The sequence below is a fragment of the Micromonospora sp. DSM 43699 genome (assembly GCF_055517075.1).
Window position 1 is genome coordinate 1 of record NZ_JBTMMT010000020.1, and the last position, 95838, is coordinate 95838.

A 95838-nucleotide genomic window follows, 5' to 3' on the forward strand; every position below is an offset into this window, starting at 1 on the left:
GTGGTCAGGGGAGGGAGAGGGTGCCGGTGGCGAGCAGGACGGCGGGGCCGGAGAGCCAGCAGGAGTCGGGCGTGACGGTGACCGTGAGGCGGCCACCGGGGACGTCGACGGTGACCGTGCCGGTGTCCCGGGCGGCGTCGCGCAGGGCCACGGCGGCGACCGCGCAGGCTCCGGTGCCGCAGGAGAGGGTCTCGGCCGAGCCGCGCTCGTAGACCCGCATCAGCACGTGGCCGTCGGCGCCGTCCACCGGGTCGCCCGGGGCGGTGAACTCGACGTTCACCCCGTGCGGGAAGACCCGGGGGTCGAACTCGGGCGCGCGGGTGAGGTCCAGGTCGGCCAGGTCGATACCGGTCGGCAGGGCGCAGACCAGGTGCGGGTTGCCGACGTCCACCGCCGCGCCGGGCAGGGTGAGCCCGCCCAGGACGGCGCGCGACGCGTCGTACAGCCGGGGGCGGCGCATCTCGACGGCGATGGTGTCGCCGTCGACCCGGGCCCGCACCAGGCCGGCGCGGGTGGCCACCGGCAGGATCCCGTCAGCCGGCGTGGCCAGCCCGGTGGCCAGCAGGTAGCGGACGAAGACCCGGGCCCCGTTGCCGCACATCTCGGCGGACGAGCCGTCGGAGTTCCAGTAGTCCATGAACCACTCGGCCGTGTCGGCGAGGGCGACCCCGTCCGGGTGCTTGGCCGCGCGTACCACCCGGAGCACGCCGTCGCCGCCGAGGCCGCGCCGCCTGTCACAGATCCCGGCGACCAGGCCGGGGGTCAGGTCGAGGGCGCCGTCCGGGTCGGGCAGGATGACGAAGTCGTTGCCGGTGCCATGGCCCTTGGTGAACTCCACGCCCCCATCATCGCCGATGCTCGCCGACCACCCGCAGCGCAGTGTCGACAAACGTCGGCGACGTCGGATCCAGCCAGTGGATCCGCTTGTCACGGCGGAACCAGGAGCGTTGCCGCCGGACGAACCGCCGGGTGGCCCGGATCGTCTCGTCATGCGCCTGCGCCTCGTCGGTCTCCCCGGCCAGGAAGCGCAGCACCTGCTGGTAGCCGAGCGCCCGGCTGGCCGTCCGCCCGTCGGCCAGGCCGTGCCCGCACAGCGCGCGGACCTCGGGGACCAGCCCGTCGGCCCACATCCGGTCGACCCGCCGGGCGACCCGCTCGTCCAGCAGCGCGGTGTCCAGGTCGACGCCGAGCTGCACCGCCGGGTAGTAGGGGGTCGGGTCGGGTAGGGAGGCGGTGAACGGCGCCCCGGTCAGCTCGATCACCTCCAGGGCCCGGACGATCCGTCGCCCGTTGCCGGGCAGGATGCCGGCCGCCGCCACCGGGTCGGCCCCGGCCAGCCGGGCGTACAGCGGGGCCGGACCGAGGTGCGCCAGCTCCGCCTCCAACCGTCCGCGTACCGCCGGGTCGGTGCCGGGGAACTCGAACTGCTCGAGCACCGCCCGCACGTACAGGCCGGAACCTCCGACCAGGAGCGGCACCCGCCCCCGGGCCAGGATGTCGTCGACCGCCGCGCGGGCCAGCCGCTGGTATTCGGCGACGCTGGCCGGCTCGGTGACCGGCCAGATGTCCAGCAGGTGGTGGGGCACGCCATCCCGCTCGGCCGGGGTGAGCTTGGCCGTGCCGATGTCCATGCCCCGGTAGAGCTGCATCGAGTCGGCGTTGACCACCTCACCGCCGAGGGCGTGCGCCAGGGCGATGCTCAGCGCCGACTTGCCCGCCGCGGTCGGCCCGACCACGGCGACGACCGGGCCGCTCACCGCGCCGCCCCGCCCGTCCGCACCCAGGAGGCCACCAGGTAGCCCACGCCGTAGGGTGCCGAGTGGTGACGCAGGTCGCCGCGCCAGTCGCCGCCGGCCGCGTGGACCGCGCCGGCCAGCACCTGCCAGGCCGGTCGGCCGGCGACGCGCAGCTGCGCCGACACCGCCGGGTCCAGGGCGAGCAGCGCGTCGGCGTCCGCGTCGGCCAGGGCCCGAGCCACCCCCTCGTCGTACGCCCCGGCGCGCGGATCGTCGTAGCCGGGCGACTTCGGGCCGTGGCAGGCCGACCCGTCCCCGAGCACCAGCAGGGCCCACGGCCCGTCCACCCCGAGCCCGGCGCCGACGGCGGCACACCGGTCGGCCGGCTCGTCCGGTGCGACGCTCACCATCCGCCAGGCGGTACGTGTCGGCGGCGCGACCCGGTCGACCAGCCAGGCCCCGACCAGGAGACTCAACGGCAGCCGGCGGTCACCGTCGACACCGCCCGACGACCCGACCGGCCCGTCTCCGTCCGGCGCCTCGAACCGCTCCTGCGCGGCCGGTGACTCGACCCGCTCTTCCCCGCTCGAAGATTCGGCCCGCGCTTCCCCGGCTGGTGCCTCGACCCGCTCCTGTGCGGCCGGTGACCAGGTGTCGAGGCGCACCGACAGGCGCAGGCCCCAGGGGGTGAAGCTGCCCTGGCAGGGCAGTCCCGGCTCGGTGGTGCGCCCGCCGGAGCCGACCAGCACGACGGTGCGCGCGCCGGTGGCGTAGAGGTCGGTGACGGCGGCGGCACAGGCGGCGCGCAGCTCCGCCAGCTCAGGCGCGGCGGCACCGGCCAGCTCGGGCACGATCAACGGCGGATGCGGGCAGACGGCCGCGGCGAGCAGGGGCACCAGGCAACGGTAGCGGCCCGGCACCGCCCGGCCCGCCTGCCCCGGCCGGTTCGTCGGCACCGCCCGGCCCGCCCGCACCGGCCGGTTCGTCGGCACCGTCGGTGGTCAGCCGGGTTGGCCGCCCCAACCTCCCTGGACCATGGTCTGGAACCGCCACTGCCCGCCGGTGCGGACCAGCAGGTCGGCGTAGCGCACCCGCTGCCGTTCGCCGTCGAGGGTGAACTCGGCCTCGGTGAGCACCACGGCCAGGCTGCGGGTGAGGAAGTACGGCGTGCGACGGCTCTCCATCCGCAGATCGCCACCGCCGCCGAGCACGCCGCCCATCATCTCCAGGTAGGCCGCCCGGTCGAGCTGACGGGCGGAACCCTCGCCGGCCGCGTCGTCGGTGACCGTGTTGAGCGGGAACATCGCCAGCTCGGCGGTGCCGGCCACGTCGCCCGCCTCGGCCAGCGCGTCGTAGTGGCGGAACCACTGGTCCAGCTCGGCGAGATCGGCGGTGTCGGGCACGAACCCGGGGTCGGCCGGGGGCGTCATCCGGGTGTGGGACTGGGTCATCCTGCTCCTCCTCGCCCGCCCGTCGTCCGGGCGGAAGCATCCTGTACGCCGTACGGTACAGCGTACGGCTGATTGCGACACTCCCCCCAGGGAGCCTGTGTGTGGGTGCTAGGACACCGTATGGTCACGGTCAGAGACAGGCGCTCGACGCGGACGGGGGCGGACCTGTGACAATGCCGGGAGCAAGTTGGCTGCGCCGTGGCGGCGATCGCGGGGGGTTTCCCGTCGACGCCGGGAGAACGAGGATGTGCACATGAGCGACTGGACTGCCTTCGGACGGGTGGACGCGGACGGCACCGTGTACGTGAAGACCAGCGAGGGTGAGCGGGTGGTCGGCTCCTGGCAGGCAGGCGCCCCCGAGGAGGGGTTGGCCCACTTCGCCCGCCGGTTCGCCGACCTGGTCACCGAGGTGGACCTGACCGAGGCGCGACTCAACTCGGGCGCCGCCGACGCGGGTGGCTCGCTGAGCACGGTCCGACGGATCCGTGCCTCGCTGGCCGAGGCGCACGTCGTCGGGGACATCGACGCCCTCGCCGCCCGGCTGGACAAACTCGCCGTCGTCGCCGAGGAGAAGGCCGGTGAGGCCCGCGCCGCCCGGGAGGCGGCCCGGGGTGAAGCGCTCGCCCGTAAGACCGCCCTGGTCGAGGAGGCCGAGACGCTGGCCGCCGAGTCGACCGGCTGGAAGACCGCCGGCGACCGGCTCAAGGAGATCCTCGACGAGTGGAAGACCATCCGTGGGGTCGACAAGAAGGCCGACGGTGAGCTGTGGAAGCGGTTCGCCGCCGCCCGGGACGGCTTCACCCGGCGTCGGGGCGCGCACTTCGCCTCCCTCGACCAGCAGCGCAAGCAGGCGCACACGGTCAAGGAGGAGCTGGTCGCCGAGGCCGAGAAGCTCTCCGACTCCACCGACTGGGTGGCGACCGCCAACCAGCTCAAGGAGCTGATGAACCAGTGGAAGGCCGCCCCACGCGCCGCCAAGGAGTCGGAGCAGAAGCTCTGGGAGCGGTTCCGTGCCGCCCAGGACGCCTTCTTCACCCGGCGCAGTGAGGTCTTCTCGGCCCGGGACAACGAGCAGCGGGCCAACCTGGAGCGCAAGCAGGCGCTGCTGGTCGAGGCCGAGGCGTTGGACGTCGACGGCGACCCGAAGGGCGCCCAGGCCAGGCTGCGCGACATCCAGGCCCAGTGGCACGAGGCCGGCCGGGTGCCCCGCGAGGCCGCCGCCAGCCTGGAGCGGCGACTGCGGGCGATCGACGACAAGGTACGCGAGGTGATGGACTCGGCCTGGCGGCGTACCACCAAGGAGGACAACCCGCTGCTCGCGCAGATGCGGACGCAGGTCGCCGAGGCCGAGGAGCGACTCTCCCGGGCCCAGGCCGCCGGGGACGCCCGTCGGGTCAAGGAGGCCGAGCAGGCGCTCGCCTCCAAGCGGCAGTTCCTCCAGCTCGCCGAACAGGCCGGCTGACCTCCACGCACCTCGGAAGCCCTCGCTCCCCACCTCGGGAGCGGGGGCTTCCCCACATCCCACCCCGACAAGATCGTGCTCGATCCTGGTTGTAGTGGCATTCCGATGCTGTGATGCCACTACAACCAGGAAACTGCGCGCGGACTGACGGCACGGCGCGGCGGTGGCACGACGTGACGCATCAGGCGGGCGGGGTGGGGCGGGGCGGGGAGCAGGTGGGGAGGGGAGCGGTTGACGCATCGAGGTCGGCTGATCAGAATGGGCGGCAGAGCCAGGTCGATCCCACCGGCGCCAGGGCACCGACGACGGACATCGTCGTCGGGAGTCGCCGGGGCACACGCAGCGAGTGGCCGCGTCCACGTGACCCGGCATGCCGCGCACTGTCCGCGTACCCCCAGCAAGGCGGGACGGGCGGCGGCGGCCGGCGTTCCCCTGGTTTTCCGCCCTGCGTCGCCGTGGCGACGTCGGGCATCCGAAGTGGAGCCCGTATGTACCGACCCCGCATTCTCGGCGCCGCGCTCACCGCGCTCGCCACCGCAGCGACCGGCGTGCTCGTCGCCGCCACCGTCGGCACCGCCCCGGCGTCCGCCGCCGGCACCGGCACCGGATACCTGCACACCAACGGCAACAAGATCGTCGACAGCACCGGCACGACGGTACGGCTGACCGGCATCAACTGGTTCGGCATGGAGACCGACAACCGGACGTTCCACGGTCTGTGGTCGAACAACCCATGGCGCGGGCAGCTCGACAAGATGGCCAGCCTGGGCTACAACACGCTGCGCGTCCCGTACTCGAACGACTCGGTGAAGCCGGGCGCGACGGCCAGCGGGATCAACGATTTCGTCAACCCGGACCTGGTCGGGCTCTCCCCGTTGCAGATTCTCGACAAGGTGATCAACTATGCCGGCAGCAAGGGCATGCGGGTCATCCTGGACCGACACCGGCCGACATCGGCCGGGCAGTCGCCGCTCTGGTACACCCCGACGGTCTCCGAGGCGACCTGGCTCAACGACTGGAAGATGCTGGCCCAGCGGTACGCCGGCAACACCACGGTGATCGGCGCGGACCTGCACAACGAGCCGCACGCCGAGGGCACCAACCCGGCCGCCACCGGTGCGTGCTGGGGCTGCGGCGACACCGCCCGGGACTGGCGGCTGGCCGCCGAGCGGGCCGGCAACGCCATCCTCGGGGTGCAGCCGAACTGGCTGATCTTCGTGGAGGGGGTGAGCTGCCCCAGCGGCGGCCTGTCGAACGTCTGGGACAACGACACCAGCAACGACGAGGACTGCGGCTGGTGGGGCGGCAACCTGTCCAAGGCCGGGCAGTTCCCGGTCCGGCTGAACGTGGCGAACCGGCTGGTCTACTCGCCGCACGAGTACGCCACGAGCGTCTACGAGCAGGAGTGGTTCAAGGCCGCCGACTTCCCGGCGAACCTGCCGGCGGTCTGGGACCGCTACTGGGGTTACCTCTACAAGCAGAACATCGCCCCGATCATGATGGGCGAGTTCGGCAGCACCCTGGCCGACCCCCGGGACAAGGTGTGGCTGGAGAAGTTGATGGCCTACACCGGCACCGGGGTCAACGGGATGTCCTTCACCTACTGGTCGTGGAACCCGAACTCGGGGGACACCGGGGGCATCGCGCTTGACGACTGGACCAACATCAACACCGCCAAGCAGGCGATCCTCCAGCCGTACCTGATCGCGCCGGTGGGTGGCGGGACCGACCCGACCGGCACCCCGACGCCGACGCCGACCACCACCGGTCCGACGCCGCCGCCGACCACCACCCCGCCGCCGCCGACCACGACGCCCCCGCCGACCACGACGCCGCCGCCGGCCGGTGGGTGCACCGCGACCTACAAGCAGGTCAGTGCGTGGCAGGGCGGCTTCCAGGGCGAGCTGACCGTCAAGAACACCAGCTCGTCGGCGGTCAACCCGTGGTCGGTGACCTGGGCCTGGCCGGCCGGGGTCACCCTGGTCAGCGGCTGGAACGCCACAGTCACCCAGTCCGGCACGACGGTGACCGCCGCCGGGCCGAGCTACGCACCGTCCCTGGCGGCGGGCGCGTCGGTCACCGTGGGCTTCACCGCCAACGGTACGGCCGCCGCCCCGGCCTCGGTGAAGCTCAAGGGCACCGCCTGCTGAGCCGAAACCGCTGGTAGTTCCGCAACCGGGTCGCCGGTCGACGTTCCGTCGGCCGGCGACCCGCTCGCCGGATCACCCATGCCGACCCGCTCGCCGGATCAGCCGTGCCGATGCGGGTGACCTACCACCACAACTGGTACGACGGCAGCAAGCAGCGCAACCCCCGGGTCCGTTTCGGCAACCCGGTGCACGTCTACAACAACTACTACTACAACAACGCCGGCTACGGGGTGGCCTCCACCATGAGCGCCGGCGTGCTCGTCGCGGGCAACTACTTCGAGAACGTCAGGGACACTTACCACCTCGGTGAGGCTGACTCCGGGCCGGGCAGCCTGGTGGCCCGCAACAACCACTTCGTCAACTCGCCGGCCGGGCAGACCGGCGGCAGCGTCGCCGGCATCCCGTACCCGTACACCCTGGACACCGCGAGCAGCGTGAAGTCCATCGTGACGGCGGGCGCCGGCGCGGGCCGCATCTCGGTCTGACCGCGCACCGGTCGGGGTCCGCCGTCGCGGCGGGCCCCGACCCGAGCCGGCCTTTCACCGGGCCGGCCGCCGCCGGCCCGAGGGGTCAGTGCGCGGCGCAGCCGGTCGTCGGCGCGGGCTGCGCGGCCGGCACACCCACAGTGGGCAACCCGAGCGACACCCCGGGGGTACGCGGGGCGCGGCCCGCCTCGGCGGCGTCACCGGCCCGGGTCCGGCGGTGGGCCAGCGGGGCGCCGTCGGCGTTGAGGTGGTGCGGGGCGGCGTACGTGATGGTGGTGTGCACGATGTCCCCCGGCCTGATCGCGCCGGGCTGGCCGGGCTGGCTGTTCGCGCCGGTGGCGAAGTGCACCAGGCGGCCGTCGCGGGCCCGGCCGGAGAGCCTGCCGGTGCGCTCGTCCTTGCGGCCCTCGCCGACGGCGACCAGCACCTCGACGGTCTCGCCGACCAGGCGCTTGTTCTCCGCCCAGGTGATCTCCTCGACCGTGGCGATCAGCCGCTCGTAGCGCTCCTGCACCACCTGCTTGGGCAGTTGGTCGGGCATCGTGGCGGCCGGGGTGCCGGGGCGCTTGGAGTACTGGAAGGTGAACGCCGAGGAGAACCGGGCCGCGCGCACCACGTCCAGCGTCTGCTGGAAGTCGGCCTCGGTCTCGCCGGGGAAACCGACGATGATGTCGGTGGTGATCGCCGCGTCCGGCATCGCCGCCCGGACCTTGTCGATGATGCCCAGGTAGCGCTCGGACCGGTACGACCGGCGCATCGCCTTCAGCACGTCGTCGGAGCCGGACTGCAACGGCATGTGCAGCGAGTGGCAGACGTTCGGGGTCTCGGCCATCGCGGCGATCACGTCGTCGGTGAAGTCCTTCGGGTGCGGGCTGGTGAACCGGACCCGCTCCAGCCCGTCGATGTCGCCGCAGGCGCGCAGCAGCTTGCCGAAGGCGTACCGGTCGCCGAACTCGACGCCGTAGGAGTTGACGTTCTGCCCGAGCAGGGTCACCTCCAGCACGCCCTCGGCGACCAGCGCCCGCACCTCGGCGAGGACGTCGCCGGGGCGGCGGTCCTTCTCCTTTCCGCGCAGCGAGGGCACGATGCAGAACGTGCAGGTGTTGTTGCAGCCCACCGAGATCGACACCCAACCGGCGTACGTCGACTCGCGCCGGGTGGGCAGGGTGGACGGGAAGACGTCGAGGGATTCGAGGATCTCCACCTCGGCGGCGGTGTTGTGCCGGGCCCGTTCCAACAGCACCGGCAGCGAGCCGATGTTGTGGGTGCCGAACACCACGTCCACCCAGGGTGCCTTGCGGACGATGTCGCCGCGGTCCTTCTGGGCCAGGCAGCCGCCGACGGCGATCTGCATCCCCGGGTGTCTGTCCTTCACGGGACGCAGGTGACCGAGGTTGCCGTAGAGCCGGTTGTCGGCGTTCTCCCGGACGGCGCAGGTGTTGAACACCACCACGTCCGGGTTGGCGTCGGCCTCGGCGAGCCGCACGTAACCTGCCTGTTCCAGCAGGCCGGAGATGCGCTCGGAGTCGTGCACGTTCATCTGGCAGCCGTAGGTGCGCACCTGGTAGGTGCGCGGGCTGCCCGCCGCTGCGGTAGTCATGACGTGCACAGCGTATCCGGGCCGACCGACCCGGGCCGACCGGGAAGACCCAGACGATCAACAACCTTATGGAGGAACCATGTGCCGGAGCATCAAGACCCTGCGTGAGCCGTACGTCCCGACGGTCACGCCGGCCGACATCGAGGCGGCGGCGTTGCAGTACGTCCGGAAGGTGTCCGGTTTCCGGGCCCCGGCCGCACACAACGCCGCGGCGTTCGAGGCGGCGGTGCAGGCGGTGACCGCCGCCACCGCGACCCTGCTGGACCAGTTGCAGGTCCGGGGCGCCCGCCCCACCCCCACCCCCTGAACCACCGCGCGGCGGAACCGGACGGCGAACCCGGCCGGGGCCGTCCGGCCCGGTGACGGAGCCGGGTGGGCGGCGCGGATGGCCGGGCCGGGTGGGCGGCGCGGGTCAGGCGGCTGCCAGGGCGGGGTTGACCGAGTCGGGCGCCCAGCGCGAACGGCAGCAGCGCGACCAGCCCCGGCAGGCCGGGTGGGCCAGCGTGCAGAGCCGGCGGGCGGACAGCACCTCGCCGTCGTCGGTCTCGGTGACCTCGAAGTGCACCGGGCGGATCGTGCCGCCCGGCGCGACCAGCAGGTGCCGGCCGGCGTCGAGGGTGTCGTCGGTCAGCAGGCAGTCCCGGTCGAGCAGCCGGGCCAGCGCGGCGATCGTGCGCAACTCGGGCAGCGACTCGGGTACGCCGTAACAGTCGACGATGGTGCCGAACTCCCCCGGGGTCTCCCAGACGTCGCAGATCACCGCGTATCGGGGCAGCCGGGCCGGATCGGCCACTGCCAGGGGCATCACCACCCGACCGAGCGCCTCGGCCAGGGCCGGGTACACCTCCACGGGTGCGGCCCGGTCGATTCTCCAGTTCCACAGCTCGGTCATGCCGCCTCCTCGCTGCGTTAGTCCCACCGGCCTCCGGATCGGGCCTTACTGACGATGGTGGGGGGCATATGACCGCAACCGGGGGCAAGTTACCGGTCTGTGACCATTCCGGGCAAAATTTCCTAGCTTGCCATTGCTGGGAGTGGCAGGAAGATGACAGTTTATCGGGTACGGTGCCCCGGGCGAGACAGCCGGCACGACGGCCCAGCCCACCCGGCGCGGCGACCGCAGCACGGCGCTCGGCACACCACGACGGCGCACGGCGATCGACGCACGACCGCCGCCGCGACCCCCGGCTGTCAGCGGACGACGACCATCGACTCACCCCGGGGCAGCAACTCGCCGATCACCGTGCCGCCGGGCACCTCGCCGGCGACCAGCAGCCCGCCGGAGGTCTGCGCGTCGGCGAGCAGCAGCCGGTCGGCCTCACCTGTCGACCCGAACCCGGTCCACGGGCGCACCCAGTCCAGGTTGCGGCGGGTGCCGCCGCTGACGTGCCCGTCCCGTACCGCCTCCCGGGCACCGGGCAGGTAGGGCACCCGGGCGGCGTCGATCGCCACCGTCAGCCCGCTCGCCCGGGCCAGCTTCGAGGCGTGCCCGAGCAGCCCGAAACCTGTCACGTCGGTGCCGCAGCGGATGCCGGCCGCGACGGCGGCGCGGGCGGCGTCCCGGTTGAGCGTGGTCATCGACACCACCGCCTCGGCGGAGACCACACCGGTGGCCTTGTGCCGGGTGTTCAGCACCCCGACGCCGAGCGGCTTGGTCAGCGACAGCGGCAGCCCGGCCCGGCCTGCGTCCAGGGTGATCAGCTCCTCGGGGCGGACCAGCCCGGTCACGGCGAGGCCGTACTTCGGGCCGTCGTCGTCGACGCTGTGCCCGCCGGCCAGGTGGCAGCCGGCCTCGCGGGCCACGTCCTGACCGCCGCGCAGCACCTCCCGGGCCAGCTCCAGCGGCAGCGTGTCCCGGGGCCAGCAGAGCAGGTTCAGCGCGACAAGCGGGGTGCCGCCCATGGCGTACACGTCCGACAGGGCGTTGGCGGCGGCGATCCGCCCCCAGTCGTAGGCGTCGTCGACGACCGGGGTGAAGAAGTCGGCGGTGGTGACCAGGCCGGTCCGTTCGTCCAGCCGGACCACAGCGGCGTCGTCGCCGTGGTCCAGGCCGACCAGCAGCTCGGCGGTGCCGGTGGCCGGGCCGAGACCGGCGACCATGGTCTCCAACTCCCCCGGTGGGATCTTGCAGGCGCAGCCGCCACCACGCGCGTACTCGGTCAGGCGGACCCGGTCGGTCATCCCCCCATGATCTCCGCCACCCCACCGGCCCGCCACCCGACGGACCCGACAGGCGACGGAATTCGGACGTCGGCGCACACCCGACACCGGTGTTACCTCTCCGTGACCCGTTGAGTTGCGATCCGCCACGTCGCCCCGCCTACAGTGGCCCAACACGGGGGTCGACCGACCCCGCTTTCCGGTACGACGACAGGGACGGTGGACGACGTGACGACCGGCGAACCGCTGATCGTGCTGGACGGGGTCAACAAGTGGTTCGGCCCACTGCACGTGCTGCACGACGTGTCACTCTCCGTCGGCAAGGGTGAGGTCGTCGTGGTGATCGGGCCGTCCGGCTCCGGCAAGTCGACGCTCTGCCGGGCGATCAACCGGCTGGAGCCGATCAACGACGGGACGATCACCTTCGACGGGCAGCCGCTGCCGGCCGAGGGTCGGGCGCTGGCGAAGCTGCGCAGCGAGGTCGGCATGGTCTTCCAGTCGTTCAACCTCTTCGCCCACAAGACCATCCTGGAGAACGTCACCCTCGGGCCGATCAAGGTCCGCAAGGAGAAGCCGGCCGCCGCCCGCGAGCGCGGCCTGGCCCTGCTCGACCGGGTCGGCATCGCCAACCAGGCCGACAAGTTCCCGGCCCAGCTCTCCGGCGGCCAGCAGCAGCGGGCCGCGATCGCCCGCGCGCTGGCCATGCAGCCCAAGGCGATGCTCTTCGACGAGCCGACCAGCGCGCTCGACCCGGAGATGGTCGGCGAGGTGCTGGACGTGATGACCTCGCTGGCCGGCGAGGGCATGACGATGGTGGTGGTGACCCACGAGATGGGCTTCGCCCGGCACGCCGCCAACCGGGTCATCTTCATGGCCGACGGGCAGCTCGTCGAGGACGCCCCGCCGACGGAGTTCTTCGCCAACCCGCGCAGCGAGCGGGCCCGGGACTTCCTCTCCAAGATCCTCACGCACTAGGCGTCCGTAGTGGAGCGCGCCGGCCCCCGGTGGGTTCCGACGAAGAAGGAGATCAGTATGCGTATGAAGCGCGTGGCGGCAGTCGCCGCGGCGGCTACTCTGGCGCTCGGTCTGGCCGCCTGCGGTGGCGACGACGCCGACGAGGGCACCGGTTCCGGCAGCAAGTCCTTCGCCGCCGGCAGCACCATGGAGAAGCTCAACAAGGCGCAGAAGATCAAGATCGGCACCAAGTTCGACCAGCCCGGCTTCGGCCAGAAGGGCCTGTCGGGCAAGCCGGAGGGCTTCGATGTCGAGGTCGCCAAGCTCATCGTCAAGGAGCTGGGCATCCCCGAGGACAAGATCGAGTACGTCGAGACGCCGTCGAAGGTCCGTGAGGACGTCATCGTCAACGGCACCGTCGACCTGGTCGCGGCGACCTACACGATCAACGACAAGCGCAAGGAGCGGATCGCCTTCGCGGGCCCGTACTACGAGGCCGGCCAGAACATCCTGGTCAAGAAGGACGACAGCACCATCACCGGCCCGGACTCCTTCAAGGACGGCACCAAGAAGGTCTGCTCGGTGACCGGCTCCACGCCGGCCGAGGAGATCAAGAAGCACGTCAAGGACGTCGGCACCCAGCTGGTGCTCTTCGACACCTACGACAAGTGCCGCGACGCCCTCAAGGGCGGCCAGGTCGACGCCGTCACCACGGACAACGTGATCCTGCTCGGTTACATCGCCAAGGACGAGGCGTCGTTCAAGCTGGCCGGCGAGAACTTCACCAAGGAGCCGTACGGCATCGGGGTGAAGAAGGAGGACAACGACTTCCGCACGTTCATCAACGACACGCTGGAGAAGGCGTTCAACGACGGCAGCTGGAAGAAGGCGTGGGACGACACCGCCGGCAAGTTCGGCGCGGAGCTGGGCAGCGCGCCCACCGTCAACCGTTACTGATCTGACCTCGATCTGGAGGGTGGGGAGGAACACCGGCCCGTGAGTGTGCTCATCGACAAGTTCGACGTCTTCGCGGGTGGTTTCTGGCTCACCCTCCAGATCTGCGTACTCGCCGCGATCGGCGCCCTGATCCTGGGCGCCGTCATGGCGGTGCTACGCATCTCGCCGGTGCCACCGCTGCGCGCCGTCGGCACCGCCTACGTGAACATCTTCCGGAACATGCCGCTGACCGTGGTGATGTTCTTCGCCGCCTTCGGTCTGCCGGCGCTCGGCTCCAACGCCGACTTCCTGCGGATCCCCGTGCTGGACTCGCTCTTCACCCGGCTCGGCACCGACCTGCCGTACTTCCGCTTCGCACTGATCGCCCTGGTGCTCTACACCGCCGCCTTCGTCTGCGAGGCACTGCGTTCCGGGGTGAACGCGGTGCCCGCCGGTCAGGCCGAGGCGGCCCGCTCGCTCGGCCTGACCTTCGGTCAGAACCTGCGGCACGTGGTGCTGCCGCAGTCCTGGAAGGCCTCGGTGGTGCCGCTCGGGTCGGTGATCATCGCGATGATCAAGAACTCGGCGCTGATCGGCTTCTTCGGCGTGGTCGGCGACCTCTCCCAGAGTGCCGACCAGCTCACCTCCGCCGAGGGCTACGCCTTCATCCCGGTCGCCATCGGCATCTCGATCGGCTACCTGATCATGACCGTGCCGCTCGGCGCCCTGCTCGACCGGCTGGAGAAGCGACAGGCGGTGGCTCGATGAGTCAGCAGACCAGCGTCCTGTACGACGTACCCGGCCCCCGCCAACGGCGGATCACCCTGATCAGCAGCATCGTCGCCACCGTGCTGCTGGCCGTCGGGGCGTACTTCCTGATCTACCGCCCGCTGGACGACAAGGGCCAGTTCTCGATGGAGCTGTGGGGTCCGCTTGTCGACCCCTCCAACGAGAACTTCTCCCAGGTGTGGGACCGGATCGGCCTCGGCCTCAAGAACACCCTGACCGCCGCCGCGCTGGCCATCGTCGCCTCGCTGGTGGTCGGCACCCTGCTCGGAGTGCTGCGGATCCAGCTCAAGAGCCTGACCCGGCGGCGCTTCACCGGGCTGGCCACCCCGCTGGCCTACCTGCTGCGCGGGCTCAGCGCCGTGCTCTCGGCGGTCACCCGGGTCTGCGTCGAGGTGTTCCGGGGCCTGCCGGTGGTGCTCACCATCTTCTTCGTGGCCCGGGGCTTCCCCGAGTTCGGCATCTCCTTCGACACGCTGTGGTATTTGGTCATCGGCCTGACCGTCTACAACTCCGTGGTCATCGCCGAGATCCTCCGCTCCGGCATGGAGGGGCTACCCGGCGGGCAGGCCGAGGCCGCCGCCGCGATCGGCCTCTCCCCCGCGCAGACCACCCGGATGATCCTGCTCCCCCAGGCGTTCCGGATCATGCTGCCGGCGCTGATCAGCCAGCTCGTCGTGGTGCTCAAGGACACCTCGCTGGGCTTCATCATCAGCTACGAGGAAACCCTCAACATCGGCAAGCAGATCATCGGCGTACTGGACAACCCGATCCAGGTCTACGTGGTGATCGCCGCCATCTTCATCCTGGTCAACTACTCGCTGTCGAAGCTGGCCCAGTACGTCCAGCGCCGACTCTCCCGGGGCCGCAAGTCGGCCGGCACCCCGGCCCCGCAAGCTCCGGCCACCGCGCTCGTCTCCCAGGCCGGAGGCGGCGGAGGCGGCGCAGCCGGTAACTGATCAGCACCCTGCGCGGCACGAGGGCCGGTCCGGAACTCCGGACCGGCCCTCGTCACGTCGTACGGTGGTCAGCGCTCGTCGCGTCTCCCGCGCCCCGGACCGGTCAACGGGCGATCTCGGTGACCCGGGACTCGCGGACCACTGTCACCCGGATCTGCCCCGGGTAGGTCAACTCCTCCTCGATCTGCTTGGCCACGTCCCGCGCGAGGACCGCCGCGCCGATGTCGTCGACGTCGTCCGGCTTGACCATCACCCGGATCTCCCGGCCCGCCTGCATGGCGAAGACCTTCTCCACGCCGATCTTGCCGGCCGCGATCTCCTCGATCCGCTCCAGCCGCTTGACGTACGCCTCCAGGCTCTCCCGCCGGGCCCCGGGCCGACCGCCCGAGCAGGCGTCGGACGCCTGGGTGAGGACCGCCTCGATGGTCTGCGGCGGCACTTCGTTGTGGTGCGCCTCGATGGCGTGCACCACGTCCTCGCTCTCGCCGTACTTGCGGGCCAGGTCGGCGCCGATGATGGCGTGGCTGCCCTCCACCTCGTGGGTGAGCGCCTTGCCGATGTCGTGCAGGAACGCCGACCGCTTTATCGTCGGCACGTCCAGCCGCAGCTCGGCGGCCATGATCCCGGCGATGTGCGCGGTCTCCACCAGGTGCTTGAGCACGTTCTGCCCGTACGACGTGCGGTAGCGCAGCCGACCGAGCAGGGTGACCAGCTCGGGGTGGATCTCGGTGATGCCCACCTCCACCAGCGCGTCCTCGGCGGCCCGGTGGCACAGCTCCTCCACCTCCTGCCGGGCCAGGTCGTGCACCTCCTCGATCCGGTGCGGATGGATCCGGCCGTCGAGGACCAACTTCTCCAGGGTGAGCCGGCCGACCTCGCGGCGCACCGGGTCGAAGCAGGAGAGCAGCACCGCCTCCGGGGTGTCGTCGATGATCAGGTTGACCCCGGTCACCGACTCGAAGGCGCGGATGTTGCGCCCCTCCCGGCCGATGATCCGCCCCTTCATCTCGTCCCCCGGCAGGTGCAGCACGCTTACCACGCTCTCCGCGGTCTGCTCGCTGGCCACCCGCTGGATGGCGTCCACCACGATGTGCCGGGCGCGCTGCTCGGCGGTGTTGCGGGCGTCGGACTCGATGTCCCGCACCAGCAGCGCCGCCTCCCGCTTCGCCTGGGTCTCGATCACCTCGATCAGCTCCGTGCGGGCCGAATCGGCGGTCAGCCCGGCGACGCGTTCCAACTCCCGACGCCGCTGCTCCTCGGCCACCGTCAGCGCCGCCTCCCGGGCGCTGATCGCCGCCTCCCGCTCGGCCAACGCGGCGCTGGCGGCGGTGAGCTGCCGCTCGCGTTCGGCCAGCCGCTCCACCTCCTCGGTGTGCAGCCGCTCCCGCTCGTCCATCCGGGCGGCCCGGCGTTCCACCTCGGCCGCCTGCTCCCGCGTCGTGGCGGCGAGCACCGCCACCTCACGCTCACCGCTGCGCCGGGCGCTGGCGCGCAACTGCTCGGCGTCCGCCTCGGCCTGCTTGTGGGCGCGCTCCAGGACGGTGTCCGCCTCGGCCCGGGCGTCGTCGAGGACCCGCCGGGCCTCCGCCCGGGCCGACTTCGCCTCCGCCTTGGCCCCGGCCGCCTCGGCACGGGCCGCCGAGGCGGCGGACTTCGCCACGTCGATGGTGCTGTTCACCTCGTCGGCGGCGGTCCGCAACGCGGCAAGCGACTGTTCCTGACGGTCCTTCTCGGCGATAAAGGCGGGGTCCTCCGGGGCCGGGGCGGCACCGATGCGGCGCAACGCCCGGACGCCGATCAGGACGGCACCGACCACCACCAGGGCGAGGACCCCGACGACGACCAGGAGCACCACGTCGAAGGTGTTCATGCCGATGTCCCGTCACCAGGGCCGGTGGGCCGCCACACCGCGTCGGCGCACCCGCGCTCGCCACCGCCTCCTGGGGACCCCCGGTCCCTGTGCCGACCCACCATGGTCGTGCCTCCCCAAACGTCTACGCCGCAGGGGAACCGTGCCGATGGGCACGCACCTCTGCGGCTCTGGACGCCCGACCGAGCGGCTGGCCGTGGGGATAGCTCTCCGTCGGCGGTGCCCATGCGGCATCGCCGACAGCCGGGTGCAGTTGTCGGGTCGGCTCCGGACCGGCTGTCCGGAACGACCGTCAAGGCCGGTGGAGCTGGCCAAAGTGATGCGGTTCTGTTACGAGATCTATGTTGTGCGCTTAGCCTGCGCTGGTCGGGCAAAGTGAGCCTGTATGGCGAGGCTAGGTCTCGGAAGGCCGATCGGTCAAGAACTCATGATCAAACCCCCCGAACGGAGAGAGTTGGCAACGTCACCCATTGGTGATGCAAGTCCGGACACGAGACCACAAACCTCCCAGCGGTACGCCCCACCGATCACCCTCCGGACCAGACCGCTCCCCGCAACCCCGACCGTCCCCCCGCCCCGCCCCCACTCGCCTGCGCCTGCGCCTACGCCTACGCCTACGCCTACGCCTACGCCTACAAGATCGCATTATTCCCTGGTTGTAGTGGCCTCGAACGTTCCTGGTTGTAGTGGCCTCGAACGCGACGGATACCACTACAACCAGGTCAACACCGTTGCGTTAGGTGGAACGGCTGTTCGTCAACCAGCGCTGCCTCGCCGATCATGGAGTTGTGGTGGGTAACAGAACGCCCGCAAAGCCCCCAAAGTCGGCACCACCACTCCATGATCGCCAAGCGGGCCGCCCACCCCGCTCCCCGATCGGGCACTTCCTGTCCCGGGTTTACCAGCCGCCCACGGCGTTGACGCAACGGTGTTGACAACCAGGATCGAGCACAATCTTGCGGGTGCCACCCGATCCGGAGCGGATGAGATCGGACGACGACCGCGGAGAGCCGGACAGGGGGACAGAGGGGACAGAGGGGACAGAGGGGACAGAGGGGGACAGGGGGAACCGCAGCATGAGCCGGTGGGGCCGGTCCCTTCACTCCCGTTACCCGGCTTGTTCCTCCTGTTGCCCGGCCTATTACTCCCGTTGCCCAGCCTCCGCCCCTGCTGCTCCACCCAGCCAGGCACGTTGCCCAGCCCCGCCCCCGCTGCTCCACCGAGCCAGGAGTGAAGGGCCAGGCAACAGGGGCGAGGAGCCGGGCGGAATCGGCGGGCCAAGCGGGATCAGGCAGGGTCAGCGGGATCAGGCAGGGATCAGGTGGTGCCCAGGGCGTGGGCGTGTGCCACCAGGGCGGCGTTGTCGGGGGCCGGTGCACCGTCCGGGAGGTGGAGGGTGTCCTCCAGGCCGATCCGGGTGTCCAGACCCCGGCGTACCGCGTCGAGGAGCACCGGCCAGGTGGCGGGTCCTTCGCCGTGCAGCAGCACCGGAGGACCGCCGGGGGCGAGAGCGGCGAGGGTGGCGAGCATGTCGGCGGCGTCGGCCAGCGCCTGGTCCGGATCGTCGGCCAGGCACTCGACCAGGAGCCGACCGGCCGGCACCCGCCAGCGTCGCCAGGCCCGGCCCGCGTCCACCGTCCAGAGGCCGGCCTCGACCAGCACGCCGCGCTCGTGCAGGGCCGCCGCGACCGCCTCGGCACCGTCCTCGTGCGCGTTGACCGAGGCGAAGTCGGGCAGCACCGACCAGGCGCGTACGGCGGCGACCCGGGCGGTCGGGTCGGGCGCGATCCACGCCCCGGTGCTCACCCCCACCGGCAGGCCGGGCCGGGCGGCGCGGATGGCGGTCACCGCGTCGGCGATCACCAGCGGCGACAGCGACTCGACCCCCTCGGCGTCCCGGGGGTGTACGTGCACCGCCGCCACCCCCAGCGCCGCACAGCGGACCGCGTCGGCGGCCAGCTCGGCGGCGGTCAACGGCACGGCGGGGTGCTCGGCACGCGAACGGGTGCCGTTGAGGGACGCCTTCCACACGCCCGGTCAGCCCCGCTCGCCCTCGGCCTCGGCCAGCGCGTCGGCGTCGATCTGCTCGGCGAACTCGGCGGCCTCGGCGCTCTGGGCGGCCAGCGCGTCCTTCACCGCCCGGATCGCCACCCCGGGTGGGTAGCCCTTGCGGGCGAGCATGCCGACCAGCCGCCGGAACACCGCGTCGGGTTCGCCCCGGGCGGTCCGTAGTTTCCGGTCGACCAGGGCACGGGCGGTGGCCGCCTCGGTCTCCTCGTCCAACTCGCCGAGGGCCTCGCTTGCCACTTCGCCGTCCACACCACGCTGACGCAGCTCGTTGGCGAGCGCCCGGCGGGCCAGACCGCGACCGTTGTGCCGGCTGGAGACCCAGGCGCGGGCGAAGGCGGCGTCGTCGATGATGCCGACCTCGTCGTAGCGGTCGAGCACCTGAGCGGACACCTCGTCGGAGATGCCCTTCTTGGCCAACGCCCCGGCCAGCTCGGCCCGGGTACGCGGACGCACCGCGAGCTGCCGCAGGCAGATCTCCCGGGCCAGCTCGCCCTCGTCGCGGGGCGTCGACTCGACCGGGGTCGACTCGGCCCCGTCGGGCCGCCCCCGGCGACCCCGCCGGGAGCTGGTGCCTTCGGCCCAGGGCGGGCCGTCGGCGGTGCCGGCCGGGTCGTGGGCATCGGCCCGGGATGAGTGGTCGGTACCCGCGCGGGGAGGGGCGGCATCCCAGCCCCGCCCCGTGCGGGCGCGTCGTCCTGCCATCCGACCGCTACCGGTCAGAAGTCGACAGGCGGCAGCTCGGGGCCACCGGCGGCATCACTCGCGCCGACCCCGACGCCGAGCTTCTCCAGGATCTTCTTCTCGATCTCGGCGGCCACGTCCGGGTTCTCCTTGAGGAACTCCCGGGCCTTCTCCTTGCCCTGGCCGAGCTGGTCACCGTCGTAGGTGTACCAGGCACCGGACTTGCGGATGATCGCCTGCTCCACGCCGACGTCGATCAGCGAGCCCTCGCGGGAGATGCCCTTGCCGTACATGATGTCGAACTCGGCCTGCTTGAACGGCGCGGCGACCTTGTTCTTGACGACCTTGACCCGGGTGCGGTTACCGACCACGTCGGTGCCGTCCTTGAGGCTCTCGATGCGGCGCACGTCGAGCCGGACCGAGGCGTAGAACTTCAGCGCCCGACCACCGGTGGTCGTCTCGGGGCTGTTGTGCACCATGACCCCGTCGACGAAGTAGTTGTGGTTGCCCTCGACCTCGATGTCGAACCGGTTCATCGAGCGGGTCCGAGGCTTGACGTGCACGTCGATGATCCGCGCCGGCACCGGGGTGAGCTCCACTGAGGCGAACTGCGGCTCGACCGCGCACTGCCCCCGGAACCGCGGCAGCAGCTTCGACTCCATCGCCGCCGGCACGTACGGCGCAACCAACTCCTGGAACCGGGCGGACGACGCCGTGGTGAAGATGATCGACGCGGTCCCCCGGGCACCCCGGGCAACCAGCTTCACCTCCATGCCGTACGCGTCGCGCAGGTGCTCGACCAGCCGATCACGGCTGCCCTCCGCCATCGCCTCCACGCAGATCTCGATCCGCCCGGAGCCACCGGCGGTACGCTCCTGCACACCCTTGGAGCGGACGGTGAAGCACCCGTCGTCCATGTACCACACCGCGAGGGCCAGCGGGGTCAGGGCCTTGAGGTAGTCCCAGCTGAGGTGCTTCCTGCCGTCGCCCAGGTAGACCGCGCGACGCAGCTCGTCCAACTCGGGCAGCGGCGTGAAGTCGACGAACGCAGCGCCACGATCATCGGTGCGGCGGGAGTGGGTGATGTTGCCGAGCAGGGACGCCTTCCAGTCGAGATAGTCGACCTGCGCCGCGCCGTGCCCGAGGCGGAACCGGACACCAGAGCGGTCTGCCCGGTTGGGCGAGAGGGCACCGTCACCCATCAGGGAACCGAGCACGACCTGCCACTGCTGCTCACTCAGCCGCCGCGGCTCAGCCAGCATGACCCGGTCACCGGCGATCAACTCGCCAGCCTCCCGCCAACCGCCGGGCGTACGAATCATGTGATTGGCGGTGGCGGCGAACTGTGCGCGGCCATTGCCGCCCGACTTCGCCACGGTGAACTGGAGGAACTGCTCGGCAGGGCCGTTGTTGAACCAGTTGGTGATCCGCTTCGGCTCCACCCGGTCGGTTTCCGGGTTGTAGGAGAGAACCTCGACGTCCATCCGCTGATTGACGATCTTGCCGATCTTCTCCTGGGTGCCGTCGGCCAGGGTCACCCTGGTCGAGTACGACATACATCCGAACATGACGCCGATCTTCTCGCGGAGCTGGTTGATGAAGATCGCCGTGGTGCCGGTGTTGTTGAGCACGCCGGTGATCTTCCGCAGCGCCTGGCTCATCAGCCGGGCCTGGAGACCGACGTGGCTGTCGCCCATCTCGCCCTCGATCTCGGCGCGCGGCACCAGGGCCGCCACCGAGTCGATCACGATGATGTCGATCGCGCCGGAGCGGACCAGCATGTCGACGATCTCCAGCGCCTGCTCACCGGTGTCCGGCTGGGAGACCAGCAGGGCGTCGGTGTCGACGCCGAGCGCCTTCGCGTAGTCGGGGTCGAGCGCGTGCTCGGCGTCGACGAAGGCGGCGATGCCGCCGGCCCGCTGGGCGTTGGCCACCGCGTGCAGGGCGACCGTGGTCTTACCGCTGGACTCGGGGCCGTAGATCTCGACGACCCGGCCCCGGGGCAGGCCACCCACCCCGAGCGCCACGTCGAGCGCGATGGAGCCGGTCGTGATCACCGACGTCTGGACGACCGGGCGCTCGCCCAGCCGCATCACCGACCCCTTGCCGAACTGCTTGTCGATCTGAGCGAGAGCAAGGTCGAGTGCCTTCTCCCGGTCGGGCCCTGCGGCCATGTTTGCCACTCCTGCCTTCGCCGGCGTCTTTCCTGAGCTTCGCGTCACGCGGACACGCTAGGCGCTGGGTCCGACAGAAAACCAGCCGACGGGCCGTGAGCTGTGGACGAGCACCCCGCTGTGGACAATAGCCGAACAGGTGTACGAGTCGGCAAGCGACACGCGGAAGTGCCGGAACGGCAGCTCAACGTAGCCGGGCGGGCACCCGGTCGGGGTACGCGGCGACCACCGCCCGCCACACGACGTGGGTCTGCTCACCGGCGGCGAGCGCCTGCGTGATGGTCCGCCCGTCGAGTTGGGAGAGCACCTGGTCGCTGGCGATGCTGGCCGCGTAGCCCGGCCCGAACGCCTCGTCCAGCCGGGTCCAGAAGTCGGTCAGCCGCACGTGATCACTCCTCCTCGTCGGGTGCCGTCGGCGGCACCCGACGCAACGCTAGCGCCACCAGCGGCACCACCGCGATCGCCGCCAGCAGGGTGAGCGTCGGATAGCCCGCCACCCGCATGACGAACCCGCTGGCCGCCGCAGCGCCCGCCCCGGCCAGCCCCATCGTCAGGTCGGACAGCCCCTGCACGCTGGGGCGTACCCCGGCCGGCACCGCCTCGGACAGCAACGTCGAGCCGGCCACCATGGTCGCCGACCAGCCCAGCCCGAGCAGGGCCAGGCCGACCGAGAGGCGCGGCGTGTGGTGCCCGGCGGTGCCGGCCACCGCGCAGGCGGCCAGCAACATGCCGACCCCACCGAGGATCACCGCGCGTCGGCCCAGCCGGTCGGTGAGCCAGCCCACCACCGGGGAGAACGCGTACATGCCGGCGATGTGCAGGCTCAGCACGATGCCGACGACCCGCAGCACGTCCGCGTCGGAGTGCGACTCGCCGAGGCGTACCGGGGTCATCGCCATCACCGCGACCATCACCAGGTGGCCGACCGCGACGGCGGCGATGCCCAGCCGGGCGGCCGGTCGCCGGCGTACCACCCGCCAGGCCGCCCGCATGCCGACCCGCCGCGCGCCCGGCGCGGTGTCCGTCACCGGCGACGCGGCGGTCCCGGCCACCGGCGGTGTCCCGGCGTCGGCCGCCGCGAGCCGCCGCGCGGTGAGCAGCGGATCCGGCCGCAACAACAGCAGCAGTACGACCGCAGCCAGGCCGAACGCGACGGCGCTGAACGCGAACGGGCCGGACAGCGACGGCAGGCCCCAGCCCCGGGTGACCCCGTCGGCGAGCGCGGCGAAGTTGGGTGCCGCCACCGAGCCGATGGTGGTGGCCCAGACGACCAGGGAGAGTTGCCGGCCCCGGCGGGCCGGCTCGGCGAGGTCCACCGCCGTGTAGCGGGCCTGGAGGTTGGCCGCCGTGCCGCCGCCGAACAGCAGCATCCCCAGGAAGAGCAGCGGCACCCCACCGGTGACCGTGGCGAGCACCACCAGCAGTGCCCCGACCGCCCCGACCAGGTACGCCACCACCAGCCCCGGGCGACGCCCGTGCCCGTTCATGATCCGGGTGACCGGTACGGCGAGCAGCGCCGCGCCGACCACCCCGCAACTCTGCGCCAGCCCGGCCACGGCGGTGCCGGCGACCCGGGCCGCCAGCAGCGCCCCGACCGAGATCCCGATGGCCACCCCGACCCCACCGATGATCTGCGTGACGAAGAGCAGGCGCAGCGTGCGCCGCTGGATCGGGGCGACGTCGGGCCGGGCTGGCGCGCGCAGGTCGACGGTCATCGCAGGCTCCTGGTTCGGGGGGCCCATCGTCGCGCACCCGGCAGCCTGCCCGCACCGGGGTTACCGGTCGGCGCGCGGCAGGGTGTGGTCGGGAACGCCCCGTCCCGTTCCCCGTGCCGCCGTGCCGGGACCCGCACCCGGTCAGCCGGCCAGGGCGCGGGCGGCCACGGTGAGGTCGTCGACCAGCCCTCGGTAGGCGACGTCCTGGTTGTCGGCGCGCAGCACCGCCGACGGGTGGATGGTGGCCAGCATCCGGGCGACCGGCGCGTCGGCGACCGCACCGGCGTTGTCCACGGGTACCCGGGTGAAGTCCTCCGGGTGCTCGGCGGCGGCCGGCCAGGGCAGCAGCTCACCGCGCTGCCGGGTGACCCGGAACGCCGGGCCGAGCAGGGCCTTCGCCGCCGTCGCCCCGAGCACCACCACCAGTTCGGGGCGGAGCCGGGCGAACTCGGCGACCAGCCACGGCCGGCAGGCGACGATGTGCTCCCGGTCCGGGGTCTGGTGGATGCGCCGCCGGCCGCGCAGCTCGTGTCGGAAGTGCTTCACCGCGTTGGTGATGTAGAGCTGGGCGGGGTCGAGACCGGCGTCGTCGACCGCCCGGCGCAGCAGCCGGCCGGCGGGGCCGACGAACGGCAGCCCCTTCTGGTCCTCCAGGTCGCCGGGCTGCTCACCGACGAAGACCACCCGGGCGCGTTCGTCGCCCCGGCCGAAGACTGTCTGGGTGGCGTCCCGGTACAGCTCGCAGCCCCGGCAGCCGGTGGCGGCGGTACGCAGCTCGGCAAGTGTGCCGGCCTGTGGCGGGATGAACTGCTGGGCACCGGGTGCGTCGGTCTGCTCGGCCATGGCGACTGTTCTACCCGGTCCCACGAGACACCCCACAAGGGACCCGCCGGTCCTCTTCCCACCCAGGAGCATCAGGCGTGGCCGGCGACCCCGCCTCCGGAGACGCGCTGGCCGGTTGCCGGATTGTCCGGTTACAGCTTCTCGTTCACCTCAAGCAGGTGAGGTCGCTTCTCGACGATCCACGCCTCTACATCGGACTTCAACCAGATCTGACCCATCTTGAGAACAGCCGCCGGAGGCGGGAAGTCCCTGCGGCTGATCAGGATGTAGGTGCGCTGCCTTGAGACTCCCAGGCGTTCCTGGATCTCGGCAGCTCCCCAGACCTCAAGCTGCGTGCCTCTGAGCAGTGCCATAGCGGAAAGCGTAGGTCCGATTTAGGTTGTTATGAGTAATACTATATTGCTTATATAGCTCCAATTGAGTTGGGTTATAGTTGGACGGTTGTCAACCATGCGAGTGTCTGGGAGAGCGTATGTCTCGCTGGAAGTGGTTCCATCGGCCCACTGAACCCGTTGACGTCGTACAGCAGGCCGTGCCCCTGCCTGCGACTGCGACATCCGGGCGGAACGGCCCCTTCGCCACCCGCCCGGCGGTGCCACATCAGATGACTTCGGAGACCAGGTGGGGCGCACGGAATGCCCGAAAGCTCAACCGGGGGTCCTGGCCGGATGCCTGAGCAGCGATCCGCCGAGCCGCCGTTCGCCGTGCTCATGGCCGGCTACGTCGTCGACTTCCACCATCGCAACGCCTGCTCCCGCTGCCAGCCGGACGGCTCGTGCGCCCGCCTGGCCGACGCGGGCGAGACGCTGCGTGCCTGGCGGGACCGGGAGCGCCGGTGAAGGCCGGCGATCTGGTGTACGTGACCAGGGCCGCCAGCGTGCAGTTTCTCCGGCCCATCCGGTTCCGGGTCATCCGGGTGCTCGACTGGCCCACGTACGACGGATGGGTCTGGTTGGAGGGATACCAGCTGAACGCGGCCGGGGATGCGGTCTCCCGCCGGAGGATCTTCGTGCAGCGGGCGGGATTGACCACGCCACCCGCTCCCGTCCCCGCGCAGCCCGGCAGGAGAAGGCCGACGGGACCGGGTCAGGCGGTGAAGCCGAACGGGTCGGTGGGGCGGACGGCCGCCGCCAGCGCGTCGGCCAGCGGCGTGAGGTCGGCGTCGTCGAGCGAGCTGACCGTGATCCGGACGGCGGGCGGGGCGCCGATCCGGTAGAGGCCGCCGGGAGCGACCGACCAGCCGGTGTCGCGCAGGGCGGTGACCGTGGTGGTCTCGTCGGGCACCGGCAGCCAGACGTTGATGCCGCTGCGGCCGTGCCCCACCAGGCCCCGGTCTGCGAGCGCGGCGAGCAGGCCGGAGCGGCGGCTGTCGTACGCCTCGGCGGCCCGGTGGACCAGGCTCGTGGTGGCCGGGTCGCGCCAGAGCGACAGGACGAGTCGTTGCAGGACTGTGGAGACCCAGCCGGCGCCCACCCGGGCCCGACCGGCCACCCGGGAGACCGTCACCTCGTCACCGGCCAGCACCGCCAGCCGCAGGTCAGGCCCGAAGGGCTTGCTCACCGAGCGGACGAACGCCCAGCTCGGAGTGGCCCCGGCCAGCGGGTGCAGGGGCAGGCGGGACAGCTCGGCGGCGTGGTCGTCCTCGATCAACAGCAGGTCGGACCGGCCGGCGAGCAGCGCCCGCAGGGCTTCGGCCCGGTCGGCGGAGACGGCGGCACCTGTCGGGTTCTGCGCCCGGCTGGTGACCACCAACGCCCGTACCCCCAGGATCAGCGCATCCCGGACCCCGGCGACGGTCGGCCCGTCGTCGTCGACCGGGACGCCGACCGGCCGCAGGCCGAGCGCGGCGACCAGGTCGAACAGGTTGGCCCAGCCCGGATCCTCCACCCCGACCGCGTCGCCGGGGCGCAGCTGGCTGGCGAGCAGCCGCTCGATGCCGTCGAGCGCTCCCCCGGTGACGGTCAGCTCGTCGGCGGGCACCCCGTCGGCGGCGAGCCGGGAACGGGCTGCCTCGGCCAGTGCGGGGTGCACGCCGGTCGAGGCGTAGCCGGCGGGCGGGCCGATGTCGGCGGCGAGCGCGGCCAGGTGCGGGCCGAGCGGCGGCAGCAGCCGGAGGTCGGGCTGACCCTGGGACAGGTCGCGGGTGCCGGGGGCGGGCGCGGGGTGCCGGGCGGCGCGGCGGGTGGCGACCGGCGGCCGGGGCCGCACCCGGGTGCCGTGCCGGCCGGCGGTGGCGACCAGGCCCCGCTGGCGCAGCTCCTGGTAGGCACGGGCGACGGTGGCCGGGCTGACCGCCAGGTCGGCGGCCAGCGTGCGGACCGGCGGCAACGCGTCGCCGGCGGCGAGAACGCCGGTGCGGATGCCGGTTTCCACGCTCGCCGAAATCGCGGCGGACGTGGACCCGAGGATCTGATAATGTGCTGCCACAGTTTCAGGATCGTACTAGCACAAAGGCGGGATGTCACATGTACGCGTCGACCGCACGCACCACCGCCAGCCGCACCCGGGACCGGATGAGCTACGACCGGGCCGTCGCCCACGCCGTGCTCGACGAGGCGTACCACTGCGTGCTGGGGTTCGTGGTCGACGGCGAGCCACGACTGCTGCCGACCCTGCACGTCCGCATCGGCGACACCCTCTACCTGCACGGGTCCACCGGCAGCCGGCCGCTGCTCGCCGCCCGGGGTGACGCCGGGCTGCCGGTCTGCGTGACGGTGACCCTGCTCGACGGGCTGGTCTACGCGCGCTCGCAGTTCCACCACAGCGCCAACTACCGCTCCGTCGTCGCGCACGGCAGCGCCCGCCTGGTCACCGGCGAGGACGACAAGCGCGCGGCGCTGACCGCCCTGGTGGAGAAGGTCGGGGCCGGGCGGGCCGCCGACAGCCGGCCGCCGTCCCGGCGGGAGCTGGCCGAGACGGCAGTCCTGGCCCTGCCCCTGCACGAGGTGTCGGTGCGGTCCCGCACCGGCGGGGTCGGCGACGAGCCGGCCGACCTCGGCCTACCGCACTGGGCCGGGGTGGTGCCGCTCCGGCTGACCGCCGGCCCACCCGAGCCGGACGCCGGAGTGGTCGCCCCCGTCCCGACCTACCTGCCCGCCACCGGCCCGCCGGGACGATCTGCACGGTCCGGTCCCGCCGGGTTGCCGGAACCGGGCTCCGCCGGGTTGCCGGGGTCGGACTCCGGCGGGGCCCGGTGGCGGGAGCCGGTGCCGATGCGCGGCGCGCACGTGCTGCTGGAGCCACTGGCCCTGGCGCACGCCGACGAGCTCTTCGCCGCCACCGCCGAGCCGGAGGTCTGGGCCCACCTGGGCCACCCGCTGCCCGCCGACCCGGCCGCGATGCGGGCGATCGTCGCCACCGCGTTGGCCGCCCGGCAGCGCGGCGAACGGGTGCCCTGGGTGCAGCGTTGCCCCCGGACGGGAGCGGTGGTCGGCACCACCTCGTTCTACGAGGTCGACCCGGAGCGCCGCAGCGTCGCGATCGGCTACACCTGGCTCGGCCGCCCGTGGTGGCGCAGCGGCGTGAACACCGAGACCAAGCTGCTGCTGCTCGGCCGGGCGTTCGACGAGCTGGGGGCGGTGCGCGTGGTCTGGCACACCGACCTCCGCAACACCCGCTCCCAGGCGGCGATCGAACGGCTCGGCGCGACCCGGGAGGGCGTGCTGCGGATGCACCGCCAACGGCCCGACGGCTCCTGGCGGGACACCGTGCAATACGCGATGACGATCAACGAGTGGCCGAACGCACAGGCCAACCTGCGGAAAAGACTTCGTCCTACGGCACCGGTGGGGTGAGGATGGCGGGCGTGCTGGGCATCACCGACATCTGGACGTACGTGTTGGGCACGGTGGCGATCATCCTGCTGCCGGGGCCGAACTCCCTCTTCGTGCTCTCCACCGCCGCCAAGCGGGGTGTGGCGGTCGGCTACCGGGCGGCGGGCGGGGTGTTCCTCGGCGATGCGGTGCTGATGCTCCTCTCCGCCGCCGGGGTGGCCTCACTACTCAAGGCGTACCCGCCGCTCTTTCTCGTGATCAAGTACGCCGGCGCGGCCTACCTCGGGTACGTCGGGTTGACCATGCTGCGCGGGGCCTCGCGGCGTTGGCGCGACCGCCACGACCCGGCGGCACCCCGGTTGATCGACGCCGCCGAGCCGGCAGCGCTGCGCAGCCCGTTCCGCAAGGCGCTGATGATCAGCCTGCTCAACCCGAAGGCGATCCTCTTCTTCATCTCGTTCTTCATCCAGTTCGTCGACCCGGGTTACGCCTGGCCGGCGCTGTCGTTCCTGCTACTCGGGCTGATCGCCCAGGTGACCAGCGTGCTCTACCTCACCGCGTTGATCTTCGCGGGCACCTTCCTGGCCGCCCAGTTCCGGCAGCGTCGGCGGCTCGCCGCGGGGGCGACCACCGGCGTCGCCGTGCTCTTCCTGGGCTTCGGCATCAAGCTCGCCACCGCCTCGGTCTGACGCCGAGCCCACCGACCGGGGTGCCGGAGACCGCCCGACCGGACGCGCGGCACCCTCCTGCAAGCCAGGCACGCGGATCGGCCGCAGCGCAGGGCGGGACCGGACAGCGCACGGTCACCGGTCCACGGCCGGTCGGCACGCGCGGGACCGGCCGGGTCAGGTGCCGTCGCCGCCACCGCCGATACCCCCGCCGCCGCCGGTGCCGCCCAACCCGTAACCGGGCGCGACCGGCGCGTCCGGTCGGCGACTGACGTGGGCCGACTCGGTGATCCGGGCCGACCAGTGTGCGTGCGAGGCCGCCGCCGCGTGCCGGTTGATCGCCGCCCGCAACCAGCCGTCCACGACGGAGACCCAGTCCCGTTGCTCGGCACCGGTGTGCCAGATCCGGAACCGGCTGATGCTCTGGTGACTGATCCCGGTCAGCGAGAGTCGCCGGTCCATCCAGAGCAGCACCTCCAGGCCGGCGGAGTTGGCCACGAAGATCAGTTCCAGCTCGGTGATCGGGCCGGCGTAGAGCGGGGCGACCCAGTAGCCGAGACGTTGGTGCACCGGTAGGCCCTGTTCCACCCCCGGCAACCGGCTGGCCACCAGGCCCGCCTGCCGCAGCACGAAGCCGAGGGTGTCCAGCGCCGCGAGCACATGCTGCTGGGTGGGGAGCGGATGGACGAAGATCGGCACCAGCGCACCCTGGTCCAGCTGCGGATCCACCGACACCTCGGTACGCAGCCCGGTACGCAGGCTCATCAACGGCACCCCGCCGAAGATCGTCACCGGGGTCTCCCAGGGCAGAGGCACCGCGAAGTCGATGGCCCGCCGCCGCCCGGCCGGTACGACGAACCGGCCCCCCACCGGCACCTGGTGATACTGCACGAGACTGCGGGGTGCGCGGGGGTCGTCCGGTTCGGCGGTGGCCACCAGTCCGAGGCGTACGTGTCGGATCGGCACGTCCCGCGACCCGGCGGTGAGCATCACCCGCCCCGGCAACCGCAGCCCCGGGCGGGTGCTCGGATTGGTCAGGGTGGTGCTCACCGCCAACCCGGTCCCCCCGGACTCCGGGGACACTCCGGTCAACCGCATCCCCGCCGCTCCCCCCGTCGCCGCCTGTCCACCCCGTCCCGGCCGCCTGCCCCCGCAGACCGCTGCCGGACCGGTCGCCGTCGCGCCCGGACCGGTCGCCGGCAGCTCATCCGGGCCAGCCGAGCGACCCGTCACCGGCACGGCGCGAGGTGCTGGATTCCCCCTGTCCGGCCCGGCATTCCTCGACGCCATGGAGAGCGAACCCAGCCCCGGCAGTTGATACCGTGCTCGTCGTGACAGAGCTGGAAGAGCTGGTCCTGACCCCCGACGAGCGGGCCCGGCGGGTCCGGGTCGAGGATGTGATGTTCGGGATGGACTGGACCGGTGAGGAGCACCCGGGTCAGCTGGCGGCGTTCGTGGCCGGTCGGGTACTGGCCTTCGGGGCAGCACCGACAGACGTCGACACCACAGTCGTCTACCGCGCCGCCGAGGCCGATCCGACCCTACGTCGCGGTGACTTCCCGGTACGCCAGCTCGATCATCTGGCCGGTGTGCTGGCAGATCTCGGCTGCACGCTGATGGTGTGGGACAACGGCACCGACACCTACGAGGTGCTCGTCGCGCCGACCGGTGGGCGTGAGCTGACCGGGTTGACGCACCAGGGCCTCCCGGTGCGGGCCTGGAACTCGCCACCCGAGGAGACAGTGGTCAGCCTGGACTGCCCGAACTGTGCGGAGATGCTGATCTGGCAACTGTCGGCGACCCAGACCCTGGCCAACGAGCGCTGCGACTGTGGGGCCGCGTTGTTCGACGCCACCGGCCGACCGCTGCCCGACGTCACTCTCCACGACTGAGCCGCTCGGGTGCCCCTGGCGGCCGGCAGGGTGGCGCCGGAGCGTGGTGGGATCCCACCCCCACCACGCTCCAGGTCAGCGCAGGCGGCGACCCCGGGGGATCGGGTCGGTCTCGTCGTCGAACTCGCCGATGACCTCTTCGAGCAGGTCCTCCAGCGCCACGAAGCCGATCGGCCGGGTCGGGCCGCCACCGTTGCGGACCAGCGCCAACTGGGCCTGGTCGGCGCGCATCGCGGCGACCGCTTCGGTGACCGAGGAGGTGGCCGGCAGGGTGAACGACCGGCTCATCAGCTCGGCTGCGGTGGCCGCCCGGCCGGTGGTGACCGCCCGGACCGCCTCCCGGACGTGCACCAGCCCGCACACCTCGCCGCCGCCGTCGAGGACGGCGAGCCGGGACCGGCCGCTGTCCCGGCTGACCTGTTCGATCCGCTCGGCGGTGTCGTCACGGTGCACCGTGACGATCTGGTCGAAGGGTTCCATCACCTGGGCGACGGTGGTGCCCTGCAACTCCAGCATGCTGGTCAGCATCTGGTGCTGCTCGGCGCCGAGCAACCCGTGCTCGCGGGACTGCTCCAGCAGGATGCGCAGCTCGTCCGGGCCGTGGACCTGGGCGAGCTGGTCCTGCTGCTGCACCCCGACCAGCCGTAGCATCACGTTGGCCAGGGCGTTGAGCAGGGACAGCACCGGCCGGGCGACCCGGGCGAAGGCCCGGAACGGCAGCGCCAGCAGCGTCGCCGAGCGCTCGGCGTCGGTGATCGCCCAGGACTTCGGGGCCATCTCGCCGACCACCAGGTGCAGGAACGTCACCAGCCCCAGCGCGAAGACCAGCGCGACGACGTGGCTGGCCGCCGCCGGCAGCCCGACCGCGTGCAGCAGCGGGCTGAGCAGGTGCTCGATCGCCGGTTCGGCCAACGCGCCCAGGCCCAGCGTGCACAGGGTGATGCCGAGCTGCGCGCCGGCCAGCATCAGGGACAGTTCGCGTACCCCGTCCAGGGCGGCGCGGGCGGCCCGACCGCCACCGGCGGCGGTCTGTTCCAGCCGGTAGCGCTTCGCCGCCACCAGGGCGAACTCGGCGGCCACGAAGAAGCCGTTGAGCGCGAGCAGCAGCACCGAGACCAGCAGTGCGACAACGGGGCTCATGACCGTTCCTCCCCACTGCGGGCGGCGTGGCTGTCCGCCACGCCCGGGTCGTCGGCCATGGTGAGCCGGACGGAGTCGGCCACGTGCCGGTCCACCGTGAGCACCTCGACCAGGGCCTTCGGCCGCTCCGCCGGCTCCTCGCCGTCGGCCGGTAGCGTGATCTCCAGCCGGTCACCCACCTCGGGCACCCGGCCCAGCTCCCGCATGACCAGCCCGGAGAGGGTGTCGTACTCGGGGGCCTCGGGCAGGGAGATGCCTGTGCTGTCGGCGACCTCGTCGATCCGCCAGCGGGCCGGCACCACCCAGGAGCCGTCCTCCTGGCGGGCCGGGGCCCGGTCGGGCGGGTCGTCCTCGTCACGGATCGGCCCGACCAGCTCCTCGGCGATGTCCTCCAGCGTGATCACGCCGGCGAAGCCGCCGTACTCGTCGACCACGCAGGCGAGCTGCCGGTGCCCGGACCGCAGCCGGTCCAGCACCGTGGGCAGTGGCAACGTCTCCGGCACCAGCAGCGGCGGTACGGCCACCGCGCTGACCGGGGTGGTGGCCCGCTCTGCCGGGGGCACCCCGAGCACGTCGGAGATGCCGATCACGCCGACCAGGTCGTCGACGCCGTCGGCACCGCGTACCGGGAAGCGGGAGTGGCCGGTGTCGAGCAGCTCGACGACCCGGCTGACCGGCTCGTGTGCCCGGATGGTGTGCACGTCGACCCGGGGGACCATGGCCTCCCCGGCGGTCAGCTCCCGGAAGTCGAGACCCCTGTCGAGCAGGTCGGACATCTCGGCGTCGAGGTGCCCCTCCTCCCGGGACTCGGCGATGATCTGTTCCAGGTCGGCGGGGGTGGCACCGCTGGGCAGCTCCTCGATCGGCTCGATGCCGAGGCGGCGCAGCAGCCGGACGGCGGCCCGGTCGAAGAGGGTGATCAGCGGCCCGGCCACCTTCAGGTAGATCAGGGTGGACCGGCTCAGCGCACGGGCCAGCGGCTCGGGTCGGGCGATGGCCAGGTTCTTGGGGGCCAGCTCGCCGAGGACCATCTGCACGACGGTGGCGATGACCAGGGCCAACGCCACCGACAGCGGCAGGCTGACGCTGCTTGCGACGCCGACGCCGCCGAGCAGCTCGGCCAGCCCGGCGCCGAGGTAGGGCTCGGCGGCGTAACCGACGAGCAGGGCGGTCACCGTGATGCCGAGCTGCGCGCCGGAGAGCATGAACGACAACCGCCCGGTGACCTCCAGGGCGCGGGCCGCCTTGGCGTCGCCGTCGTCGGCGAGCTGCTTGAGTTTGCCCCGGTCGACGGCGACATAGCCGAACTCCTGGGCGACGAAGTAGCCGGTGGCGGCGGTGAGAACGATGATGAGTGCGAGGCCGACGACGATCAACACGGGTCGCTCAGGGCTCCCGTGGACGCCGGGGCAAGGGATTGCCGGGCACGACCCGGCTGGCTACTGCTGCCCTCCTGGGCAGAAGAGTCGATCATCCGGCAATTCTATCCGCGCTCGCTGCGAGCCCGCTGGGGGTGGGCACAAAGTTCCTGCTCGTCCCGCTATCCACCAGCCCGCGGCCGGCGCTCGGGTTCGGGCTCGGCCAACTCGTCGACGTCGAGCAGGCTGCGGTCGACCCGGCCCGACCGGTAGGCGGCCCGGCCGATCATCTGGGCGGCCACCGGCGCGGTGGCCAACTGGAACACCCCGACCAGCACGATCATGCCCAGATCGGCGGTGGTACGCAGCCGCAGCGCCAAGCCGACGAGCAGCAGCAGCACCCCGAGCACCTGGGGTTTGGTGGCGGCGTGCATCCGGTCCAGCACGTCCGGGAAGCGCAGCACGCCGATCCCGGCGACGAGGCTGAGCAGCGCCCCGGCGACCAGGGCGACGGCGGCCAGCCAGTCGAGCACCGTACCCACGCTCACGGCTGCTCCCCGGTGGCCGGCGCAGGCCTCGTCCGACCGCGACCCGGTGTCGCGCCGGGCCGGCTCACGATTCCTCCCGGGCGGCGAACCGGACCAGGGCGACCGAGCCGACGAAACCGAGCAGGGAGAGCACCACGAGCACCGGCAGCGTGGTGGCGTGCCGGTTCACCGCCGCCTCCGCGCCGACCGCGCCGAGCATGGTGGCGAGCAGCAGATCGGCGGCGATGACCCGGTCCAGCAGCGACGGGCCCTGGTAGATCCGGGCCAGCGCCAGCAGCGCGGTGGTCGACAACAGCACGGTCAGGACGACGGCGAGGACGACGATCACGGTGCCTCCGTGGGTTCGGTGGTGAGCTGCCGCAACTCGGCGTTCGAGCCGACGGCCCGGACGATGCGTTCCTCGACGGCGAGGATCCGGTCCCGGCTGCCGGTCAGGTCGGCCGGCGAACGCACGTCGAGCACGTGCACGTAGAGCACGCCGGCGTCCCGGTCCACCTCGACGATCAGGGTGCCCGGCACCAGGGAGAGCAGCTCGGCGGTGAGCGCCAGGTTCAGGTCGGTGCGGATCCGCAGCGGCACCCCGATGATCGCGCCGCGCGGGCGGAAACCGGGGCGCACGGCGATGGCGGCGACGTGGATGCTGGCGCTGACCAGTTCGACCACGAAGGTGCCGGCGAGCACCAGCAGCGCCCGGGGCCGCAACCGGCCGCCGAAGGAGACCGGCGGGAGCGGGAAGAACAGCAGCACCGCGCCGCCGACAAGCACGCCGGTGAGGAGGTTGGCCGGGGAGAAGTGCCCCCACAGCAGGTTCCAGATGACGACCAACCAGCCGAGGGCGATGAGCTGGTCCCGGCGGCGTCCGGTACGCCGCGGTGCCGACGCGCCGGTCACGGCGACCCGCCGGGCAGGACGGCCCGCACGTACGGGGTGCGTAGCCGCAGGTCGGTGGCGGCGTCGGCGGTGACCCGGAACAGCGGGCCGGCGGCGACGGTGAGGGCCAGCCCCAGCACCACCAGGGCGGTGGTGGCCCCGACCATCAGCCGGGGCAACCGGGACACCGGGTCGGCGGTGGCCAGCTGTGGGGCCCGCCAGAACGCGATGTTCCACACCCGGGACGTGGCGTAGAGGGTGAGCAGGCTGGTCACCGTTCCGGCGACGACAAGCACCCAGGGCAGCGGGCCGCCGTGTGCCACCCCGGCCTGGAGCAGGCCGACCTTGCCGAGGAAACCGGAGAACGGCGGGATGCCGGCCAGGTTCATCGCGGGGACGAAGAAGAGCACCGCCAGCAGCGGGGCGACCCGGGCCAACCCGCCGAGCCGACGCAGGTCGGTGCTGCCGGCCCGCTCCTCGACCAGGCCGGCGACCAGGAACAGCGTGGTCTGGATGGTGATGTGGTGCACCACGTAGAAGATCGCGCCGGAGAGCGCGGCGGTGGTGCTCAGCGCCACCCCGAAGATCATGTAGCCGATGTGGCTGACCAGGGTGAACGAGAAGAGCCGCTTCAGATCCGACTGGGCCACCGCGCCGAGCACGCCGACCACCATGGTCAACCCGGCCCCCACCATCAGCAGGTTGGCCACCTCGGTGCCGGGGAAGAGCAGGGTCTGGGTCCGGATGACCGCATAGACGCCGACCTTGGTGAGCAGGCCGGCGAAGACGGCGGTGACCGGGGCCGGCGCGGTCGGGTAGCTGTCCGGCAGCCAGGCGGAGAGCGGGAAGAGCGCCGCCTTGATGCCGAAGGCGAGCAGCAGCATCAACTGCAACGCCAGCCGTACGCCGTCGGGCAGCGCGTCGAGCCGGCCGGCGAGCTGCGCCAGGTTGAGGGTGCCGGTGGCCGCGTACACCAGTCCCACCGCGGCCAGGAAGATCATCGAGGAGAGGATGCTGACCACCACGTACGTCGAGCCGGTGCGGAGCCGGGCCTCGGTGCCGCCCAGGGTGATCAGCACGAAGCTCGCCGCGAGCAGGATCTCGAAGCCGACGAAGAGGTTGAACAGGTCACCGGCGAGGAACGCGTTGCAGATCCCGGCCGTCAGCACCAGGTACGTCGGGTGGAAGATGCTCACCGGCGCGGACTCGCTGGTCTCCGCGCGCCCCTGGCCGACCGAGTAGAGCAGCACGCAGAGCGTGACCGCCGAGGAGACCACCAGCATCAGCGCGGCGAGCTGGTCGGCGACCAGCACGATGCCGACAGGTGCGTGCCAGCCGCCCACCTCGACCACCACCGGCCCATGCCGGTACGCCCGCACCAGCAGCAGCACCGCGACGACCAGGTTGGTGCCGAGCGCGACCACACTGATGGCCCGCTGCACCCGGGGGCGGTTCACCAGGATCAGGGTGAGCGCCGCGCCGAGCAGCGGCACCACCACCGGCAGCGGGAGGAGGCGGGTCATCGCGTACCGCCCGACCGGCGTGGTCGTCGGGTCGGCTGCGGGTCGACCTGCTCCGGGTCGTCACCCGGCCCCTCACCACCGAGGTCGGCGTTGGCCACCTCGTTGCGGGCGGCGAGCGCGACGATCTGCTGGTCCTCCACGTCGTCCTGCACCTCGTCGTTGCCGCTGAGATACCAGCTGCGGTACGCCACGGCGGCGAGGAAGGCGGTCAGCCCGAAGGTGATCACGATGGCGGTGAGCACCATCGCCTGCGGCAGCGGGTCGCTCATCTCGTCCTCCGGGCCGGCGCCGACCACAGGTGCCCCACCGGAGCGGCCACCGACCAGGATGAGCAGGTTCACCCCGTTGCCGAACACGATCACGCCGAGCAGGATCCGGGTGAGGCTGCGTTCCAGCAGCAGGATCACCCCGGTGGCGGTGAGCACGCCCACGGCGATCACCAGCACCAGCGTGGGTCCCGCCCCACCGTCCCTCACCGCCGGTCCCCCTCGTGGTCGACGACGAGCCCCCGGTCGGACTTGCCGGCCGCCTCGACGTGCCTGTCGATCTCGGCACCGAGACTGCGCAGGATGTCCAGCATCAGCCCCACCACGATCAGGTAGACGCCGATGTCGAAGAAGAGCGAGGTGACCAGGTACGGCCCGCCGAGGCCGGGCAGCGGCAGGTCGACCTTGACGCTCTCCAGCACGGTCCCGGTGGTCAGCAGGGAGAGCAGGCCGCCACCGACGCAGATCGCCAGACCGGCGCCGAGCACCGTGCCCGCTCCGACCGGGGCCGCCTCGGCCAACTCGTAGCGACCGCCGGCCAGGTAGCGCACGGCCAGCGCCAGGCTCGCCACCAGGCCACCGGCGAAGCCGCCGCCCGGCGCGTTGTGGCCGGAGAAGAGCAGGAACAGGGAAAAGAGCACGATGGTGTGGAACAGCAGCCGGGTCACCACCTCGAAGACGATGGATCGCCGTCGCTCGTGCAGGGTCGCCCCGCCGCGCAGCCAGACCGGCCGGTCGTCGCGGTGGCGCGAGGCGGGTTCGACCCGACGCGGACGCGGCCCGGTGCGCGACCGCTCGAAGATCAGACTGGCCACCCCGGTGGCCGCCACCACCAGCACCGAGATCTCCCCCATGGTGTCCCAGGCGCGGATGTCCACCAGGGTCACGTTGACCACGTTGCGTCCGTAGCCCTCGGCGACGGCGAGCGCCGGGAAGGCGGTGGAGATGGGCACCGCGGTACGGGCCCCGGAGGCGATCAGCGCCAGACCGGCAAGCACCACCCCGACGGCGAGGCCGAGCAGCCGACGGGCCCACCGGCTACGGCGCAGCGGTCGGGCGGAGAAGCGCTCCGGCAGTCGCCGCAACACCAGGACGAAGACGGCGATGGTGGCGGTCTCCACCAGGAACTGGGTAAGCGCCAGGTCGGGCGCTCCGTAGAGCACGAACAGCATCGCCGTCCCGTAGCCGGTCACCCCGACCAGCAGCATCGCGGTCAGCCGCCGTCGGGCGTTGACCGCGAAGACCGCCGCGACCCCGATGACCACGCCGACCACCAGTTGCAGCGGGCTGTCCCAGACCGCGATCCGGGTGCGCCACGGGCTCGTGCTGACCAGGGCGGTGCCCGGCACCAGCACCAGGGCCAGCAGCACGGTGCCGAGATACAGCGGCAGTGAGCCGCGCTGGGTCGCTCCGGTGACCTCGATGGCCAGCCGGTCGAACCGGTGGGTGATCCACTCGTACCCCTGGTTGCCGTTGAACGGCAGCCGCCACCGGGCCAGCGTCGGGGCGAGCGGGCCGCGCACCGCGTGCAGCAGGAACCCGCCGGCCAGCGCCAGGGCGGACAGGCCGAGGGCGGGGGTGAGGCCGTGCCAGAGGGCGAGCGTCTCGTCCGGCGGGCCGAAGAGTTCCGCGTACGGGCCGAGCAGGCCGTCCAGCACGGCGGCGGCGGGGCCGGCGACCAGCCCGGCCAGCGCGAGCAGGGTCGGCGGGGCGAGCATCGGCAGCGGGATCGGCTCCGGCTCGGTGGCCGCGACGCCGGGGCGGGTGGCGAAGGCACCCCAGAGGAAGCGGATGCTGTAGGCGACGGTGAGCACGGTGCCCAGGACCAGCCCGGCCAGCACCACGGGCCGGTCGACCGTGGCCGCGAAGATCGCCTCCTTGGCGACGAAGCCGAGCAGCGGCGGCACGCCCGCCATCGAGGCGGCGGCGAGCGTGGCGACCGCTGCCAGCACCGGCGCCCGACGGCCGAGGCCGGAGAGTTCCCGCAGGTCGCGGGTGCCGACGTCGTGGTCGATGATGCCGATCACCAGGAACAGCGCCGCCTTGAACAGAGCGTGGGCGAGCAGCATCGCCACCCCGGCGAGCGCGGCGTCCGCGCTGCCCGTGCCGATCGTCACGGTCAGCAGGCCGAGCTGGCTGACCGTGCCGTAGGCCAGCAGGAGTTTCAGGTCGCACTGACGCAGCGCCGCCCAGCCGCCGACGAGCATGGTGACCAGGCCGAGGGTGAGCAGCACGGGACGCCACGGGCCGGCGTCGGCGAGCACCGGGGCGAGCAGGCCGATCAGGTAGACACCCGCCTTGACCATCGCCGCCGCGTGCAGATAGGCGCTGACCGGGGTGGGCGCGGCCATCGCCACCGGCAACCACCCGTTGAACGGCACGATCGCCGACTTGGCAAGCGCGCCGGTCAGGATCAGCAGCACCGCGGCGACAAGCGTCCCGCCGGCGGGCAGCGGGGCGTCGGCGATCTCCGACCAGCGGTAGGTGCCGGCGTGTCCGCCGAGGATCAGGAAGCCGAGCAGCATGGCCAGCCCGCCCAGGGTGGTGACGGTAAGTGCCTGGGCCGCCGCCCAGCGGCTGGAGCGCCGTTCGGTGCTGTGCCCGATGAGCAGGTAGGAGAAGACGGTGGTGAGTTCCCAGAAGACGTAGAGCAGCAGCAGGTCGTCGGCGAGGACCAGGCCGAGCATCGCCCCGGCGAACGCGACAAGCACGGCGACGAACCGGGGCAGGCCCACCGAGCCGGCCGCGAAGTACCTGCCGCAGTAGACCAGGACCAGCGCGCCGACCCCGCCGACCAGCAGGGTCATCAGCCAGGACAGCGTCGTCATCCGCAACGCCACGTCGAGGTCCAGCTGACCGACCCAGGGGTACGTCTCGACGACCGCGCCGCCGTCGCGGACCGTCGGGGTGCGGGCCAGCGCCCAGCCGAACGCGGCGGCGGGCACCAGCGCGAGCGGGTAGCAGGCGCGTGGCCCCCACCGTCGGACCAGTAGCGGTGCGAGCAGCGCCGCCACCAGGTGGAGGAGCAGCAGTACGAGCACGCGTCCTCCCGTCGAACTGGCGGCGCGCGCCGGGCGAGTTGTCCCGGCCAGCACCGATCACACGCCAGTTCAGCCCGTTATGGGCGGTTTTCGGGAAATCGTGCCCGCTGTCGACGCAGATCAACGCGGGCGTCGACCACACATGACGTGCTCAGCCGGGCGAGGCGTCGCCACCGGAGAGCACGGGAGCCAGGTCCCGGCGGGGCTCGGCCAGCAGGTCGGGGCGGCCGAGCTGGCGGGCCACCTTGTCGACCACCCGCTGGGCGACGGCGAGTGAGCGCACCGGGAGCAACTTGCCGCGGCTCTCCCGGCGGAGCACGAAGTAGTGCACGGCGACCCGCACCTGCCCCCGGTCGGCGGCGCTGGACTGGGCGGTGGAGACGACCAGCTCCCGCAGGCTGTCGGCGAGGCGCTCGGCAAGCGCCAACTCCGGGCCGCGCAGACTGGTCCGCAGGGCGGCGAGGTGCCCGTCCACCTTGCGGATGAGCACGTCCGTGCCGGGCGTCGGGCCACGCTCCTCGACGAACATCCGATTCCTTTCCCCGTTGCCACGTTTCCGGTGAAGTTACTTTATGTCGTTACTCACAAGCAAGCAGTTAAGTAAGACTTAACGCACTAAACGCATATTCCGCCTTTAGCTTCCAGCTGTCCGACAGAACGCCATCCGTTCCCACGGAATGTCGCCCCGTCGGGGCAGGATGGGTGCGTGACGGGGAAGCGGGGCACGGCAGACCAGACGCCAGCGGGGGCGGCAGTGCCCGCCGGCTTCGGGCCGGCCACCCGGGAATGGTTCACCGCCGCCTTCGCCACGCCCACCCCCGCCCAGCTCGGCGCCTGGCATTCGGTGGCTGCCGGCCGCAATGCCCTGGTCGTGGCCCCGACCGGCTCGGGCAAGACCCTCGCCGCGTTCCTCTGGTCGCTCGACCGGCTGGCCGACGCCCCACCTCCGGTCGACGCCCGGCAGCGCTGCCGGGTGCTCTACGTCAGCCCGCTCAAGGCGCTCGCGGTCGACGTCGAGCGCAATCTCCGCGCCCCGCTCGCCGGCATCCGGCAGGCGGCCACCCGGCTCGGCGTGACCCCACCGGACATCACCGTCGGGATGCGCACCGGCGACACCCCCGCCGACGAACGCCGGGCCTTCGCCCGTACCCCGCCGGACATCCTCATCACCACCCCCGAGTCGTTGTTCCTGCTGCTCACCTCGGCGGCCCGGGATTCGCTGCGCGGGGTCGAGACGGTCATCGTCGACGAGGTGCACGCGGTCGCCGGCACCAAGCGTGGCGCCCACCTGATGCTCTCCCTGGAACGCCTCGACGCGCTGCTGGCCCGGCCCGCCCAACGGATCGGCCTGTCCGCCACGGTCCGGCCGATCGACGCCTGCGCCCGGTTCCTCGGCGGTGCCCGCCCGGTCGACGTGGTGCAGCCGGCCACGCCCAAGACGATCGAGGTGAGCGTCCAGGTCCCGGTGGAGGACATGACCCGGCTCGACGAGACCGAGCAACCCCCGCCGGACGACCTGGGCGGTCCCGGTCCGCGCCGGGCCTCGATCTGGCCCGCGGTGGAGGAACGGGTCTTCGGGCTGATCCGGGCGCACCGCTCGACGATCGTCTTCACCAACTCCCGACGCAGCGCCGAGCGGCTCTGCGCCCGGCTCAACGAGCTGGCCACCGAGGAGGTGCCCGCCGCCGACGCCGGGCCGCCGGCCGAGGTGATGGCCCAGTCGGGTGCGGCGGCCGGCGCGGATGCGGTGATCGCCCGCGCCCACCACGGCAGCGTCTCGCGGGAGGAACGCAAACAGATCGAGGAGGCACTCAAGTCCGGCCGGCTGCCCGCCGTGGTGGCCACCTCCAGCCTGGAGCTCGGCATCGACATGGGGGCGGTCGACCTGGTGGTGCAGATCGAGGCCCCCCCGAGCGTCGCGGCGGGGCTGCAACGGGTCGGCCGGGCCGGGCACCAGGTGGGCGCGGTGTCCCGGGGGGTAGTCTTTCCCAAGCACCGGGGCGACCTGCTCTCCTGCACCGTGGTCGCGGAGCGGATGACGGCCGGTGCCATCGAGGAGCTGCACTATCCGCGCAACCCGCTCGACGTGCTCGCCCAGCAGGTCGTCGCCATGGTCGCCCTCGAACCGTGGTCGCTCGGCGACCTGGCGGTGCTGGTCCGCCGGGCCGCACCCTTCGCCGAGCTGCCCGACTCGGCGTTGCACGCCGTGCTCGACATGCTCTCCGGCCGCTACCCGTCGACCGCCTTCGCCGAGCTGCGTCCCCGGCTGGTCTGGGACCGGGCCACCGACGTGCTGACCGGCCGGCCGGGTGCCCAGCGCCTCGCCGTCACCAGCGGTGGCACCATCCCCGACCGGGGATTGTTCGGGGTCTTCCTGGCCGGGGCCGAGCGCGCCGCCCGGGTCGGCGAGCTCGACGAGGAGATGGTCTACGAGTCCCGGGTCGGCGACGTCTTCCTGCTCGGCTCGTCGTCCTGGCGGATCGAGGAGATCACCCCCGACCGGGTGCTGGTCTCCCCCGCTCCCGGCCAGGCGGCCCGGATGCCGTTCTGGAAGGGCGACCAGCTGGGCCGTCCGGTCGAGCTGGGGCGGGCCATCGGTGCCCGGGTCCGGGCGTTGCTGCGCCTCGACGACGACGCCGCCCTGACCGCGCTGCGCGCCGGCGGTCTGGACGACTGGGCGGCCGGCAACCTGATGGCGTACCTGCGGGAGCAGCAGGCCGCCACCCGCTCGCTGCCCGACGACCGGACGGTGCTGGTCGAGCGGTTCCGCGACGAGCTGGGTGACTGGCGGCTCGCCGTGCACAGTGTGCTCGGGGCCCGGGTCAACGGGCCGTGGGCGTTGGCCATCGGCCGCCGGCTGGCCGAACGCTACGGGGTGGACGCCCAGGTCATGCCCTCCGACGACGGCATCGTGGTGCGGCTGCCGGACACCGCCGAGGAACCGCCCGGCGCCGAGCTGGTGGTCTTCGAGCCCGACGAGATCGCCCAGCTGGTCGAGGAGTCGGTGGGCACCTCGGCGCTCTTCGCCGCCCGGTTCCGCGAGTGCGCCGCCCGGTCGCTGCTGCTGCCCCGGCGTGACCCGCGCCGCCGGCAGCCACTGTGGCAGCAGCGCCAACGCGCCGCCCAACTGCTCGACGTGGCCCGCGAGTACGCCGACTTCCCGGTCACCCTGGAGGCCGCCCGGGAGTGCCTGCAGGACGTCTTCGACCAGCCCGCCCTGGCCGGGTTGATGCGCGATCTGGCCAGCCGGAAGGTCCGCCTGGTCGAGGTGGCGAGCGAACGCCCCTCGCCGTTCGCCAGGTCGCTGCTCTTCGGCTATGTCGGGGCGTTCCTCTACGAGGGGGACGCCCCGTTGGCCGAGCGCCGGGCCGCCGCGCTGGCGCTGGACCCGACCCTGCTCGGGGAGTTGCTCGGCCGGGTGGACCTCCGCGAGCTGCTCGACCCGGCGGTGCTCGCCGAGACCGAACGGCAGCTGCGCTGGCGCACCGACCAGCGTCGTCCCCGCGACGCCGAGGACGTGGTCGAGCTGCTCCGGGTCGTCGGCGACCTGACCGAGGCGGAGCTGGCCGAGCGGGGCGTACCGGTGCAGTGGCCGGCGGAGCTGGCGGCGGCCCGGCGGGCGCTGCGGGTCCGGATCGCCGGCGAGGAACGCTGGGTGGGCATCGAGGACGCCGCCCGGCTGCGCGACGCGCTCGGGGTGGCCCTGCCGGTGGGGGTGGCCGAGGCGTACCTGTCGCCGGTGGCCGACCCGCTCGGCGACCTGGTCGCCCGGTACGCCCGTACCCACGGGCCGTTCGCCGCCGCGACCTGCGCGGCCCGGTTCGGGCTCGGGGTGTTCGTGGTGGAGCAGGCGTTGCGTCGGCTCGCCGCGACCGGGCGGGTGGTGGCCGGCGAGTTCGCCCCGGACACCGTGGGCACCCAGTGGTGCGACGCCGAGGTGCTGCGGCTGCTGCGCCGGCGGTCGCTCGCCGCGCTGCGCCGGGAGATCGAGCCGGTGCCGCCCCGGGTGCTGGCCACCTTCCTGCCCCGCTGGCAGCAGGTCGGTTCGTCGGCGCGTGGGGTGGAGGCGGTGGCCGCCGCGGTCGAGCAGTTGCAGGGCTCGGCGGTGCCGGCGTCGGCGTGGGAGCGGTTGGTGCTGCCCGCCCGGGTCGCCGACTACTCCCCCGCCCAGCTCGACGAGCTGTGCGCCGGTGGTGAGGTGGTGTGGGCCGGGTCGGGGGCGATCTCCGGCGGTGACGGCTGGCTCACCCTGGCGTACGCGGACGTCGCGCCGCTGCTGCTCCCCCCGCCGGACGACGCGTTCGCCGGCACCCCGCTGCACGCCGCCGTGCTGGACGCGCTCGCCGACGGGCAGGCGCTGTTCTTCCGTTCGCTGTCCGACCGGGTGGGTTCGACAGACGACACCGCGCTGACCGCGGCGATCTGGGACCTGGTCTGGGCGGGGCAGCTCACCAACGACACCCTCGCCCCGCTGCGGGCGGCGCTCGGCGCGGGCGGGGCGCACCGGTCCCGTCCGGCCGCCCCGCGGACCCGCTACCGCCGCCCGGGTCGGGTGGCGCTGCCCAGCCGGGGAGGTCCGCCCACGGTGGCCGGGCGCTGGTCCCGGCTGCCGGAGCGGGACACCGACCCGACCCGACGGGCCGCCGCCCTGGCCGATCTGCTGCTCGACCGGCACGGGGTGGTGACCCGGGGCGCGGTGGTGGCCGAGCAGGTGACAGGCGGTTTCGCCGCCGTCTACCCGGTGCTCGCCGCGCTGGAGGAGCGCGGCGCGGCCCGCCGGGGCTACTTCGTGGAGGGGCTCGGCGCGGCACAGTTCGCGGTGCCCGGCGCGGTGGACCGGCTGCGGGCGCTCGCCGATCCGGCCGACCGTGCCCGGGACCGGGGCGACGGGCCGACCACTGTGCTCGCCGCCACCGACCCGGCCAACCCGTACGGCGCGGCGCTGCCCTGGCCGGAGCGGGCCGTCGACTCCGGTGACGGCGCCGCACCGGGCACCGGACACCGGGCCGGTCGCAAGGCCGGGGCGGTGGTGGTCCTTGTCGGTGGTGAGCTGGCCCTCTACGTCGAGCGGGGCGGGCGGACGATCCTCTCCTTCACCGACGACGCCGACGCGCTGGCCGCCGCCGGCAAGGCGCTCGCCGGCGCGGTGCACTCCGGGGCGTTGGGGGCGATGTCGGTGGAACGGGCCGACGGCGAGGCGGTGCACTCCTCACCGCTGCGCGACGCGCTCACCGCCGCCGGTTTCCGGGCCACCCCCCGCGGCCTGCGCCTGCGCGGCTGACACGGGGCGGCTCAGCTCAGCTTGGCCAGCACGTCGTTGTAGCGCTTCTGCTCGGCGGCGCTGGTCTTGGTGCCCAGGTAGTTGAGCACCACGGCACCGGCCCGGTACGCCTTGGCCCCCCACAGGTCCGTCTGGTTGGTGGCGGCGGCCTCGTCGGGGAAGACGTAGACGGCGACGGTGTCGGTGACCAGCAACTGGGCGCAGCCGATCCCCGTACCGTCGGGTCCGCAGTCCTTGGAGCGGTCCTGCGGGTCGGGCACCTTCAGCCCGGCGGCCTGGAACGCTTCGACCACCTTGCGGGCCGCGGGGGCGCCCTTGTCCTTGGTCGGCCTCACGAACGGCGGGGTGGAGGGGCTCTCCGACGGCGTGACGCCCGGCTTCGCGGCCTTCGGTGCGCCTTCCGTCGGGGCGGCCTCACTGGTGGCAGGCGCTTTCGACCGGCCGTCGGCCCAGGCCCCGCCGTCCCGCTCGTCGGCGGGGTCGTCGCCGCACCCGGCCAGGGCCAGGGCGATCAGGACGGTGGCGGTCGCGGAGAGGATACGAAGGCGTTTCGTCACCCCGGCAGTCTGCCGAACCCGGTCCGTGGGCGGCGCCGGCCGGTCGGCCGATCGGGGTGTCCGGTCAGTGGTAGGGCGGTCGCCGCACTAGCCTGCCGGGATGACCCCGACCGCCTGGATCTCGTTGACCACCGACTACGGACTCGCCGACGGGTTCGTGGCCGTCTGCCACGGGGTGATCGGCCGGATCGCCCCGGCGGCACGGGTGATCGACGTGACCCACCTGGTGCCGGCGGGGGACGTCCGCCGGGGCGCGGCGGTGCTCGCCCAGGCCGCACCGCACCTGCCGTACGCGGTGCACGTGGCGGTGGTGGATCCGGGGGTCGGCACGCCCCGGCGGGCGGTGGCGCTGGTCACCCCCGGCGGGCTGCTGGTGGGGCCGGACAACGGGGTGCTGCTCGCGGCGGCGCGGGCGTTGGGCGGGGTGACCTCGGCGGTCGAGTTGACCGCGCCGGGGTGGCTGGCCGCGGAGGTGTCCCGCACGTTCCACGGCCGGGACGTCTTCGCCCCGGTGGCGGCCCGGCTGGCCCTCGGCGACCGGCTGACCGGGGCCGGCCCGCAGGTCGACCCGGCCACCCTGGTGACGCTGCCCCCGCCGGTGCTGCGCCGGGAGGCGGACGGCTTCACCGCCGAGGTGCTCACCGTGGACCACTTCGGCAACGTGCAGCTCGCCGCCGGGGCCGACCTGCTGGCGACGGTGCCCGAGGCGGTGGAGGTCGCCGGCCGCCCGGCGGTGCGGGGGCGGACCTTCGGCGACGTGCCGGCCGGGGCGCTTGTCGTGCTCGTCGACTCCGCCGGTCTGGTCGCGGTGGCCTGCAACGGCGGCCGGGCGGTGGACCTGCTCGGGGTCGCCCCGGGCACGACTGTCACGCTACGAGGTCGTATCAGGGGGTGAGCTGCGCTCCCTGCCCGACGTCCGGTGTGGAATGCTGCTGCGGTGGGTGAAGTGTGGGTTCCGGTGGGCTGTCCCTGTTGTGCGTCGCGGACGGGTGGGGGCACCTGTCCGGTCTGCTTCTGGACCGATGACGGCCAGGGTGACGCCGATGCCGACGTGGTGCGGGGCGGGGCGAACGGTGAGCTGAGTCTCACCCACGCCCGGCTGAACTTCGCCGTGTACGGCGCCAGTCATCCCCGCTACCAGGACATGGTCCGTCCGCCCCGCCCGGACGAGCGGCCCTGAACGGTCCCGACGGCGTCGGGTCGCCGGCGGCGCACCGGTCAGCAGGGTGACACGGTGCCGCCGTACACGGTGGACACGTAGGCGTGGCTGACGTACTGGCCGCCGGCCAGCCGGTTCCACCGGTTGGTGGTCCGGTACGTCCCGACCACCGTCTGCCCGCTGACGTAGCACTGGATCGGCACGTGGGCGTACGTGGCGGCGAGCCCCCGGCTGGGGTACGCGGTGCCGGGGCCGGTGCGGATGTTGAGCGGCCCGGAGCCGATCACGCCGCGCGGGCCGGTGCCGGTCCACAGGTACGTCACGTCGACCCAGGCGTTGTCGGTCAACAGCAGGCCGTCCCAGAAGGTGCCGTCGGCGAGGTCGATGCCGGCCGGGTTGAGCACGGTACGCCCGAACTGGTCCCGGCCGCCGTGGTAGCCGTACTGGTAGGCGGCCTGCGCCTCGGGTAGCCCCTGCGGCAGGCCCTTCCAGTTCTCCCGGACGGCGGCGGGGTTCCAGTAGTCGTCACGGGTGTTCCACGGGCCGACGTCCCAGACCGGCGCGTACTCGCAGCGGCTGCCGCTGGTGGTGCAGACCCGCACGGTGTAGTCGCCGCTGTTGAGCGGGGAGAGCCCGCGCCGGGACGGCAGCGCGACGAAGTGGTCCCGGGGTTGGATGGTGCGGCCGTTGGCGGTCACCCCGCCGACCTCGCCCTCCCGGGTGGCGAAGACCCGGTAGCTGCGTACGGCGGTGGGGGCGGGCGTCGGGGCGGCGGTGGTGTCGGCGGTGAGCTGGACCGCGCGTACCGAGGCAGTGGCCTTCGGGTCCCGGGTGGTGAGCAGCACCCGGGCCTGGACCCGGGTGACCGGTCGGTCGAAGACGGCCGGCGCGGTGCCGGTCTCCTGCCACTCGGTCCAGCCGGCGGCCTGCCAGCCCCGCACCTGGACGCCGACGGCGGCACCGGTGGACGCCTCGGCGGTGAGCTCGGCGCGGAGCCGGTTGGCCGGGCCGGCGAGGGTCCGCGCGGGGGCGAGCAGCGCCCCCTCGGCCACCGGCGCGCCCAGCGCGGCGGGCCGGTTGCGCCGGGTCGGGTGGGCGTCGGCCAGGCGCAGCCGGCCGGCACCGAACCGGACGTTGACGTCGTCACCGCCACCGACGGCCAGGTCGAGCGACCAGCGCTCGCCGACGGCGGGCAGGGCGGGGGCGCGGGGTGCGGCGGTCGCGGTGGCCGGGGTGAGACCACCGGCCAGGGTCACGGTCAGCAGGCAGACAAGCAGGGACGACGGGGTACGACAGGAGCCGATGGCCATAAGGTTCTCCTCAGAACCCCCTAATAGTCCATTTTTCATAGATCGGCGGGAAGCACCCTAACAAATAGCGACACATGCGAATTCTGTTCGGCCGAGGGAGGATGTCGGGGTGCCCGAAGGAGACACCGTCTGGAACACCGCCCGCGTCCTGCACCGGGCGCTCGCCGGCACCCGGCTCACCGGCAGCGACTTCCGGGTGCCCGCGCTCGCCACCACCGACCTGTCCGGCTGGACGGTGCGCGAGTCGGTCAGCCGGGGCAAACACCTGCTGCTCCGGCTGACCGCACCACCCCAGGCGACCCCGACCGCCGACTGGACGCTCCACTCCCACCTGCGGATGGACGGCGCCTGGCGGGCGTATGTCCCGGGGGAACGCTGGACGGCCCGGCCGGCACACCTGATCCGGGTGGTGCTGCGCAGCCCGGAGGCGGTGGCGGTCGGTTACCACCTGCACGAGCTGGCCCTACTGCCCACCGTCGAGGAGGAGGGCCTGCTCGGGCACCTCGGCCCCGACCTGCTCGGCCCGGACTGGGATCCGGCCGAGGCGGTCCGCCGGCTCGCCGCCGCGCCCGGGACGACCATCGGCGAGGCGCTGCTGGACCAGCGCAACCTGGCCGGGGTGGGCAACCTCTACAAGTGCGAGCTGCTGTTCCTGCGCGGGCTCTCCCCGTGGACGCCGGTCGGCGCGGTGCCCGACCTGCCCGGCACGGTGGCCCTGGCCCAGCGGCTGCTCGCCGCCAACCGGGGCCGGTGGACCCAGAGCACCACCGGCTCGCTACGCAGGGGGCAGACCAGCTACGTCTACGGCCGGCGGGCCCAGCCGTGCCGCCGCTGCGGCACCGCCATCGGCAAGGAGGAGCTGGGCGAACGGGTCACCTACTGGTGCCCGACCTGCCAGCCGCCGCCCGCCGGGCCCCGCTGACCCCGGGGCCGGCGGGTCACCAGGCCCGCGACCGGACGGCCGGCACGGGCCCGGTCGCCCCGCCGCACCCTCCCGCGTAGCGGGACGACACGGCAGACACGGACGAATGGGTAATTCCTATCCGGCCGTCCAGGTTGCATGCTGCGGTGGAGTGCTCACCGTTCGTCACCACCGGACGCGACCGCCCACCACGCCGGGGTGGGGGTCGGCGCGTCCCCGTGCCCGGGGAGAGCCATGGCCCTGTTCCGTAGACTGCGCCCCCACTGGACGACCCGGGTCGTCCGCACCGACCGCCCCGCCGTGCCGACGGCCCGCAGCGGCGAACCCGATGGTCCCGCCCCGGCGAGCCTCGACCCGGCCGCCGTGCCGCGCTGTTTCGGCCCGGTGCCCAACTTCGCCGGCAGTCCGCTGCCGGTGCGCGATTCGCAGGGCCGGGTGGTCACCGGCACCGGCCTGCGCAAGTTCGTCGACGCGCTCCCCCTGCCCGGTCCGTCGGGCCGCACCGAGTTGGGCGGGTACCTGCCGATCGCCACCCCGGACACGGTCAGCTGGCCGGGCTGCGACTACTACGAGATCGGGCTGTCCGAGTACACCCAGCGACTGCACCGGGACCTGCCCACCACCCGGCTGCGCGGCTACCGCCAGCTCAACCTGGGTACCGACCCGGACGGACACAACACCGTCGCGCCACCGGAGCGGGCCTACCACCTCGGGCCCCTGATCATGGCGCGGCGGGGACGGCCGGTGCGGGTCAAGTTCATCAACCAGCTCCCCACCGGTCCGGCCGGGGACCTGTTCCTCCCGGTGGACACCGGCCTGCAGGGGGCCGGAGCGGGGCCCCTGGAGGGACCGGCGCCCTATCCGCAGAACCGGGCCGTGCCCCAGTTGTCCGGCGCGCACACCGGCTGGATCAGCGCCGGCAACCCGTGGCAGTGGGTGGCCCCGGCCGGGGAGATCACCCCGTACCCGACCGGGCCGGGCCTGGTCCACGTGCCGGACATGCCGCCACCGGGGGCGGGCGCCACCACGCTGTACTACCCGAACGCGCAGAGCGGCCGGCTGATGTGCCTGCAGGACAACACCCTCGGGCTGTCCCGGTTGACCGTGCTGTCCGGTCAGCTCGCCCTCTACCTGCTCACCGACCCGGCCGAGGAGGAGCTGACCGCCGACGGGGTGCTCCCCGCCGACCAGCTCCCCCTGGTGATCCAGGACCGGACCTTCGTCCCCGACGACGCCCAGCTCGCCGCCGAGGATCCCACCTGGGACCGGGAGCGCTGGGGTGCCCGGGGCAACCTGTGGCACCCGCACGTCTACCAGCCCCGGCAGGACCCGTACCGGGACAGCGGGCGCAACCCCACCGGGCGCTGGGACTACGGCCCGTGGCTGCCCGGCGGGGAGGGGCGGGACGAGCCCCGGGTCGGCCCGGTGGACAACCCGCACCACGATCCGGTGGCCGCGCCGCAGGAACCCCCGCAGGCCCCCGGGGTACCGCACCCCAGCGCCGTGCCCGAGGCGTACGGGGACACCATGCTGGTCAACGGGGTCGCCTACCCGTACCTGCGGGTGCGGCCGACGGCGTACCGGTTCCGGATCGTCAACGGATGCGCCGACCGGGCCCTCAACCTCCAGCTCTACCGGGCCCGCTCGGACGGGCCGATGTGGCGGGCCGACGGGAGTCTCGCCGACGCCGACGCCGGCGAGGTGCCGATGGTGGACGCCGTGCGCGCCCCCGGCCGGCCGGCGGACTGGCCCACCGACGGCCGCGACGGTGGGGTGCCCGATCCGGCCGCCGCCGGCCCGCCCATGATCCAGATCGGCAACGAGTGCGGGTTGCTCCCCGCCCCGGTGGTGGTGCCGAACCGCCCGGTCGGCTACCGGTACGACCGCCGCGACCCGACAGTGCTCAACGTGGACTCCGCCGCACTGCTGCTCGCCCCGGGCGAACGCGCCGACGTGGTCGTGGACTTCGCCACCCTGCCGCCCGGCGCGACGGTGCTGCTCTACAACGACTGCCCGGCCCCGCTGCCCGGCTCCGACCCCCGCTACGACAGGCACACCGACGCCCCGGACCAGCGCGCCGAGGGCGGTGGCCCGGCCACCCTGCCCGGGTACGGACCGAACACCCGTACCCTGCTCCAGTTCCGGGTGACAGGCACCCCCGGCCCCCGGTACGACCTGGACCGGCTGGCCGACCGGCTGCCCGTCGCGTACGCGGCCAGCCAGCGCCCGCCGATCGTGCCGCAACCGGAGTACGACCGGGCGTTCGGCACCACCACCGCCCGGGGTGTGGTCGCCCCCGCGTACGCCACCTCGGTCACCTTCACCCCGCCCGGCGGCACCGGACCGGTCACCCTGCCGGTCCAGGTGAAGACAGTCGGCACGGTCTTCGAGCCGGAGTACGGGCGGCGGGCCGGCCGGCTCGGCGTGCCCCACCCGAACGCCGGGCCGCTCGGCCCGGCCACCCTGCCGCTCGGCCCGGTCGACCCGGCGACCGAGATCCTCGTCGCGGCCGACCCGACGGCCGGGGCGGGCGGGCCCGCCGACGGCATCCAGCTGTGGCGGATCCGCGGCACCGGCCGGCAGACCCACCCGGTCCGCTTCGACGGCTGCGACGTGCAGGTGGTCAACCGGATCGGCGGGGACGGCACGGTCCGCGCCCCGGACGGCGGCGAGTCGGGCTGGAAGCAGACCGTCCGGGTCAACCCGGCCGAGGACGTCGTGGTGGCCCTGCGACCCGAGGTGCCGCCGCTGCCGTTCAAGGTCGCCGACAGCCTCCGGCTGCTCGACCCGACCCGACCCGCCGGGGTACGGCTCGACACCACCCCGGTCAGCCCGTGCGACGGCCGGCCTGCGGCGGTGGTCAACCAACAGGTCAACCTGGGCTGGGAGTTCCGCTGGTCCAGTGCTGCGGCGGGGCTGCGGGACCTGGGCATGAGTCGACCGCTGGTGCTACGGGTCTCGCCCCGCGCGTCGACCGGGCTGACCGCGACCCCGGTGCCCGGCTCGGCGACCGCGCTGCCGGCGATCGCGCTCGCCTGGACAGGCAACGGCAGCCGGCCTGCGGCCACCAGCCACCTGCTCCAGCGGGCCACCGACGCCGGCTTCGGCACCGGACTGACCGCCATCACCGTGGCGGCGACGGCGACCCGCTACACCGACGCCACGATCACCCCGGGCGTCACCTACCACTACCGGATCCGGGCCGAGAACGCCGCCGGCTGCTCGACCTGGTCGAACAGCAGCCCGGCGTCGGTACGCCTGCCCGCGCCGAGCGGGCTGGCCGCGACGGTGCCGCCCGCGGCACCCCTGCGGGTGGCGTTGCGCTGGACGAACCGCTCCTTCGCCACCGGTCTCGACGTGCAGCGGGCCACCAACCCGACCTTCACCAGCGGTCCGGGCACCACCGCCGTCCCGGTGGCCGACCGCCATCTCGATACGGCGATCGCCCCGGACACCACGTACTACTACCGGGTCCGGACCACGTACCTCGGTGCGGCGTCACCGTGGTCGACGGTGGCGACGGTGACCACCCCGCCCGTGCCGGAGGTGCCGACCGGCCTCGCCGCGACTGTCGGCGTCCCCGCGCCGGACACCGCGACGGTGTCGTTGACCTGGGCGGCGAGGCTGCCGCCCGGCCCGGGGGCCGGGTTCGTGGTGCAGCGTGCGGTGGACCCGCAGTTCGGCCGGGAGCTGGCCGGCTTCACCGTCACCGGCCGGAGCTTCACCAACACCGGGCTGGCCCGGGGCGTCACCTACCACTACCGGGTCCGCTCGGTCAACGTGGTGGGCAGCTCCCCGTGGACCGCACCGCTGCCGATCAGCACGCCGTGCTGAGGGTCAGCGGGGCGGGGTGCCGGCCGGCCCGGCGGAACTCACCGGGCGGGGGCGCGCAGGGGATCGCCGACGGTGCGCAGCTCGGCCAGGGCGGAGGCGACGCCGTGCAGCAGGTCGGTCGCCTCCATCAGCCGGGCGGCGGCCGGGTCGGCGACGACCTCCGGGTGGGCGTCCTCGGCCACGTAGCCGGCGGCGGCGACGACCAGCCCCTCGTAGGCGGTCACCCCGGTGACCAGCTGGTCGAGCAGGGCCCGGTGGGCCTCGGCGAGCCGGGGCCGGGCCTCCGGCGGGGCGAGCCGCAGGGCCCGTTCCACGCCGGCCGTCCGGTCGGCCAGGTCCCGCAGCGAGCGGTCGGCGGCGGCGGCCTCCAGCACCGCCGGCTCGGCCAGACCGGTCAGCCGGGGCGCGATCCCGGCCAGGGTGAGCGCGGCCCGGTCCAGCCGGGCCCACGACTCGGCGGCGGAGGTACCGCGCAACGCCAACCTGGAGCGGAACCGGCGGGCCTCGGCCAGCACCCCGGGGCCGACCGGTAGTCGTTCGACGGCGGCGACCAGCCGGGCCCGGGACCGGGCGGCGGCCTCGGCCGGATCGAGGGCGGGCGGGGCCGGGCGGGCGGCGAGCGCCCGCAGGTCGACCCAGCGCCAGGCGGCCAGCGCGACGGCGCTGCCCGCCGCGCCGGCCCAGGCCGCATCGGCCAACCCCAGCCCGGCGTACGGGGTCAGCACGGCCGTCGCACCGGTGAGCCCACCCGCCAGTACGCTCCACCGGCGCGCGGAACGCCGCAGCCGGTCCAGTCGACGGAAGTGTCGCGTTCGCTCGTCGGCCACCCGTACCTCCTCGTGCCGGCCGTTCAGCTGGCGGTGGTGTCCCCCACGCCGCGGTCGCGGCTCATGCTGGCCCGGATCTCGTCCAGTCGGGCGGCGGCGGCCGGGTCGGACGCCGGAGCTGCCGGCTGGCCCTGCTGCTGCGCCGCCGGCTGCTCCTGCCGACCGCCGAGCTGGTCACCGGCCATGCTGGCCCGGATCTGCTCCAGCCGGGACGAGCCGGCGCTGTCCAGGGTCGACTTCTGGATCTCCAGCATCCGCCCCTCGACGGAGTTGCCGGCCAGTTCGGCCCGACCCATCGCGTTGGCGTAACGGCGTTCGACGCGGTCGCGCACCTCGTCCAGGGAGGGGGTGTTGGTGGGCGCGGTCAGCGAGGACATCGACTCCAGCGAACGGGCCACGCTCTCCTGCATCTTGGCCTGCTCGAGCTGGCTGAGCAGCTTGGTGCGCTCGGCGAGCTTCTGCTGGAGGATCATGGAGTTGTTCTCGACCGCGCGGCGGGCCTGGGCGGCGGCACCGAGCGCCTGGTCGTGCAGGGTCTTGAGGTCTTCGGTGGCCTGCTCGGCAGAGACCAGCTGGGTGGCGAGCACCTGGGCCGACTGCTCGTAGCGACCGGCCTCGGCCTCGTCGCCCTTGGCCCGGGACTGGTCGGCGAGGACCAGCGCCTGCCGGGCGTTGCCCTGGAGCCGCTCGACCTCGGTCATCTGCCGGGAGAGCTTCATCTCCAGCTGACGCTGGTTGCCGATCACCGCCGCCGCCTGCTGGACCAGCGCCTGGTGCTGGCGCTGCGCCTCCTCGATGGCCTGCTGGATCTGCACCTTCGGATCGGCGTGCTCGTCGATCTTGGCACCGAAGAGCGCCATCAGGTAGTGCCAGCCCTTGACGAACGGGTTCGCCATCTCCGCGGTATCCCCTCAGTAGCGTCGCTGCGCCTCGGCCACACCGGGGGGCCGGACGGGCCGCACGGCGCGCCCCCATCGTCGCAGCCGGACGCCAGCAGGGCCGTTCGTACCGCGGGAGGTGCCCCGGCGGCCTGCGATCAACACTACGCGGCGTCGGCCAGCCCGGCCACGGGGACGGACGGCGGTCAGGCGGCGCAGACCACGTCGCGGTCGCTGGGACGGACCCGGGCGCTGCGCAGGGTGGCCTTCAGCGGGGAGTCCTGGCGGACCGAGACGGCAACCGCGCCGTCGGTGGTCACCTGGCGCACACCCCGGCCGGTGGCCTTGCGCACGGCGCCGGCGGGCCCGGCGGCGGCCGGCTCGTCCTGCACCGGCAGGAGCACACCCGGCAACTGCTCGGCGAGTGCGACGGTGTCGCTCACCTCCCGCAGCAGCTCCGACAGGCGGGCACCGAGCGCGTCACAGATGGCGGCGAGCAGCTCGCTGGAGGGTTCCTTCTGGCCGCGCTCGATCTCGGACAGGTAGCCGAGGCTGACGTTGGCGGCGGTGGAGACCTCGCGCAGGGTGCGGTGCTGACCCTGGCGTCGCGCGCGAAGTGCGTCACCGATCACCCGGCGTAGCAGGACCATCGCACCTCCCCCTGAACGGGATTCACTCTCCGCGCGGACGATCGCCCGCGTCGGACGCGGTGGACCGCGCCGCCGCCGACGCCGTACGCCGGAGCCTTCCCGCAACCGTACCCGTTGGCCGGCCCGGCGACATCCCACCCCGCCTGTCGGATCTGGACAAGGCCGGTCAGCGCCGGCCCGCGCCGGCCGGCGGGACGGTGGTCGGCGACCCCGGTACCGAGGCTGGCCCGGCCTCCGGGAAGGCCCTGTGGATCCGCGCCGCGAGCAGGCGTAACGCCTCGATCACCGTGGCCGCCCGGATGTGGTCCCGGCCCCCGTCGAGGTCGAGCCGACGGACCACCGGGCCGCCCGGCCCGGCCACCGCGACATAGACCAGACCGACCGGTCTGCCGTCCTGCGGCTCGGGACCGGCCACCCCGGTGGTGGCCAACCCCCAGTCGGCGTCGCACCGCCGCCGGCCGCCCTCCGCGAGGGCGATGGCCACGTCCGGATCGACGGGTCCGCGTTCGGCAAGCAACTCCTCGGGTACGTCGGCCAGCCGCGCCTTCAGCTCGGTGGCGTAGGTCACCAGGCCACCCCGGTAGACGGAGCTGACCCCGGCGATCCCCACGATCGCGGCGGCCAGCAGCCCTCCGGTCAGGGACTCGACGGTGGCCAGGGTCTGCTGTCGCTCGTGCAGGCTGTGCACCACGCCCGCAGCCGGGCTGCCCACGGGTCGCTCGTGCTTCGCATCGGTCCCCATGCCGTCCTCCTTCCCCCGGGTGACCCCGCTACGCATTTTCCCGAAGCGGGTCGGGCCGGTCGGTCGGGCCGGGTCGGGCCGGTCGCCGCGGTGGGCCCGTCAGTCGCTGCGGCCGGCGTCCCCGGGGCGGGGGCGGCGCAGGCGGAGGGCCTGGGCCACGTAGTCGAAGCCGGTGACCACGGTGACCAGCACGGCGGCGGCCATGATCCAGGGGCCGACGGTGGCGAGGGCGGCCGGCATCGGCCACAGGTACCAGGCGATGGCCAGGATCTGGAGCGCCGTCTTGAGCTTGCCGCCCCGGCTGGCGGCGATCACCCCGTGCCGGATCACCCAGAACCGCAGCCCGGTGATGCCCAGTTCCCGGACGAGGATCAGCACCGTCACCCACCAGGGCAGCCGGTCGTAGACGGAGAGCAGCACCAGGGCCGCACCGGTGAGCGCCTTGTCGGCGATCGGGTCGGCCACCTTGCCGACCGAGGTGACCAGGCCGAACCGGCGGGCGATCCACCCGTCCACCAGGTCGGTCATCGAGGCGAACGCGAAGATCAGGCAGGCGGCTATCCGCCACCCGGTGTGGGTCATCCCGGAGGTGACCACCGAGGCCGCGAAGACGGGCACCAGCACCAGCCGCAGCAGGGTCAGGCCGTTGGCCGCATTGAGCACCGGCACCCGGGCCACCGGCGGCGCGGACTCCGCCGCCCCGGTCACCGCCGCGCCCCGCTCCGGTCGCCGTGGCCCGCCTGGCACCGCCCCACCTGGCTCCCCCGCTCCGTCCGGGCCCACCGTCACCGTTCCGCGCCGGGCGCCGCCGAGATCATCTCATCCGGCACGGCCACCAGGTCGACGCCCTCGGTCGCGGTGACCGTGGCCCGGACCAGGTCGCCTGGGCGCAGCGCGGTCAGGTCGACCCCGCCACCGGCCGGGGCGACCAGGGTGGTCGAGCCGTCCACCTCGGGGGCCTGGTGTGCCGCCCGGCCCTCCACCACGCCGTCGTCGACCGTGTCGACAAGCACCTCGACGGTGCTGCCGAGCCGCTCCTCGGCCCGCTGCGAGCACAGCTCGTCGGCGAGCGCGGCGAGCCGGTCGTAACGGCGCTTGACGGTGGCGGCGGAGAGCTTGCCGGGCAGGCCGGCGGCCTCGGTGCCGTCCTCGTCGCTGTAGTCGAACACGCCTATCGCGTCGAGCCGCGCCTCGGTGAGAAAGCGGACCAGCTCGGCCACGTCCTGCTTGGTCTCGCCCGGGAAACCGACGATGAAGTTGCTCCGCGCGCCCGCCGTCGGGGCCAGGGCGCGGGCGCTGGCCAGCAGCTCCAGGAACCGGTCGGTGGAGCCGAACCGGCGCATCCGACGCAGCACCGGCTCACTGGAGTGCTGGAACGACAGGTCGAAATAGGGGGCCACACCGGGGGTGGTGGCGATCGCCTCGACCAGGCCGGGACGGGTCTCGGCGGGCTGGAGGTAGCTGGCCCGCACCCGGACGATGCCGTCGATCGCGGCGAGCTGGGGCAGCAGCTTCTCCAGCGCCCTCGGGTCGCCCAGGTCCTTGCCGTACGACGTCGAGTTCTCGCTGACCAGCACCAGCTCGCGGACGCCGGTCTTGGCCAGCCACTCCGCCTCGGCGAGCAGCTCGTCGGGGGTACGCGAGACGAACGCCCCCCGGAACGCGGGGATCGCACAGAACGCGCACCGCCGGTCGCAGCCGCTTGCCAGCTTCAGCGAGGCCACCGGGCCGGTGTCGAGCCGGCGACGCAGCACCTGCCGCAGGTGCGCCGGGGTGTGCGCGTCGGTCTCCATCGTCGCCCGGGTGGGGGTGCCGTGGCCGGGCAGCGACACCGCCGACTCGCGCCGGTTGACCGGGGTGAGCGGCAGCAGCTCGCGACGGTCCCGGGGGGTGTGCGCGTCGACCGTCTCGCCGGCCAGCACCGCGCCCAGCCGGGCGGCGATGTCGGGATAGTCGTCGAAGCTGAGCACCGCCTGCGCCTCGGGAAGGCTCGCGGCCAACTCCCGGCCGTACCGCTCGGCCATGCAGCCGGCGGCCACCACCTTGGCCCCGGTGTCGGCGGCGGCGAGCAGGGTCTGGATCGAGTCCTGCTTGGCCTTCTCCACGAAACCGCAGGTGTTGACGACCACCACGTCGGCGCCCTCACCGTCGGTGGTGACCTGCCAGCCGTCGGCGTGCAGCCGGGCGGCCAACTCCTCAGAGTCGACCTCGTTGCGGGCGCAGCCCAGGGTCAGCAGGGCGACCCGGCGGCCGTCGGTGGGCGGCGGTGCCGGGTCACGGCGGGACGGGCCGGCGTTGTCGGGCGTGGGGGTGGCAGACACCATCCGAGGGTACCGGGCGCGGGGGCGGGCCCGACCAACGGCGGCGTGCGGTGTCGGCCGGTTCACCCTCCCCCGCCGTCGCGGATCGGGCGCGGGCGACGGTCAGAGCGCCGCCGCACCCACCCGGACCAGCCGGTCCAGCAGGGCGACCTCGGTGCCGGCGAGTCCGGTGGAGCAGAACACCGACACCTGGTCCGCGCCGGTCCGCCCCGGGACTGCGCCGGCCAGCACCGCCCCCAGGTCGCGCAACCTCCCCGGGTACGGCCCGACGGCGGTCAACAGCGGCGGGTCGTACGCCGCCGCCTGGGCCGGTGAATCGGTGACCAGCAGGTCGGCGGCGTCGAGCAGGTCGGTGCCGAACTCGTGCCGGTGGACCTGCTTGAAGCCGACGGCGTTGACGTGGGTGCCCGGGGCGAGGTCGGCGGCGGCCAGCACCGGGGTGACGCTCGTGGTGGCGAGCACCACCACGTCCCGGTCGCGGACCGCCTCGGCGGCCGAGCCGACGGCGCGGGCCGGTACGCCCAGTTCGGCGCGGACCCGGGCGGCGAAGGACTCCCGGCGGGCCGCCGAGCGGCTGTGCACGGTCACCTCCCGCAGCGGCCGGACGGCGGCGGTCGCCCAGACCTGGGTCCACGCCTGCCCGCCCGAGCCGATCACCCCCAGGGTGGTCGCGTCCGGGCGGGCCAGGGCGTCGACCGCCACCGCGCCCAGCCCGCCGGTACGCCGGGAGCCCAGCTCCGCACCGACGGCGATCGCCCGGACCGCCCCGGTGCGGGCGTCGTGCAGCACCACCAGCTGCTCGCCGGCCGAGTGGCCGAGGGTGTCGTAGGAGCGGAAGCCGTACCACTCGGCGGTGAGCTGCCCGGCGGTGAGCACCATCCGCCCGCCGGCCAGCGGTGCGGAGGCCCGGGGCGGGGCGACGAGCCGGCCGGCGTGGGCGGCCAGCAGGGCGTCCCGCATCGCCGCGACGGTGGTCGGCGCGTCCAGGGCGGCGGCGACCTGCCGGTCGTCGAAGAGCAGCGTCATGTCCTCATGCTGCAACCTCACCTTGACTTCAGCTCAAGGTCTGGTGGGGAGGATCACCGCTACCGGTCTCCGTGCGGTGCTAGCGTCGGTCGTGGTGGCCGTGCGGGCAGGGCGGTGCCGCGGCTCCTGCCGACCCCGCAGGGTTGCGGTTCCTGCCGAGCCCGCAGCCACCCCGGACGAGTCGTGGGCGTACCCGGTCAGGCCAAGACGCCCCGTGCCTACCCGACTCGTCCCCGGCCGGCCCGGCCCGGGACCCGCACCCCCGAGGTGATGCCCGATGGCCTGGATCGTGCTGGTGCTCTCCGGACTCCTGGAGACCGCGTGGGCGGTCTCCCTCGAACGCAGCGCCGGATTCACCCGGCCGCTGCCCTCGGCCGTATTCGCGGTCACCCTGATCGCCAGCATGGCCGGCCTGGCGTACGCGCTGCGCGACATCCCCGTCGGCACCGGCTACGCGGTCTGGGTCGGCATCGGGGCGGTCGGCACCGCAGTGGTGGGCATGGTCGCGCTGGGCGAGTCGGCGAGCCTGCCCCGGCTGCTCAGCCTGGTGCTGGTGGTGGCCGGCGTGGTCGGCCTCAAACTCTTCCACTGAGCCGGTGCCGTGCCCGGCCTCCCGGTGAGCTGCCGGGCCGGCTGCTAGGGACCGGTCGACGGGTCAGGGCCGAGCGTCTGCGCGTGCCGCAGCACGGCCCACGCCGACCGGTCCTCCCGGGCCGCGCCCGATCCGGTCGGTGCGCCGCCGGCCCGGTGCTCATGTGGTGGCCCCGGCACCCGCCCCGGCTCAGTCGACGTCGCCGCGCAGGCCGTCCAGCACCTCTTCCAGTTCGTCCGGCTTGACCAGCACGTCACGGGCCTTGGAACCCTCGGACGGGCCGACCACCCCCCTGGTCTCCATCAGGTCCATCAGCCGGCCCGCCTTGGCGAAGCCGACCCGCAGCTTGCGCTGGAGCATCGAGGTCGAGCCGAACTGCGAGGTGACCACCAACTCGACCGCCTGCACCAGCAGGTTCAGGTCGTCGCCGATGTCCTCGTCGATCTTCTTCTTGCTGTCCTGCGCCGGGGCCAGCACGTCGGTGCGGAACTCCGGCTCCCGCTGGTCCTTGCAGAACTTCACCACGTCGGCGATCTCGCGCTCGGTCACCCAGGCGCCCTGGATGCGGACCGGCTTCGACGCGCCCATCGGCAGGAACAGCCCGTCGCCCCGGCCGAGCAACTTCTCCGCGCCCGGCTGGTCGAGGATGACCCGGGAGTCGGCAAGCGACGAGGTGGCGAACGCCAGCCGGGACGGCACGTTCGCCTTGATCAGGCCGGTCACCACGTCGACGCTCGGCCGCTGGGTGGCCAGCACCAGGTGGATGCCGGCGGCGCGGGCCAGCTGGGTGATCCGGACGACCGAGTCCTCCACGTCGCGCGGGGCGACCATCATCAGGTCCGCCAGCTCGTCCACGATCACCAGCAGGTACGGGTACGGCCGCATCTCCCGCTCGCTGCCCGGCGGGGCCTTGATCTCGCCGTTGCGCACCTTGCGGTTGAAGTCGTCGACGTGCCGGACCCCGTTGGCGGCGAGGTCGTCGTAGCGCATGTCCATCTCGCGAACGACCCACTCCAGCGAGTCGGCCGCCTTCTTGGGGTTGGTCACGATCGGGGTGACCAGGTGCGGGATGCCCTCATACCCGGTCATCTCGACCCGCTTGGGGTCGATCAGCAGCAGCCGCACCTCGTCCGGCGTGGCCCGGGTCAGGATCGACACCAGCAGCGTATTGAGGCAGCTCGATTTCCCGGCGCCGGTGGCCCCCGCGATGAGAATGTGAGGCATCTTCGCGAGATTGGCCACCACGAAGCCGCCCTCGATGTCCTTGCCGAGGGCCACCACCATCGGGTGGTGGTCGCTGGTGGCGGCCCGGGAGCGCAGCACGTCACCGAGGGCGACGTTCTCCGGGTCGGTGTTGGGGATCTCCACCCCGACCGCGCTCTTGCCCGGGATGGGGCTGAGGATCCGCACGTCCGGCGACTTCACCGCGTACGCGATGTTGCGGGAGAGCTGGGTGATCCGCTCGACCTTGACCCCGTGCCCCAGCTCGACCTCGTAGCGGGTGACGGTCGGGCCCCGGGTGAAGCCGGTGACCTCCGCGTCCACCCCGAACTGGTCGAAGACGCCGGTCAGCGCGGCGATCACCTCGTCGTTGGCCTTGCTGCGGGTCTTCGGGGCCGCGCCGCCGGTGAGCATGTTCGCCGGCGGCAGGACGTAGTCGCCGGCCAGCCCGGTCAGCGCGAGCTGCTCGGCCCGGGTGGGCGGCGCGGAGTGCTCCGGCGGCTCCGCCGGCTTGCGGCTGGCCGGCACCCGGCTCGCCGGCCGGCGGGGCAGCACGATGGTCTCCTGGAGGTCGACCTCCGGGCCGACGTCGTCGAAGTCGTCCGGGTCGGGCGGCGGGGGCGCGGCCTTGCGGGCGGGCCGGCGGCGGGCCGGCTTCGGAGCGACCTCAGTCGACTCCGCGTCCGGCTCCTCCCGGGCGTCGGGCGGGGCGACGAGCGTGCCGGCGAGCAGGCCGAGCCGCTCCGGGATCTTGTTGATCGGGGTGGCGGTCACCACCAGCAGCCCGAAGACGAGCAGCAGGATCAGCAGCGGCATGGCCACCCAGGCGGTCACCGCCCGCTCCAGCAGGTCGCCGATCCCCGCGCCGACCAGGCCACCGGCGTAGTCGCGCTGCACCGGGTCGACCGGGTTCTGCCCGATGTGCAGCATCGCCGCCGTGGCGACCAGCATGGAACCCCAGCCGACCAGGCCCCTTCCCCGGTGCTCCGGGTCGCCCGGGGTACGCATCAACCGCCAGGCGCCGATCATCAGCAGCACCGGCACCACGACCGCGATCGCGCCCAGGAAGAGCCGTACGGTGTCGGCGAGGCGCGCGCCGAGCGGGCCGGCGCCGGAGAACCAGATGCCCACCGCGCTGAGGATGGCCAGGCCGAACAGCAGCAGCCCGGCACCGTCGCGGCGGTGCTCCGGGTCCAGGTCCCGGGCGGAGGCGGCCTGCCGACCGGCGGCCCGGAACCCCCAGCCGACCCCGTGCGCCAGCCCCATCCACAGTGCGCCGACCGCGCGACCGACGTACGCCGCAGGAGCGGGCCGGGTCGCCGGCCGTCGCCGGGGCGCCGCCCGGGTGGTCTTCTTCGCCGGCTGACGGGCACGACTGTTCGTGGTACCGCGCGGCGACGCGCCGCGTCGCCGGCTCGCCTGAGAGGTACGGCCCGCCATAGAGTCACCGTAACGGCGTGACCCGGCAGATCGCCGCTTTTCCGGGTCGTGTCCGCGCGTCGCAGCACGGACCACGCCCGCAGACGTGTTATTCGCCTCAGAAGGGATGCCCGATGGCGTCGCCTGCTTTCGCGGACCGTCCGGACCCCCTGGCGGGTCACCCGCAGGCTCTGCGCCCGCTGACCACCGAGCTGGTCGCCGCCGTGCTGGGCAATCGGGGGTACGCGGTGGTCACCGACGACGACGGTGACCTCGTCGGCCGCTGGGACGACAGCCTGATCTGGTTCCTGCGCCAGGGCACCCTCGGCGAGCTGCTCCAGGTCCGCACCCTCGCGGCACCGACCTTCGGCATCGAACACGTGCCGGCGCTCTACGCCTTCTGCAACTCGTGGAACCGCGACCGGTTCTGGCCCAAGGCGTTCGTACACGTCGACGACGACGGACGGGCCCGGGTCTGCGGTGAGGTGATCGCCGACCTGGAGCGCGGGGTCACCCCGCACCAGCTCGACCAGTTGCTCGACTGTGGCATCACCAACGGCTGCCAGCTCGCCGCCGCCGTCGGCATGCTGCCCGGCGGGACGCCCGGATGACCGCCGGGTTCCGCCCGGGTGGGCCGGCCGCCCATCGTGATCCCGGCCTGGCGGCTGCGCTCGCCGACGCCGCGGACCTGCCCGACGGGGAGGCCCGGCTGGCCGAACTCGACCGGATCGCCGCCCGCGCCGACGCGCTCGGCGACCCGCACTCCGCCCTGGACGCCAGGTTCGCGCTGGTGGCGGCGTACCTGCGGCACGGTGGGCGGTGGCGGATCGTCGAGCCGGTACGCCGTCTGCTGGCCGCTGTCGACAGGTCCCCCGGCCTGCTCGACGCCCGTCCCGGCGACGCGGAGCTGCTGCGGCGGCACCTGCGGCACTCGGTGGACGCCGCGATCGGCACCCCCCGGATCGGGCTCGACCAGACCCACGCGCTGCTCGACGCGCTGGCCCGCCGGGTCGGCGAGGACGCCGCAGTGGTCGCCCAGCTCCGCTGCCGGCTCGCCGACCACCTGGGTGACGAGCCCACCGCCCGGCAGTGGTACGCCCGCTGGACGGTCGCCGACGAGGATCCGGAGGCCGGCTGCCCCGGCTGTCTGGCGGTACGCCGGGCCGAACTGCTTGCCGGTTGGGGGGACGACCGGGCCGCGCTGGACGCCCTGCGACCCGCGCTCGACGCCCTGATCGACTGCACCGACCAGCCGGAACGGGCCCTCGCGGTGGGGCTGCTGCCGTGGCTGCGTACCGGGGCGGCCGAGCAGGCCGGGGTGGCGCACCTGCGGGCGTACCGGCGGCACCGGCGGGAGCGGCGGGCGTTGCCGTACCTGGCCGCGCAGTTGCGGTTCTGCGCGTTGGCCGGGCACCCGGACCGGGCGCTGGACATCCTCGCCGAGCAGCTGCCCCGGCTGGACCACCCGTACGACGACCTGTCGGCGATGGAGTTCGCCGCCGCCGGGGCGCTGGTCTGCGCGTTGGCCGTCGAGTCCGGGCGGGACGGTCGCCGGGTGCGCCGCCCCGGCCACGCCGACCGGCCCGCCGCCGAGCTGGACGTGGCGGCCCTCGGCACCGACCTGATGACGCAGGCCACCCGGCTGGCGGGCAGCTTCGACGCGCGCAACGGCACCGGGCACCACGCCGGCCGGATCGCCGCCTGGCTGGCCGAGCGGCCGACCGGCGACCCGGTGCCGCTGCCGGCGCAGGAGAGCGTCGACGAACCGGACGACGAACCCTTCCTGCCCTCGGCCGAGGAGTCGGCCCCGCTGAGCCTGGCGCAGCTCACCGCAGTGCTGGACACCCGGGGCGACCTGTATGCGGTGGACGCCGGTGGGGTGGTGGTCGGCCGCTGGGACGAGGCGGTGATCCAGTTCCGGCTGCGGGGCCGGCACGGGGAGATCCTGCACGCCCGGGTGGTGGCGGCCCGGCGGCTGCCGGCGGGACGGCTCGCCGAGGCGTACGAGTTCTGCAACGCCTGGAACCACGACCGGCTGCTGCCCAAGGCGTACGTGCACGAGTTGCCCGGTGGTGAGCTGGTGCTGGCCGGCGAGGTCACCACCGACCTGGCCCACGGGGTGGCCCCGACACAGCTCGGCATCCTGGTCGACGCGGCGGTGACCACCGGCGTCGCGTACGCCGGGGCGGTCGCCGCCCTGCCCTGAGCCGGCCCGCCCTGAGCCGCCATACCTGAGCCGGCCCGCCCTGAGCCGGCCGGCGCGGGACCGACGGGGTCGGGACGCGGAGCGGCCCCCGACCACCGGGCGGTGGGGTCGGGGGCCGCGGTACCGGTGTGCGCCGGCGACGGGATGGTTACCGTCGGCTGCGCCGGGTCTCCTGCTGGCCGCCGTCGGCGGTTACCAGGGTCAGGTCGTTGCGTTCGAGGATCTCGTTGACCGGCTGGAAGAAGGTGATGCCGCCGACGGTGCAGTCGCCGGAACCGCCGGAGGTGACGCCCTGCGCCTGGTCGCCGGAGATCCACGAGCCGCCGGAGTCGCCCGGTTCGGCGCAGACGTCGGTACGGGTCAGCCCGGTGACCGTCCCCTCCGGATAGTTCACTGTGGTGTTCCTGGCCTGGACGACACCGCAGCGGGCACCGGTGGTGGAGCCGGAGCGGCAGATCGACGCGCCGGCCAGCACCTCGGTGGAGCCGTTGACCGGCACCACGCCACCGTTGAAGTCGCTCACCACCCCCTGGGGGGCCCACTGGTCGTTGGTCCGCACGAACGCCCAGTCGTCGCCGGGGAACGACGACGCCGCGAAGACGCCCTGCTCGGCCTGGTTGAAGCCGGTGGTCCGGTCGCCGGCCCGACCACAGTGCCCGGCGGTGACGAACCCGCCGACCACGGAGAAACCGATCGAGCAGCGTCCCACGTCGTTGATGAAGAACGGGTCTCCGCCGACCAGGTCGAACAGCGGACGCGGCTGCTCCCGGGAGGTGGTGATCCGCACCGCCCCGGCCGGGGCACCGCTGCTCGCCGCCCACCGGCGGGCCCGCCCCTCGGCGCCCGGCTGGGCGAGCACCACCACCGAGTTGGTGGCGACGTCGACATACCAGCCGGCGATGGCCGGGGACGCCTGCCGTCCCACCGAGTCGAGCCGGCTCTTCACCGCGTCCAACTCGCCGACCGCGCGGTCGACAGTCTTGGGCACCGCACCGGCGGCCCGGACCCGGTCCGCCTGGGCGGGGTCGGCGACCGCGACGTTGAGGGTGGACCCGTCGCCGCTGAGCCAGGCGCCGCCGTAGTCGTTGCCGAGCGTGGCCCGCAGCCGGGCCAGCCTCCCGGTGGCCTGCTGCTCGGCGGTCAGCCGCCGGACCGCCTGGTCCCGGCTGATCCGCAGGTCGCGGCTGAGCGCGTCCACCACCTCGGGGGCCACCCCGCCGGTCGCCCCGGCGTCGGTCCCACCGGCCTTCGGCGCGCTCTGCTCGCCGGCGAACGACGGCAGGGTCACCGCCGCCGTCAGTCCCGCTGCCGCCAGCACGACGCCGATCGCTGTCATCCGTCTGCGGTCCATCCGCCATGCTCCTCCCGGCCGACGCGAGGTACGCCCGCCGGACGGAGGTACGGAGACGGCCACCGATCGGTTGAGGAGTTCTCCACTTATCGACGGAACGTGTCCCCCCGGTCACCCGTCCCCTGATCGGGGCCACCCTGCGCCACCGCTGAGCGGCCCGCCAGTCGGGCCCGAGAAACGGGCCGGCCACCGTCGTGACGACGGTGGCCGGCCCGGAACTGCCTGTGGGAGGGCCCGATCAGACCTCGACGACGGTCGGGACGATCATCGGACGGCGGCGGTACGCGTCGTTCACCCAGCGCCCCACGGTGCGCCTGACGATCTGCTGGAGCTGGTGGGGGTCGGTGATGCCGTCCGCGGCGGCCCGGTTCAGCGCCTCGGTGACCAGCGGGATCACCGGGTTGAACGCGGCCGGGTCCTCGGAGAAGCCCTTCGCCGACAGGGTCGGGCCGGCGACCACCTTGCCGGTGACCGAGTCGACCACCACGGTGGTGGCGATGAAGCCGCCGTCGCCGAGGATCCGCCGCTCGGTGAGCAGCGACTCGCTGACGTCGCCCACGGCCAGGCCGTCGACGTAGACGTACCGGCTCTTGACGTGCCCGACCACGCTGGCCCGGCCCTCCACCAGGTCGACGACGTCGCCGTCCTCGCAGATCACCACCCGGTCCGGGGCGACGCCGGACTCGATGCCGAGCCGGGCGTGCGCCCGCAGGTGCCGCCACTCGCCGTGCACCGGCATCAGGTTGCTCGGCCGGACGACATTGAGCAGGTAGAGCAGTTCACCGGCGGGGGCGTGCCCGGAGACGTGCACCTTGGCCACGTCCTTGTGCACCACCACCGCGCCGGCCCGGGCCAACCTGTTGATCACCCGGTAGACCGAGGTCTCGTTGCCGGGGACCAGCGACGAGGCGAGCACGACGGTGTCACCGGGGGCGATGGTGATGTGCCGGTGGTCGCCGCTGGCCATCCGGCCCAGCGCGCTCATCGGCTCGCCCTGCGAACCGGTCGACATCAGCACGATCTGGTCGGGCGGCAGGGTGGTGGCCTCCTCGATCCCGATCACCAGACCGGCCGGGATGTTGAGCAGGCCGAGGTCTCGGGCGATGCCCATGTTGCGGACCATCGACCGGCCGATCAACGCCACCTTGCGGCCGTGCTCCAGCGCCGAGTCGAAGACCTGCTGCACCCGGTGCACGTGCGAGGCGAACGAGGCGACGATGATCCGCCCCTTCGCCTTCGCGAAGATCGAGTCGAGCACCGGCCCGATCTCCCGCTCGGGGGTGACGAAGCCGGGGATCTCGGCGTTGGTGGAGTCCGACAGGAGCAGGTCGACACCTTCGGCGCCGAGCCGGGCGAAGCCGGCCAGGTCGGTGATCCGGCCGTCCAGCGGGAGCTGGTCCATCTTGAAGTCGCCGGTGTGCAGCACCAGCCCGGCCGGGGTACGGATGGCCACCGCGAGCGCGTCCGGGATCGAGTGGTTGACCGCGAAGAACTCGCACTCGAACGGGCCCAGCCGCTCCCGGCCGCCCTCCCGCACGGTCAGCGTGTAGGGCTGGATCCGCCGCTCGGCCAGCTTCGCCTCGACCAGGGCGAGGGTGAACTGTGAGCCGACCAGGGGGATGTCCGGCTTGTGGGCGAGCAGATACGGCACCGCGCCGATGTGGTCCTCGTGGCCGTGGGTCAGCACGATCGCCTGCACGTCGGCCAGCCGGTCCAGGATCGGCCCGAAGTCGGGCAGGATCAGGTCCACGCCGGGCTGCTCGACGTCGGGGAAGAGCACCCCGCAGTCGACGATCAGCAGCTTGCCGCCGTACTCGAAGACGGTCATGTTCCGGCCGATGGCACCGAGTCCGCCGAGCGGGATGATCCGCAGGCCGCCCTCGGGCAGTGGCGGGGGCAGTTCACCCTCGAATTGCGCCTCGGTCACGCGTCCACCTCATTCTGCGACGCCGTAACCCGGCGTCCGTCGTGTCGTTCGATCATTCGGGCAGGTCCAGGCCCGCCGCCGCGCAGTCGGCGCGCAGCAGGGCCAGTTCGTCGTCGGTGGCGTCCACCAACGGTGGACGCACCGGCCCGGCGGGCAGGCCCATCGCGTTCAGGCCCGCCTTCACCAGGATGGTCCCCGGGCTGCGGAAGATCCCGGTGAACAGCGGCAGCAGCCGCCGGTGCAGGGTCAGCGCCGCACCGCTGTCCCCCGCGTCGTACGCCTCGATCATCCGCTTGGCGAGCGCCCCGGTGAAGTGGGTCGAGGTGCCGACCAGCCCGACCCCGCCGACCGCAAGGGTGGGCAGGGTGAGCGAGTCCTCGCCGCTGTAGAAGGCGAGGTCGGTGCGGCTGGTCACCCAACTGGTGGCGGTCAGGTCACCCTTGGCGTCCTTGACCGCGACGATCCGCTCGTGCGCGGCGAGCCGCACCAGCGTCTCGGTCTCGATCGCCAACGCGGCGCGGTGCGGCACGTCGTAGAGCATGATCGGCAGGCCGGTGCCGTCGGCGACCGCGGTGAAGTGCCGCTCCAGGCCGCGCTGCGGCGGCTTGTTGTAGTACGGCGTCACCACCAGCAGGCCGTGCACGCCGGCCTTCTCCGCCGCGGCGGCCAGCTCGATGGTGTGCCGGGTGTCGTTGGTGCCGACCCCGGCCACCACCTGAGCCCGGTCGCCGATCGCCTCCACCACCACCCGGAGCAGGGATTCCTTCTCCGCGTCCGTGGTGGTCGGCGACTCGCCTGTGGTGCCGTTGACCACCAGCGCGTCGTTGCCCTGCTCGTCGACGAGGTATGTCGCCAGCCGCGCCGCACCGTCGAGATCGAGGGATCCGTCGGCGGTGAACGGGGTCGCCAGCGCGGTGAGCAGTCGCCCGAATGGGCGGGACACGCCCCGGTCGGGGACGGCAGGGTGGTCGTGCGTCATGCTCACAACCTAGCGGACGAGCACCGGACGTCCGGTGGGGAAGGGCTCAGGACAGCTGTGCGTGCGGGCTGGTCGCCACCTCGGAGCCGTCGGGCAGGGTCGAGACGACGAAGTCGGCGAACACGTTCGGGGCCACCCGCTGGAGCTGCCGCAAGCACTCCACGGCCAGCTCACGGATCTCCACGTCGGCGTCCTCGGTGGCCCGCATCCCGACGAAGTGCCGCCAGGCGCGGTAGTTGCCGGTGACCACGATCCGGGTCTCGGTGGCGTTGGGCAGCACCGCCCGGGCCGCCTGCCGGGCCTGCTTGCGGCGCAGCGTCGGGTTGGGCTCGTCGGCGAACCGCTGCTCCAGCCCCTCCAGCAGCTCGGTGTACGCCTGGACGCTCGCCTCGGCGGCCTCGACGAACCGCTTGTGCAGCTCCGGGTCGTCGGCGATCACCGCCGGCTCGACCATCGCCGCGTCCCGCTCCGGGACGTACCGCTGGGAGAGCTGGGAGTAGGAGAAGTGCCGGTGCCGGATCAGCTCGTGGGTGAACGAGCGGGACACCCCGGTGAAGTAGAAGGTCACCGTGCCGTGCTCCAGCACCGACAGGTGCCCGACCTCCAGGATGTGCGCCAGGTAGCCGGCGTTGGTGGCGGTCGCCGGGTTCGGCTTCTTCCAGCTCTGGTAGCAGGCCCGGCCGGCGAACTCGGCGAGCGCCTGACCGCCGTCGGCATCGGTCGACCACGGCACGTCACTCGGGGCCTGGAACTGCGTCCACGCGATCAGCTGCACCTGGGGCTGCACCATTTCCGGCATTCCTGCGACTCTAGTGGCCCGGCGGGCCGCGGGGAAACCCGGGCCACCGCCCTGACCAGCGAGATCATGGACAGTCCCGGCTCCCGACGGGCGGCGGGTGGCCAATGTCTCCCACCCGACCCCGCCGGGTCGCTCCAACCGGCCCGCCGGGTGCTGTGGCCGGTCAGACGTAGAGGGCGGTGAACGGGGCCCAGGGCAGGTTGCGCAGCACCGAGAAGGCGAGCCAGACGGCGAGGAACCCGCCGATCACCGGGGAGCTGAGCCGCAGCTCGGGCAGCCGCCAACCGAACGCCTGCCGGCCGGCCCAGGCGACGAAGAGATAGGCCAGGAAGGGCACCGCGAAGACGAAGAGGAAGTGGTGCCGGGCGGCGGCCGGCAGGTCGGCGTGCAGCAGGTACCACAGCGCGCGGGTGCCCCCGCAGCCCGGACAGTCCAGCCCGGTGGTCAGCTTGAGCAGACAGCTCGGTGCGGCGTCCGGGTCGCTCGTGGTCGGGTCGCTGACCAGCGCGTACGCCATTCCGGCACCGACGCAGCCGAGCGCGGCAAGCGGCACCGCCCAGCGTGGCGAACGGTCGTAGAGCCGGACCACGAAGCGGGTGAGGCGGTCCGGCTCGGGCTGCTGCCACACCACCGGCGGCCCGGCCGACCAGGACCCCGGCGGCACCGTGTCGACACCCTGCTCCGGACTGCCCTGCTCCGGACTGCTCGGCCCGGTCGGTCGGCTCGGCCCGTCAACGCTCGTCACGGCCTCACGGTACACCGGTGAGGCTCCGCAGCGCGGCGGTCAACGGGGCCGCCAGATCACCGGTGGCCGGTGGGGCGACCGCGCCCAGGCCGAGCCAGCCGGCGAGCCGGCGCAGCTCGGCGGCGAGCGCGACAGCGGTCTCCCCCGGGTCGACGCCGGGCTCCTGCCAGGCCGCCGGCACCAGCAGCACCCCGGCCTTGCGGTCGGCCTTGAGGTCGACCCGGGCGGTGAAGCGCTCCCCCTGGAGGAACGGCAACACGTAGTAGCCGTGCACCCGCTGCGCGGCCGGCACGTAGATCTCGATCCGGTAGCCGAAGCCGAACAGCCGCTCGGTGCGGGCCCGTTCCCAGACCAGCGGGTCGAACGGGCTGACCAGGGTGTTGCCCCGGACCCAGCGGGGCAGCCGGGCGTCGACGTGCCGCCAGGCCGGCTGCCGCCAGCCCTGCACCGTCACCGGCACCAGCTCACCGGCCTCGACCAGCTCGGCGACCGCCTGCCGGGCACCGGCCAGCGGAAGCCGGAAATAGTCCCGCAGCTCCGGCTCGGCGGCCACCCCGAGCGACCGGGCCGCCACCGCGACCAGGGTGCGGTACGCCTCGGCGTCGGTCGGCGTGGGCGCGTCGAGCACTGCCGCCGGCAGCACCCGCTCGGGCAGGTCGTAACGGCGGGCGAAGGAGGGGGTACGGTCGGCGGCGGTGACCTCACCGGCCCAGAACAGGAACTCCAGCGCGCGTTTCACCGCCGACCAGTTCCACCCCCAGTTGCCGGTCTCCCGGGGGGCGTCGTGCTCGATCTCGGCGGCGGTCAGCGGCCCGCGCGCGGCCACCTCGTCGCGGACCCAGGCGACCAGTTCGGGCTGCTCCTGGGCGATCCGCCGCATCCCGCCCCAGGCGTCGTCGCGGGCCTTGGCCATCCGCCAGCGCAGCGCCGCGTGCCGCCCCACCGGCACCAGGGACGCCTCGTGCCCCCAGTATTCGAACAGCTCCCGGGGGCGGCGGTAGGCGGCGGTGTCGAGCAGGCTCGTCGGGTAGGGCCCGAGCCGGCTGTAGAGCGGCAGGTAGTGCGCCCGTTGCAGCACGTTTACCGAATCCATCTGGATCAGCCCGACCCGGTCGAGCACCCGGCGCAGGTGCCGGCGGGTGGGCACCCCGGCGGGCGCCGGGTCGGCGAAGCCCTGGGCGGCGAGCGCCATCCGCCGGGCCTGGGCGAGCGAGAGCGGTTCCGGTGCGACCATCGCCGACGACCCTAGACCAGTGGTACGACACCGGAGCGGATGCTGGACCGACCGCCCGTCAAGGCATAGAACGGACACATGCTCACCATCCGCCGCGAAGAGCCGGACGACGCCGAGGCGATCGCCCGGGTGCACATCCACGGCTGGCAGGCCGGGTACGCCGGTTTCATGCCGGTCGAGGTGCTGACCCGGCTCAACCCGGTGGCCTGGGCGCAGCGCCGACGGGACCTGCGCACCGCCGACCCGGAGCACCCGTTCACCACCCTGCTCGCCGAGGTCGACGGGGTGCCGGCCGGGTTCACCACCTTCGGCCCGTACCGCAACGACCAGGACCGGGGCGACCTGGACCCGACGTGCGGCGAACTGCTGGCGATCTACGTGGAGCGGGCGCACTGGGGCGACGGCACCGCACCTGCCCTGTTCGCCGCCGCCCGGGACGGGTTGGTGGCGGGTGGCTGGCGGGAGTACCGGCTCTGGGTGTTGGCCGACAACGTGCGCGCCCGCCGGTTCTACGAGCGGGCCGGCCTGTCAGCCGACGGTCACCGGTCCCGCTGGCCGGTGCCGATGGCCGGCGGCGGTCCCCCGGTCCACCTCGACGAACTGCGTTACACCGGCCGGCTACCCGGCTGACCCGGCCACTCCCTGAGGCTGGTTGACAGGTCGCCCCGGACCACCGGCGGTCCGGCCCGAGCCGCCGGGTCCGGCCGGTCCTGCCGATCCGCCCGGGTCGGCAGGTCCCCCCGGACCGCCAGCCCGGCCGCCGGCCGGGGTGGCCCAGGTACGGACCGGTAGCAGCAGCAGAAGCGCGAGGCTGATCCAGACGTAGGTGTTGCTGCCCAGGAAGCCGGTGATCCCGGTGAAGTCCTTCTCCCAGGCCCAGACGATCCGGCTGCACAGCAGCGCGTAGCCGACCACCGCGAGGACCAGCAGCGCGCGCCGGCGCAGGCTGCCGCCGGGCGCGGCGACGGCGTTGTCGACCAGCAGGATCAGCGCCGGGATCAACCAGACCAGGTGGTGAACCCAGGTGACCGGGCTGACCAGGCACATCAGCGCGCCGGTCAACGCCAGCCCGGTGGCCTCGTCACCGACCGCGGCGGCGGCCCGGCAGCGCCAGCCCCAGACGGCCAGGATGACAAGCACCAGCGCCAGCCAGGCCAGGGTGCTCGGATGCTCCGGGTCGAGCCGGGCCACCACCCCGCGCAGCGACTGGTTGGACACGAAAGCCAGCTCGCCCACCCGGTCGGTGTTCCACAGCGCCGAGGTCCAGAACTCCCGGGCGGCGTCGGGGAAGAGGCCGGCGGCGAACAACGTGGCGACGGCCGAGGCGGCGACGGCGGTGCCGGCGGCCCGGAACCGCCTGGTGATCAGCAGGTAGACGATGAAGACGCCCGGGGTCAGCTTGATCGCGGTGGCCACCCCGATGCCGACCCCGGCCCACCTGTTGCCGGCCGGCAGCAACCGCAGCAGGTCCACCGCCACCAGGAAGAGCAGCAGCATGTTTACCTGGCCGAAGTTGACCGTCTCGCGCATCGGCTCGAACGCGGCGGCCAGCAGGAGCGCCACCACCAGGACGAACCAGCGGGTCCACCCGGCCCGCCGGGCCACCGGGTCGAGCAGCCACCAGACCAGCACCGCACTGACCACCACCGTGGCGGCCACGCTGACGGTGATCGCCACCGGCCACGGCAGGTACGCCATCGGCAGCATCACCAGCGCGGCGAACGGGGGGTAGGTGAAGCCGTACTGGGTGCCGGGCTTGAGGTAGTCGTAGATCTCACCGTGGTCGTGGACCCAGAAGGTCAGCGCGCCGTAGTAGACCTTCAGGTCGAAGAAGCCGTGCCGGACGGCCGCCACGGAGAGGAAGGCGGCCACCGCGACGGCGAGCACCACCACCGCGACGACCTGCCCGGTCGTCCGCCTGGCACCCTGCGCCACCGTCGTCTCCCTCGCTGTGGCCTAGGCTTTCGTGCCATGGCTCTGGGGTTCGTCCGCCCGGCGCGTCCGGAGGACGCCGCCGAGATCGCCCGTGTGCAGCTCGCGACCTGGCGGGTCGCGTACCGTCGACTGCTGCCCCGGCACGTGCTCGACAACCTGGACGAGGCGTGGCTCGCCCGGCGGTGGAGCGCGGCGGTGCAGGAGCCGCCCTCGGCCGCGCACCGGGTGCTCGTCGCCGTGGAACAGGCCGAGCAATCCTATCTGGTGGGTTTCGCCGCTTCCGGGCCGGCGGACGCCGAGGCGCTCGCCCCGGGCGAGCCGGCGACCGCGCTGGGCAGCGGGGTGGTGGCGGTGACCGACCTGCTGGTCGAACCGCGCTGGGGTCGGCGCGGGCACGGCAGCCGGCTGCTCTCCGCCGCCGTGGACGCCTGGCGGGCCGACGGGTTCACCCACGCGGTGGCGTGGGCGTTCGACGGCGACGAGGCGACCCGCAGGTTCCTCACCAGCACCGGTTGGGAGCCGGACGGCGCGGCCCGCGCGCTGGACGTCGACGACATGCTCGTCGACCAGGTACGGCTGCACGTGGCGGTCCCCGCCGAGCCGACCGGCACACCCGCACCGGGGCCGACCGCCGCGCCCTGACCGGGGGCCGGGCGACACGCCCGCAGCTGAAGCCGGTCCGACGCGTCCCGCCCGGTTCTGTCGTCCCACCCTGGTAGACCGGGAAGGTCAGGGCACGAGCGACGGTGAGGGAGACGGGCATGTTCCGGGAGACGAAGGCGTTCAGCGGGTTCTCGGCCGACGACACCGACCGGGCCCGGGAGTTCTACGCCGGCACCCTCGACCTGCGGGTGTCACAGCTGGGCGGTGCCGGTGGTCTGCTGAAACTGCACCTGGCCGGCGACCGGGACGTGGTGGTCTACCCGAAGGCCGACCACGTGCCGGCGGCCTTCACCGTGCTCAACTTCCCGGTGGCCGACGTCGACCGGGCGGTCGACGAGCTGACCGCCCGGGGGGTGGGCTTCGCGCGCTACCCGGGTTTGCCCCAGGACGAGCGGGGGATCATGCGCGACAACGGGCCGACGATCGCCTGGTTCACCGACCCGGCCGGCAACATCCTGTCGGTGATCGCGCAGGAGTGACGCTGCCGGGCCGGGTGGTTCCCGGCGTCGGCCGGGAACCACCCGGACGGCTCACCCCTTGTCGGCGCCGTCGTTGGCGTCCCGGACAAAGTACCGCTGGAAGACCACGAAGATGATCGCCACCGGGATGGTGGCCAGCAGCGCCGCACCCAGCTTCAGCGGATACTGGGTGCCCTTGCCGAGCGACCCGCTGACCAGGTCGGCCAGCCCGCGCGGCAGGGTGAACAGGCTCGGGTCCTGCACGGCGACCAGGCTGTGCGGGAACTCGTTCCAGGAGCCCTGGAACGACAGGATGGTCAGGGTGATCAGCGCCGGTTTCGCCATCGGCAGCACCACCGACCAGAAGGTGCGGAACACCCCGGCGCCGTCGATCCGGGCCGCTTCCTCCACGCTGACCGGGATCGATTCGAAGAACTGTTTCATGATGAACACGCCGGCCGCGTCGGCGAGCAGCGGCACGACCAGCCCGGCGTAGCTGTTGTAGAGGCCGAGCTGGTTGAGGACCAGGAACTTCGGGATCAGCAGCACCACACCGGGGACGGCCATCACCGCGATGACGGCGGCGAAGAGCCCGGAGCGGCCCCGGAACCGCAGCCGCGCCAGGGCATAGCCGGCGAGCGAGTCGAAGAAGACCCGGCCGAGGGTGACCAGCACCGTCACCAGCAGCGAGTTGCCGAGCCAGAGCGGGAAGTTGGTGCCGGCGAAGATCCGTTCGAACCCGGCGAGGGTCACCGGGTCGGGCAGCGGGGAGAGCGGGTTTGCCGCCGCGTCCGGCTCGGTCTTGAACGAGTTGCCGAGCTGGATGACGAACGGGTAGAGGAAGACCAGCCCGAAGAAGATCAGGATGGCGTACCCGAGGAAACGGCTGGCCAGGGTGCGGGCCGCGTGGTCGCCGCGCGGCCGTGCCCGGGGCGGCGAGGGGTCGGCGGGGTGGTCGGTGAGCACGGTCATGACGACGACCTCCCGAGCAGCCGACGCCAGGGCCCGGTGCGGGGCGTCCCGGTGTCGCGGTCGGCGAGCACCCGCCGCTGCACCAGCGTCAGCACGATGATGATCAGGAACAGCACGAACGAGATGGCCGCTCCGGAGCCGTAGTCGAAGTCGCGGAACGCGGTCCGGTACGACAGGTACGCCGGGGTGAGCGTGGTCTTGGCCGGGTCGCCCTGGCTCATCACGTACACCTGGTCGAAGACCTGCCAGGAGCCGATCAGGCCGAGGGTGAGCACCAGGAACATGGTGGGCCTGATCATCGGCAGGGTGACGTGCCGGAACTGTTGCCAGCGGGTGGCGCCGTCGAGGGTGCTCGCCTCCTCCAGGGCCACCGGGACGTTCTGGAGGGCGGCCAGGAACATCAGCATGAAGGTGCCGGAGGTGGTCCAGACCACCAGCGTGATGATCGAGACCATCGCGACGCTCGGCCCGGAGAGCCAGTCCCACCAGCTCAGCCCGAACGGCCCGCCGTCGGCGAGGACGGCCGGCGCGGTGTCCATCCCGACCGCGCCGAACAGCAGGTGCAGCACCCCCCGGGAGTCGGCGAACCACTGCGGCCCGGAGATGCCGAACATGCCCAGGAGCTGGTTGACCGCACCGGAGTTGGCGAACAGGAACAGGAAGACCACGCTGATCGCCACCGAGCTGGTCACCGACGGGAAGTAGAAGGCGCTGCGGAAGAACGCCTTCCCCCTGAGCATCCGGTTGTTGACCACCAACGCCAGGCCGAGGGCGAGCACGGTCTGCGCCGGCACCACGATCGCCACGTAGTAGGCGTTGTTGCGGATGCTGGTCATGAAGTCCCGACGGGCCAGCCCGTCCTCGGTGAACAGCCGGGTGTAGTTGTCCGCGCCGACGAACGGCGTCCGGCCCGTGAACGGGCTGCCCTGGCCGTTCCAGTCGGTGAGGCTCACCCAGAGCGCCATCAGGATCGGCAACAGCAGGAACAGTCCGAGGATCACCAGCACCGGGGCGACGAAGAGCCAGCCGGCAAGGTTCTCGTTGCCCCGGATGCCCCGTCCGGGGCGGCGCGGTGGGCGGTTGGTCGCGGTGGCCGGTGCCGCGATCGTCTCGGTGGCCATCTCCCCTCCTTCGACTCGGGCCTGGCCGGTGGGGCGCCGCCGGTCGGCGACGCCCCGTGCTCGGGTCAGCTGCCGCCGAGCGCGGCCCTGGCGTTCTTGTCGAAGTTGCCGAGGATCGCCTTCGGGTCGCCGTTGGCCAACCCCTGCAGCGCGGTGTCGAGGTCGCCGACGACGCTGTCCATCTTCGGGGCGTTCACCGGACCCTGGGCGTACTCGGCGCCGTCGATGAACGGCTTGTCGGCGGGGAAGGCGGTGACGTACTGGTCCCGGACGGACTCCCGGGACGGCATCACGCCGAACGCCTTGGCGAAGGTCATCTGCTGGTCACCGGCGGTCATCGCCTCGACGAACCTGATCGCCTGGTCCTTGTACTTCGACTTCGCGGCGATGCCCCAGCACTGGGTGAAGGACAGCGTGCCCGGCCCCTTCGGCCCGGCGGGCAGCGCGACGACCCTGTACTTCACGTTCGGGAAGTCGTTCTGCATCGCCCCCTTGATCCAGTTGCCTTCGATGGTCATCACGGCCTTGCCCTTGCCGAACGCCTCACCGGACCAGCCGGCGTCGAGCTGCTTGGGGTAGCGGGCCAGCCCGTCAGTGAGCAGCGACTTCACGTAGCTGAGGGCGGCCAGGTTCTCCGGCGTGTCGGCGGTGGGCTGCTTGCCGTCATCGCTGAGCAGCCAGCCGCCGTTCTGCGCCAGGAACGCGCCGATCCGGTCCCGGGTGTCGCCGAGCGCCAGCGGCACCTGCCCCTTCGCCTTGATCTTCTTGGCGGTGGCGGTGAGCTGGTCCCAGGTGGTGGGGATGTCCGCGTCGGTCAGCCCGGCCTTCGTCCACAGCTCGGTGTTGATCTGCAGGGCGAGGGTGGAGAAGTCCTTCGGCGCGCAGTAGAGCTTGCCGTCGTAGCTGAACGTGGTGCGCAGGCTCTGGTAGAAGTCGGCGGAGTCGGCGAGCTTGTCGCCATACGGCTCCAGCGCGCCGACGCTGGCGTAGTCGGCGAACCGGGCGGCGTCGACGTAGAAGACGTCCGGCGGGGTGCCGCCGGCGAGCGCCTGGCCGAGCTGCTGGGTGAGGTCCTGGGCCGGGGTGACGGTGGCCTGGTTGCCGGAGCTGGCCGCCCACTTCGCGGCGGCGTCCTGCACCGCCTTGGTCTCGGCGTCCCCGGAGGAGCCGATCAGGATCTGGAGGTCGGCCGGGCCGGTGGACTGCGCGGTGTCGGAGCTGTCGTCGTCGAAGCCGCTGCCACAGGCGGCGGAGCCGAGCAGCGCCACGGCGGCGAGACCGGCCACCGCCGCGCGGGTGAGGGAGCGAGATGCCATCGGTTTCTCCTGGTCGAAGGGGTGGTGTCAGGCGGTGTGCCGCAGCACCAGGGCGGGCTGGAGCAGCACGGGGGTGGGGGGTCGCACCGATCCGTCGAGCACGGCGGTGAGCAGGTCGACACAGCGGGCGGCGGCCTCGCCGAGTGGCTGGCCGACACTGGTCAGGCCGATCGCACCGGCCACCGGGGTGTCGTCGAAGCCGATCACCGGCACGGTCGGGTCGGCGTTCCGGACGACCTGGAGGGCGCCCAGGGCGAGCGAGTCGCTGGCGCAGACCAGCGCGGTCGGCGGGGTGGCGGCGGTGAGCAGGTCGCGGGCGGCCCACTCGCCCTCGACGATGCCGTCGGGGGTCTCCCGGGCCAGGCCGGTCGGGTCCAGGTCGACCTCGCGCAGGGTGTCCCACCAGCCGGCCCGCCGGTCGTCGCCGACCCCGGAGCCGCCCGGCCAGCCGATCCAGCCGATCCGCCGGTGACCGGCGGCGAGCAGGTGCCGGGTGGCCTGCGCGGTGCCGGCGGCGCCGTCCACGTCGACCCAGCAGTGCGCGGCGAGGTCGTCCCAGGGGCGACCGAAGGTCACGAACGGCACGTGCCGGTCGGCGAGCCAGGCGGTACGCGGGTCGCCGTGGTCGGTGCCGGTGAGCACGAAACCGTCCAGGTCGTAGGAGCTGAGCAGGTCGTCGTAGGTGGTGATCTCCCGCTGCGGGTCGCTGGCGGTGTAGAGCAGGGTGCGGTAGCCGGCCGCCTCGGCGGTCTCGGTGAGGCCGTGCAGGAAGCGGTCGAGCACCGAGCCGTTGATCCCGTCCCGGGTGGGTTCGATCCGGACGGCGATCAACCGGGACCGGCCGGTACGCATCTGCCGGGCCGCCTGGTTGGCGCGGTAGCCGAGGGTGGCGATGGCCTCCTCGACCCGCTGCCGGGTCTCCTGGCGGACGATGTGCGGCGCGTTGATCACGTTGGAGACGGTCTGCCGGCTCACCCGGGCGTGCCGGGCCACCGTGGCGATGGTTACCTTTTCTGGCACTTGACCCCTCTCGCGGTCTTGAACGATCCAATTCGGATAGGGCAGGATTGGATCGTTCAAGTTTCTGGATTGTTTCGCACTGTGCACCGCCCCGGACGGCCTTGTCAAGACGTCGTCCGCCCCCGACCTGAGCTGGAGTCGAAGTCGTGACCGAACGCCACCTGCAACCCCTGCTGCACGACCTGGTCGGGGTGGTCCTCGCCCCGACCAGCGCGCTGGGTGACCGGGCCGGGCAGATCCGCCCGGCCGGCGTCCAGGGCGTCTTCCACGCCGACGCCCGGGTGCTCTCCCGCGCCGAACTGCGCGTCGACGACCGCGAACCGGAAGCCCTCACCCACGGCGTCGACGGCCCGCACGGCGTCCGCTTCGTCGGGCTCACCCGCTGGCTGGGCGACCCCGGCCCCGACCCGACCGTCCGGGTGGAACGGGTCCGGCGGGCCGGCCCGCACGGCATCGACGAGGAGTTGCACGTCGTCTCCACCGCCGGCGGCCCGGTACGCGCCACCGTCAGCGTCGACCTCGGCTGCGACCTGGCCCCCGTCGAGGTGGTGAAGACCGGCGGCGACACCACCGGGCTGGCTGCCCGCACCGACCGCCCCGGCGAGCTGAGCTGGACCGCCGACGACGTCACCGTCACCGTCACCGGCGACGACGCGCGGGTCGACGTCACCGGCGGGCGGGCCACCGCTCCCCGGTTGGCCTGGCCCGTCGAGCTTCCCGCCCGGGGCCGGGCGACGCTGCGCTGGCGGCTGCGGGTGCACGACCCACGGGCCGTGGTCGCCGCCCCCACCGCCGGGCCGAGCTGGTCCCGCCCCGAGGTACGCGCCGACGACCGCCGGCTGGTCCGGCTGCTCGACCGGTCCCTGGACGACCTGCACGCGCTGCGCCTCACCGACCCCGCCCGACCGGAGGACGTCTTCCTCGGCGCCGGGGTGCCCTGGTTCCTCACCCTCTTCGGCCGGGACAGCCTCTGGGCGGCCCGGATGATGCTGCCCCTCGGCACCGAGCTGGCCGCCGGCACGCTGCGCGTCCTGGCCCGCCGGCAGGGCACCCGGGTCGACCCGGCCACCGGCGAGGCCCCCGGCAAGATCCTGCACGAGCTGCGGCGCGGCGAGTTCACCCTGCCCCGCGAGGGGCTACGGCTCCCCCCGGCGTACTACGGGACGGTCGACGCCACCATGCTCTGGGTCTCCCTGCTGCACGACGCCTGGCGTTGGGGCCTGCCCGCCGAGCAGGTCGCGCCGCTGCTGCCCCACCTGGAGGCGGCGCTGCGCTGGCTCGGCGAGCACGCCGACGCCGACGGCGACGGTCTCGTCGAGTACCTCGACACCACCGGGCACGGCCTGGCCAACCAGGGCTGGAAGGACTCCGGCGACTCGATCCGGTTCCGCGACGGCCGGCTCGCCACGCCGCCGATCGTGCTCGCCGAGGTGCAGGGGTACGCGTACCAGGCCGCGATGCACGGCGCCGATCTGCTGGACGCCTTCGGTCGGCCCGACGCCGACAGGTGGCGCGGGCACGCCGCCCGGCTCGCCGCGACGTTCCGGGCCCGGTTCTGGGTCGACGCCGGCCCCGACGGGCCCCGCCCGGCGCTCGCCCTCGACCGGGACAAGCGCCCCGTCGACTCGCTGACCAGCAACATCGGTCACCTGCTCGGCACCGGCCTGCTCTCCGCCGACGAGGAGGCCCGGGTGGCGGCCCTGCTCACCGGCGACGCCCTCGGCGGCGGGTACGGGCTGCGCACGATGTCCACCGACGACGCCGGGTTCAGCCCGCTGTCGTACCACTGCGGGTCGGTCTGGACCCACGACACCGCGATCGTGCTGGCCGGGCTGGCCCGGGGCGGCTTCCACCGGGCCGCGCTCGGCCTGGCCGACGGGCTGCTCGGCGCGGCCGAGGCGTTCGACTACCGGCTGCCCGAGCTGCACGGCGGCGACGACCGCACGTTGCTCGGCCGTCCGGTGCCGTATCCGGCGGCGTGCCGGCCACAGGCCTGGTCGGCGGCGTCGGCGGTGCTGCTGCTGCAGGCGGGCGCGGGCCTGCACCCGGACGTGCCGAACGGGCGGGTCACCGTCCGCCCGCTCGCCGGCCCGGAGTTCGGCGCGCTGACCGTACGCGGTCTGCGGGTGGCGGGGGCTCCGGTCGACGTCCACGTCGACCACACCGGCCATCCCACGGTCACCGGCCTGCCCGCCGGCCTCACCGTCACCCCCACCATCCCCGCTCCCCGCACCGCCCCGGCCCGCCACCCGGTCGGCTGACGACGACCACCGGCTGGTCATGACAGCGCATGGTCAGCCGGTGCTAGTCGAGCAGGGCGTCCAGGCCGATGGTCAGGCCCGGTCGCTGCCGGACCGACCGCACGGCCAGCAGCACCCCCGGCATGAACGAGACCCGGTCGTACGAGTCGTGCCGGATGGTCAGGGTCTCGCCGAGGGTGCCGAACAGCACCTCCTGGTGGGCGAGCAGGCCGGTGGCGCGGACCGCGTGCACGCGTACCCCGTCGATGTCGGCGCCGCGTGCCCCCGGGACCTCGTCCTTGGTGGCGTCCGGCATCGGGCCGAGACCGGCCTCGGCGCGGGCCTGCGCGATCTGCCGGGCGGTGTGGGTGGCGGTGCCGCTCGGGGCGTCGAGCTTGCGCGGGTGGTGCTGCTCGATGATCTCCACCGACTCGAAGTGCCGGGCCGCCCGGGTCGCGAACTGCATCATCAGCACCGCGCCGATGCCGAAGTTGGGGGCGATCACCACTCCGACGTCGGGCTTGTCTGCCAGCCAGCCGCGCACCTGGTCGAGTCGCTGCTCGCTGAAGCCGGTGGTGCCGACCACCGCGTGCACGCCCTGGTCGATGCACCAGCGCAGATTGTCCATGACGACGTCCGGGGTGGTGAAGTCGACGACCACCTCGGCGGCGGAGAGCGCGGACAGGTCGTCGCCCTGGTCGATCGCCGCCACCAGCGCCAGGTCGTCGGCCCCGTCGACCGCCCGGCACACCTCGGCGCCCATCCGGCCCCGGGCCCCCAGCACACCGACCCGGATCGACAGGTCCCGGTCCTTCGTCTGCTCCTCAGTCACGGGGCACAACCTATCCCAATCGGGACGCGGCCCACCGCCGGACCACCACCGTCCCACGGGACGGTGGACGGGCCGGCAAGGGTCGTCCGGCTAGGCCGGGGCAGCCGGGAGCGGAGGCCCCGGTCCGGTCGCCACTTGCTCAGCCGGGTCGCCACTTGCTCAGCCGGTGAAGTCGTGCTTCCCGAACGGGCCGACCACCGCCAGCGACATCGGCCGGCTCAGCAGCTCGGCGGCGAGGGTGTTCACGTCGGCCACGGTCACCGCTTCGACCCGGGCCAGCAGCTCGTCCACCGGCATCAGGTCGCCGTAGAGGAGCTCGCCCTTGGCCAGCCGGCTCATCCGGGACCCGGTGTCCTCCAGGCCCAGCACGAACGAGCCCTTGCTCATCCCCTTGCCCCGGGCCACCTCGGCCTCGGTGAGCCCGTCGGCGGCCACCTTTGCCAGCTCGGCGCGGGTCAGCTGGAGCACCTCGTCCACCTTGCCCGGCGCGCAGCCGGCGTAGACGGCGAACAGGCCGCTGTCGGCGTACTGGCTGGCGTAGGAGTAGACCGAGTAGGCCAGGCCACGGCGTTCGCGGATCTCCTGGAACAGCCGGCTGGACATCCCGCCGCCGAGCACGTTGTTGAGCACCCCGAGGGCGAACCGCCGCTCGTCGACCCGGTCGATGCCGGGGCAGCCGAGGATGACGTGCGCCTGCTCGGTCTCCTTCGGCTCGACCAGGACGGTGGCCGGCTTCGTGCGTACCGCCGGGGTGGTCGGCCGGGGGGTGCCCGGCTCGGCCGGGTCGGTGTCCAGCGGCGTGCCGCGCAACGTCTGGCGGACCAGCCTGACCACCGTGGCGTGGTCGAGGTTGCCGGCGGCGGCGACGACGATCTGCGGCGCGGTGTAACGACGGCGGTAGAAGCCCTGGATCTGACGGCGGGTCATCGGGGTGACCGTCTCCTCGGTGCCGGAGATCAGCCGGCCGAGGGGGTGGTCACCGTAGACGGCGCGGGCGAACAGGTCGTGCACCTCGTCGCCGGGCTCGTCGTCGTGCATGGCGATCTCTTCGAGGATGACCCCGCGCTCGGTCTCCACGTCGGCCGGCTCCAGCACCGAGTCGGCGACCGCGTCGCACATCACGTCGATCGCCAGCGGCAGGTCCTCGTCGAGGACCCGCGCGTAGTAGCAGGTGTATTCCTTGGTGGTGAAGGCGTTGGTCTCGCCGCCCACCGCCTCGATCTCGGAGGAGATCTCCAGCGCGGTGCGCTTGTGGGTGCCCTTGAAGAGCAGGTGCTCCAGGAAGTGCGCGGCGCCGGCCTGCGGGCCGGTCTCGTCCCGCGAACCGACTGTGACCCAGATGCCGAAGGAGACGCTGCGCATCGTCGGGATCGCCTCGGTGAGCACCCGCAGCCCGCTCGGCAGGACGGTACGCCGCACGGTGCCGCCCAGCGGGTCGTCGCTGATCGTCCGGGTGACCGCCCGGGACGCCGCACCGGCGCGACCGGGCTGGCCGGCGGTGGCGTGCCGGACGCGGTCGGGCGGGGTCACCGGCCGTCGGCCCGGGGAGAACGGCGAACGCTGGGCCCGGCTCACGGAAACCTGCTCTCGGTGCGACGAGGGGTGGAGGGAACACACCGGCCGGGTGACGACGTCGTGTCGTCACCCGGCCGGTCACTGCTCAGCTGTGCCGGGTACGCCGACGCGGACGCTCGCCGCCGTCGCCACCCTCGCCGCCGGACGGGCGCTCGCCGCGCTCCGGGCCACGCTCGCCGCCGGACGGGGCCCGACCACCCCGGTCACCGCCCCGGTCACCGCGGTCACGCGGACCCCGGTCACCGCCGCGACCGGCCGGCCGGTCGCCACCGGCGGCCTCACCGGCCTCACCGGCGGCCGGCGCCTCGGCGCCCTCCGGCCGGACCTTGTCCAGGTAGATCTTGCCGCGGGCGTCGATGTCCGCGATCTCCACCTCGACCTTGTCGCCGACGTTGAGGAAGTCCTCGACCCGCTCGACCCGCTTGCCGTCGCCCACCTTGGAGATGTGCAGCAGGCCGTCCCGGCCGGGCAGCAGCGAGATGAACGCACCGAACGCGGCGGTCTTGACCACCGTGCCGAGGAACCGCTCGCCGGCCTTGGGCAGGGTCGGGTTGGCGATCCCGTTGATCCGGTCCACGGCGGCCTGCGCCGACGGGCCGTTGGTCGCGCCGACGTAGATCGTGCCGTCGTCCTCGATGGAGATCTCGGCGCCGGTCTCGTCCTGGATGGCGTTGATGGTCTGGCCCTTCGGGCCGATCACCATGCCGATCTTGTCCACCGGGATCTTGACGGTGGTGACCCGCGGGGCGTAGTCCGACATCTCGGCCGGAGCCTCGATCGCCGCCTGCATCACGCCGAGGATGGTCTGCCGGGCCTCGTTCGCCTGCTGGAGGGCGGCGGCGAGCACGTCCGACGGGATGCCGTTGAGCTTGGTGTCGAGCTGGAGCGCGGTGACGAACTCCGGCGTGCCGGCGACCTTGAAGTCCATGTCACCGAACGCGTCCTCGGCACCGAGGATGTCGGTCAGCGTCACGTACTGGGTCTTGCCGTCCACCTCGTCGGAGATGAGGCCCATCGCGATGCCGGCCACCGGCGCCTTGAGCGGCACACCGGCCGACAGCAGCGCCAGCGTCGAGGCGCAGACCGAGCCCATCGAGGTCGAGCCGTTGGAGCCGAGCGCCTCGGACACCTGTCGGATCGCGTACGGGAACTCCTCGCGCGACGGCAGCACCGGCAGCAGGGCCCGCTCGGCCAGCGCGCCGTGGCCGATCTCCCGCCGCTTCGGCGAGCCGACCCGGCCGGTCTCCCCGGTCGAGTACGGCGGGAAGTTGTAGTTGTGCATGTAGCGCTTGCGGTTCTCCGGGGAGAGGGTGTCCACCATCTGCTCCATCCGGAGCATGTTCAGCGTGGTGACCCCGAGGATCTGGGTCTCGCCCCGCTCGAACAGCGCGGAACCGTGCACCCGGGGCAGCACGCCGACCTCGGCGGTGAGCGCCCGGATGTCGCGCGGACCCCGGCCGTCGATCCGGACCTGCTCGCGCAGCACCCGGTTGCGGACCTCGGACTTGGTAAGCGACCGGAAGGCGGCGGACAGTTCCTTCTCCCGGCCCTCGAACCGACCGCCGAGCTCCTCGGCGACCTTGGCCTTGATCCGGTCCAGGGCCTCCTCGCGGTCGGCCTTGCCGGCGATCTGCAGCGCCTCGCCCACCTCGGCGCGGACCAGCTCGGCCACCGCCTGGTAGATGTCGTCCTGGTAGTCCAGGAAGACCGGGAACTCGGTGACCGGCTTGGCGGCCACCTCGGCCAGCTCGCTCTGCGCCCGGCACAGCTCACGGATCGCCGGCTTGGCGGCCTCCAGGCCGCTGGCGACGATCTCCTCGGTCGGGGCGGTCGCGCCGCCCGCGATCAGGGTCACCGCGTTCGGCGTCGCCTCGGCCTCGACCATCATGATCGCGACGTCGCCGTCGTCGAGCGCCCGGCCGGCGACGACCATGTCGAAGGTGGCGCGGGCCAGCTCCTCCAGGGTCGGGAAGGCCACCCACTGGCCGTCGACGTGGGCCACCCGGGTGGCCCCGATCGGGCCGGAGAACGGCAGGCCGGACAGCTTCGTCGACATCGAGGCGGCGTTGATGGCCACCACGTCGTACGGGTGCTGCGGGTCGAGCGCGAGGATGGTCTCGACGACCTGGACCTCGTTGCGCAGGCCCTTGACGAACGACGGGCGCAGCGGCCGGTCGATCAGCCGGCAGGTGAGGATGGCGTCCTCGCTGGGCCGGCCCTCGCGGCGGAAGAACGAGCCGGGGATCCGGCCCGCGGCGTACATCCGCTCCTCGACGTCGACGGTCAGCGGGAAGAAGTCGAACTGCTCCTTCGGGTGCTTACCGGCGGTGGTGGCGGAGAGCACGACCGTCTCGCCCAGCTGGGCGACGACGGAACCGGCGGCCTGCCGGGCCAGCCGGCCGGTGGAGAAGGTGATCTCACGGGTGCCGAAGGACCCGTTGTCGATCACGGCGGTACGGGATTCGGTGCCGAGGTTGGTCTCGGTCATGTGCGGCGGTACTCCTTCGCGTCGTGGGCCCACGACACCGGAGCTGCTCAGACGGCCGGTCTTCGATCGAAGCGCCCGGGTGGCCGGCATGATGCCGGGATGCCCGGGGGCCACTACCGGAGACCGGTACGCTGACCGGCTCCCTCTCGGGTGGTCGCGCGGCCCTCTTCTTCAGTGGTGTGCCGAACGGGGGAGCGACCCGGTGGCCACTCCCCCGTCACGTCATCGGCGCAGGCCGAGCCGCTCGATCAGCGACCGGTAGCGGCTGATGTCCTTCTTCTGGACGTAGTTGAGCAGCCGACGGCGCCGACCGACAAGCAGCAGCAGCCCACGGCGGCTGTGGTGGTCGTGCTTGTGCACCTTCAGGTGCTCGGTCAGCTCCGCGATCCGCTTGGTGAGGACCGCGACCTGGACCTCCGGCGAACCGGTGTCGCCCTCGGCGGTCGCGTACTCCGTGCGGATCTTGGCCTTGGCTTCCTGGTCGAGCGCCATGTTCTCCCTGTTTCGGTGGGTTGACAACTGATGTCCGTCGTTCGGGTCCGAGTGGACCGGGGACGGACGAACCTCGCACCCGCGGCGTCGTGCAGGCACGCGAGGCCCCGCGTCGGTCATCCGACGTCACCGCCACCCTACCAGCCCGTCGCGGAACCGCCCGGTCAAGGCCCACGCCTGCGACGACGACGGGTCGCCGGCCCACCCCCGCCCGGCGGGTCAGGCGACCGCCCGGCGGGTCCGCGCGACGTCCTCGGCCATCTGGACGAGCAACGGCTCGATCGCGTCGTACCGGATCTGGCCGCGCAGGTGGGCGGCGAAGTCCAGGGCGACCTGTTCGCCGTACAGGTCGCCGGAGAAGTCCAGCACGTGCGCCTCGACCCGGCGTTCCCGGCCGGCGAACGTCGGGTTGGTGCCGATCGAGATGGCGGCCGGCAGCCGCTCGGTCCCTCCGCGCACCAGCCAGCCGGCGTAGACCCCGTCGGCGGGCACCGCCGCGTGCGGCGGGCAGCGCAGGTTGGCGGTGGGGAAGCCCAGCTCCCGGCCGCGCTGGTCGCCCAGGACCACCACCCCCTCGAGCCGGTGCGGTCGGCTGAGCACGGTCGCCGCCGCCGCGACGTCGCCCGCCTCGACCCGGGACCGGATGTACGTCGAGGAGAAGACCGTGCCTTCGGCGGCGACCAGCGGGGCGTGCTCCACCTCGAAGCCGAAGGTCCCGCCGAGTCGTTCCAGCAGCTCGACGTTCCCGGCGGCCCGGTGCCCGAACCGGAAGTTGTCCCCCACCACGACCAGCGCGGCGTGCAGGCGCTCGACCAGGATGTCGTGCACGAACGCCTCGGGCGACAGCCGGGAGAGCTCGGCGGTGAACGGCACCACACAGAGCACGTCGACGCCCAGCGCCTCGATCAACTCGGCCTTGCGGGCGGGCTCGGTGAGCACGGCCGGGTGCGAGCCGGGGCGGACCACCTCGACAGGGTGCGGGTCGAAGGTCACCACCACCGACCGGACGCCCAGTTCGCGGGCCCGCGCCACGGCGTGCCCGATGGTCGCCTGGTGCCCCCGGTGCACGCCGTCGAAGACGCCGATGGTGACGACCGACCGCCCCCACCCACCGGGCGTCGCCTCGTACCCCCGCCACCGCTGCATGCCGCTCCTCTCCTGCTCCACCGCTGACCGGCGCCCACCCGTGCCCGTCGCCGTCGACCCGTCCCGGTCGCCGTCCCCGCTCGTCGTGCCGTACCGTCCGCCGTCCGCACCGACCGCCGCCGTCGGCGCCGGTCGGCGGCCCGGTCAGGCCGGGGCGAGCACGATCTCCGCGCGGGCCCGGCCGTCCCGTTCGCTGACGATAGCGATCAGGCCACCGTCCGGTCCGAAGACGGCGTACGGCCCGTCGATGCCCACCGGGTCGAGCGGACCGCCGTGGGAGAGCGCCTTCGCCTCGTCGACGCCGGCCTCCCGGCGCGGAAAGTACCTGTCGGCGGCGGTGTCCAGGGGCAGGTTGACCACCTCGGGCGCGCGCTGTTCCAACGCCGCGAGGGTGGCCGCCTCGGCGAGGGTGAAACTGCCCACAGCGGTCCGTCGCAGCGCGGTGAGGTGCCCGCCGACGCCGAGCGACAGACCGGCGTCGCGGGCCAGCGCCCGGATGTACGTCCCCGACGAGCAGGTGACGTCGACGTCGACGTCGACCACGTCCGGGGTGTTCCGGCGGATCGCCAGCACGTCCAGCCGGGAGACGGTGACCCGGCGGGCGGGCAGCTCGACGCTCTCCCCGTCCCGGACCCGCTTATACGCCCGCTCTCCATTGATCTTGATGGCGCTGACCGCACTGGGCACCTGGTCGATCTCGCCGGTGAGGGGCACGAACGCGGCCCGGATCGCGGCGTCGGTCAGCTCGCCGGCGGGCGTGCTGGCGAGCACGTCGCCCTCGGCGTCGTCGGTGACGGTGGCCTGCCCGAGCCGGACCGTCGCGGTGTAGCTCTTGCCCGCCCCGATCACGTACGTCAGCAGCCGGGTGGCCCGACCCACCCCGATCACCAGCACACCGGTGGCCATCGGGTCGAGGGTGCCGCCGTGCCCGACCCGGCGGGTCCGGGCCAGCCGGCGGATCCGTGCCACCACGTCGTGCGACGTCATGCCGCCGGGCTTGTCGACCACGATCAGACCGTCACCGTTCACGACTGCCAAGCCTGCCAGACGGGGTCGCGTCGCCCGCCACCGCACGGCACCCTGCGGCGGACCGGCCGGAACCGGGATCCGCCGGGCACCGCAGCACCCGCGCCGGTGGCCGGTCCGCCCTGGTCAGCCGCGTACGGCGCCGACCACCGCCCAACCACCGGAGCGCAGCCGCAGCAGCAGGGCGGCCAGCCGCAGCAGCACGAACAGGGTCAACCCGGCCCAGATGCCGCCGAGACCCAGGTCGAACACGTAGGTCAGCCAGATCGCCGGCAGGAACCCGCCGAACGCCGCGACGATCGTCAGGTTACGCAGATAGCGCACGTCTCCGGCGCCGATCAGCACCCCGTCGAGGGCGAACACCACGCCGCCGAGCGGTTGCAGCGCCACCAGCCAGGGCCAGGCGACCATGGCCTGCTCGCGTACCCGGGAATCGGAGCTGAACAAGCCGGGCACGACGCCGGCCCCGACGGCGATGAGCACCGCGAACGCCAGACCGCACGCCGCCCCGAGCAACGCGAGGCGGCGGGCCAGGACACGCGCGCCGGCGGCGTCGCCCGCCCCGAGCGCCGCGCCGACCAGCGCCTGCCCGGCGATCGCCAGGGCGTCGAGCAGCAGGGTGGTGAGGAACCACAGTTGTACGGCGATCTGGTGCGCACCGACCGCCGCCGCCCCGAACCGGGCCGCGACGGCGGTGGCGGACAGGAAGCTGGCCTGGAAGGCGACGCCCCGGACCAGCAGGTCCCGGCTGAACATCACCTGTTGGCGGAGCACCGCCGGGCGGGGGCGCAACGCCACCCGCTCGCCCACCAGGGCGGCGACGAACAGCCCACCGGAGACGGTCTGGGCGAACGCGTTCGCCACCGCCGAACCGGTCAGCCCCCAGCCGACGGGATAGACCAGCAGCGGGCAGAGCAGCGCGGAGAGCAGGTTGGGGCCGAGCACGAACCACAGCGGCCGGCGGGTGTCCTGCACCCCGCGCAGCCAGCCGTTGCCGGCGGCGGCGAGCAGCAGGCCGGGAGCGCCGAGCACCGCGACCCGCAACCACCGCTCGGCCGCGTCGGCCACCTCCCCGGGACCGGCCAGGAGGTCGGTCAACGGCCCGGCCCCGAGCTGCATGCCGAGCGCGACGAGTGTCCCCACGCCGAACGCCAGCCAGGATGCCTGGACACCCTCGGCCACGGCGGCGGCCCGGTCGCCCGCGCCGAACCGGCGGGCCGCCCGGCCGGTGATCCCGTACGCCAGCACGGCCCCCAGCCAGGCGACGAGGGTCAGCACGGTGCCGCCGACGGCGAGCGCGGCGAGCGCCACCCGGTCGAGGTGCCCGGCCACCGCGGTGTCGACCAGCACATAGAGCGGCTCGGCGGCGAGCACCACCAGGGCGGGCAGCGCCAGCGCGGCGATCCGACGCGGCGAGGCCACGGCGGACGGGGCGGCGGTAGACGGGGCGGCAGAGGGGGTCATCGCCGCTGATCCTGTCATGGCCGGGTAAGGATCACAAGACTTGTCATCCCTTACGAACCTCGGCCCCGCCGGACAACCCGGCCGGTACCGGCCGGATCGACGGGCCGCCGAGCCGCCTGTCGACCACCCCCACCACCTGGTCGGCGTGCCCGTAGCCGGACTGCCGCGAGTCGAAGCTGACCGCCGGGTTGTCGCCGAGCAGGAGCAACCGGCCGGGGGCACCGTCAGGTCGTCCCCGACACCGGGGGCGGCGCGCAGGCCGGGCGGGACCGGCTCACCCGACACGGCCGCCACCCGCTTGACGATCAACGGGTGCCCGCCGACCGTGCCGTCCCGTGCGCGGTGCTGACGGCGCAGGACGACGATCTGCCCGGTCCGGAGGTGCTCCGACCGGATCCGGCGGGCCAGCACCCGGTCGCCGGAGCGCAGGGTCGGCGCCATGCTGTCGCCGGAGACCGTGACGACGAGCCGACTGCGGCGCAGCCCCACGAGGACGACCGCCGCCGCGACCGGCACCGACCCGAGCAGCAACGCGCCGACCGGCCCGGTCACGGCGTCCACCCCGGCCCGGTCACCGCAACGGGGCGGCACACGTCGACCACCATCGCCGTCACCCGGTCCGGGCCGGGAGCCCGTCGTGGTAGCCGTCCGCCTGGAGCCGGAACAGGCGTGCGTAGTGACCGTCATGGCGCATCAGGTCACGATGGGTGCCGCGTTCTACGATCCGTCCCGCGTCCAGCACCGCGATCGTGTCCGCGTCCCGCACCGCCCCGAGCCGGTGCGAGATCAACAAACTCGTCCGGTCGCCCCGGCAGCGTCGCAGCCGGCGATGACACCATCGGCTCCGCGCCGTCGTCCCCGACGACCACGGCCACCACCCGTCGCCCGGCTGCCGCCGCCTCGACCACGTCGGGCAGTTCGTCCCGGCAGGGCGGGCAGTCGGCGGCGAGGAAGACGCAGAGCCCGCCGTCCGGTAGCGACTCCCGGGTCACCGGGGTGCCGTCGACCGCGTGGGCGGTGAAGCTCCCGACCGGTGCGCCCACCGGCAGCATCCCGTCGGCCGGCAGTTCGGGCAGGGCGGCCAGCCGGGTGGCGTGTTCCCGCACCCGCCGCACAATTCCCAGACACAGCAACAAATTGACGGCAACAAGTACGCCGACGATGGTGACCGCAGCCGCGAGGAGAAGCACCTCACGGCTCCATTCGATGTCGAAAATGTCGAAACACGGGCTGGCCGGGTGGCCACCGGCCCGCAGTCCGGACCGGTGGCCACCCGGTGGTGAACCGACGGTCCGGGTCAGCAGCCGCAGTGGCCGAACTCGATACGCTCGCTACCGTCGCTGCACTTGTAGACGTACTGGGTCCACTTGTGGTTGGTGCTCGCGCAGCCGCTGCTGGAGTTGCCCGTCACGCACCGGGTCTTCCAGAAGGTGCAGGTCACGGCGGTGGCCGTGACCTTCGGGGCCACCGCCGCCAGCAGCCGATCGGCAACCACGCTCATCGCTCGTCCCATTCCGGCTCCTTCCATCGGGGGCACTCCGCTGCGGCTGGGCCCTCAACTGGTCGTCCTGTTGTCGGTGCTGGTGCTGGAACGCGGCCGGTCGGTGCCGGCGGGTCGGCTGGCCGCGGCGCTGTGGGGTGACCCCGTGCCCGACGCCGCCACCGCGACGCTGCGCAGCCACGTCTCCCACCTGCGGCGGGCCCTGGACCCCGAACGAGGGGGCCGCGACAGTCGGCCGCTGCGCACGGTCGGCAGCGGCGCCGGCGCGGACGTCACGGTGCCGGCCACTGCCAGCCTGACCGGCGACAGGGTCGACCGGGCCCGGTCGGCCCTGGCCGAGCTGGCCCGCGCACACCTGGTCAACGAACACCGTCCCGGCCGCTACACCCTGCACGACCTGCTGCGCGCGTACGCGGTCGAACTGGCCGCCGACGCCCCGGGCGGACGGCGGCCCGCCGCCGGCTCTTCGACCACTACCTGCACACCGCCGACCGCTTGCTGTGGCCGCACCGGGACGCCATCGTCCTCGACCCACCGGACTCCGGCGTGACGGTCGCCACCCCGCAGAGCGACCACGCGGCCACCGGGTGGTTCGCCGCCGAACGACCCCACCTGGTGGCGGCGGTCGAGGCGGCTGCCGGGACGGGCTTCGACCGGCACGCCTGGCAACTGGCCTGGTGCCTGACCACCTTCTGCAACCGGCAGGGGCACTGGAACGACGTGACAGTCACCCAGCGGACGGCGCTGCGCTGCGCCGAGCGGATCGCCGATCCGGGCGATGGTCGCGTCGGCGCATCGCGAGCTGTCACACGCCCTCAGCGGGCAGAACCGGCACGAGGAATCCTGGGTCCATCTTGAGCAGGCCATGGCGCACTACACGGCGGCCGGGGACCTCGACGGTCAGGGGTGGACCTGCGTCACCATGGGTTGGGTTTGCGAATATCTCGGCGGCCAGCAGGAGGCGCTCCGGCACGACCTGCGCGCCCTGGAGCTCTTCCGGGCCACCGGTAACCTCATCGCCCAGGCCAGGGCGTTGAACTCGGTGGGCTGGGACTACGCGCAGCTCGGCGACCACCGGCGGTCGGTCGAGCACTGCCGGGAGGCGCTGGAGTTACAGCAGCAGCTCGCTGACCGGTCGGGGAGGCGAGTTCGTGGGACAGTCTCGGCTACGCGTACCACCGGCTCGGCGACCACCAGGCGGCGACCCGCTGCTACCAGCGCTCCCTGGAACTCCACCGGCTGCTCGACCATCGCCTCTTCGAGGCGGAGACACTGCAGCACCTCGGGGACACCCACGACGCCGCCGGGGCCACCGAGGCGGCCCGCGCGGCCTGGACGCAGGCGGCGGCCCTCCTCACCCGGATCGACCATCCGCTGAGGGCGATCATCCAGAGCAGGATCGCCGCCCAGGAACAGTCGGTGCTGTCATGATCTCGACTGGTCCGGCAGCGAGGTCAGGCCGGGCACGGCTGCCTTGTTGAGCCCGGCCGGACGGGGCCGGCGGCCCACGGTGACGCCGACGCCGACACTCGTCGGCGTCACCGACGGTGGGTCGGCGTCACTGACGGGTGTCCATGGAGGTCTGCAACGCGCGGCGCATCTGCTCGCGGGCCTCGTCGGTGGTCTCGGTCTTGGGCTTGGTCGCCATGGCGGTGTCCTTCCAGGGTGCGGGTCACCGGAACAGGTGGCCCTACGGGCGGTCCTGCTGAGCGCCGGAAGGGCGGCCCGGGATCACCGGAGCGGCTCGCCTGGCAGCGTGAGCCCGGGTCGGTCAGACCCTGGAGGGAGGCGGCGCCGGGTGTGGCACTACCGCCCACGACCTGCGTCGCGACGCGACGTCGGCCTTTCCCAAGTTAACGTTTACTTTCCACATGGTGTCCACTCTTCCCGCCATCTGGACCCGTCAGGAACGACCCGACGCGCGGCCGGCCCGGCGGCCGACCGTCACGCACGAGCCATCGCCAGAGCCGACGAACGGACCACCCCGCCGGCGTGTCTCGCCGCACGGGGCGGGGCGCACGGGGCGCGGGGCACGGGGCACGCGGGCACGCGGGCATGTCGTCGGCACCCTGGCGGGCCGGGGCGCGGCACAGCGGTGGTCAGTGGGCTCGGTCGCCTGCCACCGGCTGCCCGGGACCGTCCGCACCACGCCGACTGTCGGACGCCGGGCGGTTGGTGCTCAGCGGGCCAGGAAGTGCCAGCCCAGCCACCACCAGAAGCCGAACAGCCCGATCCGGCCGACCGGCACCGGGCCGACCTCGTACCGCATCACGTAGGCGCAGACGTCGCCCAATGACGGAATCCGGGAGTCCTCCCGGCGGGAGGCCCATTCGACCGCCGCGAAGAGCACCAGTGAGGCGAGGAAGCCACCGATGGCAAGGGCACGCATCACCGGCGCACCAGCCCCCAGAACGCGGCCAACCAGACGAACCAGGCCGCCGAGCGGACCAGTTCGTCTTCCAGCAGTGGGTCGGCCAGGCGGGAGAAGGTGGGGAACTCGTCCCCGGCCGACATGACGAAGGTGGCACCTTCCAGGACACCGAACACCGCCGCCGGGAGCAGCCACCACGCGGTGCCCCGACCCAACCGGCGCGGTGCCGGACGGCGCTGCACGCGGTTGCCGAGGCCGAGCCAGATCAGCGCACCGCCGGTGCCCAACGTCCAGAGGTTGGCCTGGGCGGAGAACGACGGGAACTGCCCACCGACCAGGGAGATACAGGCCAGCACCGGCACGGTGACCACCGGCCTGTCCCAGGTGCGGGAGACGTCCAGGGCGATCTCGTGCGGCTGCTCCATCGTCCGATTCTCTCCGGGCTCACCGTGTGCGGGAAGACCGACACCCGTCGGCATCGGCACGGCCGGCAGTCAACGCCCCGTCCAACTCCGCCTTGATCAGGGCCATGACCTGGTCGGCGTCACCGCGTCCGGTGAAACCGGCGGCGAAACGGTGACCTCCGCCACCAAGCGCCACCGCCACGGCGCTGACGTCGACGGCACCCTTGCTCCGCATCGACACCGCCCACTCGTCCGGCCCGACCTGCTTGAGCACGCACGCGACGTCCGCCTCGGCGGTGCAACGCACCGAGTCGATCAGCGACTCCAGCACGTACGGCCGCTGGTCGTGCCGGGCCAGGTCGTCGAGGGTGGCGTCGGTCCAGACCAGACCGTGTCCGGCAGCGGCCGCCGGTTCGAGCCGGGCCCGGCCCAGCACCTCACCGAAGAGCCGGACCGCACCGAACGGCCGGGTGTCGAAGACCTCGCGGGAGATGTCGCCGGGGCGCAGGCCGGTGGCGAGCAGTCGGGCGGCGAGCCGGTGCACCTCGGGGGTGGTCGCCGCGAACCGGAACGAGCCGGTGTCGGTGGTCAGCGCTACGTAGAGGCCCGCCGCGATCTCCGCGTCCAACGGCACGTCGAGCCGGGCGAGCAGCTGTTCGGCGACGACCGAGGTGGCCGCCGCCCCCGGGTCCACCAGATGCACCGCACCGAAGCCGGTGTTCGAGGCATGGTGGTCGAGGACCACAGCAGTGCCGGCGGTGTCGAGCCGGTCGACCAGGTCACCGAGACGCGACTCACTCGCGGCGTCGAAGCAGACGACGAGATCCGGATCCGGGTACGCCTCGGCCGCCGGCACCAGCAGGTCGATGCCGGGCAGCCAGCGGAACGGCTCCGGCACCTCGGGCGGCCCCGGGAAGGTCGCCTGCAACCGGCGTACGCCGAGCCGCCGCAGGCCCAGTCCGAAGCCGAGCATGCTGCCCAGCGCGTCACCGTCCGGGTTGACGTGACAGATCAGCAGCACCCTGGCGTCGGCCGGCAGGCCACGTACCGCCGCGACGGCGGCAGCCCAGTCGTCCTCACCGGGGCCGGCGGACGGCGACCCGGCGCGGATCCCGCCGGCCGTGCCCGGGGCGGCTGTCACCGTCGGTCCGTCGCTGACGCGTCGGTGTCGACGGCTTCGTCCTCCGCGTCGTCGTCCTCTTCGTCGACCCGGTACGGCTGGGCGTCACCCGCGTACTTCGCCTGGGCGGCCAGCCGCTGCACCTCGGCGTCGGCGTTGCGGGCCTGGGCGAGCAGGTCGTCGATCTGCTTGACCTGGTCCTGCACGTCGTCCAGGGCGAAGGTCAACGAGGGTGAGTGACGCAGCCCGAGGGCCTTGCCGACGGTGCTGCGCAGCATCCCCTTGGCGCTCTCCAGCGCGGCGGCGGTGCTGGCCTGGGCCGTCGCGTCGCCGAGCACTGTGTAGAAGACGGTGGCGTCGCGCAGGTCGGCGGTGATCCGGGCGTCGGTGATGGTCACCATCCCGAGCCGGGGGTCCTTGATCTGGCTCCGCACCACCGAAGCGACCAGTTCGCGAATCCGCTCCGCGTGCCGGCGAACCTTGGCCGGATCAGTCATGTCCCCCACCTCCAGGGCGTTCCTTCCGCAGCCGGAGCAGCAGCGCCGAACGCCACCGAACCCCGACCACCCAACACCCGAACACTACCCGCGCCCCGCCCCCACC

87 protein-coding genes, 6 pseudogenes and 1 riboswitch are annotated in these 95838 nt (G+C 73.2%); of the genes and pseudogenes, 29 read left to right on the forward strand and 64 right to left on the reverse strand.

The genetic code is table 11. From position 1 onward, the window contains the following. Nucleotides 1-4 precede the first annotated feature (4 nt). The 4 genes from dapF to AC0AIB_RS13000 form a co-directional block, all read right to left on the reverse strand. A complete protein-coding gene (dapF, locus tag AC0AIB_RS12985) occupies nt 5-838 on the reverse strand; it encodes a diaminopimelate epimerase (RefSeq protein ID WP_465096737.1) in 834 nt (277 codons plus the stop codon). 7 nt (nt 839-845) lie between these two features. Then, nucleotides 846-1784 (reverse strand): tRNA (adenosine(37)-N6)-dimethylallyltransferase MiaA, encoded by a 939-nt coding sequence (miaA, locus tag AC0AIB_RS12990; RefSeq protein ID WP_442930836.1) that lies wholly within the window; start codon nt 1782-1784, stop codon nt 846-848. Next, nucleotides 1754-2635, reverse strand: a complete 882-nt coding sequence (locus AC0AIB_RS12995; protein WP_465096761.1) for a class III extradiol ring-cleavage dioxygenase family protein — start codon at nt 2633-2635, stop codon at nt 1754-1756. The genes miaA and AC0AIB_RS12995 overlap by 31 nt, the downstream gene beginning before the upstream one ends. Nucleotides 2636-2737: 102 nt before the next feature. After that, a complete protein-coding gene (locus AC0AIB_RS13000) occupies nt 2738-3187 on the reverse strand; it encodes a hypothetical protein (RefSeq protein WP_328338838.1) in 450 nt (149 codons plus the stop codon). 253 nt (nt 3188-3440) lie between these two features. On the opposite strand from AC0AIB_RS13000, the gene AC0AIB_RS13005 reads away from it, so the two are divergent. From AC0AIB_RS13005 to AC0AIB_RS13015, 3 genes are all read left to right on the forward strand, one after another. Beyond that, nucleotides 3441-4649 (forward strand): DUF349 domain-containing protein, encoded by a 1209-nt coding sequence (locus AC0AIB_RS13005; protein WP_328338840.1) that lies wholly within the window; start codon nt 3441-3443, stop codon nt 4647-4649. A gap of 488 nt (nt 4650-5137) precedes the next feature. Beyond that, on the forward strand, nt 5138-6799 hold the full coding sequence (locus AC0AIB_RS13010; RefSeq protein ID WP_465096738.1) for a cellulase family glycosylhydrolase: 1662 nt from the start codon (nt 5138-5140) through the stop codon (nt 6797-6799). A 110-nt stretch (nt 6800-6909) separates the two neighbouring features. Further along, nucleotides 6910-7284 (forward strand): pectate lyase family protein, encoded by a 375-nt coding sequence (locus AC0AIB_RS13015; protein WP_328348882.1) that lies wholly within the window; start codon nt 6910-6912, stop codon nt 7282-7284. 85 nt (nt 7285-7369) lie between these two features. Here the strand turns inward: AC0AIB_RS13015 and miaB are convergent, their stop codons facing one another. After that, entirely contained in the window at nt 7370-8884 is a 1515-nt protein-coding gene (gene miaB / locus AC0AIB_RS13020) for a tRNA (N6-isopentenyl adenosine(37)-C2)-methylthiotransferase MiaB (RefSeq protein ID WP_328338844.1), read from the reverse strand. 79 nt (nt 8885-8963) lie between these two features. Between miaB and AC0AIB_RS13025 the strand changes: the two genes are divergently transcribed. Continuing rightward, nucleotides 8964-9191 (forward strand): DUF2277 family protein, encoded by a 228-nt coding sequence (locus AC0AIB_RS13025; protein WP_328338846.1) that lies wholly within the window; start codon nt 8964-8966, stop codon nt 9189-9191. Between the two features lie 105 nt (nt 9192-9296). Here the strand turns inward: AC0AIB_RS13025 and AC0AIB_RS13030 are convergent, their stop codons facing one another. Then, on the reverse strand, nt 9297-9776 hold the full coding sequence (locus AC0AIB_RS13030; RefSeq protein ID WP_328338848.1) for a hypothetical protein: 480 nt from the start codon (nt 9774-9776) through the stop codon (nt 9297-9299). 299 nt (nt 9777-10075) lie between these two features. Continuing rightward, nucleotides 10076-11065 carry a selenide, water dikinase SelD gene (gene selD, locus AC0AIB_RS13035; protein ID WP_328338850.1) on the reverse strand — a complete coding sequence of 330 codons (990 nt, stop codon included), beginning with the start codon at nt 11063-11065 and terminating at the stop codon, nt 10076-10078. 198 nt (nt 11066-11263) lie between these two features. Between selD and AC0AIB_RS13040 the strand changes: the two genes are divergently transcribed. Genes AC0AIB_RS13040 through AC0AIB_RS13055 form a run of 4 tightly spaced genes read left to right on the forward strand, consistent with a single transcriptional unit; the run spans nt 11264 to nt 14679 of the window. Continuing rightward, nucleotides 11264-12019, forward strand: coding sequence for an amino acid ABC transporter ATP-binding protein (locus tag AC0AIB_RS13040; RefSeq protein WP_328338852.1), 756 nt, complete (start codon nt 11264-11266; stop codon nt 12017-12019). A gap of 57 nt (nt 12020-12076) precedes the next feature. Next, nucleotides 12077-12955, forward strand: a complete 879-nt coding sequence (locus tag AC0AIB_RS13045; protein WP_328338854.1) for a glutamate ABC transporter substrate-binding protein — start codon at nt 12077-12079, stop codon at nt 12953-12955. Between the two features lie 39 nt (nt 12956-12994). Next, nucleotides 12995-13702, forward strand: coding sequence for an amino acid ABC transporter permease (locus tag AC0AIB_RS13050; RefSeq protein ID WP_328338856.1), 708 nt, complete (start codon nt 12995-12997; stop codon nt 13700-13702). Beyond that, on the forward strand, nt 13699-14679 hold the full coding sequence (locus tag AC0AIB_RS13055) for an amino acid ABC transporter permease (RefSeq protein WP_465096739.1): 981 nt from the start codon (nt 13699-13701) through the stop codon (nt 14677-14679). Before AC0AIB_RS13050 ends, AC0AIB_RS13055 begins: the two co-directional genes overlap by 4 nt. A gap of 103 nt (nt 14680-14782) precedes the next feature. Here AC0AIB_RS13055 and rny read toward each other — a convergent pair whose 3' ends face one another. From rny to AC0AIB_RS13105, 10 genes and pseudogenes are all read right to left on the reverse strand, one after another. Further along, nucleotides 14783-16549: a ribonuclease Y gene (gene rny, locus AC0AIB_RS13060; RefSeq protein ID WP_328338860.1), complete on the reverse strand. Its 1767-nt coding sequence runs from the start codon at nt 16547-16549 to the stop codon at nt 14783-14785. A 1317-nt stretch (nt 16550-17866) separates the two neighbouring features. After that, nucleotides 17867-18580, reverse strand: coding sequence for a 3-keto-5-aminohexanoate cleavage protein (locus tag AC0AIB_RS13065; protein WP_465096740.1), 714 nt, complete (start codon nt 18578-18580; stop codon nt 17867-17869). 6 nt (nt 18581-18586) lie between these two features. Beyond that, complete coding sequence (locus AC0AIB_RS13070; RefSeq protein WP_328338864.1) at nt 18587-19321, reverse strand: regulatory protein RecX; 735 nt, start codon at nt 19319-19321, stop codon at nt 18587-18589. 14 nt (nt 19322-19335) lie between these two features. Next, complete coding sequence (locus AC0AIB_RS13075; RefSeq protein ID WP_374102177.1) at nt 19336-19836, reverse strand: hypothetical protein; 501 nt, start codon at nt 19834-19836, stop codon at nt 19336-19338. A 171-nt stretch (nt 19837-20007) separates the two neighbouring features. Continuing rightward, a pseudogene (locus tag AC0AIB_RS13080) lies at nt 20008-20622 on the reverse strand (LAGLIDADG endonuclease); the annotation flags it as partial. Continuing rightward, nucleotides 20623-21474 (reverse strand): annotated as a pseudogene (recA, locus tag AC0AIB_RS13085) (recombinase RecA); the annotation flags it as partial. Nucleotides 21475-21658: 184 nt separating this feature from the next. After that, nucleotides 21659-21859 carry a DUF3046 domain-containing protein gene (locus tag AC0AIB_RS13090; protein ID WP_091249479.1) on the reverse strand — a complete coding sequence of 67 codons (201 nt, stop codon included), beginning with the start codon at nt 21857-21859 and terminating at the stop codon, nt 21659-21661. Between the two features lie 4 nt (nt 21860-21863). Next, on the reverse strand, nt 21864-23189 hold the full coding sequence (locus AC0AIB_RS13095; protein ID WP_465096741.1) for an MFS transporter: 1326 nt from the start codon (nt 23187-23189) through the stop codon (nt 21864-21866). Nucleotides 23190-23330: 141 nt separating this feature from the next. Continuing rightward, nucleotides 23331-24032 (reverse strand): UdgX family uracil-DNA binding protein, encoded by a 702-nt coding sequence (locus AC0AIB_RS13100; protein ID WP_465096742.1) that lies wholly within the window; start codon nt 24030-24032, stop codon nt 23331-23333. A 131-nt stretch (nt 24033-24163) separates the two neighbouring features. Then, nucleotides 24164-24385: a helix-turn-helix transcriptional regulator gene (locus AC0AIB_RS13105; RefSeq protein WP_091249470.1), complete on the reverse strand. Its 222-nt coding sequence runs from the start codon at nt 24383-24385 to the stop codon at nt 24164-24166. Between the two features lie 315 nt (nt 24386-24700). Between AC0AIB_RS13105 and AC0AIB_RS13110 the strand changes: the two genes are divergently transcribed. Next, nucleotides 24701-24871: a hypothetical protein gene (locus tag AC0AIB_RS13110; RefSeq protein ID WP_465096743.1), complete on the forward strand. Its 171-nt coding sequence runs from the start codon at nt 24701-24703 to the stop codon at nt 24869-24871. Beyond that, nucleotides 24868-25104, forward strand: a pseudogene (locus AC0AIB_RS13115) (hypothetical protein); the annotation flags it as partial. The gene AC0AIB_RS13110 and the pseudogene AC0AIB_RS13115, both read left to right, overlap by 4 nt. 14 nt (nt 25105-25118) lie before the next feature. Here the strand turns inward: AC0AIB_RS13115 and AC0AIB_RS13120 are convergent. Beyond that, a complete protein-coding gene (locus AC0AIB_RS13120; protein WP_465096744.1) occupies nt 25119-26459 on the reverse strand; it encodes an aminotransferase class I/II-fold pyridoxal phosphate-dependent enzyme in 1341 nt (446 codons plus the stop codon). A 38-nt stretch (nt 26460-26497) separates the two neighbouring features. Between AC0AIB_RS13120 and AC0AIB_RS13125 the strand changes: the two genes are divergently transcribed. After that, the gene (locus AC0AIB_RS13125) at nt 26498-27826 is read left to right on the forward strand and encodes a bifunctional pyridoxamine 5'-phosphate oxidase family protein/GNAT family N-acetyltransferase (RefSeq protein WP_465096745.1); all 1329 of its coding nucleotides are present in this window, start codon (nt 26498-26500) and stop codon (nt 27824-27826) included. A 2-nt stretch (nt 27827-27828) separates the two neighbouring features. Beyond that, nucleotides 27829-28494, forward strand: coding sequence for a leucine efflux protein LeuE (leuE, locus tag AC0AIB_RS13130; RefSeq protein WP_328338880.1), 666 nt, complete (start codon nt 27829-27831; stop codon nt 28492-28494). Between the two features lie 156 nt (nt 28495-28650). On the opposite strand, the gene AC0AIB_RS13135 is transcribed toward leuE, so the two are convergent. Next, a complete protein-coding gene (locus AC0AIB_RS13135) occupies nt 28651-29571 on the reverse strand; it encodes a sporulation protein (RefSeq protein WP_328338882.1) in 921 nt (306 codons plus the stop codon). A gap of 233 nt (nt 29572-29804) precedes the next feature. Between AC0AIB_RS13135 and AC0AIB_RS13140 the strand changes: the two genes are divergently transcribed. Then, nucleotides 29805-30365: a hypothetical protein gene (locus AC0AIB_RS13140; protein WP_465096746.1), complete on the forward strand. Its 561-nt coding sequence runs from the start codon at nt 29805-29807 to the stop codon at nt 30363-30365. Nucleotides 30366-30440: 75 nt separating this feature from the next. On the opposite strand, the gene AC0AIB_RS13145 is transcribed toward AC0AIB_RS13140, so the two are convergent. From AC0AIB_RS13145 to AC0AIB_RS13185, 9 genes are all read right to left on the reverse strand, one after another. Next, nucleotides 30441-31505, reverse strand: coding sequence for a hemolysin family protein (locus AC0AIB_RS13145; protein WP_328338886.1), 1065 nt, complete (start codon nt 31503-31505; stop codon nt 30441-30443). After that, entirely contained in the window at nt 31502-32884 is a 1383-nt protein-coding gene (locus tag AC0AIB_RS13150; RefSeq protein WP_465096747.1) for a hemolysin family protein, read from the reverse strand. Before AC0AIB_RS13150 ends, AC0AIB_RS13145 begins: the two co-directional genes overlap by 4 nt. Before the next feature lie 161 nt (nt 32885-33045). Then, nucleotides 33046-33411, reverse strand: a complete 366-nt coding sequence (gene mnhG / locus AC0AIB_RS13155; protein ID WP_442930472.1) for a monovalent cation/H(+) antiporter subunit G — start codon at nt 33409-33411, stop codon at nt 33046-33048. A gap of 64 nt (nt 33412-33475) precedes the next feature. Then, nucleotides 33476-33739: an MrpF/PhaF family protein gene (locus AC0AIB_RS13160; protein WP_465096748.1), complete on the reverse strand. Its 264-nt coding sequence runs from the start codon at nt 33737-33739 to the stop codon at nt 33476-33478. After that, nucleotides 33736-34302 (reverse strand): Na+/H+ antiporter subunit E, encoded by a 567-nt coding sequence (locus AC0AIB_RS13165; RefSeq protein ID WP_328338892.1) that lies wholly within the window; start codon nt 34300-34302, stop codon nt 33736-33738. Before AC0AIB_RS13165 ends, AC0AIB_RS13160 begins: the two co-directional genes overlap by 4 nt. Continuing rightward, nucleotides 34299-35804, reverse strand: coding sequence for a Na+/H+ antiporter subunit D (locus AC0AIB_RS13170; protein ID WP_465096749.1), 1506 nt, complete (start codon nt 35802-35804; stop codon nt 34299-34301). The genes AC0AIB_RS13165 and AC0AIB_RS13170 overlap by 4 nt, the downstream gene beginning before the upstream one ends. Beyond that, nucleotides 35801-36280, reverse strand: a complete 480-nt coding sequence (locus AC0AIB_RS13175) for a Na(+)/H(+) antiporter subunit C (protein WP_328338896.1) — start codon at nt 36278-36280, stop codon at nt 35801-35803. The genes AC0AIB_RS13170 and AC0AIB_RS13175 overlap by 4 nt, the downstream gene beginning before the upstream one ends. Next, a complete protein-coding gene (locus tag AC0AIB_RS13180) occupies nt 36277-39111 on the reverse strand; it encodes a Na+/H+ antiporter subunit A (RefSeq protein ID WP_328338898.1) in 2835 nt (944 codons plus the stop codon). The genes AC0AIB_RS13175 and AC0AIB_RS13180 overlap by 4 nt, the downstream gene beginning before the upstream one ends. Nucleotides 39112-39262: 151 nt before the next feature. After that, a complete protein-coding gene (locus AC0AIB_RS13185; protein WP_328338900.1) occupies nt 39263-39640 on the reverse strand; it encodes a hypothetical protein in 378 nt (125 codons plus the stop codon). 177 nt (nt 39641-39817) lie between these two features. Between AC0AIB_RS13185 and AC0AIB_RS13190 the strand changes: the two genes are divergently transcribed. Continuing rightward, nucleotides 39818-44392 carry an ATP-dependent helicase gene (locus AC0AIB_RS13190; protein ID WP_465096750.1) on the forward strand — a complete coding sequence of 1525 codons (4575 nt, stop codon included), beginning with the start codon at nt 39818-39820 and terminating at the stop codon, nt 44390-44392. An 11-nt stretch (nt 44393-44403) separates the two neighbouring features. Here the strand turns inward: AC0AIB_RS13190 and AC0AIB_RS13195 are convergent, their stop codons facing one another. Next, a complete protein-coding gene (locus AC0AIB_RS13195) occupies nt 44404-44949 on the reverse strand; it encodes a hypothetical protein (protein WP_328338904.1) in 546 nt (181 codons plus the stop codon). Between the two features lie 100 nt (nt 44950-45049). Between AC0AIB_RS13195 and AC0AIB_RS13200 the strand changes: the two genes are divergently transcribed. Both AC0AIB_RS13200 and AC0AIB_RS13205 read left to right on the forward strand, forming a co-directional pair. Then, nucleotides 45050-45844, forward strand: a complete 795-nt coding sequence (locus tag AC0AIB_RS13200; protein ID WP_328338906.1) for an SAM hydrolase/SAM-dependent halogenase family protein — start codon at nt 45050-45052, stop codon at nt 45842-45844. Nucleotides 45845-45886: 42 nt separating this feature from the next. Then, nucleotides 45887-46129, forward strand: a complete 243-nt coding sequence (locus AC0AIB_RS13205) for a CPCC family cysteine-rich protein (protein WP_084261072.1) — start codon at nt 45887-45889, stop codon at nt 46127-46129. A gap of 38 nt (nt 46130-46167) precedes the next feature. Here AC0AIB_RS13205 and AC0AIB_RS13210 read toward each other — a convergent pair whose 3' ends face one another. Then, a complete protein-coding gene (locus AC0AIB_RS13210) occupies nt 46168-47418 on the reverse strand; it encodes a hypothetical protein (RefSeq protein WP_465096751.1) in 1251 nt (416 codons plus the stop codon). A 109-nt stretch (nt 47419-47527) separates the two neighbouring features. Between AC0AIB_RS13210 and AC0AIB_RS13215 the strand changes: the two genes are divergently transcribed. Both AC0AIB_RS13215 and AC0AIB_RS13220 read left to right on the forward strand, forming a co-directional pair. Beyond that, nucleotides 47528-48340, forward strand: a complete 813-nt coding sequence (locus AC0AIB_RS13215) for a DNA-formamidopyrimidine glycosylase family protein (protein WP_328338912.1) — start codon at nt 47528-47530, stop codon at nt 48338-48340. 138 nt (nt 48341-48478) lie between these two features. Next, nucleotides 48479-52174, forward strand: coding sequence for a hypothetical protein (locus tag AC0AIB_RS13220; RefSeq protein ID WP_465096752.1), 3696 nt, complete (start codon nt 48479-48481; stop codon nt 52172-52174). A 38-nt stretch (nt 52175-52212) separates the two neighbouring features. Here the strand turns inward: AC0AIB_RS13220 and pspM are convergent, their stop codons facing one another. From pspM to AC0AIB_RS13255, 7 genes are all read right to left on the reverse strand, one after another. Then, nucleotides 52213-53001 (reverse strand): phage shock envelope stress response protein PspM, encoded by a 789-nt coding sequence (gene pspM, locus AC0AIB_RS13225; protein ID WP_465096753.1) that lies wholly within the window; start codon nt 52999-53001, stop codon nt 52213-52215. Nucleotides 53002-53024: 23 nt separating this feature from the next. Beyond that, nucleotides 53025-53897 carry a PspA/IM30 family protein gene (locus AC0AIB_RS13230; RefSeq protein WP_328338918.1) on the reverse strand — a complete coding sequence of 291 codons (873 nt, stop codon included), beginning with the start codon at nt 53895-53897 and terminating at the stop codon, nt 53025-53027. A gap of 188 nt (nt 53898-54085) precedes the next feature. Continuing rightward, nucleotides 54086-54529, reverse strand: coding sequence for a helix-turn-helix domain-containing protein (locus tag AC0AIB_RS13235; RefSeq protein ID WP_328338920.1), 444 nt, complete (start codon nt 54527-54529; stop codon nt 54086-54088). A gap of 166 nt (nt 54530-54695) precedes the next feature. Beyond that, nucleotides 54696-55271 (reverse strand): CinA family protein, encoded by a 576-nt coding sequence (locus AC0AIB_RS13240; protein WP_328338922.1) that lies wholly within the window; start codon nt 55269-55271, stop codon nt 54696-54698. A gap of 99 nt (nt 55272-55370) precedes the next feature. Next, the gene (pgsA, locus tag AC0AIB_RS13245) at nt 55371-55979 is read right to left on the reverse strand and encodes a CDP-diacylglycerol--glycerol-3-phosphate 3-phosphatidyltransferase (RefSeq protein ID WP_328348885.1); all 609 of its coding nucleotides are present in this window, start codon (nt 55977-55979) and stop codon (nt 55371-55373) included. Between the two features lie 77 nt (nt 55980-56056). Continuing rightward, nucleotides 56057-57595 carry a 30S ribosomal protein S12 methylthiotransferase RimO gene (rimO, locus tag AC0AIB_RS13250; protein ID WP_328338924.1) on the reverse strand — a complete coding sequence of 513 codons (1539 nt, stop codon included), beginning with the start codon at nt 57593-57595 and terminating at the stop codon, nt 56057-56059. A 99-nt stretch (nt 57596-57694) separates the two neighbouring features. Beyond that, nucleotides 57695-58618: an ornithine cyclodeaminase family protein gene (locus AC0AIB_RS13255; RefSeq protein ID WP_328338925.1), complete on the reverse strand. Its 924-nt coding sequence runs from the start codon at nt 58616-58618 to the stop codon at nt 57695-57697. A 147-nt stretch (nt 58619-58765) separates the two neighbouring features. Further along, nucleotides 58766-58835, forward strand: a riboswitch (guanidine-III (ykkC-III) riboswitch). Nucleotides 58836-58895: 60 nt separating this feature from the next. Here AC0AIB_RS13255 and sugE point away from each other — a divergent pair. Continuing rightward, nucleotides 58896-59210, forward strand: coding sequence for a quaternary ammonium compound efflux SMR transporter SugE (sugE, locus tag AC0AIB_RS13260; RefSeq protein ID WP_328338927.1), 315 nt, complete (start codon nt 58896-58898; stop codon nt 59208-59210). 189 nt (nt 59211-59399) lie between these two features. Here sugE and AC0AIB_RS13265 read toward each other — a convergent pair whose 3' ends face one another. Further along, nucleotides 59400-61871, reverse strand: a complete 2472-nt coding sequence (locus AC0AIB_RS13265) for an FtsK/SpoIIIE family DNA translocase (protein ID WP_328338928.1) — start codon at nt 61869-61871, stop codon at nt 59400-59402. A 113-nt stretch (nt 61872-61984) separates the two neighbouring features. Here AC0AIB_RS13265 and AC0AIB_RS13270 point away from each other — a divergent pair, with 113 nt between their 5' ends. Both AC0AIB_RS13270 and AC0AIB_RS13275 read left to right on the forward strand, forming a co-directional pair. Beyond that, nucleotides 61985-62461 carry a type III secretion system chaperone family protein gene (locus AC0AIB_RS13270; protein ID WP_328338929.1) on the forward strand — a complete coding sequence of 159 codons (477 nt, stop codon included), beginning with the start codon at nt 61985-61987 and terminating at the stop codon, nt 62459-62461. Continuing rightward, a complete protein-coding gene (locus tag AC0AIB_RS13275; RefSeq protein ID WP_465096754.1) occupies nt 62458-64056 on the forward strand; it encodes a YbjN domain-containing protein in 1599 nt (532 codons plus the stop codon). Before AC0AIB_RS13270 ends, AC0AIB_RS13275 begins: the two co-directional genes overlap by 4 nt. A gap of 148 nt (nt 64057-64204) precedes the next feature. On the opposite strand, the gene AC0AIB_RS13280 is transcribed toward AC0AIB_RS13275, so the two are convergent. From AC0AIB_RS13280 to AC0AIB_RS13305, 6 genes are all read right to left on the reverse strand, one after another. Then, on the reverse strand, nt 64205-65407 hold the full coding sequence (locus AC0AIB_RS13280; RefSeq protein WP_465096755.1) for a S1 family peptidase: 1203 nt from the start codon (nt 65405-65407) through the stop codon (nt 64205-64207). A 238-nt stretch (nt 65408-65645) separates the two neighbouring features. Next, nucleotides 65646-67334 (reverse strand): ribonuclease J, encoded by a 1689-nt coding sequence (locus AC0AIB_RS13285; protein ID WP_328338933.1) that lies wholly within the window; start codon nt 67332-67334, stop codon nt 65646-65648. A 52-nt stretch (nt 67335-67386) separates the two neighbouring features. Next, entirely contained in the window at nt 67387-68313 is a 927-nt protein-coding gene (gene dapA, locus AC0AIB_RS13290; protein ID WP_328338935.1) for a 4-hydroxy-tetrahydrodipicolinate synthase, read from the reverse strand. Nucleotides 68314-68359: 46 nt separating this feature from the next. After that, entirely contained in the window at nt 68360-69103 is a 744-nt protein-coding gene (gene thyX, locus AC0AIB_RS13295; RefSeq protein ID WP_328348886.1) for an FAD-dependent thymidylate synthase, read from the reverse strand. A 172-nt stretch (nt 69104-69275) separates the two neighbouring features. Beyond that, nucleotides 69276-69857 (reverse strand): DUF2752 domain-containing protein, encoded by a 582-nt coding sequence (locus AC0AIB_RS13300; protein WP_465096756.1) that lies wholly within the window; start codon nt 69855-69857, stop codon nt 69276-69278. Nucleotides 69858-69861: 4 nt separating this feature from the next. Beyond that, on the reverse strand, nt 69862-71091 hold the full coding sequence (locus tag AC0AIB_RS13305) for a winged helix-turn-helix domain-containing protein (RefSeq protein WP_465096757.1): 1230 nt from the start codon (nt 71089-71091) through the stop codon (nt 69862-69864). A 78-nt stretch (nt 71092-71169) separates the two neighbouring features. Between AC0AIB_RS13305 and AC0AIB_RS13310 the strand changes: the two genes are divergently transcribed. Further along, a complete protein-coding gene (locus AC0AIB_RS13310) occupies nt 71170-71721 on the forward strand; it encodes a GNAT family N-acetyltransferase (RefSeq protein ID WP_328338939.1) in 552 nt (183 codons plus the stop codon). Here the strand turns inward: AC0AIB_RS13310 and AC0AIB_RS13315 are convergent. Beyond that, the gene (locus tag AC0AIB_RS13315) at nt 71710-73026 is read right to left on the reverse strand and encodes a glycosyltransferase 87 family protein (RefSeq protein ID WP_328338941.1); all 1317 of its coding nucleotides are present in this window, start codon (nt 73024-73026) and stop codon (nt 71710-71712) included. The two genes, AC0AIB_RS13310 and AC0AIB_RS13315, sit on opposite strands and share 12 nt — an antisense overlap. A gap of 36 nt (nt 73027-73062) precedes the next feature. On the opposite strand from AC0AIB_RS13315, the gene AC0AIB_RS13320 reads away from it, so the two are divergent. Both AC0AIB_RS13320 and AC0AIB_RS13325 read left to right on the forward strand, forming a co-directional pair. Further along, nucleotides 73063-73668: a GNAT family N-acetyltransferase gene (locus AC0AIB_RS13320; protein WP_328338943.1), complete on the forward strand. Its 606-nt coding sequence runs from the start codon at nt 73063-73065 to the stop codon at nt 73666-73668. Nucleotides 73669-73787: 119 nt separating this feature from the next. After that, nucleotides 73788-74168, forward strand: a complete 381-nt coding sequence (locus tag AC0AIB_RS13325) for a VOC family protein (RefSeq protein WP_328338945.1) — start codon at nt 73788-73790, stop codon at nt 74166-74168. Nucleotides 74169-74219: 51 nt separating this feature from the next. On the opposite strand, the gene AC0AIB_RS13330 is transcribed toward AC0AIB_RS13325, so the two are convergent. The 4 genes from AC0AIB_RS13330 to AC0AIB_RS13345 form a co-directional block, all read right to left on the reverse strand. Beyond that, a complete protein-coding gene (locus tag AC0AIB_RS13330) occupies nt 74220-75119 on the reverse strand; it encodes a carbohydrate ABC transporter permease (protein WP_328338947.1) in 900 nt (299 codons plus the stop codon). Further along, nucleotides 75116-76240: a carbohydrate ABC transporter permease gene (locus AC0AIB_RS13335; RefSeq protein WP_328338949.1), complete on the reverse strand. Its 1125-nt coding sequence runs from the start codon at nt 76238-76240 to the stop codon at nt 75116-75118. The genes AC0AIB_RS13330 and AC0AIB_RS13335 overlap by 4 nt, the downstream gene beginning before the upstream one ends. A 65-nt stretch (nt 76241-76305) precedes the next feature. Further along, entirely contained in the window at nt 76306-77556 is a 1251-nt protein-coding gene (locus tag AC0AIB_RS13340; protein ID WP_328338951.1) for a sugar ABC transporter substrate-binding protein, read from the reverse strand. A 27-nt stretch (nt 77557-77583) separates the two neighbouring features. Next, nucleotides 77584-78576: a LacI family DNA-binding transcriptional regulator gene (locus AC0AIB_RS13345; protein ID WP_328338953.1), complete on the reverse strand. Its 993-nt coding sequence runs from the start codon at nt 78574-78576 to the stop codon at nt 77584-77586. Between the two features lie 146 nt (nt 78577-78722). Here AC0AIB_RS13345 and AC0AIB_RS13350 point away from each other — a divergent pair, with 146 nt between their 5' ends. Then, nucleotides 78723-80837, forward strand: a complete 2115-nt coding sequence (locus AC0AIB_RS13350; RefSeq protein WP_465096758.1) for an amylo-alpha-1,6-glucosidase — start codon at nt 78723-78725, stop codon at nt 80835-80837. Nucleotides 80838-80880: 43 nt separating this feature from the next. On the opposite strand, the gene dapB is transcribed toward AC0AIB_RS13350, so the two are convergent. The 11 genes and pseudogenes from dapB to AC0AIB_RS13405 all read right to left on the reverse strand — a co-directional run bounded on the left by dapB (nt 80881) and on the right by AC0AIB_RS13405 (nt 91352). Next, nucleotides 80881-81648, reverse strand: coding sequence for a 4-hydroxy-tetrahydrodipicolinate reductase (dapB, locus tag AC0AIB_RS13355; protein ID WP_328338958.1), 768 nt, complete (start codon nt 81646-81648; stop codon nt 80881-80883). Between the two features lie 159 nt (nt 81649-81807). Then, nucleotides 81808-83178, reverse strand: coding sequence for a M16 family metallopeptidase (locus AC0AIB_RS13360; protein ID WP_465096762.1), 1371 nt, complete (start codon nt 83176-83178; stop codon nt 81808-81810). Between the two features lie 130 nt (nt 83179-83308). After that, entirely contained in the window at nt 83309-85711 is a 2403-nt protein-coding gene (locus AC0AIB_RS13365; protein ID WP_328338962.1) for a polyribonucleotide nucleotidyltransferase, read from the reverse strand. Between the two features lie 222 nt (nt 85712-85933). Then, nucleotides 85934-86203 carry a 30S ribosomal protein S15 gene (rpsO, locus tag AC0AIB_RS13370; RefSeq protein WP_091246098.1) on the reverse strand — a complete coding sequence of 90 codons (270 nt, stop codon included), beginning with the start codon at nt 86201-86203 and terminating at the stop codon, nt 85934-85936. Nucleotides 86204-86422: 219 nt separating this feature from the next. Beyond that, complete coding sequence (locus AC0AIB_RS13375; RefSeq protein ID WP_328338967.1) at nt 86423-87349, reverse strand: bifunctional riboflavin kinase/FAD synthetase; 927 nt, start codon at nt 87347-87349, stop codon at nt 86423-86425. 144 nt (nt 87350-87493) lie between these two features. Then, nucleotides 87494-88423, reverse strand: a complete 930-nt coding sequence (gene truB, locus AC0AIB_RS13380) for a tRNA pseudouridine(55) synthase TruB (protein WP_442930477.1) — start codon at nt 88421-88423, stop codon at nt 87494-87496. A gap of 78 nt (nt 88424-88501) precedes the next feature. Further along, nucleotides 88502-89839: an MATE family efflux transporter gene (locus AC0AIB_RS13385; protein ID WP_465096763.1), complete on the reverse strand. Its 1338-nt coding sequence runs from the start codon at nt 89837-89839 to the stop codon at nt 88502-88504. 43 nt (nt 89840-89882) lie between these two features. Beyond that, nucleotides 89883-90047, reverse strand: coding sequence for a hypothetical protein (locus AC0AIB_RS13390; protein WP_328338973.1), 165 nt, complete (start codon nt 90045-90047; stop codon nt 89883-89885). 71 nt (nt 90048-90118) lie between these two features. Next, nucleotides 90119-90526 (reverse strand): annotated as a pseudogene (locus tag AC0AIB_RS13395) (S24/S26 family peptidase); the annotation flags it as partial. An 11-nt stretch (nt 90527-90537) separates the two neighbouring features. Then, nucleotides 90538-91029, reverse strand: a complete 492-nt coding sequence (locus AC0AIB_RS13400; protein WP_328338975.1) for a TlpA family protein disulfide reductase — start codon at nt 91027-91029, stop codon at nt 90538-90540. A gap of 107 nt (nt 91030-91136) precedes the next feature. Then, nucleotides 91137-91352 (reverse strand): hypothetical protein, encoded by a 216-nt coding sequence (locus tag AC0AIB_RS13405; protein ID WP_465096765.1) that lies wholly within the window; start codon nt 91350-91352, stop codon nt 91137-91139. Between AC0AIB_RS13405 and AC0AIB_RS13410 the strand changes: the two genes are divergently transcribed. The 4 genes and pseudogenes from AC0AIB_RS13410 to AC0AIB_RS13425 form a co-directional block, all read left to right on the forward strand. Next, the gene (locus tag AC0AIB_RS13410; RefSeq protein WP_465096764.1) at nt 91291-91890 is read left to right on the forward strand and encodes a winged helix-turn-helix domain-containing protein; all 600 of its coding nucleotides are present in this window, start codon (nt 91291-91293) and stop codon (nt 91888-91890) included. The two genes, AC0AIB_RS13405 and AC0AIB_RS13410, sit on opposite strands and share 62 nt — an antisense overlap. Continuing rightward, the gene (locus AC0AIB_RS13415; RefSeq protein ID WP_465096759.1) at nt 91887-92198 is read left to right on the forward strand and encodes a hypothetical protein; all 312 of its coding nucleotides are present in this window, start codon (nt 91887-91889) and stop codon (nt 92196-92198) included. Before AC0AIB_RS13410 ends, AC0AIB_RS13415 begins: the two co-directional genes overlap by 4 nt. After that, a pseudogene (locus AC0AIB_RS13420) lies at nt 92119-92451 on the forward strand (tetratricopeptide repeat protein); the annotation flags it as partial. The gene AC0AIB_RS13415 and the pseudogene AC0AIB_RS13420, both read left to right, overlap by 80 nt. Nucleotides 92452-92495: 44 nt before the next feature. Next, nucleotides 92496-92771, forward strand: a pseudogene (locus tag AC0AIB_RS13425) (tetratricopeptide repeat protein); the annotation flags it as partial. 748 nt (nt 92772-93519) lie between these two features. Here the strand turns inward: AC0AIB_RS13425 and AC0AIB_RS13430 are convergent. Genes AC0AIB_RS13430 through rbfA form a run of 4 tightly spaced genes read right to left on the reverse strand, consistent with a single transcriptional unit; the run spans nt 93520 to nt 95732 of the window. Then, nucleotides 93520-93729: a DUF6186 family protein gene (locus AC0AIB_RS13430; RefSeq protein WP_328338977.1), complete on the reverse strand. Its 210-nt coding sequence runs from the start codon at nt 93727-93729 to the stop codon at nt 93520-93522. Beyond that, complete coding sequence (locus tag AC0AIB_RS13435; protein WP_465096760.1) at nt 93729-94136, reverse strand: hypothetical protein; 408 nt, start codon at nt 94134-94136, stop codon at nt 93729-93731. The genes AC0AIB_RS13430 and AC0AIB_RS13435 overlap by 1 nt, the downstream gene beginning before the upstream one ends. A gap of 19 nt (nt 94137-94155) precedes the next feature. Further along, nucleotides 94156-95226, reverse strand: coding sequence for a DHH family phosphoesterase (locus AC0AIB_RS13440; protein WP_328348889.1), 1071 nt, complete (start codon nt 95224-95226; stop codon nt 94156-94158). Between the two features lie 26 nt (nt 95227-95252). Beyond that, on the reverse strand, nt 95253-95732 hold the full coding sequence (gene rbfA / locus AC0AIB_RS13445; RefSeq protein ID WP_328338981.1) for a 30S ribosome-binding factor RbfA: 480 nt from the start codon (nt 95730-95732) through the stop codon (nt 95253-95255). Between the last annotated feature and the right edge of the window lie 106 nt (nt 95733-95838).

What these genes read in the sequence shown, in the direction of transcription:
- thyX (WP_328348886.1), bottom strand. Translation starts at nt 69,103, where the DNA reads ATGGTGCAGCCCCAGGTGCAGCTGATCGCGTGGACGCAGTTCCAGGCC.
- sugE (WP_328338927.1), top strand. Translation starts at nt 58,896, where the DNA reads ATGGCCTGGATCGTGCTGGTGCTCTCCGGACTCCTGGAGACCGCGTGG.
- AC0AIB_RS13280 (WP_465096755.1), bottom strand. Translation starts at nt 65,407, where the DNA reads ATGGACCGCAGACGGATGACAGCGATCGGCGTCGTGCTGGCGGCAGCG.
- AC0AIB_RS13365 (WP_328338962.1), bottom strand. Translation starts at nt 85,711, where the DNA reads ATGACCGAGACCAACCTCGGCACCGAATCCCGTACCGCCGTGATCGAC.
- AC0AIB_RS13135 (WP_328338882.1), bottom strand. Translation starts at nt 29,571, where the DNA reads ATGCGGTTGACCGGAGTGTCCCCGGAGTCCGGGGGGACCGGGTTGGCG.
- AC0AIB_RS13025 (WP_328338846.1), top strand. Translation starts at nt 8,964, where the DNA reads ATGTGCCGGAGCATCAAGACCCTGCGTGAGCCGTACGTCCCGACGGTC.
- AC0AIB_RS13110 (WP_465096743.1), top strand. Translation starts at nt 24,701, where the DNA reads ATGCCTGAGCAGCGATCCGCCGAGCCGCCGTTCGCCGTGCTCATGGCC.
- AC0AIB_RS13435 (WP_465096760.1), bottom strand. Translation starts at nt 94,136, where the DNA reads ATGGAGCAGCCGCACGAGATCGCCCTGGACGTCTCCCGCACCTGGGAC.
- AC0AIB_RS13055 (WP_465096739.1), top strand. Translation starts at nt 13,699, where the DNA reads ATGAGTCAGCAGACCAGCGTCCTGTACGACGTACCCGGCCCCCGCCAA.
- AC0AIB_RS13270 (WP_328338929.1), top strand. Translation starts at nt 61,985, where the DNA reads ATGGCGTCGCCTGCTTTCGCGGACCGTCCGGACCCCCTGGCGGGTCAC.
- AC0AIB_RS13265 (WP_328338928.1), bottom strand. Translation starts at nt 61,871, where the DNA reads ATGGCGGGCCGTACCTCTCAGGCGAGCCGGCGACGCGGCGCGTCGCCG.
- rpsO (WP_091246098.1), bottom strand. Translation starts at nt 86,203, where the DNA reads ATGGCGCTCGACCAGGAAGCCAAGGCCAAGATCCGCACGGAGTACGCG.
- AC0AIB_RS13170 (WP_465096749.1), bottom strand. Translation starts at nt 35,804, where the DNA reads ATGACCCGCCTCCTCCCGCTGCCGGTGGTGGTGCCGCTGCTCGGCGCG.
- AC0AIB_RS13430 (WP_328338977.1), bottom strand. Translation starts at nt 93,729, where the DNA reads ATGCGTGCCCTTGCCATCGGTGGCTTCCTCGCCTCACTGGTGCTCTTC.
- AC0AIB_RS13305 (WP_465096757.1), bottom strand. Translation starts at nt 71,091, where the DNA reads ATGGTCGCACCGGAACCGCTCTCGCTCGCCCAGGCCCGGCGGATGGCG.
- AC0AIB_RS13275 (WP_465096754.1), top strand. Translation starts at nt 62,458, where the DNA reads ATGACCGCCGGGTTCCGCCCGGGTGGGCCGGCCGCCCATCGTGATCCC.
- dapA (WP_328338935.1), bottom strand. Translation starts at nt 68,313, where the DNA reads ATGACGCACGACCACCCTGCCGTCCCCGACCGGGGCGTGTCCCGCCCA.
- AC0AIB_RS13010 (WP_465096738.1), top strand. Translation starts at nt 5,138, where the DNA reads ATGTACCGACCCCGCATTCTCGGCGCCGCGCTCACCGCGCTCGCCACC.
- AC0AIB_RS13230 (WP_328338918.1), bottom strand. Translation starts at nt 53,897, where the DNA reads ATGGCGAACCCGTTCGTCAAGGGCTGGCACTACCTGATGGCGCTCTTC.
- AC0AIB_RS13320 (WP_328338943.1), top strand. Translation starts at nt 73,063, where the DNA reads ATGGCTCTGGGGTTCGTCCGCCCGGCGCGTCCGGAGGACGCCGCCGAG.
- AC0AIB_RS13185 (WP_328338900.1), bottom strand. Translation starts at nt 39,640, where the DNA reads ATGTTCGTCGAGGAGCGTGGCCCGACGCCCGGCACGGACGTGCTCATC.
- AC0AIB_RS13255 (WP_328338925.1), bottom strand. Translation starts at nt 58,618, where the DNA reads ATGACGCTGCTCTTCGACGACCGGCAGGTCGCCGCCGCCCTGGACGCG.
- rny (WP_328338860.1), bottom strand. Translation starts at nt 16,549, where the DNA reads ATGAACACCTTCGACGTGGTGCTCCTGGTCGTCGTCGGGGTCCTCGCC.
- AC0AIB_RS13340 (WP_328338951.1), bottom strand. Translation starts at nt 77,556, where the DNA reads ATGGCATCTCGCTCCCTCACCCGCGCGGCGGTGGCCGGTCTCGCCGCC.
- AC0AIB_RS13210 (WP_465096751.1), bottom strand. Translation starts at nt 47,418, where the DNA reads ATGGCCATCGGCTCCTGTCGTACCCCGTCGTCCCTGCTTGTCTGCCTG.
- AC0AIB_RS13030 (WP_328338848.1), bottom strand. Translation starts at nt 9,776, where the DNA reads ATGACCGAGCTGTGGAACTGGAGAATCGACCGGGCCGCACCCGTGGAG.
- AC0AIB_RS13005 (WP_328338840.1), top strand. Translation starts at nt 3,441, where the DNA reads ATGAGCGACTGGACTGCCTTCGGACGGGTGGACGCGGACGGCACCGTG.
- AC0AIB_RS13240 (WP_328338922.1), bottom strand. Translation starts at nt 55,271, where the DNA reads ATGGGGACCGATGCGAAGCACGAGCGACCCGTGGGCAGCCCGGCTGCG.
- leuE (WP_328338880.1), top strand. Translation starts at nt 27,829, where the DNA reads ATGGCGGGCGTGCTGGGCATCACCGACATCTGGACGTACGTGTTGGGC.
- AC0AIB_RS13105 (WP_091249470.1), bottom strand. Translation starts at nt 24,385, where the DNA reads ATGGCACTGCTCAGAGGCACGCAGCTTGAGGTCTGGGGAGCTGCCGAG.
- AC0AIB_RS13310 (WP_328338939.1), top strand. Translation starts at nt 71,170, where the DNA reads ATGCTCACCATCCGCCGCGAAGAGCCGGACGACGCCGAGGCGATCGCC.
- AC0AIB_RS13330 (WP_328338947.1), bottom strand. Translation starts at nt 75,119, where the DNA reads ATGACCGTGCTCACCGACCACCCCGCCGACCCCTCGCCGCCCCGGGCA.
- AC0AIB_RS13375 (WP_328338967.1), bottom strand. Translation starts at nt 87,349, where the DNA reads ATGCAGCGGTGGCGGGGGTACGAGGCGACGCCCGGTGGGTGGGGGCGG.
- miaB (WP_328338844.1), bottom strand. Translation starts at nt 8,884, where the DNA reads ATGACTACCGCAGCGGCGGGCAGCCCGCGCACCTACCAGGTGCGCACC.
- AC0AIB_RS13220 (WP_465096752.1), top strand. Translation starts at nt 48,479, where the DNA reads ATGCTGCGGTGGAGTGCTCACCGTTCGTCACCACCGGACGCGACCGCC.
- selD (WP_328338850.1), bottom strand. Translation starts at nt 11,065, where the DNA reads ATGACCGACCGGGTCCGCCTGACCGAGTACGCGCGTGGTGGCGGCTGC.
- AC0AIB_RS13385 (WP_465096763.1), bottom strand. Translation starts at nt 89,839, where the DNA reads ATGACCCCCTCTGCCGCCCCGTCTACCGCCGCCCCGTCCGCCGTGGCC.
- rbfA (WP_328338981.1), bottom strand. Translation starts at nt 95,732, where the DNA reads ATGACTGATCCGGCCAAGGTTCGCCGGCACGCGGAGCGGATTCGCGAA.
- AC0AIB_RS13335 (WP_328338949.1), bottom strand. Translation starts at nt 76,240, where the DNA reads ATGGCCACCGAGACGATCGCGGCACCGGCCACCGCGACCAACCGCCCA.
- AC0AIB_RS13200 (WP_328338906.1), top strand. Translation starts at nt 45,050, where the DNA reads ATGACCCCGACCGCCTGGATCTCGTTGACCACCGACTACGGACTCGCC.
- AC0AIB_RS13095 (WP_465096741.1), bottom strand. Translation starts at nt 23,189, where the DNA reads ATGACCGTCGACCTGCGCGCGCCAGCCCGGCCCGACGTCGCCCCGATC.
- AC0AIB_RS13100 (WP_465096742.1), bottom strand. Translation starts at nt 24,032, where the DNA reads ATGGCCGAGCAGACCGACGCACCCGGTGCCCAGCAGTTCATCCCGCCA.
- AC0AIB_RS13405 (WP_465096765.1), bottom strand. Translation starts at nt 91,352, where the DNA reads ATGGGACGAGCGATGAGCGTGGTTGCCGATCGGCTGCTGGCGGCGGTG.
- AC0AIB_RS13325 (WP_328338945.1), top strand. Translation starts at nt 73,788, where the DNA reads ATGTTCCGGGAGACGAAGGCGTTCAGCGGGTTCTCGGCCGACGACACC.
- AC0AIB_RS13145 (WP_328338886.1), bottom strand. Translation starts at nt 31,505, where the DNA reads ATGAGCCCCGTTGTCGCACTGCTGGTCTCGGTGCTGCTGCTCGCGCTC.
- rimO (WP_328338924.1), bottom strand. Translation starts at nt 57,595, where the DNA reads ATGGTGTCTGCCACCCCCACGCCCGACAACGCCGGCCCGTCCCGCCGT.
- AC0AIB_RS13075 (WP_374102177.1), bottom strand. Translation starts at nt 19,836, where the DNA reads ATGAACCGGTTCGACATCGAGGTCGAGGGCAACCACAACTACTTCGTC.
- AC0AIB_RS13045 (WP_328338854.1), top strand. Translation starts at nt 12,077, where the DNA reads ATGCGTATGAAGCGCGTGGCGGCAGTCGCCGCGGCGGCTACTCTGGCG.
- AC0AIB_RS13015 (WP_328348882.1), top strand. Translation starts at nt 6,910, where the DNA reads ATGCGGGTGACCTACCACCACAACTGGTACGACGGCAGCAAGCAGCGC.
- AC0AIB_RS13235 (WP_328338920.1), bottom strand. Translation starts at nt 54,529, where the DNA reads ATGGTCCTGCTACGCCGGGTGATCGGTGACGCACTTCGCGCGCGACGC.
- AC0AIB_RS13000 (WP_328338838.1), bottom strand. Translation starts at nt 3,187, where the DNA reads ATGACCCAGTCCCACACCCGGATGACGCCCCCGGCCGACCCCGGGTTC.
- AC0AIB_RS13125 (WP_465096745.1), top strand. Translation starts at nt 26,498, where the DNA reads ATGTACGCGTCGACCGCACGCACCACCGCCAGCCGCACCCGGGACCGG.
- AC0AIB_RS13070 (WP_328338864.1), bottom strand. Translation starts at nt 19,321, where the DNA reads ATGGCAGGACGACGCGCCCGCACGGGGCGGGGCTGGGATGCCGCCCCT.